The organism is Aquifex pyrophilus (assembly GCF_054656935.1).
The window spans coordinates 438,912-547,874 of record NZ_BAAHXJ010000005.1 but is presented as its reverse complement, the minus strand read 5'-3'; the positions used below and the strand labels follow the sequence as shown (position 1 = coordinate 547,874).

Annotated in this window: 117 protein-coding genes, 6 tRNA genes and 1 pseudogene (2 of these 124 running past the window's edge); 82 read left to right on the top strand and 42 right to left on the bottom strand. The window is 46.2% G+C overall.

Annotated elements, in window-relative coordinates:
• The 4 genes in view from ACYQZ0_RS06660 to ACYQZ0_RS06645 are tightly spaced (at most 46 nt apart) and all read left to right on the top strand, a layout consistent with a single transcriptional unit that may run on beyond the window.
• Positions 1-973: the 3' portion of a cytochrome ubiquinol oxidase subunit I gene (locus tag ACYQZ0_RS06660; RefSeq protein ID WP_459775819.1), read on the top strand. 434 nt of this gene lie to the left of the window's left edge; only the last 973 of its 1,407 coding nucleotides appear in the window; its start codon lies off the left edge, out of view; it ends in the stop codon at positions 971-973.
• Positions 973-2,073: a cytochrome d ubiquinol oxidase subunit II gene (gene cydB, locus ACYQZ0_RS06655; RefSeq protein WP_459775818.1), complete on the top strand. Its 1,101-nt coding sequence runs from the start codon at positions 973-975 to the stop codon at positions 2,071-2,073. The genes ACYQZ0_RS06660 and cydB overlap by 1 nt, the downstream gene beginning before the upstream one ends.
• Positions 2,074-2,119: 46 nt before the next feature.
• Complete coding sequence (locus tag ACYQZ0_RS06650) at positions 2,120-3,016, top strand: radical SAM protein (protein WP_459775817.1); 897 nt, start codon at positions 2,120-2,122, stop codon at positions 3,014-3,016.
• 10 nt (positions 3,017-3,026) lie between these two features.
• Positions 3,027-3,857 (top strand): cytochrome c biogenesis protein CcdA, encoded by an 831-nt coding sequence (locus ACYQZ0_RS06645; protein ID WP_459775816.1) that lies wholly within the window; start codon positions 3,027-3,029, stop codon positions 3,855-3,857.
• Here ACYQZ0_RS06645 and kdsB read toward each other — a convergent pair.
• Genes kdsB through ACYQZ0_RS06620 form a run of 5 tightly spaced genes read right to left on the bottom strand, consistent with a single transcriptional unit; the run spans position 3,828 to position 8,721 of the window.
• Positions 3,828-4,547 (bottom strand): 3-deoxy-manno-octulosonate cytidylyltransferase, encoded by a 720-nt coding sequence (gene kdsB, locus ACYQZ0_RS06640; RefSeq protein ID WP_459775815.1) that lies wholly within the window; start codon positions 4,545-4,547, stop codon positions 3,828-3,830. The two genes, ACYQZ0_RS06645 and kdsB, sit on opposite strands and share 30 nt — an antisense overlap.
• A complete protein-coding gene (locus ACYQZ0_RS06635; RefSeq protein WP_459775814.1) occupies positions 4,544-5,191 on the bottom strand; it encodes a hypothetical protein in 648 nt (215 codons plus the stop codon). Before ACYQZ0_RS06635 ends, kdsB begins: the two co-directional genes overlap by 4 nt.
• On the bottom strand, positions 5,169-7,037 hold the full coding sequence (gene gspD / locus ACYQZ0_RS06630; protein WP_459775813.1) for a type II secretion system secretin GspD: 1,869 nt from the start codon (positions 7,035-7,037) through the stop codon (positions 5,169-5,171). Before gspD ends, ACYQZ0_RS06635 begins: the two co-directional genes overlap by 23 nt.
• Positions 7,034-7,465, bottom strand: coding sequence for a hypothetical protein (locus ACYQZ0_RS06625; protein ID WP_459775812.1), 432 nt, complete (start codon positions 7,463-7,465; stop codon positions 7,034-7,036). The genes gspD and ACYQZ0_RS06625 overlap by 4 nt, the downstream gene beginning before the upstream one ends.
• Positions 7,423-8,721 (bottom strand): adenylosuccinate synthase, encoded by a 1,299-nt coding sequence (locus tag ACYQZ0_RS06620; protein WP_459775811.1) that lies wholly within the window; start codon positions 8,719-8,721, stop codon positions 7,423-7,425. The genes ACYQZ0_RS06625 and ACYQZ0_RS06620 overlap by 43 nt, the downstream gene beginning before the upstream one ends.
• Before the next feature lie 45 nt (positions 8,722-8,766).
• On the opposite strand from ACYQZ0_RS06620, the gene metG reads away from it, so the two are divergent.
• The 5 genes from metG (at position 8,767) to ACYQZ0_RS06595 (ending at position 14,021) form a co-directional block, all read left to right on the top strand.
• A complete protein-coding gene (metG, locus tag ACYQZ0_RS06615; RefSeq protein ID WP_459775810.1) occupies positions 8,767-10,248 on the top strand; it encodes a methionine--tRNA ligase in 1,482 nt (493 codons plus the stop codon).
• Positions 10,245-11,069 carry an FAD:protein FMN transferase gene (locus tag ACYQZ0_RS06610; protein WP_459775809.1) on the top strand — a complete coding sequence of 275 codons (825 nt, stop codon included), beginning with the start codon at positions 10,245-10,247 and terminating at the stop codon, positions 11,067-11,069. The genes metG and ACYQZ0_RS06610 overlap by 4 nt, the downstream gene beginning before the upstream one ends.
• A gap of 85 nt (positions 11,070-11,154) precedes the next feature.
• Entirely contained in the window at positions 11,155-12,420 is a 1,266-nt protein-coding gene (locus ACYQZ0_RS06605) for a DUF3373 domain-containing protein (protein WP_459775808.1), read from the top strand.
• Positions 12,421-12,588: 168 nt separating this feature from the next.
• Entirely contained in the window at positions 12,589-13,107 is a 519-nt protein-coding gene (locus ACYQZ0_RS06600; protein WP_459775807.1) for an FMN-binding protein, read from the top strand.
• Positions 13,104-14,021 carry a hypothetical protein gene (locus tag ACYQZ0_RS06595; protein WP_459775806.1) on the top strand — a complete coding sequence of 306 codons (918 nt, stop codon included), beginning with the start codon at positions 13,104-13,106 and terminating at the stop codon, positions 14,019-14,021. Before ACYQZ0_RS06600 ends, ACYQZ0_RS06595 begins: the two co-directional genes overlap by 4 nt.
• Here ACYQZ0_RS06595 and ACYQZ0_RS06590 read toward each other — a convergent pair.
• A complete protein-coding gene (locus tag ACYQZ0_RS06590; protein ID WP_459775805.1) occupies positions 14,018-15,682 on the bottom strand; it encodes a carbon starvation CstA family protein in 1,665 nt (554 codons plus the stop codon). The two genes, ACYQZ0_RS06595 and ACYQZ0_RS06590, sit on opposite strands and share 4 nt — an antisense overlap.
• A gap of 38 nt (positions 15,683-15,720) precedes the next feature.
• On the opposite strand from ACYQZ0_RS06590, the gene ACYQZ0_RS06585 reads away from it, so the two are divergent.
• Both ACYQZ0_RS06585 and ACYQZ0_RS06580 read left to right on the top strand, forming a co-directional pair.
• On the top strand, positions 15,721-16,554 hold the full coding sequence (locus ACYQZ0_RS06585; RefSeq protein WP_459775804.1) for a type II secretion system minor pseudopilin: 834 nt from the start codon (positions 15,721-15,723) through the stop codon (positions 16,552-16,554).
• Positions 16,551-17,726, top strand: coding sequence for a type II secretion system F family protein (locus tag ACYQZ0_RS06580; protein WP_459775803.1), 1,176 nt, complete (start codon positions 16,551-16,553; stop codon positions 17,724-17,726). Before ACYQZ0_RS06585 ends, ACYQZ0_RS06580 begins: the two co-directional genes overlap by 4 nt.
• Here ACYQZ0_RS06580 and ACYQZ0_RS06575 read toward each other — a convergent pair.
• The gene (locus ACYQZ0_RS06575; RefSeq protein ID WP_459775802.1) at positions 17,698-19,212 is read right to left on the bottom strand and encodes an ArnT family glycosyltransferase; all 1,515 of its coding nucleotides are present in this window, start codon (positions 19,210-19,212) and stop codon (positions 17,698-17,700) included. The genes ACYQZ0_RS06580 and ACYQZ0_RS06575 overlap by 29 nt on opposite strands.
• Positions 19,209-19,451 carry an NIL domain-containing protein gene (locus tag ACYQZ0_RS06570; protein ID WP_459775801.1) on the bottom strand — a complete coding sequence of 81 codons (243 nt, stop codon included), beginning with the start codon at positions 19,449-19,451 and terminating at the stop codon, positions 19,209-19,211. The genes ACYQZ0_RS06575 and ACYQZ0_RS06570 overlap by 4 nt, the downstream gene beginning before the upstream one ends.
• Before the next feature lie 71 nt (positions 19,452-19,522).
• Between ACYQZ0_RS06570 and ACYQZ0_RS06565 the strand changes: the two genes are divergently transcribed.
• Positions 19,523-19,599, top strand: a tRNA-Met gene (locus ACYQZ0_RS06565).
• Position 19,600: 1 nt separating this feature from the next.
• Here ACYQZ0_RS06565 and ACYQZ0_RS06560 read toward each other — a convergent pair.
• On the bottom strand, positions 19,601-21,343 hold the full coding sequence (locus ACYQZ0_RS06560) for an ABC transporter substrate-binding protein (protein WP_459775800.1): 1,743 nt from the start codon (positions 21,341-21,343) through the stop codon (positions 19,601-19,603).
• 109 nt (positions 21,344-21,452) lie between these two features.
• Between ACYQZ0_RS06560 and ACYQZ0_RS06555 the strand changes: the two genes are divergently transcribed.
• The 7 genes and pseudogenes from ACYQZ0_RS06555 to ACYQZ0_RS06525 all read left to right on the top strand — a co-directional run bounded on the left by ACYQZ0_RS06555 (position 21,453) and on the right by ACYQZ0_RS06525 (position 25,332).
• Positions 21,453-21,815 carry a prepilin-type N-terminal cleavage/methylation domain-containing protein gene (locus ACYQZ0_RS06555; protein ID WP_459775799.1) on the top strand — a complete coding sequence of 121 codons (363 nt, stop codon included), beginning with the start codon at positions 21,453-21,455 and terminating at the stop codon, positions 21,813-21,815.
• 57 nt (positions 21,816-21,872) lie between these two features.
• Complete coding sequence (locus ACYQZ0_RS06550) at positions 21,873-22,220, top strand: type II secretion system protein (protein WP_459775798.1); 348 nt, start codon at positions 21,873-21,875, stop codon at positions 22,218-22,220.
• Entirely contained in the window at positions 22,172-22,675 is a 504-nt protein-coding gene (locus tag ACYQZ0_RS06545; protein WP_459775797.1) for a pilus assembly FimT family protein, read from the top strand. The genes ACYQZ0_RS06550 and ACYQZ0_RS06545 overlap by 49 nt, the downstream gene beginning before the upstream one ends.
• Positions 22,669-22,734 (top strand): annotated as a pseudogene (locus tag ACYQZ0_RS06540) (prepilin-type N-terminal cleavage/methylation domain-containing protein); the annotation flags it as partial. The gene ACYQZ0_RS06545 and the pseudogene ACYQZ0_RS06540, both read left to right, overlap by 7 nt.
• A 27-nt stretch (positions 22,735-22,761) precedes the next feature.
• Positions 22,762-23,010, top strand: a complete 249-nt coding sequence (locus ACYQZ0_RS06535) for a hypothetical protein (RefSeq protein ID WP_459775852.1) — start codon at positions 22,762-22,764, stop codon at positions 23,008-23,010.
• Between the two features lie 3 nt (positions 23,011-23,013).
• Positions 23,014-23,892, top strand: coding sequence for a type II secretion system protein (locus tag ACYQZ0_RS06530; RefSeq protein ID WP_459775796.1), 879 nt, complete (start codon positions 23,014-23,016; stop codon positions 23,890-23,892).
• An 18-nt stretch (positions 23,893-23,910) separates the two neighbouring features.
• Positions 23,911-25,332, top strand: a complete 1,422-nt coding sequence (locus ACYQZ0_RS06525; protein WP_459775795.1) for a hypothetical protein — start codon at positions 23,911-23,913, stop codon at positions 25,330-25,332.
• 296 nt (positions 25,333-25,628) lie between these two features.
• On the opposite strand, the gene ACYQZ0_RS06520 is transcribed toward ACYQZ0_RS06525, so the two are convergent.
• Positions 25,629-26,312: a type III pantothenate kinase gene (locus ACYQZ0_RS06520; RefSeq protein ID WP_459775794.1), complete on the bottom strand. Its 684-nt coding sequence runs from the start codon at positions 26,310-26,312 to the stop codon at positions 25,629-25,631.
• Positions 26,309-27,868 carry a hydantoinase B/oxoprolinase family protein gene (locus ACYQZ0_RS06515; protein ID WP_459775793.1) on the bottom strand — a complete coding sequence of 520 codons (1,560 nt, stop codon included), beginning with the start codon at positions 27,866-27,868 and terminating at the stop codon, positions 26,309-26,311. The genes ACYQZ0_RS06520 and ACYQZ0_RS06515 overlap by 4 nt, the downstream gene beginning before the upstream one ends.
• Before the next feature lie 54 nt (positions 27,869-27,922).
• Here ACYQZ0_RS06515 and ACYQZ0_RS06510 point away from each other — a divergent pair.
• From ACYQZ0_RS06510 to glmS, 6 genes are all read left to right on the top strand, one after another.
• A tRNA-Thr gene (locus ACYQZ0_RS06510) sits at positions 27,923-27,995 on the top strand.
• A 21-nt stretch (positions 27,996-28,016) separates the two neighbouring features.
• Positions 28,017-28,101 (top strand) — tRNA-Tyr (locus tag ACYQZ0_RS06505).
• Positions 28,102-28,119: 18 nt separating this feature from the next.
• Positions 28,120-28,195: transfer RNA gene (locus ACYQZ0_RS06500), tRNA-Gly, on the top strand.
• Between the two features lie 8 nt (positions 28,196-28,203).
• Entirely contained in the window at positions 28,204-28,389 is a 186-nt protein-coding gene (locus tag ACYQZ0_RS06495; protein WP_459775792.1) for a hypothetical protein, read from the top strand.
• A gap of 34 nt (positions 28,390-28,423) precedes the next feature.
• Positions 28,424-28,684, top strand: coding sequence for a hypothetical protein (locus ACYQZ0_RS06490; RefSeq protein ID WP_459775791.1), 261 nt, complete (start codon positions 28,424-28,426; stop codon positions 28,682-28,684).
• Positions 28,685-28,697: 13 nt separating this feature from the next.
• Positions 28,698-30,476 carry a glutamine--fructose-6-phosphate transaminase (isomerizing) gene (glmS, locus tag ACYQZ0_RS06485; RefSeq protein WP_459775790.1) on the top strand — a complete coding sequence of 593 codons (1,779 nt, stop codon included), beginning with the start codon at positions 28,698-28,700 and terminating at the stop codon, positions 30,474-30,476.
• Here the strand turns inward: glmS and ACYQZ0_RS06480 are convergent, their stop codons facing one another.
• Together ACYQZ0_RS06480 and rimM are read right to left on the bottom strand one after the other, a co-directional pair.
• Positions 30,477-30,821, bottom strand: a complete 345-nt coding sequence (locus ACYQZ0_RS06480) for a DUF6394 family protein (RefSeq protein ID WP_459775789.1) — start codon at positions 30,819-30,821, stop codon at positions 30,477-30,479.
• A 10-nt stretch (positions 30,822-30,831) separates the two neighbouring features.
• Entirely contained in the window at positions 30,832-31,326 is a 495-nt protein-coding gene (gene rimM, locus ACYQZ0_RS06475) for a ribosome maturation factor RimM (protein WP_459775788.1), read from the bottom strand.
• 58 nt (positions 31,327-31,384) lie between these two features.
• Here rimM and ACYQZ0_RS06470 point away from each other — a divergent pair, with 58 nt between their 5' ends.
• The 4 genes from ACYQZ0_RS06470 to ACYQZ0_RS06455 are packed head-to-tail and all read left to right on the top strand — an operon-like array spanning position 31,385 to position 35,821.
• Entirely contained in the window at positions 31,385-31,924 is a 540-nt protein-coding gene (locus tag ACYQZ0_RS06470; RefSeq protein WP_459775787.1) for a TetR/AcrR family transcriptional regulator, read from the top strand.
• A complete protein-coding gene (locus tag ACYQZ0_RS06465) occupies positions 31,918-33,174 on the top strand; it encodes a TolC family protein (protein ID WP_459775786.1) in 1,257 nt (418 codons plus the stop codon). Before ACYQZ0_RS06470 ends, ACYQZ0_RS06465 begins: the two co-directional genes overlap by 7 nt.
• Positions 33,171-34,295 (top strand): HlyD family efflux transporter periplasmic adaptor subunit, encoded by a 1,125-nt coding sequence (locus ACYQZ0_RS06460; protein ID WP_459775785.1) that lies wholly within the window; start codon positions 33,171-33,173, stop codon positions 34,293-34,295. Before ACYQZ0_RS06465 ends, ACYQZ0_RS06460 begins: the two co-directional genes overlap by 4 nt.
• Positions 34,292-35,821, top strand: coding sequence for a DHA2 family efflux MFS transporter permease subunit (locus ACYQZ0_RS06455; protein ID WP_459775784.1), 1,530 nt, complete (start codon positions 34,292-34,294; stop codon positions 35,819-35,821). Before ACYQZ0_RS06460 ends, ACYQZ0_RS06455 begins: the two co-directional genes overlap by 4 nt.
• Here the strand turns inward: ACYQZ0_RS06455 and gap are convergent.
• Positions 35,818-36,846 carry a type I glyceraldehyde-3-phosphate dehydrogenase gene (gene gap, locus ACYQZ0_RS06450; RefSeq protein ID WP_459775783.1) on the bottom strand — a complete coding sequence of 343 codons (1,029 nt, stop codon included), beginning with the start codon at positions 36,844-36,846 and terminating at the stop codon, positions 35,818-35,820. The genes ACYQZ0_RS06455 and gap overlap by 4 nt on opposite strands.
• A gap of 125 nt (positions 36,847-36,971) precedes the next feature.
• On the opposite strand from gap, the gene ACYQZ0_RS06445 reads away from it, so the two are divergent.
• The 4 genes from ACYQZ0_RS06445 to ACYQZ0_RS06430 are packed head-to-tail and all read left to right on the top strand — an operon-like array spanning position 36,972 to position 38,973.
• Complete coding sequence (locus ACYQZ0_RS06445; protein ID WP_459775782.1) at positions 36,972-37,190, top strand: hypothetical protein; 219 nt, start codon at positions 36,972-36,974, stop codon at positions 37,188-37,190.
• A 51-nt stretch (positions 37,191-37,241) separates the two neighbouring features.
• Complete coding sequence (gene thiO / locus ACYQZ0_RS06440; protein WP_459775781.1) at positions 37,242-38,309, top strand: glycine oxidase ThiO; 1,068 nt, start codon at positions 37,242-37,244, stop codon at positions 38,307-38,309.
• Positions 38,306-38,722, top strand: coding sequence for an archease (locus tag ACYQZ0_RS06435; protein ID WP_459775780.1), 417 nt, complete (start codon positions 38,306-38,308; stop codon positions 38,720-38,722). The genes thiO and ACYQZ0_RS06435 overlap by 4 nt, the downstream gene beginning before the upstream one ends.
• Positions 38,719-38,973, top strand: a complete 255-nt coding sequence (locus ACYQZ0_RS06430; protein WP_459775779.1) for an AtpZ/AtpI family protein — start codon at positions 38,719-38,721, stop codon at positions 38,971-38,973. The genes ACYQZ0_RS06435 and ACYQZ0_RS06430 overlap by 4 nt, the downstream gene beginning before the upstream one ends.
• Here the strand turns inward: ACYQZ0_RS06430 and ACYQZ0_RS06425 are convergent.
• Together ACYQZ0_RS06425 and ACYQZ0_RS06420 are read right to left on the bottom strand one after the other, a co-directional pair.
• Positions 38,932-39,828, bottom strand: coding sequence for a bile acid:sodium symporter (locus tag ACYQZ0_RS06425; RefSeq protein ID WP_459775778.1), 897 nt, complete (start codon positions 39,826-39,828; stop codon positions 38,932-38,934). The two genes, ACYQZ0_RS06430 and ACYQZ0_RS06425, sit on opposite strands and share 42 nt — an antisense overlap.
• The gene (locus ACYQZ0_RS06420) at positions 39,825-40,472 is read right to left on the bottom strand and encodes a site-2 protease family protein (RefSeq protein ID WP_459775777.1); all 648 of its coding nucleotides are present in this window, start codon (positions 40,470-40,472) and stop codon (positions 39,825-39,827) included. Before ACYQZ0_RS06420 ends, ACYQZ0_RS06425 begins: the two co-directional genes overlap by 4 nt.
• 65 nt (positions 40,473-40,537) lie before the next feature.
• On the opposite strand from ACYQZ0_RS06420, the gene ACYQZ0_RS06415 reads away from it, so the two are divergent.
• The 3 genes from ACYQZ0_RS06415 to ACYQZ0_RS06405 are packed head-to-tail and all read left to right on the top strand — an operon-like array spanning position 40,538 to position 42,429.
• On the top strand, positions 40,538-40,972 hold the full coding sequence (locus tag ACYQZ0_RS06415; RefSeq protein ID WP_459775776.1) for a hemerythrin domain-containing protein: 435 nt from the start codon (positions 40,538-40,540) through the stop codon (positions 40,970-40,972).
• Positions 40,969-42,186, top strand: coding sequence for a hypothetical protein (locus ACYQZ0_RS06410; RefSeq protein WP_459775775.1), 1,218 nt, complete (start codon positions 40,969-40,971; stop codon positions 42,184-42,186). The genes ACYQZ0_RS06415 and ACYQZ0_RS06410 overlap by 4 nt, the downstream gene beginning before the upstream one ends.
• Before the next feature lie 6 nt (positions 42,187-42,192).
• The gene (locus tag ACYQZ0_RS06405; RefSeq protein WP_459775774.1) at positions 42,193-42,429 is read left to right on the top strand and encodes a tetratricopeptide repeat protein; all 237 of its coding nucleotides are present in this window, start codon (positions 42,193-42,195) and stop codon (positions 42,427-42,429) included.
• On the opposite strand, the gene ACYQZ0_RS06400 is transcribed toward ACYQZ0_RS06405, so the two are convergent.
• Positions 42,403-43,332 carry a sulfurtransferase gene (locus tag ACYQZ0_RS06400; protein ID WP_459775773.1) on the bottom strand — a complete coding sequence of 310 codons (930 nt, stop codon included), beginning with the start codon at positions 43,330-43,332 and terminating at the stop codon, positions 42,403-42,405. The two genes, ACYQZ0_RS06405 and ACYQZ0_RS06400, sit on opposite strands and share 27 nt — an antisense overlap.
• Positions 43,332-43,820: a 6-pyruvoyl trahydropterin synthase family protein gene (locus ACYQZ0_RS06395; RefSeq protein WP_459775772.1), complete on the bottom strand. Its 489-nt coding sequence runs from the start codon at positions 43,818-43,820 to the stop codon at positions 43,332-43,334. Before ACYQZ0_RS06395 ends, ACYQZ0_RS06400 begins: the two co-directional genes overlap by 1 nt.
• Positions 43,821-43,853: 33 nt before the next feature.
• Here ACYQZ0_RS06395 and lgt point away from each other — a divergent pair, with 33 nt between their 5' ends.
• On the top strand, positions 43,854-44,672 hold the full coding sequence (gene lgt, locus ACYQZ0_RS06390) for a prolipoprotein diacylglyceryl transferase (RefSeq protein ID WP_459775771.1): 819 nt from the start codon (positions 43,854-43,856) through the stop codon (positions 44,670-44,672).
• Positions 44,673-44,675: 3 nt separating this feature from the next.
• Positions 44,676-45,875, top strand: coding sequence for a glycosyltransferase (locus ACYQZ0_RS06385; protein ID WP_459775770.1), 1,200 nt, complete (start codon positions 44,676-44,678; stop codon positions 45,873-45,875).
• On the opposite strand, the gene ACYQZ0_RS06380 is transcribed toward ACYQZ0_RS06385, so the two are convergent.
• Both ACYQZ0_RS06380 and ACYQZ0_RS06375 read right to left on the bottom strand, forming a co-directional pair.
• Positions 45,866-46,354 (bottom strand): MOSC domain-containing protein, encoded by a 489-nt coding sequence (locus ACYQZ0_RS06380; protein WP_459775769.1) that lies wholly within the window; start codon positions 46,352-46,354, stop codon positions 45,866-45,868. The genes ACYQZ0_RS06385 and ACYQZ0_RS06380 overlap by 10 nt on opposite strands.
• On the bottom strand, positions 46,351-46,617 hold the full coding sequence (locus ACYQZ0_RS06375; RefSeq protein WP_459775768.1) for an MOSC N-terminal beta barrel domain-containing protein: 267 nt from the start codon (positions 46,615-46,617) through the stop codon (positions 46,351-46,353). The genes ACYQZ0_RS06380 and ACYQZ0_RS06375 overlap by 4 nt, the downstream gene beginning before the upstream one ends.
• Positions 46,618-46,637: 20 nt before the next feature.
• Between ACYQZ0_RS06375 and ACYQZ0_RS06370 the strand changes: the two genes are divergently transcribed.
• From ACYQZ0_RS06370 to uvrA, 6 genes are read left to right on the top strand one after another with little or no spacing between them, the layout of a single operon-like run.
• Entirely contained in the window at positions 46,638-47,633 is a 996-nt protein-coding gene (locus ACYQZ0_RS06370; protein WP_459775767.1) for a 3-dehydroquinate synthase II, read from the top strand.
• The gene (locus ACYQZ0_RS06365) at positions 47,630-47,887 is read left to right on the top strand and encodes a hypothetical protein (RefSeq protein WP_459775766.1); all 258 of its coding nucleotides are present in this window, start codon (positions 47,630-47,632) and stop codon (positions 47,885-47,887) included. The genes ACYQZ0_RS06370 and ACYQZ0_RS06365 overlap by 4 nt, the downstream gene beginning before the upstream one ends.
• Entirely contained in the window at positions 47,856-48,575 is a 720-nt protein-coding gene (gene fliP, locus ACYQZ0_RS06360) for a flagellar type III secretion system pore protein FliP (RefSeq protein WP_459775765.1), read from the top strand. The genes ACYQZ0_RS06365 and fliP overlap by 32 nt, the downstream gene beginning before the upstream one ends.
• Positions 48,576-48,584: 9 nt before the next feature.
• Positions 48,585-50,045 carry a menaquinone biosynthesis decarboxylase gene (locus tag ACYQZ0_RS06355; protein WP_459775764.1) on the top strand — a complete coding sequence of 487 codons (1,461 nt, stop codon included), beginning with the start codon at positions 48,585-48,587 and terminating at the stop codon, positions 50,043-50,045.
• The gene (gene radC / locus ACYQZ0_RS06350) at positions 50,021-50,716 is read left to right on the top strand and encodes a RadC family protein (protein WP_459775763.1); all 696 of its coding nucleotides are present in this window, start codon (positions 50,021-50,023) and stop codon (positions 50,714-50,716) included. Before ACYQZ0_RS06355 ends, radC begins: the two co-directional genes overlap by 25 nt.
• 11 nt (positions 50,717-50,727) lie before the next feature.
• On the top strand, positions 50,728-53,508 hold the full coding sequence (gene uvrA, locus ACYQZ0_RS06345; RefSeq protein ID WP_459775762.1) for an excinuclease ABC subunit UvrA: 2,781 nt from the start codon (positions 50,728-50,730) through the stop codon (positions 53,506-53,508).
• Here the strand turns inward: uvrA and ACYQZ0_RS06340 are convergent.
• Both ACYQZ0_RS06340 and trmFO read right to left on the bottom strand, forming a co-directional pair.
• On the bottom strand, positions 53,505-54,515 hold the full coding sequence (locus ACYQZ0_RS06340) for a diguanylate cyclase (protein ID WP_459775761.1): 1,011 nt from the start codon (positions 54,513-54,515) through the stop codon (positions 53,505-53,507). The genes uvrA and ACYQZ0_RS06340 overlap by 4 nt on opposite strands.
• 14 nt (positions 54,516-54,529) lie before the next feature.
• Positions 54,530-55,864 (bottom strand): FADH(2)-oxidizing methylenetetrahydrofolate--tRNA-(uracil(54)-C(5))-methyltransferase TrmFO, encoded by a 1,335-nt coding sequence (gene trmFO / locus ACYQZ0_RS06335; protein WP_459775760.1) that lies wholly within the window; start codon positions 55,862-55,864, stop codon positions 54,530-54,532.
• Between trmFO and ACYQZ0_RS06330 the strand changes: the two genes are divergently transcribed.
• From ACYQZ0_RS06330 to ACYQZ0_RS06290, 9 genes are all read left to right on the top strand, one after another.
• Complete coding sequence (locus ACYQZ0_RS06330; RefSeq protein ID WP_459775851.1) at positions 55,752-56,669, top strand: citryl-CoA lyase; 918 nt, start codon at positions 55,752-55,754, stop codon at positions 56,667-56,669. The two genes, trmFO and ACYQZ0_RS06330, sit on opposite strands and share 113 nt — an antisense overlap.
• The gene (locus ACYQZ0_RS06325) at positions 56,666-57,157 is read left to right on the top strand and encodes a TlpA family protein disulfide reductase (RefSeq protein ID WP_459775759.1); all 492 of its coding nucleotides are present in this window, start codon (positions 56,666-56,668) and stop codon (positions 57,155-57,157) included. Before ACYQZ0_RS06330 ends, ACYQZ0_RS06325 begins: the two co-directional genes overlap by 4 nt.
• Positions 57,158-57,175: 18 nt before the next feature.
• Positions 57,176-57,400 (top strand): hypothetical protein, encoded by a 225-nt coding sequence (locus ACYQZ0_RS06320; RefSeq protein WP_459775758.1) that lies wholly within the window; start codon positions 57,176-57,178, stop codon positions 57,398-57,400.
• Positions 57,372-58,268, top strand: a complete 897-nt coding sequence (locus tag ACYQZ0_RS06315; RefSeq protein WP_459775757.1) for a COX15/CtaA family protein — start codon at positions 57,372-57,374, stop codon at positions 58,266-58,268. Before ACYQZ0_RS06320 ends, ACYQZ0_RS06315 begins: the two co-directional genes overlap by 29 nt.
• A complete protein-coding gene (cyoE, locus tag ACYQZ0_RS06310; RefSeq protein ID WP_459775756.1) occupies positions 58,265-59,143 on the top strand; it encodes a heme o synthase in 879 nt (292 codons plus the stop codon). The genes ACYQZ0_RS06315 and cyoE overlap by 4 nt, the downstream gene beginning before the upstream one ends.
• A gap of 2 nt (positions 59,144-59,145) precedes the next feature.
• Positions 59,146-60,417 carry a cbb3-type cytochrome c oxidase subunit I gene (locus ACYQZ0_RS06305; RefSeq protein ID WP_459775755.1) on the top strand — a complete coding sequence of 424 codons (1,272 nt, stop codon included), beginning with the start codon at positions 59,146-59,148 and terminating at the stop codon, positions 60,415-60,417.
• An 89-nt stretch (positions 60,418-60,506) separates the two neighbouring features.
• Positions 60,507-60,905 (top strand): DUF420 domain-containing protein, encoded by a 399-nt coding sequence (locus ACYQZ0_RS06300; protein WP_459775754.1) that lies wholly within the window; start codon positions 60,507-60,509, stop codon positions 60,903-60,905.
• A gap of 15 nt (positions 60,906-60,920) precedes the next feature.
• Entirely contained in the window at positions 60,921-61,397 is a 477-nt protein-coding gene (locus ACYQZ0_RS06295; RefSeq protein WP_459775753.1) for an OmpH/Skp family outer membrane protein, read from the top strand.
• Positions 61,394-61,798: an NUDIX hydrolase gene (locus tag ACYQZ0_RS06290; protein WP_459775752.1), complete on the top strand. Its 405-nt coding sequence runs from the start codon at positions 61,394-61,396 to the stop codon at positions 61,796-61,798. Before ACYQZ0_RS06295 ends, ACYQZ0_RS06290 begins: the two co-directional genes overlap by 4 nt.
• Here the strand turns inward: ACYQZ0_RS06290 and ACYQZ0_RS06285 are convergent.
• On the bottom strand, positions 61,788-62,921 hold the full coding sequence (locus ACYQZ0_RS06285; RefSeq protein WP_459775751.1) for an NAD(P)H-dependent flavin oxidoreductase: 1,134 nt from the start codon (positions 62,919-62,921) through the stop codon (positions 61,788-61,790). The two genes, ACYQZ0_RS06290 and ACYQZ0_RS06285, sit on opposite strands and share 11 nt — an antisense overlap.
• 39 nt (positions 62,922-62,960) lie before the next feature.
• On the opposite strand from ACYQZ0_RS06285, the gene folK reads away from it, so the two are divergent.
• Together folK and ACYQZ0_RS06275 are read left to right on the top strand one after the other, a co-directional pair.
• The gene (folK, locus tag ACYQZ0_RS06280; RefSeq protein WP_459775750.1) at positions 62,961-63,440 is read left to right on the top strand and encodes a 2-amino-4-hydroxy-6-hydroxymethyldihydropteridine diphosphokinase; all 480 of its coding nucleotides are present in this window, start codon (positions 62,961-62,963) and stop codon (positions 63,438-63,440) included.
• A complete protein-coding gene (locus tag ACYQZ0_RS06275; RefSeq protein WP_459775749.1) occupies positions 63,437-64,789 on the top strand; it encodes a sigma-54-dependent transcriptional regulator in 1,353 nt (450 codons plus the stop codon). Before folK ends, ACYQZ0_RS06275 begins: the two co-directional genes overlap by 4 nt.
• On the opposite strand, the gene ACYQZ0_RS06270 is transcribed toward ACYQZ0_RS06275, so the two are convergent.
• Positions 64,754-65,443, bottom strand: a complete 690-nt coding sequence (locus ACYQZ0_RS06270; protein WP_459775748.1) for an RsmE family RNA methyltransferase — start codon at positions 65,441-65,443, stop codon at positions 64,754-64,756. The two genes, ACYQZ0_RS06275 and ACYQZ0_RS06270, sit on opposite strands and share 36 nt — an antisense overlap.
• A gap of 15 nt (positions 65,444-65,458) precedes the next feature.
• Here ACYQZ0_RS06270 and proC point away from each other — a divergent pair, with 15 nt between their 5' ends.
• Both proC and pgeF read left to right on the top strand, forming a co-directional pair.
• Positions 65,459-66,238 carry a pyrroline-5-carboxylate reductase gene (gene proC, locus ACYQZ0_RS06265; RefSeq protein WP_459775747.1) on the top strand — a complete coding sequence of 260 codons (780 nt, stop codon included), beginning with the start codon at positions 65,459-65,461 and terminating at the stop codon, positions 66,236-66,238.
• Entirely contained in the window at positions 66,196-66,804 is a 609-nt protein-coding gene (gene pgeF / locus ACYQZ0_RS06260; protein WP_459775746.1) for a peptidoglycan editing factor PgeF, read from the top strand. The genes proC and pgeF overlap by 43 nt, the downstream gene beginning before the upstream one ends.
• Here pgeF and ACYQZ0_RS06255 read toward each other — a convergent pair.
• The 4 genes from ACYQZ0_RS06255 to ACYQZ0_RS06240 form a co-directional block, all read right to left on the bottom strand.
• Positions 66,805-66,892 (bottom strand) — tRNA-Leu (locus ACYQZ0_RS06255). It lies immediately after the preceding gene.
• Positions 66,893-66,931: 39 nt separating this feature from the next.
• On the bottom strand, positions 66,932-67,936 hold the full coding sequence (gene queA, locus ACYQZ0_RS06250; protein ID WP_459775745.1) for a tRNA preQ1(34) S-adenosylmethionine ribosyltransferase-isomerase QueA: 1,005 nt from the start codon (positions 67,934-67,936) through the stop codon (positions 66,932-66,934).
• 13 nt (positions 67,937-67,949) lie between these two features.
• Positions 67,950-68,864 carry a polyprenyl synthetase family protein gene (locus ACYQZ0_RS06245; protein WP_459775744.1) on the bottom strand — a complete coding sequence of 305 codons (915 nt, stop codon included), beginning with the start codon at positions 68,862-68,864 and terminating at the stop codon, positions 67,950-67,952.
• Between the two features lie 18 nt (positions 68,865-68,882).
• Positions 68,883-68,956, bottom strand: a tRNA-Arg gene (locus tag ACYQZ0_RS06240).
• A gap of 94 nt (positions 68,957-69,050) precedes the next feature.
• Here ACYQZ0_RS06240 and ACYQZ0_RS06235 point away from each other — a divergent pair.
• The 8 genes from ACYQZ0_RS06235 to ACYQZ0_RS06200 are packed head-to-tail and all read left to right on the top strand — an operon-like array spanning position 69,051 to position 73,089.
• On the top strand, positions 69,051-69,524 hold the full coding sequence (locus ACYQZ0_RS06235; protein WP_459775743.1) for an iron-sulfur cluster assembly scaffold protein: 474 nt from the start codon (positions 69,051-69,053) through the stop codon (positions 69,522-69,524).
• A 1-nt stretch (position 69,525) separates the two neighbouring features.
• On the top strand, positions 69,526-70,572 hold the full coding sequence (locus ACYQZ0_RS06230; protein WP_459775742.1) for a hypothetical protein: 1,047 nt from the start codon (positions 69,526-69,528) through the stop codon (positions 70,570-70,572).
• Complete coding sequence (locus ACYQZ0_RS06225; protein ID WP_459775741.1) at positions 70,562-70,816, top strand: sulfurtransferase TusA family protein; 255 nt, start codon at positions 70,562-70,564, stop codon at positions 70,814-70,816. Before ACYQZ0_RS06230 ends, ACYQZ0_RS06225 begins: the two co-directional genes overlap by 11 nt.
• Positions 70,816-71,064: a DUF1858 domain-containing protein gene (locus ACYQZ0_RS06220; RefSeq protein ID WP_459775740.1), complete on the top strand. Its 249-nt coding sequence runs from the start codon at positions 70,816-70,818 to the stop codon at positions 71,062-71,064. Before ACYQZ0_RS06225 ends, ACYQZ0_RS06220 begins: the two co-directional genes overlap by 1 nt.
• Before the next feature lie 3 nt (positions 71,065-71,067).
• Positions 71,068-71,331, top strand: coding sequence for a NifU family protein (locus tag ACYQZ0_RS06215; RefSeq protein ID WP_459775739.1), 264 nt, complete (start codon positions 71,068-71,070; stop codon positions 71,329-71,331).
• Positions 71,331-72,134 (top strand): shikimate dehydrogenase, encoded by an 804-nt coding sequence (gene aroE, locus ACYQZ0_RS06210; protein WP_459775738.1) that lies wholly within the window; start codon positions 71,331-71,333, stop codon positions 72,132-72,134. Before ACYQZ0_RS06215 ends, aroE begins: the two co-directional genes overlap by 1 nt.
• Positions 72,127-72,582, top strand: a complete 456-nt coding sequence (locus ACYQZ0_RS06205) for a nucleoside deaminase (RefSeq protein ID WP_459775737.1) — start codon at positions 72,127-72,129, stop codon at positions 72,580-72,582. Before aroE ends, ACYQZ0_RS06205 begins: the two co-directional genes overlap by 8 nt.
• Positions 72,583-73,089: a DUF3467 domain-containing protein gene (locus ACYQZ0_RS06200; protein WP_459775736.1), complete on the top strand. Its 507-nt coding sequence runs from the start codon at positions 72,583-72,585 to the stop codon at positions 73,087-73,089. It abuts the gene before it with no gap.
• Here ACYQZ0_RS06200 and ACYQZ0_RS06195 read toward each other — a convergent pair.
• Both ACYQZ0_RS06195 and phoU read right to left on the bottom strand, forming a co-directional pair.
• Positions 73,038-74,771 (bottom strand): ATP-binding protein, encoded by a 1,734-nt coding sequence (locus ACYQZ0_RS06195; RefSeq protein WP_459775735.1) that lies wholly within the window; start codon positions 74,769-74,771, stop codon positions 73,038-73,040. The two genes, ACYQZ0_RS06200 and ACYQZ0_RS06195, sit on opposite strands and share 52 nt — an antisense overlap.
• The gene (gene phoU / locus ACYQZ0_RS06190) at positions 74,761-75,429 is read right to left on the bottom strand and encodes a phosphate signaling complex protein PhoU (protein WP_459775734.1); all 669 of its coding nucleotides are present in this window, start codon (positions 75,427-75,429) and stop codon (positions 74,761-74,763) included. Before phoU ends, ACYQZ0_RS06195 begins: the two co-directional genes overlap by 11 nt.
• Positions 75,430-75,444: 15 nt before the next feature.
• Between phoU and ACYQZ0_RS06185 the strand changes: the two genes are divergently transcribed.
• Complete coding sequence (locus tag ACYQZ0_RS06185; RefSeq protein ID WP_459775733.1) at positions 75,445-76,029, top strand: D-sedoheptulose 7-phosphate isomerase; 585 nt, start codon at positions 75,445-75,447, stop codon at positions 76,027-76,029.
• Positions 76,005-76,829: an NAD(+)/NADH kinase gene (locus ACYQZ0_RS06180; protein WP_459775732.1), complete on the top strand. Its 825-nt coding sequence runs from the start codon at positions 76,005-76,007 to the stop codon at positions 76,827-76,829. The genes ACYQZ0_RS06185 and ACYQZ0_RS06180 overlap by 25 nt, the downstream gene beginning before the upstream one ends.
• Here the strand turns inward: ACYQZ0_RS06180 and ACYQZ0_RS06175 are convergent.
• The 11 genes from ACYQZ0_RS06175 to gyrB are packed head-to-tail and all read right to left on the bottom strand — an operon-like array spanning position 76,815 to position 91,672.
• A complete protein-coding gene (locus ACYQZ0_RS06175) occupies positions 76,815-77,528 on the bottom strand; it encodes an ATP-binding protein (RefSeq protein WP_459775731.1) in 714 nt (237 codons plus the stop codon). The two genes, ACYQZ0_RS06180 and ACYQZ0_RS06175, sit on opposite strands and share 15 nt — an antisense overlap.
• 28 nt (positions 77,529-77,556) lie before the next feature.
• On the bottom strand, positions 77,557-78,318 hold the full coding sequence (locus ACYQZ0_RS06170) for a slipin family protein (protein ID WP_459775730.1): 762 nt from the start codon (positions 78,316-78,318) through the stop codon (positions 77,557-77,559).
• Between the two features lie 14 nt (positions 78,319-78,332).
• Positions 78,333-79,184, bottom strand: a complete 852-nt coding sequence (locus tag ACYQZ0_RS06165) for an MBL fold metallo-hydrolase (protein WP_459775729.1) — start codon at positions 79,182-79,184, stop codon at positions 78,333-78,335.
• Between the two features lie 2 nt (positions 79,185-79,186).
• Positions 79,187-81,250: a thioredoxin domain-containing protein gene (locus ACYQZ0_RS06160; RefSeq protein ID WP_459775728.1), complete on the bottom strand. Its 2,064-nt coding sequence runs from the start codon at positions 81,248-81,250 to the stop codon at positions 79,187-79,189.
• 9 nt (positions 81,251-81,259) lie between these two features.
• Positions 81,260-81,868: a hypothetical protein gene (locus ACYQZ0_RS06155; RefSeq protein ID WP_459775727.1), complete on the bottom strand. Its 609-nt coding sequence runs from the start codon at positions 81,866-81,868 to the stop codon at positions 81,260-81,262.
• Positions 81,865-82,761 carry a type IV pilus biogenesis protein PilM gene (locus ACYQZ0_RS06150; RefSeq protein WP_459775726.1) on the bottom strand — a complete coding sequence of 299 codons (897 nt, stop codon included), beginning with the start codon at positions 82,759-82,761 and terminating at the stop codon, positions 81,865-81,867. The genes ACYQZ0_RS06155 and ACYQZ0_RS06150 overlap by 4 nt, the downstream gene beginning before the upstream one ends.
• Complete coding sequence (gene ppsA / locus ACYQZ0_RS06145; RefSeq protein WP_459775725.1) at positions 82,758-85,328, bottom strand: pyruvate, water dikinase; 2,571 nt, start codon at positions 85,326-85,328, stop codon at positions 82,758-82,760. Before ppsA ends, ACYQZ0_RS06150 begins: the two co-directional genes overlap by 4 nt.
• A complete protein-coding gene (glyS, locus tag ACYQZ0_RS06140) occupies positions 85,315-87,318 on the bottom strand; it encodes a glycine--tRNA ligase subunit beta (protein ID WP_459775724.1) in 2,004 nt (667 codons plus the stop codon). The genes ppsA and glyS overlap by 14 nt, the downstream gene beginning before the upstream one ends.
• A gap of 14 nt (positions 87,319-87,332) precedes the next feature.
• On the bottom strand, positions 87,333-88,469 hold the full coding sequence (locus tag ACYQZ0_RS06135) for an acetoin utilization protein AcuC (RefSeq protein ID WP_459775723.1): 1,137 nt from the start codon (positions 88,467-88,469) through the stop codon (positions 87,333-87,335).
• Complete coding sequence (locus ACYQZ0_RS06130) at positions 88,462-89,298, bottom strand: universal stress protein (protein WP_459775722.1); 837 nt, start codon at positions 89,296-89,298, stop codon at positions 88,462-88,464. The genes ACYQZ0_RS06135 and ACYQZ0_RS06130 overlap by 8 nt, the downstream gene beginning before the upstream one ends.
• The gene (gyrB, locus tag ACYQZ0_RS06125) at positions 89,291-91,672 is read right to left on the bottom strand and encodes a DNA topoisomerase (ATP-hydrolyzing) subunit B (RefSeq protein ID WP_459775721.1); all 2,382 of its coding nucleotides are present in this window, start codon (positions 91,670-91,672) and stop codon (positions 89,291-89,293) included. Before gyrB ends, ACYQZ0_RS06130 begins: the two co-directional genes overlap by 8 nt.
• 53 nt (positions 91,673-91,725) lie before the next feature.
• On the opposite strand from gyrB, the gene ACYQZ0_RS06120 reads away from it, so the two are divergent.
• Positions 91,726-93,624 carry an NADH-quinone oxidoreductase subunit G gene (locus tag ACYQZ0_RS06120; RefSeq protein WP_459775720.1) on the top strand — a complete coding sequence of 633 codons (1,899 nt, stop codon included), beginning with the start codon at positions 91,726-91,728 and terminating at the stop codon, positions 93,622-93,624.
• 109 nt (positions 93,625-93,733) lie between these two features.
• Here the strand turns inward: ACYQZ0_RS06120 and ACYQZ0_RS06115 are convergent, their stop codons facing one another.
• Positions 93,734-95,446 carry a chloride channel protein gene (locus ACYQZ0_RS06115; protein ID WP_459775719.1) on the bottom strand — a complete coding sequence of 571 codons (1,713 nt, stop codon included), beginning with the start codon at positions 95,444-95,446 and terminating at the stop codon, positions 93,734-93,736.
• Between the two features lie 65 nt (positions 95,447-95,511).
• Here ACYQZ0_RS06115 and ACYQZ0_RS06110 point away from each other — a divergent pair, with 65 nt between their 5' ends.
• From ACYQZ0_RS06110 to mdh, 14 genes are all read left to right on the top strand, one after another.
• Positions 95,512-95,973, top strand: coding sequence for a Fur family transcriptional regulator (locus tag ACYQZ0_RS06110; RefSeq protein WP_459775718.1), 462 nt, complete (start codon positions 95,512-95,514; stop codon positions 95,971-95,973).
• A gap of 44 nt (positions 95,974-96,017) precedes the next feature.
• On the top strand, positions 96,018-96,833 hold the full coding sequence (gene thiF / locus ACYQZ0_RS06105) for a thiazole biosynthesis adenylyltransferase ThiF (RefSeq protein WP_459775717.1): 816 nt from the start codon (positions 96,018-96,020) through the stop codon (positions 96,831-96,833).
• Positions 96,834-98,021, top strand: a complete 1,188-nt coding sequence (locus ACYQZ0_RS06100) for a dicarboxylate/amino acid:cation symporter (protein ID WP_459775716.1) — start codon at positions 96,834-96,836, stop codon at positions 98,019-98,021.
• Positions 98,018-100,294 carry an endonuclease MutS2 gene (locus ACYQZ0_RS06095; protein WP_459775715.1) on the top strand — a complete coding sequence of 759 codons (2,277 nt, stop codon included), beginning with the start codon at positions 98,018-98,020 and terminating at the stop codon, positions 100,292-100,294. Before ACYQZ0_RS06100 ends, ACYQZ0_RS06095 begins: the two co-directional genes overlap by 4 nt.
• A 90-nt stretch (positions 100,295-100,384) precedes the next feature.
• Entirely contained in the window at positions 100,385-100,855 is a 471-nt protein-coding gene (locus ACYQZ0_RS06090; RefSeq protein ID WP_459775714.1) for a DUF2795 domain-containing protein, read from the top strand.
• Positions 100,856-100,892: 37 nt separating this feature from the next.
• Positions 100,893-101,348, top strand: a complete 456-nt coding sequence (locus ACYQZ0_RS06085; RefSeq protein ID WP_459775713.1) for a c-type cytochrome biogenesis protein CcmI/CycH — start codon at positions 100,893-100,895, stop codon at positions 101,346-101,348.
• Positions 101,345-102,073, top strand: a complete 729-nt coding sequence (locus ACYQZ0_RS06080) for an SDR family NAD(P)-dependent oxidoreductase (RefSeq protein WP_459775712.1) — start codon at positions 101,345-101,347, stop codon at positions 102,071-102,073. The genes ACYQZ0_RS06085 and ACYQZ0_RS06080 overlap by 4 nt, the downstream gene beginning before the upstream one ends.
• Positions 102,070-102,984: a FliM/FliN family flagellar motor switch protein gene (locus ACYQZ0_RS06075; protein WP_459775711.1), complete on the top strand. Its 915-nt coding sequence runs from the start codon at positions 102,070-102,072 to the stop codon at positions 102,982-102,984. Before ACYQZ0_RS06080 ends, ACYQZ0_RS06075 begins: the two co-directional genes overlap by 4 nt.
• Before the next feature lie 33 nt (positions 102,985-103,017).
• Positions 103,018-103,401, top strand: coding sequence for a hypothetical protein (locus tag ACYQZ0_RS06070; protein ID WP_459775710.1), 384 nt, complete (start codon positions 103,018-103,020; stop codon positions 103,399-103,401).
• Between the two features lie 15 nt (positions 103,402-103,416).
• Positions 103,417-104,562, top strand: coding sequence for a fructose-1,6-bisphosphate aldolase/phosphatase (gene fbp / locus ACYQZ0_RS06065; RefSeq protein WP_459775709.1), 1,146 nt, complete (start codon positions 103,417-103,419; stop codon positions 104,560-104,562).
• A 4-nt stretch (positions 104,563-104,566) separates the two neighbouring features.
• On the top strand, positions 104,567-106,069 hold the full coding sequence (murJ, locus tag ACYQZ0_RS06060; RefSeq protein ID WP_459775708.1) for a murein biosynthesis integral membrane protein MurJ: 1,503 nt from the start codon (positions 104,567-104,569) through the stop codon (positions 106,067-106,069).
• On the top strand, positions 106,023-106,796 hold the full coding sequence (gene trpC / locus ACYQZ0_RS06055; RefSeq protein ID WP_459775707.1) for an indole-3-glycerol phosphate synthase TrpC: 774 nt from the start codon (positions 106,023-106,025) through the stop codon (positions 106,794-106,796). Before murJ ends, trpC begins: the two co-directional genes overlap by 47 nt.
• Positions 106,797-106,840: 44 nt before the next feature.
• The gene (locus ACYQZ0_RS06050) at positions 106,841-108,820 is read left to right on the top strand and encodes an aconitate hydratase (protein ID WP_459775706.1); all 1,980 of its coding nucleotides are present in this window, start codon (positions 106,841-106,843) and stop codon (positions 108,818-108,820) included.
• On the top strand, positions 108,817-108,963 hold the start of the coding sequence (mdh, locus tag ACYQZ0_RS06045; protein WP_459775705.1) for a malate dehydrogenase. The gene runs 861 nt beyond the window's last position; 147 of the gene's 1,008 nt are visible here — the first part of the coding sequence; its start codon is at positions 108,817-108,819; its stop codon lies beyond the right edge, outside the window. The genes ACYQZ0_RS06050 and mdh overlap by 4 nt, the downstream gene beginning before the upstream one ends.

The window sequence follows — 108,963 nt, the reverse complement described above, 5'->3', positions numbered from 1 at the left end:
CTGGATACTCGTTGCAAACTCCTGGCAACAGACTCCAAAGGGCTTTTACATAGAGAACGGGGTTGCGAGGCTTGAGAGCTTCCTTGAAGCGGTGATTAATTACTCAACACCCTTCAGGTTTGCCCATATGTTCCTTGCGGGATTGATTACGGGAGCTATTTTCGTCGCGGGAATTTCCGCCTATTACATACTCAGAAGGAAACACCTTGACGTTGCGAAAGAGTCCTTCAGGATAGCGGTAACCCTCGGTATGGTTGCATCTCTTCTCCAGATAATAGCGGGAGACCTTCACGGATACCAGGTTGCGAGAACTCAGCCCCTCAAGCTCGCTATGATGGAAAACAAGTGGGAGACGGAAGCGGGAGCGGGTCTTGAGATTGTTCCCGGCATTGAGATTCCGAAGCTCCTCAGCATACTCGCATACCACAGCCCCGACGCAAAGGTTTACGGCATTCACGACCTCGTTAAAACCTACCAGAAGATAGCGAAAGGGGAAGAGGTGAAGGAGGACGAGCTTCCCGAACTCTGGCTTGACCCGAGGCAGTTCTCGGGAAGAATGTCCCTTTACATAACCGAGGAGGACCTCCCTCCCACATGGATACCCTTCTGGAGCTTAAGGGGAATGGTTTTCCTCGGATTCTTCTTCGCCTTCATAACAACCTGGGGATTCTTTTCAACCATACAGAACAGACTTGAAGACAGGAAGACCCTTCTCAAGCTCTTCATAATTTCCATACCACTGCCTATAATTGCGAACATTCTCGGGTGGATAGTTGCGGAAGTGGGAAGACAGCCCTGGGTGGTTTACTACATTCTCCAGACAAAGCACGCAGCTTCTCCCCTTCCCGCGGGTCAGATACTCACATCAATAATCCTATTTACGCTCATATACAGCTTTGTTTTTGCCCTTTTTGTGGGCTTAATGGTTTACAAGGTTAAGAAAGGTCCTGAAACCCCAGAGGAGGTGGCATGATGGAGCTCCTTCCCGTTGTTTGGTTCATACTAATAGGCTTTATTGTCGCTATGTATGCGGTTCTTGACGGCTTTGACCTGGGAGCGGGAATAGTTTATCCCTTTATTTCTAAAACCGAAGAAGACAAGAGGTATATTCTGAACGCCATAGGGCCCGTATGGGACGCAAACGAGGTGTGGTTAATCCTCGCCGGAGGTGCTCTCTTTGCAGCGTTCCCCGTGGCTTACGCAACCCTCTTCAGCGGTCTATACATTCCCTTCATTCTCATACTCTTTATGCTTATCCTGAGGGCTATAGGACTTGAATACAGGGGGAAGATGCCGACACTCTTTCTGAGAAATATGATGGACGGATTTTTCGTCTTCGGAAGCTTCGGAGCCACATTCCTTTTCGGTCTTACGCTCGGGAACGTCATAAAGGGGCTTCCCGTCAAGCTTATTGAGAAAGACCTTTACGGGGAGACCGTGAAAACCTACATGCTTTGTGCGGACAAGGACTGTTCCTATACGGGAATTCTCATAAACATTCTTGACCCCTATGCTCTCTTTATAGCCCTTCTTACCCTCAGCTTCGTAGCCATGCACGGCTCCATATACATAGCTATGACCACGAGCGGGGAGCTTTCCGAGAGGGCATCAAGCTTTGCGAAAAAACTCTGGTTTGATACTACTATTCTTTACCTTATAGTTCACGTTCTTACGATGATTTACCACCCTCAGCTCATTCAGAACTTCTTTATAAGGCTCTTCATATTCCCCGTTCTTCCCATAGTAATAGTGGGATACCTTACGGTAATAATTGCCCTAAATAAGAAACGCTTCTCCCTTGCCTTTTGGTCCTCCTCGGTAACCATTCTCGGATTCATAGCGATGGCTTTCGTGAGCATATTCCCCACCCTCGTTCCCTCCATATACGACGAGAACCCCTTCAGGAATCCCGTAAACTCCCTTACCGTTTACAACTCCGCCTCTTCGGAAACCACGTTAAAGGTTATGCTGATAGTCGCGCTTATAGGTGTTCCTTTAGTTCTCACTTACAAGTTCTTCGTTTACAAGATATTCTGGGGTAAGGTAAAACTGCCGGAAGAAGGGGGATACTGAGCTTCCCCCTTGACCTTTTTTCTTTACGTTTATTTCTTAAATCCCTATGAAGTATCCTTCTTACCTCTCTCTTTACGAGAGCGGGGAGCTTGAGAGGAGGGTTGAGAAAGCCCTTGAGATGCTAAGAGAGTGCAGGGTTTGCCCACATAACTGCAAGGTCAACAGGCTTGAGGACGAAAGGGGGTTCTGCAAGGTCGGGAGATACGTCGTCGTTTCCGACTACTTTCCCCACTTCGGTGAGGAGTTTCCCATAAGGGGATACAGAGGAAGCGGAACGATTTTCTTCGGATACTGCAATATGAGGTGCGTATACTGCCAGAACTACGATGTGAGCCACCTCGGTAAGGGAAGGATAATGACCCCCGAGGACCTCGCGGATGCTATGCTTGAGCTCCAGGAATACGGGTGCCATAACATAAACCTCGTCACACCCTCCCACGTCGTTCCCCAGATACTTGAAGCTCTTCTCATAGCTGTTGAAAAGGGACTCAGAATTCCCATAGTTTACAACACCTCCTCTTATGACTCCCTGGAGACTATAAAGCTCCTTGAGGGCATCGTTGATATATATCTCGCGGACCTAAAATACCTTAACGAGTATTACGGAAGGAAGTACTCAAAGGTTAAGAAATACCCGGAAGTTGCGAAGGAAGTTATAAGGGAGATGTACAGGCAGGTGGGGAACCTCAAGGTTGATGAGAGGGGCATAGCGGTGAGGGGACTCTTGATAAGACACCTCGTCCTTCCAAACGACATATCAACCACAAAGGAGGTTATGGATTTCTTGAGAAGTATAGACGATAAACTTGCGGTTAACGTTATGAAGCAGTACTTTCCCTACTACAAGGCCTGGGATTACCCGGAGCTCTCCAGGAGAATAACGGAAAAGGAATACAGGAAAGCCCTTGAGGAAGCCAAGGGATTTAACCTCGTTTTAGATTAAAATTCAAATTATGGAAGTTACCTTTATAAGTGCCTTCATAGCGGGGCTCCTTTCCTTTCTCTCCCCCTGCGTTCTTCCCGTTATACCCGCTTACCTTTCTTATATCTCCGGTGTTAGCGTTGCGGAGATTGAAAAGTCCCAGAAGTTTAATATAAAGATTTTCCTGTCCGCTGTTTATTTCGTCCTCGGTTTTACCCTCGTCTTTACTGGTCTCGGTGCGAGTGCGACCTTTATAGGTCAGCTACTTCACGATTACCAGGACTGGGTTATAAGGGTGGGAAGCGGTCTCGTTATATTCTTCGGCCTCCACTTCTCGGGACTGTTCCTCTGGAGGAACTTCCTAAAAGCCTACTTAAGTGCCGGCTTCATTCCCGTAGCCTTATACCTCCTGAACTTTATAAACATGGAGGAGCTTTTTAACCTCCTCTTTGCCTACGCTATAGTTCTTATCCTTTATTTCCTGAAGGTTCACGAGTATTTATACAGACAGCTGAAGATAGAGGCTAAAACTGAGCTCTCTTACGCTGGGGCTTTTCTTATGGGTGTGGTTTTTGCCTTCGGGTGGAGTCCATGCATAGGTCCCGTTCTCGGTTCTATACTCTTTCTCGCATCCCAGCAGGAAACAGCCTCCCAGGGAGCTCTCCTACTCTTCATATACTCCCTGGGGCTCGGAATACCCTTTATTCTTGCCGGGCTTTTGTTTGGCCTGTTCCTCAACTTCGTAAAGAGCTTCTCAAGGTTCTTTAAATACGTTGAGATAGCGGGAGGTATTCTCCTCATAAGCCTCGGAATACTCCTCGCCCTTGATAAGCTATCGCTCCTTGCCAACATAACCTTTTAGCTTCTCCTCAACTATTTTTATGTCTTCTTCCGTATCAACCCCGTGGTAGTAGTTATCCGTTATAAGAACCTTTATCCTCACCCCCTCCTCAAGGAGTCGCAGCTGTTCAAGACCTTCTATCTCCTCAAGCCTTCCCCTTTCCATGCTTCCGAATCTCAGGAGTGTTTCCCTCCTGAAGCCGTATATGCCGACGTGCTTCAAGGGATAAAAGCTGTCCTCCTTCCTGAAGTAAGGTATGGGTGAACGGGAGAAGTAAAGGGCATAACCTCTTTTATCAAGAACGACCTTAACGTCCTCGGGTCTTGTGTAGGCTTCCTTATCCCTAACCGCAAGGGTTACGACCTCCTCCCCTTTCTCAAGGGAATTGAATATCCTTTGTATATCCTCCCTGTAAGCGAAGGGCTCGTCTCCCTGGTAGTTTATCACGAGCTCCGCTTCATAATCCCTTACAACGTGTAAAACCCTGTCGCTTCCGGAGGGAAGGTCCGATGGAGTTAAAACAACCTCGCATAAATCCTCAACCGCTTCCTTAACCCTTTCGCTGTCCGTTGCGAGTATAACCCGTTCTCCCGTCTTTTTAAGGTTCTGTATCACCCACCTGATTAAAGGTTTCCCGAGGATTCTTCTTAAGGGCTTTTCCTTCAGCCTCGTTGAGCCTATCCTTGCTGGAACGACTATAACCCTCCTCATCTCACGCTCACCCTCAGGTTCTTTAAATTCCCGTAAACCTTCAAGTTTATACCACTTCCCCTAAAGTTCCCGTCTATACGGGAAAGAAGAATGTTCTTCCTATTGAGTTTAATCGTTCCGCTTCCCTTTAGCTCCATGCCTCCGTAAAGTATTGTTCCTTCAAACCTCACACCTCTGAAGTTAAGAATAACACTGTCAATGTTAAAGCCCTGAGCCTTCAGGCCTTTTAGCTCAAGCTTTCCCCTTATGTCCTTATTTAAAACTACGTTTCCCCTGATTTCCTCCAAATCCTTAAAACATCCGTATACGTCCGAGGAAAAATTTATCTCACCCGAAGGGTAAAGCTTTAACTCTATTTTCCTACCCTTACACGAGAGGTTAATAAGGAGATAAAAAGGTTTTAGCTCAAGCTTTCCAACGTCAAAATTGAAAACCTCTTTATTTGAGTAAAAAACCCTTCCCCTGTTTAGGATAACGTTGAAATAGCCTTCATAAACCTTTTCGGAAATCAGAAAAATCTTATATCTTTCAAGAAGCTTATCAATGAAGATAAACTTAGGGAATGTAAAAAACAAAAATAAAACTAAGCTTAATAAAAAAACGATAATTGAGAGAAGAGCGTTAAATAAGGTCCTCTTCCTCATCGGGCATTACCTTTATCTCTTTTTTCTTTTTTTTCTTCTTTGTTTCCTTCATCAATTTTTCCGCAAGCTTTTTATGGGCCTCCGTTATCTTTGAAAGCTCGTCGGGTGAGGTAATCACGTAAGGTGTGAGGAATATAAAGAGGCTCGTTCGGTCCTTTTCGTCCCTGTCATATCTGAAAAGTCTTCCCACAAGGGGTACGTCCCCGAGTCCCGGGACCTTCTCAACGCTTTTTAGACTCTTTCTGCTTATGAGTCCCCCTATAACTACTGTCTTTCCACTCTCAATAACGACGTCCGAGTTTAACTCCCTGTTTGAGGTTATGGGAACGGTGTAGTTAACGCCCGAAACCTCGTTCGTAAGGTATCCCGTTATCTCCTGGAGCTTGAGGTCTATAACGAGTCTCACGGTGTTTCCCGTAATCCTCGGTGTTATGTTCAGCTCAAGCCCCACATCCTTGTAGTCGTATGTAATTATTGGATTTCCGTTAACGTCGTATTTTATCCCCGTAGGAAATGGAACTACCTGCCCAACCTTAATGGTTGCCTCCTGATTGTCAAGGGTTAAAATCTTGGGATTTGATACGACCTTAAAGCCCGTTCCCTGCTCAAGGAGTGAGAATAGGAAAACGAGGTCGGGAAAGAAGAAGTCTATACCGCCTATGCTCACGGTCGTTCCCGCTTTTGAGAAGGCACCCAGTATGAACTGGCCCGACTTGAAAGCGTTGTAAACGTCCTGAAGGGATGAGCCCTTGAAAGCCGCACCCCCGTGGGTTCCGAGAATCTGCCACCTTATCCCGCTCTCAAGAATGCTCTTTGCGGACGCCTCAACGACCGTTGCGGTAAGGAGGAGCTGTTTCCTCCTCCTGTCAAGCTCCTTTATGAAGGACTTTACGGCCTCATACTCCCCCTTAGTTGCGAAGAGTATAAGGGAGTTCGTTCTCTTGTCTATACCTATCTTCATACCGCTTCTCAGGGATATGGGCTGAAGGCTTCCCTTCTTGCCCTTTGGTTTTACCGAGGTCGGCTTTACACCCTGAAAGAGGGATTTAAGGCTCTCGTAGAGCTCTTCCGCGGATATGTAATTAAGGGGAATGATGTAAAAGCTTCTTTCGGATTCCGCGGTTTCAGGTGTGTCTATCTTCTTTACTATATCTTTCAGAACCTCGTGAATTTCCCTGTGGGCGTAAACCGCAAGAACGCCGAGCTCGTCAACAGCTCCGAAAACGGTAGGCTCCCCGTATTTCTTGTTTGAGTACGTGGAAAAGGGATTAAGAAGCCTTTGGAGGTAAGAGGGCTTTACGTATTTGAGCGTGTAAACCCTTACCTCACCTCCCGCTCCCTTTCCGTCAAGGGCTTTCAGTATCCTCCTTATTTTCTTCACCGATTCCCCGTAGTCGGTAATAACAACCGTGTTTGACTGGGTGTGAAAGGCTATCCTCCCGTAGGGGGAGAGGAAGGGTCTCAGCGTTCCGACAACCTGAGAGGCGTTTACGTTCCTGAGCTTGTAAACTATGGTGACGAGCTCCCCGTCCTTCGGAATCTTCACGCTCGTGAAGGGAACACCCTGATTCGTGGGAACTATCTTTATGGTATCTCCTTCGGTTATCACCGCATAACCCTGGGGTGCGAGGGCCTGGGAGAAAAGCTCAAGGGCTTCCTTTTCGCTAACCTCCTTGTTTGATATGAGTATTATCTTTCCCTTCACCCTCGGGTCTATTATTACGTTCTTCTTGAGTAGCTTTCCCAGTTGAACCGCTACGGTTTTTATATCAACCTCGTCAAAGTTGAGAATAACCCCTCCGAAGGAAAACCAGAAGGCGAGTATAAGGAGAAAGAACACCCTCATACCACGTCCCCTTCCCTGGGAAGGAAGAGAAGAACTCCCGCAGTGCTTAGCATATAACCGAGTATAACGCTCTGGATGTGTCCCGCAAACATGAAAAATAGGTATCCGAGGAAGTAGGGGAGCGTAATAAGGGCGTAGCTCCAGAAGTATCTCCTCATGGCGATATACCCCCAGTAATCCCCCTCAGCCTTCACGGGAAGGAATAGCTTCCTCACGAGGAAGGAAACCGCGTAAGAGAAGATAGCGGATATAACCTGAGCGGTTATGACATAGCGAACGAGTTCGGGAACGACGGGCATCTTAAAGTAAGGATACAGGATAAAGGCACCCACGAGGAGGAGCGTGTAGCCGAATATAACCGAGTATGCGAACTGCCTCGCCCTTTTTATGAATAACTTCTTTTTGTCTTGAGTATTTCCCTCAGCCATACGAACTCTTCCCTTTTTGGCCCCGTAGAGAGCATTATAACGGGAACTCCCGTGAACTCCTCAATAAGTCTTATATACTCCCTCGCACCTTCCGGCAGCTCGCTTATATTCCTTATCCCCTTAGTATTCTTCTTCCATCCCTTTAAGGTTTTGTAAACGGGCTTTACCCTGCTTATATCGGTGTAGGATGCGGGGAAGTAGTCTATTACCTTTCCGTCAAGCTCGTAGGCAACGCACACCTTTATCTCCTCAAAGGAGTCAAGAACGTCAAGCTTGGTTATTATTAGAGCATCAAGCCCGTTGACCTCAACCGCATACCTGAGGGCTACAAGGTCAAGCCATCCGCACCTTCTCGGTCTTCCCGTCGTTGAGCCGTATTCTCCCCCCAGTTCTCTCAACCTCTCTCCGAGTTCTCCTTTAAGCTCCGTAGGGAATGGACCCTCTCCCACTCTTGTGAGGTAAGCCTTTGCAACGCCGACTAGGTAAGCGTCCGAAAAATACTTGGGGGATAAACCCGTTCCGTTTGAAAGCCCAAGAGCTGAGGAGTTTGAGGAGGTAACGTAGGGATAAGTTCCCATGTCTATGTCAAGAAGCGTTCCCTGAGCCCCCTCAAAGAGGACGCTCTTTTCAGTCCTTGTGAGGAACCTGAAAACGTCCTTTACGTTCTCCTTTATCTCGTTAAATATGCTGAGCTGTTTCTCGTAAATCTCCTTAACGTCAAGCTCAAACTTCTCACAGAAAACCTTCTCGCATATATTCTTGACGAAGTCTATGTTTTCCTCAAGGAGGCTGTAAAATCTCTTCTCGTCGTATAAATCCGAAATCCTTATACCCTTCCTTCCGTATTTGAACATGTAAGCGGGACCTATACCCCTTAACGTGGTTCCTATCCCCCTCTTTTTCTCAAATAAAGCGTCAAGAACCTTGTGGTAGGGCATAACGAGGTGAACCCTGTCGCTTATGACGAGCCTCTCCTTAACGGGAAGTCCCTTCCTTTCAAGCTCTTCTATCTCCTCCTTTAAAACCTCAAGGTCTACGACCATTCCCTGAGCTATCACGCCTATCACGTGCTCGTGGAGTATGCCCGTGGGAAGGAGGTGAAGTATGAACTTCTCCCCGTTTACAACTACTGTATGCCCCGCGTTGCTTCCCCCCTGATACCTTACGGTTATATCGTAATGCTCCGACAGGAGGTCAACGATTTTTCCCTTACCTTCATCACCCCACTGGGCACCCAAGATAACCAGCTTATCCATTCACAAACCCCGAATAAAAGATTATAAAACGTATAATTAAAAACCATGAGAAAAAAGTTTTACGTTACGACTCCCATATATTACGTTAACGACGTTCCCCACATAGGGCACGCTTACACAACCATAGCCGCGGACACAATAGCGAGATACTACAGAATGAGAGATTACGACGTTTTCTTCCTCACGGGAACGGACGAGCACGGCCTAAAGATACAGAAAAAGGCGGAGGAGCTCGGGATATCCCCGAAGGAGCTCGTTGACAGGAATGCGGAGAGGTTTAAAAAGCTCTGGGAGTTCCTGAAGATAGAATACACGAAGTTCATAAGAACAACGGCCCCCTATCACGTGAAGTTCGTTCAGAAGGTCTTTGAGGAGTGCTACAAAAGAGGTGATATATACCTCGGTGAGTATGAGGGATGGTATTGCGTCGGATGTGAGGAGTTCAAGAGCGAGGCGGAGCTTGCCGAAGATTACACCTGTCCCATACACCAGAAGAGGTGCGAATACATAAAGGAACCCTCTTACTTCTTCAGGCTTAGCAAGTATCAGGATAAGCTCCTTGAGCTTTACGAGAAAAACCCCGATTTTATACAACCACCTTATAGGAGGAACGAAATTATTTCCTTCGTAAAGCAGGGATTGAAGGACCTTTCGGTTACGAGACCGCGAGAGCGTGTAAAATGGGGGATACCCGTTCCCTTTGACCCGAACCACACCATTTATGTGTGGTTTGACGCACTTTTTAACTACATATCCGCCCTTGAGGATAAGGTGGATATATACTGGCCTGCGGACCTCCATATAGTCGGGAAGGATATACTCAGGTTTCACACCGTTTACTGGCCTGCCTTCCTCATGTCCCTCGGATACGAGCTCCCGAAAAAGGTCTTTGCCCATGGCTGGTGGACCGTTGAGGGGAAGAAGATGTCAAAAACCCTCGGAAACGTGATAGACCCCTACGAGGTTGTTCAGGAATACGGGCTTGACGAGGTAAGATACTTCCTCCTGAGAGAGGTTCCCTTTGGTCAGGACGGGGATTTCTCAAAGGAAGCTATCTTAAACAGGATTAACGGAGAGCTCGCAAACGAGATAGGGAATCTTTACAGCAGAGTTGTAAACATGGGAAACAAGTTCCTTAGTGGAGAGGTGAGCGGGGAGAGGGACCAGGAGTATGAAAAATTCGCAAAAGAGGTTATAGAGAACTATGAGAAGTTTATGGAGGAGCTTAACTTTTACAGGGCAATAGAGGAGACACTGAAGCTCACTTCTTACCTCAACAAATATGTTGACGAGAAACAGCCCTGGAATCTCAACAAAGAGGGAAGGACAGAAGAGTTAAGAAAGGTTTTATACGCACTCGTTGACGGGCTTAATGTCCTTACCCACCTCCTTTACCCGATAATGCCCAACAAAATGAAGGAAGCTCTTGAGATGCTCGGTCAAAAAGAGTTTTCAAAGGAAGTAAAACCATACCTAAAGGAGAGCTATAAACTCGGAGAGAGAAAGATACTCTTCCCGAAGAGATGATATTCCTTCTCCTTCTCCTTTCCTTTCTCTTTGCCGAAAGAGTCTTTTACCTTATGGGAACTTATCTGATAACCGATAATATTGAGGGAAAGGAGGTAAAGGTTTACAGATACCTGAGGGGGCTTGAGGAGAAGATTTCCCACTTTATTCCCGAGTCCGATGTGAGCCAGATAAACAGAAACGCAGACATAAAATCCGTAAAAGTTTCCCGTGAAACTTATGAACTCGTAAAGATATCCCTTGAGATGGCAAGAAAAACTTATGGATACTTTGACCCAACGGTCGGAAGCTACACGATAAACAAAAAGAAGGAACTCATAAACTATAGAAACGTTGTCCTTCGGGATGGCAAGGTCTTTCTAAAGAAAAGAGGTATGGCCCTTGACTTTGGAGGCATAGGAAAGGGATACGCCCTTGACAAGGCAAAAGAGTTCTTAAAAACCGAGAAGGGATTTCTTGCCCTTTCGGGGGATATGGCCATATGGGGACACACGAGGGAGATAGGCATTTACAACCCCTTAACGAAAGGCATTCTCCTAAAAGCTAAGAATAAAGGGGATGTGTGCATATCAACCTCAGGAAATTACTTCCGAAAACACATTATAGGAAAGGAAGGAAATAAACTCCAGGTTACCGTTCTTCACGAAAGGTGTGCGGTTGCGGATGCCCTTGCTACCGCTCTATTTGCATCACCCGAGGGAGAAATTAAGAAAATCCTGAGAAACTTCCCAAAAGCTGGAGTTCTCATCCTTTACAAGGACGGAAGTCTTTACATAAACAAAGCCTTCAGGGAATACCTAAAAGATATAACGATTTTCTGATAAATCTCATAGAAAGGCTGTTAGGTATTCGGTTTAATAAACTACAGCTATTGAAACTAAATCTCAAATTCATAGGAGGTATGAGATGAGAAAAGCCTTTCTTCTCTCCTTAGCTCTCTTCGGCTTAGGCTTTTCGCAGGAGGACCTAAAAAAAGAGGTTGAGAAGCTCAGAGAAGAGATTAAGGTTCTCAAAGAGGAGTTCAGGAACTTGAGATTAGAACTCGTTATTCCCGAGGCCTCCCGTCAATACGGGGGATACGGACCCGCAGCCTCAAAGGTTTACCAGTTGAAGAAAGGCGTGTCCATAGGTGGATACGGTGAGCTTTTCTTTATACATAATCCCGATAAGGAACCGAAAACTGAGACGGACCTGAAGAGAGTAATACTTTACTTCGGTTACTCATTTTCAGAGAAATTGAAATTTAATTCCGAAATTGAGATTGAGCACGCGTTCGTGGAAGGAGGAGAGGAAAGCGGTGAGCTCGCGATAGAGTTTGCCTACCTTGATTACAGCTTCAGGCCCGAGTTCGGGATAAGGGGAGGTATGGTTCTCGTTCCCGTAGGAATTATTAACGAGGTTCACGAACCACCGACCTTCTTCTCGGTTGACAGGCCTTACCTTGAGAGGAACATAATCCCGACAACCTGGAGGGAAAACGGTGTAGGTGTTTACGGGGATACGAAGCTCATAAGCTACAGGGCTTACGTGCTAAACGGAATGAAGGCGGAAGAGGGAGAGTTTAAAGCCTCCGCTCCCTTAAAGAAGCTGAGACAGAACGGGGGAGAGGCAGCCATGGACTCCCTCGCCTTTACGGGAAGGATAGACATCAAACTCCCGAGAAACCTTACGGTAGGAGCGTCTACCTTCATATCGGGAGTCCAGAACGAGGAGGGAGACAACCTCGGAAACGTTTACCTCTTTTCTCCACACGTCTGGTGGCAATATGGAGGATTTGACATAAGGTTCGTAGGTGCTTACGCAACGGTAAGCGATGCGGAGAATATAACCCTTGAGCTTTCTCCTTCAACCTGTGCGGTTGATAAAAGCACTTGTGAAGTATTCCCAAAACGCATGCAGGGATTTTACCTTCAAGTTGCTTACAACGTCCTGAGACACTTTGACACGGAACAGGAGCTCTACGTGTTCGGCATATTTGAGAGCTACGACACCCACGCATCCGTCCCCTCGGGATACGAAAAGCCCGAAGGCTCGGAGCTTAACATTTATAACTTCGGTATATCTTACAAGCCCCATCCCCTCGTAGCCCTCAAGGCGGATTATGTCCGTGAAGACTACAAGGATAAGAAGGATAATGATGTTTATCGTGCAGCAATCACATGGATGTTCTGAAAAAGCCCCTGCGGGAGCACCACCCCCGGGAGGTGGGGGGACCTTTTATTATTTTTTACGGAGGAGGTGAATGGCACGGAGCGCCATCCTTTACCTCCTACGGGAGCACCGCCCCTCGGGAGGTGAGGGGGAGGGCTTTTTATTTTATTATCTTTTATGGAGGTGTGAATGTCAATAAGCGCTGTCCTCTTCCTCCTACTTTTTCTTTTTGCTTTTTCAAATGAAACAAAACCTGAAAAAGTTCTAAAGGAATTATACCCTTCTTCCAAGATAGAGGCTGTTGACAGAATTCTCACAGAGGAAGAGTTAAAGAAAGCTGAAAAAATCGCTGGAATGAAGATAAACACCCGTTTTGTTACCTTTTACATAGTGAAAAAGAAAGACCGTGTTCTTGCTTACGGATACGTTGATATCCACAGAGTGAGGACAAAACCCGAGGCTGTTTTATACGTTATATCCCCCAACGGGAAGATTGAGCTTATAGAAATCCTCGCCTTTTACGAGCCCATAGAGTATTTACCTCCCAAGGAGTGGCTTGGGCTGTTCAGAGGAAGAAGCATAAACAACCTCAGGTTTAAGAAGGATATCCCGAACATAACGGGGGCCACGCTAAGCGCAAGGGCTGTAGCAAAACACGCAAAGAAGGCGCTCGCACTCTGGAAGGTTCTCTTCGGAGGCAAGGAATGAGGTTTCTCCTGTCCGCGGACGTGAAAAGTAACAAGCCTCTCTTTTATGGACTCCTCACATTCATTCTCTTCGGATTTTTATTCTGGATTGGAAACTTCTTCTATTACGATGCGGTTTACGGACTTTCCGTAAGGAAGCTTAGCATATTCTTCTTCGGAGAGCCCGACTTTCCGGAGAAGGTATCCCTCTCAACCCTATTCCAAGAGATGCACATATTCCTTTTCATTAACTTCTTCTTCGTTTTTCTTCTCTTCTCAATAACAAACCTATTCTCATACAGGTTTAAATACCTACTCGCCTTCTCTTCGTTTACCTTTTTGTTCCTCCAGCCCCTTTATGACGTCGTTATTTATCTGACCGAGCTTAAACTCCTTATTTACCTGAAGAATATTTCTTTCTTTCTCTACCAGCTTACAACTTTTATAGTTCTTGCGTTAACCCTTTATAAGCTCATTAAGAAGGAGAAAAATGTTCAGGATTTCGGATTCTTAAAGCTCCTCATAGGCATTTTCTCCCTTTTTGCGGTAATATTCACCATTTTAAACTTCTTTCTTTTTAAGGAAAAGCTGGGACTCAGCCCCGAGAGTGTAAAGGAGTATTACCTCGGAGACCCCAAGAAATTTTTAAAGCCAAAAAGCCTTGAGGGGCTTATAAAGGTTTCCCACCCCCACACCCTCAGCATTCCCGCTTTTTACTTCGCCCTCGGCCACTTCCTCCTCTTCACGCCTTACAAAAGGAAGACGCTAACCTTTCTGCTTTTGCTTGTCCTTCCCCTTTTTGAGAGCCTGTCGGGATTTTTCATAAGGTATGTTCACCCCGATTTTTCCCTCATAAAGCTCCTTACATTCTTTCTCTCTTCTCTTTTAACGCTCTTCGTTGCCTTTTACCTTCTGAGGGAGTCGTTAAAGCCCTAAGCGGTTTTCGGCTCCCTCACAGCCTTAATAGTCTCAAATATTATGAAGCTCTCAAGAAGCAGGATAACGAAGCTAACGCTGAAAAGGAGCATGTCCCCCTTCATGAGGTTGTTCCAGGCATTCATAGCCATGGCGAGAGAAGTTATTATGAGAACAAGAATCATGGGAATGGATACGGGCCACGTAGGTTTATTGACGCTCCTGAGATACAGGTATCCCACGAGAAGGGCAAGGCCTGCAAGGAGCTGGTTTGCCGCACCGAAAACGGGCCAGAAAACCATACCTCCCTTTCCGCCTTCCTTTGAGAGGACGAGAGCCATAGAGGTTAGAACCGCAACCCCTGAGGCAACCCAGGGATTTACGAGAAACCTGAAGCGGTATATCTCCCCGAGCTCGTTCAGTATGTATCTCTGAATCCTTACGCTCGTGTCCATGGTAGTTGCCGCAAAGAGGACAATAAGCGTTGCTATAACAGTCTTTCCGAAATCAACGGGAATTCCTATGGAGCTCAGCAGGTTCGCTCCGCCCTCAACAACCGCAACGATACTTGAGGATTTTATGGAAGCCCAGGAGCTGTAAAGCTCGTGAAACCTGTCCGCGGAAAACATAGCTATACCCGCGGTCGTCGCTATTATCACCGCAAGGGCTAATGAGCTTTCGCCCATAAAGCCGAGATAACCCACCGTTCTCGCGTCAGTTTCCTTCTCAAGCTGTTTTGAGGAAGTTCCCGAGGATACGAGAGCGTGAAAACCGCTTAGAGCACCGCAGGCTATCGTTATAAAGAGGAACGGGAATATGGGGGGAGCACCCTCGGGAGAGAGGTTCACAGCGGGGGCAACGATTTCGGGATTCGCAACGAGAGCACCCACGTAAAGAAGGAAAAGCAGAACAAGAAGCTGAAGCCCGTTCAAAAAGTCCCTCGGCTGGAGTAAAACCCATACGGGAAGCGAAGAAGCAAAGAAGGCGTAAAGGAATAAAACAATTATCCAGAACATTATGGGACTCAGCCCCAGACTCTCCGCAAGGGGCTTTATATCAACGGGAACTATACTCCCGAGGTATATCCCTCCATAAAGGATTACGAGGAAGATTACCGTCAAAAAGAGAAAGTTAAGCCTGAGCTTATAAACGCTCAGCCCGAACACAACCGCAAGAGGTATAACGAGCCACGCAGGAATCACGCTCGTTGGAAACTTAACGAAGAGAAGGGATATAACGTATGCAAAAACAGCGTTAACGAGAATGGCAAGGGCAAGCAGAAGGAGAAGGAATAAAACCCTCGCTTTCTCACCGAGATACTCACCAAGAATTGTTCCTATGGACTTTCCCTTATGCCTTATGGACGTCACAAGGGCTGTAAAGTCATGAACTCCTCCTATAAATACCGCACCGAGAACAACCCATAGAAATGCGGGAAGCCATCCCCATATCACCGCTATGGCGGGACCCACTATCGGACCAGCGCCCGTTATTGAGGTAAAGTGGTGTCCCAGCAAAATCCATTTATTCGTGGGAACAAAATCAACCCCGTCGTTTATCTCCCTCGCAGGCGTTGGATTATCATCCCTCAGCTCAAAAATCCTTGCAAGATATCTTGAGTAAACGAGATAACCGAAAGCGTAAAGGAGAAATGCAACCACTATGAGGAGTGAAGCACTCATAAAATTTTATTTTAGTGATAGTCGTAATAGTCCTTATTATGTTTCTTACCCTTTCTTACTACAGCGCGGACCTCATGCAGGAAACCCTATCCCTTAAGAAAACCTATCAGAAGGTTTACCTGAAGGAGAAACACGCCCTTCTCCTTGAGTCTATCCTTCCAAAGGTTATTCGTCTCCTAAAAAGCGAGGACCCCTCTTACGATGCCCTCACGGACCCCTGGGCGAGACCCTACGCGGTTGATACACCCCTCGGAACTGTAAGCGTTCAGATTACAGACGAAGACAGGTATATAAATCCCAACTACCTTATGAGAGTAAGAGGATTAAAGGAAGCCTTTGAAAGACTCTTAAGAATCCTTGAGATAGATACGATGCTACTTGAGAGAATACTCGTCTGGAGCGGACAGGAAGAGGGATACATTGACACAGAGTATCCTCTAAAAAAGAAACCCCTTGATTCCATTTACGAGATAGAGCTATTCTGGGAGAATAAAGGAGACCTCTACGGAAAGAAAAGGGATATGGAGGAAATTCCAGGACTCTTTGAGCTAATAACAGTGTTCTCGGATGGGAAGGTGAATATAAACACCGCTCCCATTTACGTTCTGATGGCACTTGACAGGGATATAGACTTTAACCTCGCCAAGAGAATAGCGGACTACAGGAAAGAAAGACCCTTCAGGAGAGTTGAAGACCTACTCCTCGTTGATGGAATGAACCTTGATATAGCATACAGAATAAACCCAATGGTTAAGGTGAAAAGCAGGTTCTTTAAGATAGAGCTCTCTGTGGATACGGAAGACGTGAGAACAACCCTTATAGCGGTTTACGACAGGGAGAACAACAGCGTAGTTTATAAGGAGCTGAGATGAAGGAGTTTTTATACGAGGGCTTGAGGGAAGGGAAGAAGGTAAGAGGCGTCTTGAGGGCAAGGGATAAGAGGGAGCTCATACTAAAGCTAAAGAGGGAGGGAATAAGACCTATAAAACTGAAGGAGAAGAAAGAGAGGAGCTTTACCCTTTTCAGGAAAAAGGTATCGGACGAGGAGCTTGCCTACATACTCCTTGAGCTTTCTGTTCTTCTCTCCTCGGGCATTCCCCTGACGAGGGCTGTTGAGCTCGTCTCTTCACAGGCGGAAAATGAGGAGCTGAGGAGTGCATTAAATCAGGTAAAAAGCTCCCTTGAGAAAGGAGAAAATATAGCGGAAGCCTTCAGGAAGACAGGCATATTTCCTGAGTTCCTCTCGGAGATGCTTACGGGAGTCCAGAGGGGGGAGAACCTTGAGTTCATATTTAAGGTTGCAGGGGAATACTTACAGAAGGTTTCGGAATTCAGGAGCAGACTCCTTTCCTCAATAACTTACCCCTCAGTGATAATACTCTTCAGTTTCATATCCCTATTCGTTGCGGTCAAGTTTGTAGTTCCGAAGATTGCGTCAGTCCTTGAGGACTTAGGTAAAGAGCTACCCCCTATAACGAAAGCCATTCTGTTCCTTTCCGACCTCTTCACGCTTCTCATACTCCTTCTCCCTGTTTTTCTCATTCTGTTTCACCTTCGCGAGAGATTTGTATCAAGGGAGAAACTCCACGAAATACTCTTAAAGATACCCGTAATCGGAAAGGTAAACCTCTACTTTAACCTCTCAAGGTTTGCGAGAGTTCTTTCAATGCTCCTTGAGGCAGGCGTTCCCCTGAATACCGCCCTTCGCATATCCGTAAAGAGCTTCTCAAACCTCTACCTGAGAAAGAAAATAGAGGAGTTAATACCTCAGGTTGAGAGGGGAAAGAGCTTTTCTTCGCTTCTTTACAAAGTGGATATACCAAAACTCTTCTCAAGTCTCGTGGAGACGGGAGAAGCAAGCGGGGAGCTTGAGAAGATGCTTGAGCTTGTAGCGGAAATTTACGAAAAGCAGGCGGACAGAACGGTAAACTTCTGGCTCAGAGTGGTTGAACCCCTTTCAATACTCGTAATAGGTATAACCGTCGGGATAATTGCCCTTAGCGTAATACTGCCCCTCACCGAGATTTCAGCCGGCCTTGAGTGAGAATACACAGCTTAAACTCCCTGAACCTCTTCCCTCTTTTTATATCCATCAGGAACTTAAAAAATCTTGACTCCGAGGACGTGTAAAGCTTCCAGCTTTTTATTCCCTCGCACTCGGACAAATCACTCCTCACGAGGATTAATCCCTCCTTTATCTCACTCAAACTCTTATTCCTTATTACCACCCTGTCCGCATAAAAGGGAAGGTTATGGTGGAAAAAACCGACCTCATAAGTTTTTAGCTTACCCGAAGGGTCTATATCTTTTATAGCCCTCCCTATCTCCCTGTAAGGTCTGTATTCCTCAACAAAGGGAAGTATAACCGAGGAAAGATACAACAAGAAGGCAAATCCCGCAAATGCGGGAAACAGGATAAACCTTCTCGTGAAAGCAGGTATAAATGCAAGGAAAATTAGGGGAATTATAAAAAGGCTCATCTTTATGTAAACCGCAGAAAGAATTAAGGCAAGGCTGATGAGCGTTCCGAGGAGTAAAGAGAGGAATACTTTCACCTTTCTCATCTCTGAGGATAGCAAGAAGTGGGCAGTTATTACGGCCATTGCTGGGTATGCGGGCATTATGTAAACGGGTATTTTCATCTTAACCAGGCTGAAAAGGGTAAATATGAATAGAAACCAGGTTAAGGGAAACCTGAGCTCCTTTTTTCTGAAAGCCCAGAAAACTGCGGGGAAGAAGAGAAGGGAGTAAGGAAGAAAGGAAACGTTAATATCAAGTGCGTAAAAGTAAATGGGGTCCTTCTGGAGAGCGTATATACGCTTTATATTTTCCTTTATGAAAACCTCAAGAAATACCTCTTTGTTTGCAAAATACTGGTATAAGAACCACCACCCCCCGGCTATAAAGACGAAAGCCGTTCCGAGGTAATACCTGATTTTTAAAAGCTCCTTAGGGTCGTTAAAAAGGAGATAAAAGAATATAACTCCCGCGGGGAGTGCGAATCCCGCAGGACCCTTCGTGAGAACCGCAAGGGAGGAAGAAACTAAAGCCAGCAGGAAAAATAAATTCTTCTTCTCGGTGTAATACTCAAGCCAGAGGTAAAGGGAAAGGGTTATAAAGAACGTGAAAGGGACCTCGGGAGAGGTATACCTTGCGTTTGCTATGAATATAAAGGAGAGATTCAGAATTAATGCGGAAAGAAGGGAGACGTCTTCCTTTTTCGTAAGTTTCTTTGATACTAAATAAGTTAATACTCCCGTAAGAATTCCGAGGAACGCCTGAAAGAACCTTAAGCCGAACTCGTTTATACCGAAAATCTTAAATCCGAGTGCTGAAAGCCAGTAGGTTAAGGGGGGTTTATTCAGCCTTAACTCTCCGTTATAAACGGGCGTAAGGTAGTTTCCCGTCTCAACCATATTCTTTGACGCGTCCGCGTAAAAGGACTCGTTCGGTATCCATACCGCGTTATACCCGAGGTTAAAAAAGTAGAGAAATACCAGGGGTAAAAAGAATACGAGCTTCTTTTTCATTCCGTAAATATCTGCCCTTCTATAGGCTGAACCTCAACTCCCTGTTCCTCAATGAACTTTATAGCCCTTTCTATCTCGTCTGACTCCCCGTCTATCTCAACGAGAAGGAAACCCGTATCCTGAGAAACCTGAGCCTTCCTTATGTTAACGACGACGTCAAAGTTCTTACAAACCATACACAAAATAGGTTCCTTCACCTTCTCCTCGGGGTATATCAGCTGAAGCCTTACCATATTCATATCGCTTATTGTAAACCAGTTATCCCACTTGACACATATCTTTTTCGCTCTTATAATAATTAAACTGGTAACGCGGGGTGGAGCAGCCTGGTAGCTCGCCGGGCTCATAACCCGGAGGTCGCGGGTTCAAATCCCGCCCCCGCAACCAATCAATCCCAAATCTTGTAAACCCTTAAAGGTTCATACCATCCCCATACGGTCGGGAATACATTCTTTAAGCTCTTTCTTACCGCAACCATGCTTTTGGGTGCTGTTATAAAAATCATCGGCTGCTGTTCCGTTATAATTCTGAATGTCTCTTTATAAATCCTTACCCTCTTTTCAAAGTTCAGCTCTGTAGCCCCCCTGTCTATAAGCTCGTCAACCTTTTTTTCCCATTCGGTTGAGGGTTTTTTCTGTCTGGGATACCACATATGGAGTGCTCCCGATGAGTGCCATACGTTCCTACCGAAGTGGGGGTCAATGGAGCCCGTAAGGCCTATTATTACCGCTTCCCATTCGTAGGGAGGGGAAGTAAGTTTTGAAACAAGTGTATTAAAGTCTATGGGCTGGAAGTGAACCTTTATACCTATTTTTCTTAGGTCCTCCTTTATTATTGCTCCCATCATCTCCCTTTCCTTATTCCCTGCATTCGTTATCAGCGTAAACTCAAGCTCGTGTCCCTCTTTATCTTCAAGTATTCCGTCCCCATCCCTGTCACTGAAGCCAATACTCTCAAGAAGTTTTTTTGCCTTCTTTAAGTTAAACTCATACCTCGGGTAGTAAGCGGGGTCGTAATAGGGCTTATTGGCGGGAGTTATCGGTGTGTAAAGGGGTTCCGCAAGCCCGTTATATACGAGATTAACTATTCCCTTTCTGTCTATCGCATGGGATATAGCTATCCTGAAAATTCTGTTTCTGAACCACTCTATTTTATACTTCGGAATGTTTGCGTTCGGATTTTGGTTGAAAACGAGGAAAGTCGTTGAGGGCGTAGCCCCTAGGTCGTAAATTACAAAGTCCTTAACCTTTTGCCTTGCGAGGAATAAGATATCCTGAGCCCGAACGCCGATGTAATCAATCTCCCCGTTTACAAACTTAAGTAAAGCGGTATCAGGGTCGGGAACTATTACACCGATTTTTTTCTTTATATAAGGAAGCTTATTCCCCCTCTCGTCCCTCTCGTAGTAGTAGGGATTCCTTTCGTAAATCACCTGTTGGCCTTTTACATACTCCTTTATTTTGTATGGACCCGTTCCCACTATCTCTTTCGGGTCCGTGTTTACGTTCCAGGCTGTTGAAAACTTCCCTTCCTTCATAAATTTTTCAAGCTTATGTTTTGGCAATACTTCCGCACCCAAGGAGTTTAAAAAGGGAGCGAAAGGCTTGGGGAGAGTAAATTTAACCGTGTAATCGTCTATCTTTTCAACCTTTATTTTCTTTCCCTCAATCGTGAATATATCCCTCATTGATGTGGGCACTTTATCGTTTAAGTAAACATCCCTGAATGTGAATACAACATCATCAGCCGTGAAGGGCTTCCCGTCGTTCCACTTTACTCCTTTCTTGAGCTTAAATATCCAAACCCTTCCCCCTTCTTTCACCTCCCAGCTTTCCGCAAGGTCAGGCTCAACCCTCATGGTTTTTAGGTTCAGCTTGGTAAGACCGCTGAAAACGCCCGATAAAACCTCCGTTGAAGAGGTTTCCATTGCAAGTGCAGGATTTAAGGTCTTGGGGTCTGAAGAGAGGTGAAACCTTAAAGGTTTATCAGGAATTCTTTCAGGAGCAGAAGGTATAGCTTTGCTTATGTCAAGCTTTACTATCTCAATCTTTCCGCTTTTTGGTGAAGAAGAAAGATAAAAGGGTAAAAAAGAAAGAGTGATAATGATAACCGCTAAACTAAGTGCCACCATACGGGATTAGTATATAGAATTTAAGTTAAAATTCTTGCCTTCTTATCTGAGTAGGTGTTAAATTGAGATATAGGGAGCCGGCTCCCAAAAACTAAAAGGAGGTGTTGCCATGAGAAGAGGTTTCACGCTCGTTGAACTATTAATTGTTGTGGCAATCATTGCCATTCTTGCAGCCATTGCCATTCCGCAGTTCGGTAAGTACAGGAGAAATGCGGCAAAAGCTGCTTGTATGGCTGACTTGAGGAACGCGATATCCATGTGTGCAGCGGCACTGGCAGCAGACCCCTCAAAAACAAGCTGTGAAGCAGGTACAGATTTTCCAGAAAATACAAGTAATGCCCAAAATATTACTATTAATGTTGATAGTGATGGAACCATAAGCGGAAGTGCCGAATGTAAAGGAGCTGCAAGTGGTATAACGTGCAATGCTACGAACTCAAATGGAGCTATAACAATATCCTGTACTGAATAAGAGCGTGGGGGTGGTTAATATTCCCTTTTTCCCTTTTTTCTTTTTCTATTTTTTTCTATGCGTGCCTTTACACTTGTTGAACTTCTTGTAGTAATTGCTATAATCGGTATCTTAAGCGCTCTAGCGGTATTCGGGGCTTTTCATTACACACGTGAAGCGGTAAAGATTCAGGCTCTTTCAGATTTAAGAAATTGTATAAGTTTTCTTGTAATAGCGAGACAAAGCGGGGACACGAGAACTACTGAAGAAATCGTTAATGATTGCCCCAAATCCCCTTATACGGAAGAGATAACGCTAGAAAGTGAGAATCCCGTTGTGCTAAAGGCAAAGGCAAGAAGTTTTTTGGGAGAGGTGGAATGTTCATACAGAGAAAATATAGGCACCATACAGTGTTCTATGGAGTAAATAATCGTAAGGGTTTTACGCTTGTTGAAATACTTTTTGTAGTAAGCATAATTTTAATTTTGCTTTTTGTGGGAATAATTAATGGAAAAAGATACTATATGAAACTTAAATTCTCCCAATACGAACAATCTTTAATAAATTTAACAAAACTTGCGAAACTTCTTGCCCGTGAGAAAAGTCATAGCATAGCTGTATGCGTAGAAGGAAGGAAGATAAAGATAGTAGATATAGGAACTTCAAGGAACTTTACCTGTAGTGGAGAGGTTTTAAGTGAGCTATATATAGAGGAAAGAGAATTTACTGTTAGTGGGGAGGGTTTCAGTTTTGACCCGAGGGGACTCGCAATAAAGTGGAATCACATTTGTCTTTCCTTTCCGTCGGAAAATAGATACGTTAAAGTTATCGTAGGGCGTTTCGGTTCAATACGTGTGGAAAGAGGAAGAGGACCATGTTGAAGCGAGGCTTTACGCTTATTGAAGCTCTTATAGCGACTGTAGTTTTATCTATACTTGTTTTTTCTATCTTAAACCTTATTACGAATATGGGGAGCCTGGTCAGAAAAGATTTTGAGACATACTGCCTCGTCCAGGCGGCACTATCAGGTCTGGAAGCCAGAAGGGCGAACGATGGAATAACGTCCATAAACCTGCATTGTGGAGGGAAAAATATCCACGTTAGACTTAGAGAAGGTTCATGGATTAGTACCTCTTGTTACGAAATTGAATCGGTAGCTCACAGCGGAACACGAAGTATAAAACTCAAAGGTGTTGTCTGCGATTTCGGAGGATAAAGTATGAAACGGGGGATAAGCTTAACGGAAGTTCTCGTTTCAATCGCTATAAGCTTAGTAATTCTCGGTGTTGTTCTCAATACTTTTTTGGGAGCGGGAAGAAGTGCAAAGGAAATTAAAAAGGTTGTTGACGTAAAAGATTATGCAAAGGAAGGAATAGCTAAACTTGACTGGATTTTTCAAAGGTGGGGCGTGGGAGTCCCATGCGATGACCCAACAGGAGATAATAACTGCACCGCTATAAGAGCGTGCGGAGGAGAGGATAACTATCCCCCTCCCAGTTCCCTTTGTATAAATGTTTCACGTGGAGACCCATGCGATACCATACAGTTTTATGCCTCGCTCGGTGGTATGGGTTTTGTCACAAGGATTTATGGTGTCAACAAAGTAGCAGTATTAAGCTGTCGTCTGGAGACACGTGATAATGATAACTGCTACTATATAAAACGCGGGGGATTATGGGTAAGGGACGAAGAGGATAACTTAGTAATAGCCTCAATATCTAATTTGGACCCCCCCCGCACACTTGATTGTGTAGACTTTGATGGAAGAAGCAACGCAACTATGGACAGGGAGGTTGAAACTCAGGATGACAGAACCTTAGAACTTGAAAGCGGAGACCTATTAATCCGAGTTCCATACAGGATAACCCTTTACTGTGCTCCCTTTCGTAGTGATAATAATAGACTTTGGTTGTATATGCGTATTGAGGATATGGCGGGATGCAAAAGGGAGCATCCTCAACCCCTGGTTCCCGTGGAGTCCTTTAAAGTTGTTAACGACCCTTACACGGATGGTTTTGTACGACTAAGAATAACCTTCAGAGGAGCGGATGGAAATACTTTAACTATTGAAAGGATTTTCGGACGTTTAACACGTTAATTTTTAGGAGGGAATAAGATGTTAAGTAGAGGTTTTTCACTTGTAACGGTATTTGTTCTTAGTACACTTATCACCACACTTGGCATAACCGTATTTATGTTAACAAATATAGACATTAGGGCTACCTATTCCGATGTGAATTTCTACCTTGCGGAAAGTGCTGCAAGAACAGGTATATTAAGAGCAATGGATAGAATATACACAGATGAAGGTTTCTGTGCAAATGAAAGTTTTAGTGGAGATATGGGAAATTCCTCTTACGAAGTGGATATAATAAGAAGCGGAAGGATATGTTTCATAAGGTCAGTAGGTAAGGCGAGGGGGGCAAAAGTAGTAAAAACAGCTATAATACAATCCTATTACGGTGTAGGGTTATACACGGTAAGGGGAGATGTGGATGCGTATTACGGTGGAGGAAGACTTTCGGGATGCGATACATCGGTTGACCCAGTGTGTTACGTTCCCGCCTTTATAGCAAGTGGGAGAATAAGGATAAGGGGATGGGTAAGACCCAGATTATGTTCGCAAGATAGAGGTGGTAGAGGAATATATGGAGACCCGGCGTTACTCCCTGAAGTAGGTTTTCACGACCTTACTCCTTTATTTTTTAATGTAGATTGTTTTAACTCTAAACAGGATACCGCATGCGAGTACGGGCTTAATGATGCCCTTGAAGAAACTTATGCTATAAACTGGATAAACGATAACAAAGACTTTGAAATAGATGAGTACGGGCAAGTTATTGTAAGATTACCTGAGATTCCCCCGAATGCATGCGTAATACGAAGCAATATAACAAGTATAGATTTAAGGAATGTAGATAGCTCTATATGTGAGGACCCTACGTCTGATACGAGCTTTCTTTATATGAGATATATGCCTGTAAGGTTAAGAGGAACACCCCAAAAGCCGACGATTATATTCGCAGACACAAACCTTATTTTATATAGAGTGGATGGAGGTGAACCAGAAGGTGAAAATGATTTTGGGGCACCTTTACTGAATCTAACTATTTATGTTAAAGATACTAATATATTCCTCCGTGATGATATAGAAAATGTAAGAATAGTTATAGAAAACGGAAGCATAGTAGGCTGGAAACCGGGTAGACTGACAATAAGAAACTCTATTATTGTGCTTGGCTACCGCGAAAGTGATGATGGTAATACGAAATATTTTAGAAACATCTTATACCTTAGAAGACCTCGGAACTTTTTTATGAACGATTCAGCATTTTTCGGTGCATCCATAAGGTTTAGAAATTTTAGCAGGAATTATATAAGGGGCAGTTTGGTTTATCTTTACGCTAACGCATGTCCTGATGCATGCAGTAGAGATTCAAGTGATTCATCTATTAGAGCTTGCCGCTATGATTTAGGAAGATGTGGATGGGCAGGTATAAGTAGTCACTTCACTCACAGAGTATATTTCGGAGAATAATGATAATCCTTCGCTCTTAATAAATGTAAACTCCGTAGTAGCTGCATACAGCAATTCATTTACCGGTGTATATTTTGGTCATGATGTAAACTATATATGGGGATACAGAGCACGTGTAAGGGGCGTACTTTTAAGGAATTTTCCTGAGAATTTAACCTTAGACATCGGATTCAACAGAGCTACAGATTTTTCTTTCAGTAAAAGAGCTACCGATAAAGTGGCGAATAAGTTCTGGTTCTTCAGAAAAATTTCTTGTATAAGGGACGATATTAGGCCTATAACGCAGGTTATACAAACTATGATGACTCATTACTGAGCAATTTTATCCCTTTATGTATTAAATACTCGTCATATATGCCAAATTCTTTAAGAAGTTTTCCGTCCCCTCCCGTTATTACCACTTTAAAATCCCTTTTAAAATACTCTCTCCACTCCTTTATGGTTTCTCTTACAAAAGTTTTCGCTTCTTTTATCACTCCTCCGAGAACACATTCTTTGGTTGATTGTCCCACTTTAATTTCTAAATCTTTGAAAGAAAGTTCCGGAATTCCTTCAGCACTTTTAAAAAGCGTTTCAAGTTTCTTTCTTACACCCAGGGTTATAAATCCTCCGTAAAACTTTCCGTCAAGGACGAGGTCTATAACGAGAGCGGTCCCCGCACTTACAACAATAACGTTATTCCCGTAAAACTCCTTTGCTCCGAAGGCCATAATAACTCTATCCGTTCCGAGCGTTTCGGGAGTTTTGTAAATTATTTCAATAGGTATATCTTCCGTCTTTATAAGTTTAACTTCCTTGAACTTCTTAAATAAATAAGTGTTCAGGCTCGGTTTTACGGAAACCGCTACCGCGGGAATGTTCATAGGCTCAAGCTTTTTAAATTCTTCGTGAGAAAGCTTTAAAACTTTCTCGGGTTTATTTTCGTTCCATATGAGTATATCCACAGTCGTGTTTCCTATGTCAACGGTTGCCCTTCTCATTCCTTCCTTAGATATCCTCCACCACCGGGCGTTTCTATCCTTAATCTATCTCCCTTTTTCAGGTTTGTGTAAAACTTTGAGGGCAATTCCTTTATTTTTCCTCCGGTTATTATAAGGTTTTTCCCGGGCTCTCCTGGCTCTCCCCCGAAAAGTCCGTAAGGGGCAAGCCTTCTTCTTTCAGAAAGAACCGTAACCTCAACTTCCGTTAAGAACTCATACTCCCTTACTATTCCGTCTCCGCCCCTGTAAAGCCCCTCACCTCCGGAGTTCCTTCTTATTGAGTACTCCTTTACGAGAACGGGATAGTGGTGCTCAAGGGCTTCTATCGGTGTGTTCATCGTGTTTGTCATGTGGGAGTGGACCGCACTTTCCCCGTCCCCTTTCGCACTTGCTCCCATACCTCCGCCTATGGTTTCGTAATAGGTGAAGGGTTTCCCGTCCTCATTTATTCCCCCTACCGCTACGTTGTTCATCGTTCCCTGACTCGCCGCGGGAACCTCTTCGGGTATAACCTTTGAGAAGGCCCCCAGAACCACGTCAACTATCCTCTGGGAGGTTTCAACGTTTCCTCCGGCAACACCCGCCGGAAACTCCGCGTCAACAACCGTTCCCTTCTTTGTAATTATCTCTATAGGTTTAAAACACCCCTCGTTTATGTGTATATCCCTTCCAAGTAGAGCTATTACCGAGTAATACACCGCAGATTCCGTTATGGACCTTACCGCGTTTATGCCACCCCGCGTTTGAGGGTCCGACTCCGTAAAGTCAAAAACGAGCTTATCCTTCTCCACTTTAAGCTTGAGCTTTATCTTTATATCCCTCATTTCGTATCCGTCGTCCTCCATGTAGTCCTCAAACTCGTAAACTCCCGAAGGGAATTTCTTTATCCTCTCCCTCATGTATCTTTCTGAATACTTTATTAACTCCTTTGCGTAGAAGTTTACCTTTTCAAGTCCCTCCTTCTCAATAAGCTCTTTAAGCCTCTTTATTCCCGTTATGTTTGCCATTATCTGGGCTTTAAAGTCTCCTTCCCTCTCTTCAGGGGTCCGGACGTTTCTCAGAAATACCTCCATAAAGTCCTCGTTTATCCTCCCCCTCTTCAATAGCTTTATAGGGGGAATTATAAATCCCTCCTGGAATATGCTCGTTGATAAGGGCATTGAACCGGAGGTTGAGCCCCCTACATCCGCATGGTGGGCCCTGTTTGCGACGAAGAAAAGGAGCTCCCCCTTATAAAAAACGGGCGCAACGAGGGTTATATCGGGAAGGTGAGTCCCTCCCATATAGGGGTCGTTCAAGGCGACCATGTCCCTCTCTTCAAAGGTGTGTTTCTCTATGGCGGTTTTTACGGACCGGGGCATGGAGCCGAGGTGAACGGGTATATGGGCTGCCTGAGCTATCAGGTTTCCCTCTTTATCAAATATGGCACAGGAGAAGTCCCTTCTCTCCTTTATGTTGGGGGAGAAGGCTGTTCTCTGGAGAACCACTCCCATCTCTTCCGCTATAGAGCTGAAGGCGTTTTTAAAAACCTCAAGCAGTAAAGGAGCTTTATCCATCTTGACACCTCTGGAAACTATTTATACAATAATATATTGGCACGTGTGATAAAAGCTGGCGTAGCTCAGCTGGCAGAGCGCGGGATTTGTAATCCCGTGGGCGCGGGTTCGAGTCCCGCCGCCAGCTTGGAATTGGGGCAGGATGCAAGGAGGGGTGGCCGAGCGGCCAAAGGCAGGGGACTGTAAATCCCCCGGGCGTCCGCCCTGCGCAGGTTCGAATCCTGCCCCCTCCATGTTATAATTATCTGTAAGCGGGCGTAGCTCAGTTGGTAGAGCAGCGGCCTTCCAAGCCGCAGGTCGCGGGTTCGAGTCCCGTCGCCCGCTCCATAACTATTATGATGCAGTGTTTTCTATCCTTCTTTGCGGGATTCATAATAGGATTCCTTTTAGCCCTCTCCCTAATCATAGGCATAACGCTTATTCCCATCATTCTTCTAATTGTCTTCGGAGTAATTCTCTACTACTACATAAAGTACAAGAGGGAGCAGAAGAGAATGAGAAGATACTTTGAGGAGCTGTAAAATAGTTTGCAACAACCGATATAATTAATTGAGAATGGTTGACAGGGTAAGTCTATACCGTCTTATAAGCTTTCTCACGGAAAAGGGGAAAACGGAAGAGAAAAAGCAAAAGGAGAGCGAAATAAAGGAGGAGTATAAGTTAACACTATCGGAGCTCGCCAAGGAGCTTTCCCAAAAGGAAATAAGAGAGTATACTGATAAGAAAATTGAGAGGATAAAAGAGCTCCTTCAGAAGGGGGAGTATAAAACTAACGATAAGGCTATCCTTGAAGCTTTAAAGGACTTTTTCACCTGATAAACTAAAACTTATGTGCGGTATAGTCGGATATACGGGGAGGGATTTGGCCCTTCCCGTAATAATAGGAGCCCTTGAAAGGCTTGAATACAGGGGATACGATTCCGCGGGAGTCGCTCTTATAGAGGACAAAAAACTCATAGTTGAGAAAAAAAAGGGAAAGATAAGGGAGCTCGTGAGGAGCTTATGGGGCAAAAATTACAGGGCTCACACGGGCATAGGACACACGAGATGGGCAACTCACGGGAAACCGACCGATGAGAACGCCCACCCCCATACCGATGAAAAGAACGAGTTTGCGGTAGTCCACAACGGGATTATAGAGAACTACATTGAACTTAGGGAAAAATTAAAGAAGGAAGGAGTTAAGTTCAGGTCCGACACAGATACAGAAGTTATAGCCCACCTGATAGCTAAAAACTACAGAGGAGACCTCCTTGAGGCCGTTTTGAAAACGGTAAAGGAGCTAAAAGGTGCCTTTGCCTTTGCTGTTATAACCGTTCACGAGCCTAACCGCATAATAGGTGTGAAGAACGGAAGTCCCTTAATCGTTGGACTCGGAAACGGAGAGAACTTCCTCGCCTCCGATATTCCGGCCATACTCCCATACACAAAAAAGATAATAGTTCTTGACGATGGAGAGATAGCGGATATAAGGCCCGACAGCGTAAACATTTACAACTTTAACGGAGAGCCCGTATCAAAAGATATCATGATTACCCCCTGGGACCTGATTTCCGCGGAGAAGGGAGGCTTTAAACACTTTATGTTAAAGGAGATATACGAACAGCCAAAGGCTGTAAACGATACAATAAAGGGATTTCTTTCAACCGAGGAAACAATCCCCTTCAGCTTGAAAAACTTCAGGAGAGTTCTCGTAATAGCCTGCGGAACCTCGTATCACGCGGGACTTATAGGTAAATACTGGATAGAGAGGTTTTCCGGCGTTCCCGTTGAAGTTATATACGCCTCTGAGTTCAGGTATGCGGACATTCCCCTGTCCGATAAGGACCTCGTTATAGGCATATCCCAGTCGGGAGAAACTATAGACACGAAGTTTGCACTCCAACATGCGAGGGAAAAGGGAGCTTTTACGGTAGGTCTCGTTAATGTTGTAGGAAGTGCCATAGACAGAGAGTCCGACTATACCCTATACACCCACGCGGGACCCGAAATAGGTGTGGCTGCAACGAAAACCTTTACAGCCCAGCTAACAGTTTTATATGCTCTTGCGGTGAGGGAAAACGAAGAGAGGGAAACACTTCTTAAGTATCTTGACAAGGTTCCATCTCTTATAGAGCTTACCTTAAACTCCGCGGAAGAAGTTGAGAAAGTAGCGGAAAAATACTTAAAGAAAAAGGACTTCTTATACCTCGGAAGGTATTTAAACTACCCGATAGCCCTTGAGGGAGCTTTAAAGCTCAAGGAGATTTCCTACATACACGCCGAAGGATATCCCGGGGGAGAGATGAAGCACGGCCCTATAGCACTCATAGACGAAAACATGCCCGTAGTTGTAATTGCTCCCCAGGACAGAGTTTACGAGAAGATGCTCTCAAACCTTGAAGAGGTTCTCGCAAGAAAGGGGATAGTAATATCCGTAGGATTTAAGGGGGACAAGGTTCTGAAAGAGAAATCAAGGGATTTCATAGAGATTCCGAGAACCGAAGAGCCAACAACACCTTTCATAACGGTAGTCCCCCTCCAGCTTCTTGCCTACTTTATAGCGAGCAAGCTCGGCCTTGACGTTGACCAGCCAAGAAACCTTGCAAAAACGGTCACGGTTGAGTGATTACTCCTCCTCAACGAAGGTTGCGAGAACCGTTTCTATTATTCCGAGAATGATGGAAATAATGTTAGCGGCGAGTGCACCCATGGCAAGGCCTATGGCCTCCTCTTTATCACCCAAGAAGTAAATAAACCCTGCAGGTATGAGGTGAAGGTCCGCGACAAGGCTTGAGGCCATGAGCTCGTTTGATAGTATCTTCCCCTCTCCCATCTTGAGTATCGTCGCGAATAGATTCATTGATATTGTAAGAACGAGCTCGTAGGGATTTGGGCTCACTATAAAGCTTATGTTGGTCGTAAGTGCCATAAGTATGAAGAAGTGAGTGAGTATCTTCCTGAGTCTCATCATGAAAATGATTTTAAACGGGAAGTAGCTCCTCCTTAACTATAATTTTTCCTTCTTCTTTTTTTACATCTTTTACTATGTCGGAAACAAAGGGAATCATGAGTTTATCCCCTTCAAGCACGAGGACGTCGTAAGGACCCATATCCTGAACCCTTGCCACTTTTCCGAGATTCTTTCCCCTGTCCGTTTCCACCTCCATACCCACGAGCTCGTAAGCGTAAAACTCGTCCTCCCCGAGCTCGGGAAGTGCCTCCTTAGGAAGGAATATCTTAGCTCCTTTAAACTGCTCCGCCTCCTCTATGGAATCGTATCCCTTCAACTTCAGTATCACCTTGTCGTTCATGAAATCAACCCACTCAACCTCAAAGGGAACGTAATCACCTCCCTTTCTCTTTAGGTAAACCTTATTAAGGTTCTCAAAAAACTCAAGGGGCATGTAGGGAAGAACCTTTAGCTCCCCATCAAGACCAAAGGTATCAAGAACCTTTCCTATCACCACATACTCCATATTATTAAAAATTATTTCTCCCTTGCATACCGACCGGTCGGTATGTAAACTTAATAACATGGAAACAAAGGAGAGAATACTCCTTTCCGCTAAGAGACTTTTTTCGGAAAAGGGATATTACGGAACGAGCGTTGAGGAAATAGTAAGGGATGCGGGGCTCTCAAAGGGAGCTTTCTACTTCTACTTCAAGAGCAAGGAGGATGTGTTTAAGGAGCTGATAGAAAAAATACACGGGGAAATAATGGAAAGCCTTGGGAGATGGAAAGGCAGGGGAGGAGAGGAAGCCCTGAAGGGCTTCATACTTGAGCTCGTTGAAAAACTTTACGAGGAAAGGGATATAGTGAACATCTTTCTCTTTCAAACGATTTCGTGCGGTGAGGAGTTCAGGAAACTCTACTTTGAGAAAACGGGCGAGGTAAAGGAGGGCATAAAGGAGCTCCTTGAGGAAGATGAGAGGGAAATTTTGAGCGATATAATTCTCGGCTTTATAAGACAAGTAGTCCTTGAATACGTGATAAAGGAAAGGAGGGAAAAGGAGTTCATAAAGGATTACGTAAAACGCGGACTGGAGAGAATAACGGAGGGAAGGGGATGTTAATAATTCTCCTCTTAATTTCCTTTGCTTTTTCCCTTGATTTGAAAGATTTATGGAGGGAGGCTCTAAAAAATAACTCCTCGTTAAAAGCCCAGAAAAGGGCTGTAATCTCTTCGGAATATGAATTGAAAGCCTATAAAAATCTGTATCTTCCCAAGTTTTCAATAAATTACTCCCAGAATTACCAGAATGAGAAACAACGTTTTGATGTAAACCTTCCCGTGAATTTAGAGTTTTCAAAAAGGAAGTATAAAGTTTTTTCCGCAAGTATTACGGAGCTTTTGTATGACTTCGGGAGAAGGGAAAAGGCCATAGGCATAGCGAAGGAGAAAAGGGATATTGAGAAACTGAAATACGAAAGAAAGAAGAGAAAACTTCTTCTTGAGGTGGGCATCGCATACCTGAACCTTTTGAGGGCAAAGGGGATTATTGAAATATACCAAAAGGAGTATGAGGCGGTAAGCTCCCATTACGAGCTTGCAAAGGCATTATACGAGAAGGGACTTGTTGCCTTTGCTGACCTTCTTGAGGCTAAGGTGAGACTCTCGGAGGTTAAAGCAAAGCTTGAGAGGGCAAAATCCGATTACAGAATAGCCCTCTTTAACCTGAGCAGGCTAACGGGAATTTCCAAGGAAAGATTAAAAAAAATTAAAAAGCCCGAGATAAAGCTTCAATTAAAAAATCCGGAGGAGTATATAAAAACCGCTTTAAAGAATAGGGAAGAGTTAAGGATTTACAGAAGGTTAATTGAAATTGCAAAAAAGGAGGAAAGTGTAAGCGTAAGGGAGTTTTTACCGAGTATTTTCCTGAAGGTTTCTTACGACTATACCGACAGAAATCCCATTCTTGAGCCCAAGGGTATTACCACGTTCTCTTTGGGGATTTTGGCAAGCTTTCAGGGTGTAAAGCCCTACTACGATATGAAGGCAAAAAAAGAGGTTGTTTTAAAGCTTCTGAACGAGCTTGAGGATTTGAAGAAGTTAATAGAACTTGAGGTTAAAACCGCATACGAGAGGCTTGAGAACGCAAGCATCAGGCTTGGGGTTGCCCGGGAAGCCCTGAGGTATGCAAGAGAGCACTACAGATTAGCCCTCGGGCAGTATAAGAACCAGCTCATTTCTCATACGGACCTCATAACCGCGGAGGCAAGGCTTACAAATGCGAGAAAAAGGCTCGTTCTCGCTGAATACGAGATTTTAGAGAGCTACTTAAGGCTTCTTGAGGCTTCGGGATTAATAGGAGGAGAGCTATGAAAAAGTGGGCAGGGGTGAGTATCCTCGTTCTCATAATGTTCGCTTTCTCGGTTTATGCATTTCTCTGGATAAAGCACAGAATGGAGTATGCGGTAAGCAACGCTGTTTTCGTAAAAGCGGATAGGCTCTCATATCTTTCTTTCAACGTTTCGGGAACCGTTCTTGAGGTATATAAGGATTTGGGAGATTTGGTTAAGAAGGGGGAGGTTCTCGCTGTTCTTGACCCAGAATACTACGAGCTTGAGCTGAAAAGCCTTGAGAAAAAGCTGTCCGCCCTGGAGGAGAAAAAGAAAGCCCTTGAAATTAGAAGGGAAAAGCTTGAGAGGGAGCTAAGGATTAGGCTGAAAAAAGAGAGGCTTACTGCCTCGGAGGTGAGAAAGGAGATTGAAGCTCTAAGGAAGAAGCTAAAAGAGCTTAATATAAAGCTTGAGCTTCTGGAGAAAGACAGGGAGAGATACAGGGCTTTATTTGAGGAGGGACTTATACCGAAGAGAAGGTATGAGGGCATTGATACGGAGTATAAAGCACTCCTTGAGGAAAGGGAGTTCCTTAAGAAGAAACTTGAGAGACTTGAGATTTCTTACAGGAAGGCCTTAAAGGGAATAGAGCTTGTAAAAAATGCCTTCAAAAGCGTTGAAGAACTTGACAGGGAATTAAAGAGCCTCTGGGAAGAGATTAAATCCCTTGAGAGAAGGAGAGATATCGCAAGGAAGAGGCTGGAGGATACACGTTTAACCGCTCCCTTTGATGGTGTCGTAGCTAAGCGTTTCATAAGCGAGGGGGACACGGTTAGGGCGGGACAGCCCGCTTTTGCCCTGATAGACCCGAGAAGTTTTTACATAGAGGTTCTCCTTGAGGAAACGAAGCTTGAAGGAGTTAAAAAGGGAAGTAAGGCGTACGTTCGTCTTGACGCTTATCCCGATAAGGTTTTTGAAGGTGTTGTTGAAGAGATTTCCCCGGCTTCCGCTGCAACCTTTGCGCTGGTTCCGAGGGATGTATCCGCGGGCGAATTCACAAAAGTTGTTCAGAGAATTCCCGTAAAGATAAGGATAACTAAGGGAGATATAAGACTTCTTCGGGTAGGTATGGGGGGGGAGGTTGAGATAAGGAGAGAGAGATGAGCGAGCTTTACGAGAGGATTACGCCCGCCCAGAGGGTTATACTCACAATCTCACTCCTCGTCGGCGTGTTCATGGCCATACTTGATACGACAATCGTTGACGTTATCGTTCCCAAGCTTATGGCTCCCTTATCTACCGACCTTTACGGAGTTCAATGGGTGATAACTGCATACATGACCGCTGCTGCTACCGCTATACTCCTCGTTGAGTGGCTGGAGACGAAGGTGGGGCTAAAGAAGGTATTTCTGGCAGGGCTCTTTTTATTTACAACCGCTTCCTTCTTTGCGGGAAACGCTCAATCCCTTGCCTGGATGATAACAGCGAGGATTTTTCAGGGCTTCGGGGAGTCCCTCATTATAGTGAGTGCGGAGGCGATGCTCTTTACCGCATACCCGCCCTGGAAAAGGGGGCTCGCCATGGGTATATACGGGCTCGGGGTAAGCTTCGCTCCCGCACTCGGTCCGACACTCGGGGGATGGATTACGGAGCACATAGAGTGGAGGTGGGTCTTTTATATAAACGTTCCCATAGGGATAATAAACTTCGTTTACGCTCTTTTCTTCCTTCCCGAACACAGGCCTTTCCATAAAATAAGGCTTAACTTTCTCTCCTACCTCTTTATCTCGGTTTCAACCGTTTCCCTTCTAATTGTCCTCTCAAAAGGTCAGCAATACGGATGGTTTTCTTCCGAATTCATAGGGAAGCTTACCTTCTTGAGTGTTATTGCCTTCCTTCTCTTCCTTATCTCGGAAGCAATTTCAAAAAATAAACTTATAGACCCTCGTATATTCAGGATAAAGGAGTTCGTTATAGCCTTCCTCGTTTACTGTCTCCTTCTCGGTTTTTCAATGTATCAGGTCTTTTACTTAATTCCTTTGTATTTTGAACACCTGAAGGGTTTTCCCACCTTCCAGACTGGTCTTCACATACTCCCCCTTGCCCTTGCGGTCGGGATTTCCTCTCCTCTTGCGGGCATCCTTAGCGATAAACTTTCGGAGAGAGTTCCACTATACTTTGCGGTAGCAATATACTTGTTCTCTACCCTTTACTTCCTTCCCAAGTTTAATTACTTCACTCCGTCCTGGGAGGCATCAATAAAGCTAATAGTGGTGGGTGTAGGTCTCGGCTTTTTCTTCGCTCCCGTTACGAACTTGGCCCTCAAGAAGCTGGGAGAGTTCACAACATTGGGGGTAAGCCTTATGCACTACATAAGGTTTGTAGGAGGTTCTTTCGGAACCGCACTCGCTACGAACGACCTTCAGAGAAGCTTATGGGAGAACTTTGACGGAATAACGGAGTTGCAGAATTACCATATGGTTTCCCTCTTTATTCAAAAGCTCAGCTTTCTCCTTTGGATAACCGAGGAAAAGGCTAAGGCTCTTTTCTATAAAGTTGAACTTTTATACGCTCTATCGGAAGCCTTCAGGGAAACCTTTCTTATTGCGGGACTCTGGGGTGTTCTCGGAAGTCTTCCCGTGCTTTATATGTTTCTTGAAGATTTAGTAAAGAGAGGGAAAGGAGGTTAAATCCCCCTTTCCGCCATGTATATAACGAGGTCCCTGAGCCTGCAGGAGTATCCCCACTCGTTGTCATACCATGCAGCTATGTGAACGAGATTGTCTATAACCTGTGTGAGGGGTGCGTCGTATATGGCTGAGTGGGGATTTCCAATTATATCCGTGGATACTATGGGGTCCTCGCAGTATTGGAGTATCTCCTTCAGGTAAACCTTTCCGCTGTTTTTATACTTTTCCGCCGCTTCCTTAAATCTTTCATTGACTTCTTCAACGGAGGAAGGTGCTCTGTTTACAACTACCGTGAGGTCTATTAGTGAGCCGTCGGGAACGGGAACCCTTCTTGCGGTTCCGTCAAGCTTTCCTTTAAGTTCGGGGATGACCTCTCCTATAGCCTTTGCCGCTCCCGTTGTCGTGGGAACTATGTTTATCGCTGCAGCTCTTGCTCTCCTTAAATCTTTGTGGGGTAGGTCAAGGAGTCTCTGGTCGTTCGTGTATGCGTGAACGGTTACCATGTATCCCTTCTCAACGCCAAAGGCTTCATTCAGAACCTTAACGCAGGGTGCGAGGCAGTTCGTCGTACAGGATGCGTTTGAAACTATGTTGTGCTCCTTGGGGTTGTATTTTTCTTCATTTACTCCGAGGACCACAGTTATGTCGGGATTCTTTGCAGGAGCGGTTATTATTACCTTTTTGGCTCCCCCCTGGAGATGCTTTGATGCGTTCTCGCGGTCCCTGAAAACGCCAGTAGCTTCAATAACTATATCAACTCCCAGGTCCCCCCAAGGTATCTGGGAAGGGTCCTTCTGAGCGAAAACCTTAATCTCTTTCCCGTCAACAACGAGGGTATCATCCTTAGCCTTAACGTCTCCCTTAAATATCCCGTGAACGGAGTCGTATTTTAAAAGGTGTGCGAGGTGGTTCGCGTCTGTGAGGTCGTTTATGGCGACTATCTCTATTTCTTCCCGTCCCCAGGATGCCCTGAAGAAGCTCCTCCCTATTCTACCGAATCCGTTTATACCTACCTTTATACCCATAGTGTAAATAATTATAGGAAATTCACTTGGTAAAACTCCGCGGGTATTAAAGCTAAAGTTTTTGCATAAATTTGGCCGCTCATTTAAACTTTACAGCCTCTAATTCCTAAAGCTATCTTAATCCTATGGACTGGGGACAGGTTCTCACGATTATTTTCGGGATAGCGGGATTTACGTCCATTTTTATGTTTCTCGTTAACAAAAGAATTTATGACTTGAGGCAGGACTTTGATAAGAGATTTAGCGAGCTGAGAGAGGAGCAAAAGGAAATAAAGCAGGAACTTAAAGAAATCCGTCAACTTCTCTATAAGGCCTTAGGAGTAGAAAACAAAAATAAAACATAATCAAACCTTTGATGCGGGTAGTTTACAGATGCCCTCCCTATAATAGTTAGTATGGACATACTCGTTGTTGGCGGTGGCGTAATAGGACTTTCTATAGCTCTTGAGCTCCTCCTTGCGGGACACAACGTAAAGGTAATAGTGCGGGATGAGAAGGAGGGGGCTTCTTGGGTTGCCGGAGGGATGCTCGCTCCCTTCTCCGAGGGTCTTAAAGGGGATTTCCTTAGATTTTCCGTAGATAGCCTGAAGCTGTGGAGCGAGTATCTTGATATACTGAAAGACATTTCAAAGAGAAATGTATTTTTCTCCCAGGGAATCCTTAGGATAGCCCTCTCGGAGGAAGAGGAGAAAAAGCTCAAGGAAGACGTTAGGGAATACACGCAAACTTACTGCCAGAACGTAGTTTCTTACGAGGGTAGCGAGCTTCTCAAAGAGTTTCCCTACATAACCGAAGATGTGAGATACGGAGTTATATACGGAGATGAGGGTAACGTTGATACGGAAGAGCTAATGGAAGCCCTATACAGGGCTGTTGAGAACTTGGGGGGAGAGATTGTAAGGGAAGATGTCCTCAGGATATTAAGGGAAGGGGATAGGGTTGAAAAGGTTTACACCTTCTTTGATGAGTTTACCGCGGACCACTACGTTTTTGCAACGGGCTCGTGGCTAAAGGAACACTTCGGATTTCCCGTTTATCCCGTAAAGGGTCAGATTTTGAGGGTGAACGCTCCCATAAAGGATTACGTTATATACTCAAGCAAGGCGTATATAATACCGAGGGAGAAGGACCTCCTTATCGGTGCAACGACGGAAGACGCAGGCTTTGACCACAGGAAAACCCTCGGTGGATTATCAAAGCTCTCTGGGGGAGCCATAGAGGTTATTCCTTCACTTTCGGACGCGGAGCTCCTTGAGGTGAGGGTCGGGTTCAGACCCGGAACGCCCGATGAGATGCCTGTATTTTACTTCGGTGAGAATTTTTCGGTTTACGGGGGACACTACAGGAACGGCATACTCCTTGCTCCCGCAACCGCAAAAGTAGCCTTAAGACTTATAGACAACAACGAGGTTTCCGAGTTCTTTAAGATATTCTCACCTTACAGGTTTAAGGAGGAGGCATGATAGACTACGAACCCATATACGACATAACCGCGGACGCGGGAATAAGGGTGAGAGCTAAGGATTTGCCCTCTTTATTCTGTTCCGCACTTCTCGCAACCTTTAACGAGATAACGGATATAGAAAAGGTTGAGCCGAAAGAGGAGCACGTAATAGAGGCGAGCAACGTTATGCCCTTTCTCCTCGCGGATATAATAAACGAGGCGCTCGTTCTTCACGAGAGCAAACACTTTGTAGCTTCCGAGTGTGAGGTCCTTGAGCTTAGAGAGGATTACGTAAAGGTGAAGCTTAGGGGTGAGACCTACAATCCCGAAAAGCACCCCTCAAAGCTCGTCATAAAAGCGGCAACTTATCACAGGCTAAAGGTTGAGAAGAAGAAGGACCATTACGAGGCGGAGGTGATTTTTGATATATGAACGGTAAGTATTTTATTGCCTTCACGGTAGGCCTCAACGTTGTGGGAGGAATTATAGCGGGCGTGCTTGTAGGTTTTGGCTTTGACTGGGCTATGGAAAACTGGTTCGGTCTCAAGACAAAACCCTGGGGTCTAATGTTCTTCTTTATCATAGGGATAATAGCGGGATTTAAGAACGCTTACGTTGATTTGAAGAGGGTAATGAGGGATTTAAACTCTTCTGAAGAAGAAGGAAAGAAGGACTCCGATTAAGTTCTGGGATAGGCTGAAAACAGCAGAAGGGAGAGCGGAAACCTTTGAGAAGTATTTAACCGCAAGAACTGCGGAAAGTCCCGAGTTCTGCATACCGACCTCTATTGAGAGGGTTTTAGCCATTCTCCTGTCAAGTCCTGCGAGAATGCCGAATATATAACCGAGGATAAAACCGATAAGGTTATGTATCAGAACGACCAAAAGCACCACAAAGCTAATCTTTTGGAGAACAGCGTAGTTTATCGCGAAAATCGTAGCTATTATGAGGGAGATTGAGAAGATGGCGACGTAAGGGAGGAAGTTTTCAACGTGTTTCATATGTCTTCTTAGGAAGTATCTCAAAACCATACCCAGAAGAACGGGAAGGACTACAATCCTTAAAGTTGTTTCAGCCATTGGTATGAACGGAACCTCAACGTATTTACCTGCGAGGATGTAGGTCCAGAGGGGCGTAAAAAGGGGAGAACTCAAGGTTGAAACCGTTGTCATTGATATGGAATAGGAGAGGTCTCCTCTGGAGAGATAGGTTATGAGGTTTGAAGCCGTTCCCCCGGGTGCGGAGCCGACGAGAACAACTCCCACAAAGAGCTCCGGGGAGAGCTTAAACAATTTTGAGAGAAGATAGGCGGAAAGGGGCATAACCGTGAACTGAAGGAGAGCACCGTAAAAAACAGCAAAGGGCTTTCTTAAGATGTTCCTGAAATCCTCGGGTGTTAGTGTGAGTCCCATTGAGAGCATTATTAGAGTAAGAAGGGGAACTATCCAGCCCCTGAAGTTTCTAAAGAACTCGGGAAAGAGTATGCCCGCAAAGGAGAAAACGGTAAGTATCAGAAGGAAGCTTATATCCCGCTTCATCCCAGTATGAGCCTGTAAAGGAACACGAGGGGAGGGAGTATTATACTCTGGAGAACGCCGGTAAGGAGGAGAACGGTTATTATGAGGAAGCCGTACTGCTCAAACCTGTAGAATAGCTCCCAGTATTTGTAAGAAAGGAGGCTCATAACCGCCTTACTTCCGTCAAGGGGAGGTATGGGGAGTGCGTTAAAGAGTCCGAGAACGAGGTTTATCAACACAGCCTTTGTCGTGAATATCATGAGGGGAATGAGGAGGAACTTCCCGACATCAGGGGGAACGAGGGGAAGTATCTCTCTCAGAATCCGGTTCATAACTCCGAAGAGAATCGCAAGGGAGAAGTTTGCGGTAACACCCGCTATTGAGACGAGGAACATTCCCTTTCTCAAGTCCTTAAAGTTGTAGGGATTTATGGGGACGGGCTTTGCCCATCCGAACAGTATAGGGGAACCCACGAGCATAAGAAGTCCGGGAAGTATTATCGTTCCGAGGGGGTCTATGTGGGGTATGGGATTTATCGTAAGCCTTCCCGCATCCTTCGGGGTCGGGTCACCCATCTTGTAGGCAACCCAGCCGTGGGCAACCTCGTGAAGAATAACCGCAACCATAAGGGCCGGTATCGTAAGGATTAGGTCCTCGGGCTTCATAAACATAGTTCTTTTAATTGTATAGCATATATTATAAATAAACATTCACTTACGGAGGTTGAGGTATGAACATAACTCAGTACCTCACGGAAGAGCACAGGAAGTGCGACAGCGTATATGCGGAAGTTGAAAAGGCTGTTTCCGAGGAAAACTGGGAAAAGGCTGAGGAACTCTTTAAAGAGTTCAAGGAGAAAACATTACTTCACTTCAAGAAGGAAGAGGATGTTCTCTTTCCCGAGTTTGAGGAGAAAACGGGCATAGTAATGGGGCCCACTCAGGTTATGAGAATGGAGCACAACCAGGCGAGGGAGCTCCTGGAGAGAATGGAGGAAGCCCTGAAAAACAAGAATAAGGACGAGTTTCTATCCCTCGGTGAGTCCCTTATGATACTCATTCAGCAACATAACATGAAGGAGGAGCAGATACTTTATCCCATGTCGGACCAGAACCTAAACCCCGAAGAGATGGTTGAGAAGATGTCGGAGCTGGGAGAGGTATGATTCCGGGAGGCCTTAATCTCTTATACCTTCCGCCCTTCAGCATAATAGCCCGATTCTTTATAACCGCTCTTCTCTTCCTGAATCTCTTCTCCCTCTTCTTAATGCTCAATTACGCAAGGGAGACCCTTTACCTAACGCCTGCGGTTCACCTCTTTACCCTCGGTTTCATGGCAAACACGATGATAGGAGCTTTATTCCAGATGCTTCCCGTTGTTGCGGGAGCGGTTATAGAAAATCCCCTCAGAAAGGCCACGATTGTCCACGTTCTCCTGAGTCTGGGAACGCTCCTCTTTACCTCCGGGCTTTTCTCAAATCATTCCTTCTTTACTTTCATCGGATACCTTCTCCTTATCTCCGGCTTTTTATACGTAGTTCCTTACATGGTTTACAAGCTTCTAAAGGTTGAGAACCTCAGAGATGCTCCGAGGGGCTTTATATTTGCACTTCTTTCTTTCCTTGCGGGGCTTTTGTTTGCAACCCTTCTCGTTCTTAACCTGACCTTAGGGACGGGATTTGATCACGCTTACCTTCTTGATACCCATCTCAGCTTTATGCTGTTTGGCTGGACCACGATTCTCGTAGCGAGCGTTTCCTTCCAGGTTGTTGAGATGTTCTTCGTAACAAAGCCCTACCCTCCCTTAATTACGAGATACCTGCCCCCCTTCGTTTTCCTATTGCTTCTCCTTAAGATTATCCTTCCCGAAAATCCCTTTATTGACGCTTTTCTCAGCTTTTCCTTCATGACTTACGCATTTATTACCGCGGAGAGGCTATACACGAGAAGGAGAAAGATAAGGGACCCCTTAATAAACCTCTGGTATATGGCAATGTTTTTCCTGATTCTTTCAGCAATGCATTACCCCTTCAGGGAGGAGTTCTTCCTCACTTTCCTGACAACCTTTGGACTTTTTGCCTTCAGCATAATTATGGCTATGATGTACAGGATAATTCCCTTCCTCGTCTGGATGCACCTCTCAACGAAGGGAATTCCGAAAGCACCAACCATGCATGAGGTAATAAAGCCAAAATACATATGGGCTAACTTCTACCTTCACGTAGCCTTTACCCTTTCCCTCCTTCTCGTTCCCTTCGGAATTTACCTTCCCTCTCTCATTCTCCTCATTCTTGATACAGTTCTTTTTCTTCTTAACATATCAAGGGGCGTTTTTCTATACTACAAGTTATACAAGGAAAAAGCGAGGGGTATATCTTAAAGATTTATGTTCGGAAGGAAGGGAACGTTCAGCAAGATGGCGGAGGGTCTCGTTGAGAAGCTTGCCAAGGAGCTTGAGGAGGAGCTTAAAAACAGACCGAAGGACTCTGAGCTTCTCTTTAAGCTCGGTATTGCCTACGTGAGGGCAGGGAAGATAGATAAGGCTAGGGAAGTTTACAAGAAGTTAAAGAACCTTGACAAGGAAAAGGCCAGCGAACTACTTGACAGGATTTACGAGGTCTAACCTGCAGTCGTTGAAGGTTTCCCATACATACCTGTTCAATGGAAGGTTCAGGTATTCCCACTCCCTCTTTGAAGCATCGTAAACCCTCATCCCCCTGTATCCCACAACGTCCATAACCCAGTAAACAAAAGCTGCACCCGTTCCCCCGAAACAAAAGAGAATAACCTCATCATCTTCCTTAATTCCCTGATTTTTGAGGAAATTCTTTGCATATCTCGGAAACTCAATGTACAGCTTTCCCGTATCCCTATCCCTCTTTACCCACCACTCCCAGGAAAAGGGAACGGAGCAGGGTATATGCCCGTACTTCTTCGCCGCAGGAAACTTTCCTACCCCGAAGTAAAACTCGGGAAGTCTCCCGTCAATTATGGGAATTTTTCCTATGTTTTCGTAAACGTATTTCCAGCTTACTTCTTTATAGGAATTATAATTCGCTTTAAAATTGCCCCTTTTAACAACAGGTTCATCGTAGGAAACGGGATAATTCCTCTTGACCCATGCACTCCATCCCCCGTCAAGTATGCCCACTTTTTCGTGTCCGAGGAGGTGGAATATCCAGTAGGCGTAAACCGCTCCGAGTATTTCGTTTTTTGCGTTTCCTTTGTAGTAAATAATCACATTCGTATCGTTGTTTATTCCCCACTTTCTGAACATATCTTCATACTCTTCAACCTTTTTCCTGACGAGAGCGCCCGTTTTCTGGTCCATTATCCTCCACTCTTCCTTTTCGGTAAGCCTTGCACCGGGTATGTGTCCCTCAAGGAGGTAGCTCTGGGTATCCCCGAACTCAAGTATTACGAGGTTCTCATCCTTCAGGTGTTTGTAGAGCCACTCGGGCGGAACGAGCTTCGGGAGGGAAAATGAAAGCGAAAAGAGGACGAGAAGAAAAGTTAAAACCTTCATCATTCTTCCCTGTATTCCGCTTTTGAGGTTGCGGTTTCCCAGAGAACGACCTTTACGACCTTCACCTCCCCGAGAAGTCCAGTCTCCTCAAGTCTTTTCTTAAGAAAGTCGTAAAAGAATTTTGCGAGGGCTTCCGCCGTCGGACAGAAATCAACAGGGAATATCTTAAAGGCTCCGTATTTTTCCGCTACTTCTTTCAGTTCGGGATACATGGGGTCGTTCACGTCAATGATAAAGCTGTGGTCTATCTCGTCTATCAAATCCTTTAATGCGTTTTTGACATGGTAAAAGTCCATCACCATATCCTGCTCGCTGAGGGTATCCGAGCCAACGGTCACCTCAAGGACGTAGCTGTGTCCGTGGAGGTTTACGCATTTGTTTATAGGCTTTTCCTTCGTAAACTGGGCTCCCCTTCCGTGGGTGAGATTCTGCTTCCAGACCCTGTGTCCCGCTTCAAACCTGAAGGTTTTGCTTATTTCCCACTTCATAATATCCTTATTAATTATAAGGAGGTGAATAACTTGTTTCCTTACTCTATATCAGTTTTCGGACTCCAGATAAACTTATACGGCATTCTTGTTGCTCTTGGTGTTGTTATCGGATACTTCCTCGTACTGAGGCTCGCAAAGAGGGAAGGTCTTGATACGAAGGCTGTTGATAATACCTTTCTCTTAGCGGTTCTCTTCGGGATTATCGGAGCAAGGATAGCTTACGCGGTTGAACACCCTTATGAGTTTCACAACATTCTCGATTACGTAGCGATATGGAAAGGTGGAGTCTCCTTTTACGGAGGTCTCATAGGGGGAATAATGGGAGCACTTATCGGTATTAAACTCTTCGGTCTTCCCCTCTGGAAGTCGGCGGATATAGCCGCCCCCGCCATAGCCCTTGCCCACTTCTTCGGGAGGCTGGGGTGCACCGCTGCGGGATGTTGCTACGGAAAGCCCTTTCCCTACGCCACGAGCAACGAGGTGGGCATACACTTCACCGATAAGTTCCCCTTCTTTTACATTGTTTTTCCGAAGGGTGCTGTTGCCCCCCCCTACGTTCCCCTGTATCCCACCCAGCTGATGGAGGCCTTCGGGAACTTACTTATATTCCTCATACTCCTCTTTATCTATAGGAGAAAGCCCTTTGACGGGTTTGTGTTTTCCCTTTATTTATTCCTTTACGGAACTGAAAGATTTTTCTTTGAGTTCCTAAGAGGCGTTACCCCTCCCCTTCCCGTTATCGGTCTCACGTGGAATCAGGTCGTTTCCCTTGTGCTTATCTTAGGTTCCCTTCTCCTTATGTTTACCCTCAGGAGGGTTCCTTCTGAAGGTTTATATGATAGACTATGAGTTATGAAATTAGCGTTTTTAAGACCGGGAGAGCTGGGAGCACCTGCAAAGCACATTTACGCACTCCTTGATTACCTCAAGGAAAAGGGTGTTGAGATAAGGGAGTACGACCTGAAGGAGCGTTCCCCTCAGGAAGTTGTTAGCGAGCTTGAGGAGTGGCGTCCCCTCTTTTTGATGGACGTGAACGCAACAGGTGTAATAGTGGGGGAGAGGGAAGGAAAGAAGTACATACTTTCCGACCTCTTGGGAATAGTTCACCTCAGCTTCTTCGTTGAGGACCCCCTTCTCTTCTTCCCCGCTTTTGAGGGAGTTGAGAAGCCTCAGAACTTCATAGCCTTTATAACGGACCTGAAGCACACCGACAGCCTCAACCTTCTCGGTATATCAAACGTGAGTTACGTTTCTCCCTTCGTTAACGAAAAGCTCTTTCCCGAGGAGGAGGAAAAGGATATAGAGATAGCCTTTGTTGGTCCCGTTATTGACCCTCAGGTGATAGTTAACGCGGTTTCCCAGAACTACCCTCAAGAGATAATGCCCTTCTTCTTTGAGACCGGAGAGTTTATGTTCAGAAACCCCGAGGTTCACGTTCTCACCGCGTTTAATTACATATACGGCCTTTTTAACCCTCAGGCACAGGAAACCTTTAACAAGTGGAGGGAGGATAACCCGAGCAAGTTCCTAAGACTCCTTAACGACACGGTTGCATACACGACTATGAGGAGGAAGACTTACCTCCTTAAGTTCCTTGAAGGCATGGAGGTAAAGATACTCGGGGAGTATCAGGGGAACCTATTTGAGGGACACGAGGCCATAAAGGTTAGCTCCTACGAACAGCTTCTCAAGTATTACTCTTCCGCAAACTTGACGATTTTCGTATCTCCCCAGTCAATACCGACGGGGCTCAGCTTTGTCCCCCTTGAGGCTATGTATATGGGAAGTGCTGTAATGCTTGATTACAAGGGAACCCTTCCCGGATTCCTGAAGCCCGAGGAGGAAGTGATAACCTATGCCCCTCTTGACCGCGCAGACCTTGAGGAAAAAGTTGTCTTTTATATGGAAAACAGGGATGCCCTAAAGGAGATAGGAGAAAAGGGCAAGCAGGCGGTAAGGGAGAGATTTAAGGTAAACGACAGGGGAGAGTTCGTTTACAACATACTAAAGGATATAGAAAGACAATACTCACAGGCGGGAACTCAGAACTGAACTTCGTCCCCCTTTCTTAAAACCTTTCCCCACTCACTTTCCGGTATATTTGTGTTCAGGCAAAGCCTGTAATAGGTATCAAAAATTTCCTTAGGGACGTTTGGAGGAAGTTTTTCTTTCCTTTTCTCGGTAAACTTCTTTACGAAGTTTCTCGTAGGCTTTCCGGTGTAGGGGTTTCTCGTCGGAACGGGACAACGCTTTGAGATATTAACTCCTTCTATCTCCACCTCTCCTATCCTGAACCTTCTTCCCACGAGGCTGTCCTCCCAGAAGGGAGGAACGTTTTCAACCTCAAGGTTTGCCCTGAAACGTCTTCTCGCTTCCTCCTCGCTTATGTTGAACCAGGATGCTACTTCCCTTAAGGTGTTTCTGCTTACGACCGTGGGGCCGTGGGCTTTTCTGTCGTCGGGAAAACCTCCCCTTTCGTTTTTCTTCATAAAGACTTTGTATCCGAGAAACTCGGAAAAGAACTCACTCACCCTCTCAATCTCTTCAAAACCGAAGGTGTATTTTTTTCCAAACTGAACTCAAATATCTCTTTTTCAAAGTCCACGAAACTCCTTATAAAATGGAGCCTTTTCTCCCTTTTTGCGTTTACAATTCTGTCTTCCTCGTCAAAGAGTGCGAAATTTCTGTCCCCTTCAAGGGAACCCTTTTCTGATATCTTTACGCTTTCCAGCTCAACCGGGTCAAGGCTCTTTATAGGGTAGATGAGAATCTTGAAGAGATAGGGACTTCCCATGGGTGTATTAAAATAATAGCATGAAGGAATTCTGGGTATGGATAGAACCCTTTGACAGGAAACTCGTTTCCGTAGCCCTTGAAGCGGGAGCCACCGCCGTTGTAATTCCCGAAGAGGGAAGGGTTGAAGAGGCTAAAAGGGCGGGAAGGATAACGGTAATATCTCCGGACGGAGACCTGAAGCTCGGGGAAGACGTTGTTTACGTTCTCATAAAGGGCAAAGAGGACGAAGAAAAGGCCGCGAAGTATCCCCCTAACGTAAAGGTTATAGTTGAGACAACGGACTGGACCGTGATTCCCCTTGAGAACTTAATAGCCCAGAGGGAGGAGCTTTACGCGGTAGTTAAAAACGCCCAAGAGGCTGAGGTTGCACTCCAGACCCTTGAGAAGGGTGTTAAAGGAGTTGTTTTAAAGTCAAGGGATATAAACGAGATAAAGAAGGTCGGCCAGATAGTAGGAGAACAGGGAGAAAAGCTTGAGCTCGTAAAGGTTAAGATAACGAGAATTCTACCTCTCGGTTTGGGAGACAGGGTTTGCGTTGATACCATATCTCTCCTCCACAGGGGTGAGGGAATGCTCGTAGGAAATTCCTCGGGAGGTATGTTCCTCGTTCACGCGGAGACCGAAGAAAACCCCTACGTTGCAGCAAGGCCATTCAGGGTGAACGCGGGAGCGGTCCACATGTATATAAGGGTTCCCAACAACAGGACGAAGTATTTATGTGAGCTGGAAGCGGGGGACAAGGTCATGGTTTACGACTACAAAGGAAGGGGAAGGGTAACGTATGTGGGAAGGGCGAAAGTTGAGAGGAGACCGATGATTCTGATAGAGGGAAGGTATGAGAACAAGAAGCTCAGCTGTATTCTCCAGAATGCGGAAACCATAAGGCTGACGAGACCGGACGGAACACCCGTATCCGTTTCTGAGCTGAAGGAGGGAGACGAGGTTCTCGGATACGTTGAGGAAGCGGGAAGACACTTCGGTATGAAGGTTGAAGAAACGATAATAGAGAAGTGATAGAGTATCTCATAAAGAGCCTCTTAGTTCTTCTTCTCCTTCTCCCCCTCACATATATACTCCTTAATTACCTTTTTAAGAGACATATCGTAAAGCTTTCGGGAAGAAATATAAAGGTTGAGGAGCTCGTTCCTCTCTCAAGAGAGGTTTTCATTGCAAGTCTGAGGATAAGGGAAAAGCGGTTTTTTATAATTTTCGGTCCGAACTTCGTTAAGGTTTTGCATGAGGAGAGTATTACCGATAATCCTTCTTAGTGCTCCGCTCCTGTTTGCCCAGATACCGCCCATTGAGATAAAAGTGGGAGAGGGAAACTTAGCGGACACAATTAGACTCCTAATATTTTTAACGATTCTCAGTCTCGTTCCCTCAATACTCATAATGTTTACATCTTTCACGAGAATAGTCGTTGTTCTCTCTCTCCTCCGTCAAGCTATAGGAACGCCCCAAATTCCCCCCAACCCCGTTGTTATATCCCTCTCTCTCTTCTTGACCTTTTTCATAATGAAACCCACGATAGATAAAATTAACGAAAACGCCTTCAGGCCCTACATAAAAAAGGAGATAAGCGATGAGGAGTTCTTCAGGAGAACCGAGAGTTATATAAGGGAATTCATGCTCAGGCACACGAGAAAGGAAACCCTTGAGGCTTTTTTGAGCGTTGCAAAGATTCCGAAGGAGAAATTAAAATCCCCGGAGGACATACCTACGAGGGTTCTCATACCCGCCTTTATGGTGAGCGAGCTGAAGACCGCCTTTGAGATTGTTTTCCTCATTTACATACCTTTCCTAATAATAGACATAGTTGTGGCGTCAATACTCATATCCATGGGAATAATAATGATTCCCCCTCAGCTCATCTCCCTGCCCTTCAAGATTATGCTTTTCGTCCTCGCAAACGGATGGGAGCTTATAATCCTTTCCCTCGTGAGGAGTTATCATTAAAATACTCCTATGGGATACCCCTACAGGGACCTACACGACTTTATCAAAGCCCTTGAGAGGGAAAGGGAGCTCGTAAGGATAAAGGAACCCCTATCTCCCATTCTTGAGATAACTGAGGTGACGGACAGGGTTTGTAAGATGCCCGGAGGCGGAAAAGCCCTATTTTTTGAAAATCCCAGGGGATACGATATTCCCGTAATAACGAATCTCTACGGCTCGGAAAAGAGGATAAAGATGGCCCTCGGATACGAAAACCTTGAGGATATAGGCTGGAAACTATACAGAATACTGAAGCCCGAGATTCCCAAAACCTTCCTTGAGAAGCTAAAGAAGCTCCCCGAGCTAAAAAAACTGAACGACGCGATACCCAAACTCGTTAAGAAGGGAAAAGTTCAGGAAGAGGTTATTATGGGAGACGTTAACCTTGAGGAACTCCCCATACTGAAGTGCTGGCCAAAGGACGGGGGAAGATTCATAACCTTCGGTCAGGTGATAACGAAGGACCCCGAAAGCGGTATAAGGAACGTTGGACTTTACAGACTTCAGGTTCTTGATAAGGATAAGCTCGCCCTTCACTGGCAGATACACAAGGACGGAAACCACCACTACTGGAAGGCAAAAAGGCTCGGAAAGAAGCTTGATGTGGCCATAGCCATCGGGGGAGAGCCTCCCCTTCCTTACGTTGCCTCAGCACCGCTACCACCCGAGGTTGACGAGTATCTATTTGCAGGCATAATAATGGAGAAACCCGTTGAGCTCGTAAAGGGTCTTACCGTTGACCTTGAGTATCCCGCAAATGCTGAGATAGTGATTGAGGGATACGTTGACCCCGAGGACCCGCTGGTTGACGAGGGACCCTTCGGAGACCATACGGGCTTTTACACGCCTGTTGACAAGTATCCCATGATGCACGTAAAGGCCATAGTTATGAGAAAGGACCCTTACTACCTTACCACCATAGTGGGAAGACCCCCCCAGGAGGACAAATACCTTGGATGGGCGACCGAGAGAATATTCCTCCCCCTTATAAAGTTCAACCTCCCAGAGGTTGTTGATTACCACCTTCCCGCTGAGGGATGCTTCCACAACTTCTGTTTTGTCTCAATAAAGAAGAGGTATCCCGGGCACGCCTTTAAGGTTGCATATGCACTCCTGGGGCTGGGGCTTATGTCCCTTGAGAAGCACATAGTTGTTTTTGACGACTGGATAAACGTCCAGGACATAGGTGAAGTTCTCTGGGCGTGGGGGAACAACGTTGACCCCCAGAGGGATGTCCTAATACTCAAGGGTCCCATAGACGTCCTTGACCACTCTACCAACGAGGTGGGATTCGGTGGTAAGATGATTATTGACGCAACAACGAAATGGAAGGAGGAGGGATACACGAGGGAATGGCCGGAAGTGATAGAGATGTCTCCCGAGGTAAAGAAAAAAATAGACGAGATATGGGACAGGCTCGGGATAGAGTGAATTACACTTACCGCTCCATAAGGGAGATTCCCGAGGAGCTGAGACCCCGGGAAAAACTCCTCAAGCTGGGAGCGGAACTTTTATCCGATGAGGAGCTCCTTGCGGTTATACTGGGCTCCGGAACTAAGGGGAATGATGTTCTCAATCTCTCTAAGGAGTTGTTAAAGATGGGATGGGAAGAACTTGAGAAAAAAGACGTTTCCGAGCTTTTGAACGTTAAGGGGCTCGGGCTTGTAAAGGCCCTCCAGATTAAGGCCTTAATTGAGCTCTCAAAGAGAATAAACAAAAGGAGAAAAGGAGTTTCAATAAGGAACCCAAGGGAAGCTGTTGATTTTCTGAAGGATAAGATGAACGAGAGAAAGGAAACCCTTGTAGCCCTTTACCTTGACCTGAGCAACAGACTTCTTGATTACGAAATTGTAGCCCTCGGGAATGCAAACACGGTAATTGCAAAACCGAAGGATATTCTTTTTAAGGCTGTTAAGCTTTCCGCAAACGGCATAATAATTGCCCACAATCACCCCCGGGGGGAGGCAAAGCCTTCAAACGAGGATATAACCTTCACCGAAAGGTTAATAAAGGCCTGTAAAATCCTCGGCTTTGAACTTTTGGACCACATAATTCTTTCAGAGGAAGAATACTTTTCTTTCAGGGAGGAGGGAATTATTTAAATTCAAATCTTATGGACAGAATTATCGTAAGGGGTGCGAAACAGCATAACCTGAAGAACGTTGACGTAGAAATACCCAAGAATAAACTCGTTGTAATAACGGGACCCTCCGGTTCGGGGAAATCTTCGCTCGCCTTTGATACTATCTACGCGGAAGGACAGAGAAGGTATGTGGAGAGCCTTTCCTCTTACGCGAGGCAGTTCCTCGGGGTTATGGAGAAACCCGACGTTGAAAGCATAGAGGGACTCTCTCCCGCAATAGCCATAGACCAGAAAACGACCTCTAAAAATCCCCGCTCAACGGTGGGAACCGTAACGGAAATTTACGACTACCTAAGGGTTTTATGGGCAAACATAGGGAAGCCCCACTGTCCCCACTGCAATAGACTACTTTCTGGACTTTCCGCCCACGAGATACTTGAGAGGATAGTTGAGAAATATAAGGGAAAGAGGGTTATGGTTCTCTCATCCCTCGTGAGGGGTAAGAAGGGAGAGTTTAAGGAACTTTTCAAACAGATAGAGCGTATGGGATACTCCCGTGTGAAGGTTGACGGGGAGCTCATGAGGGTTATAGAAGTTCCCCAGCTTGAGAAGAATAAGAAACACACAATAGAGCTCGTCGTGGACAGACTCAGGGTTGAAGAGGAGGAGAGGCCAAGACTCCTTGAAGCCCTTGAGAAAGCCCTTGAGCTGTCAAACGGACTCGTAAAGATTGAGGACGTTGAGGAGGGAAAAGAAGAGCTCTTTAGCGAGAAGATGGTTTGCCCCGAGCACGGCTTTACCATTCCTGAACTCTCCCCGAGGCTCTTTTCCTTTAACTCCCCCTACGGGGCCTGTCCCTCCTGTAAAGGTCTGGGAGTTAAATGGGAGGTTGACCCTGCACTCCTAATAGACCCAGAGAAGCCCGCGGTAAGGGCTGTAAAGATAGCGGAAAGCGGATTGTTCAGTTATTTAAGATTTCCCGTCGGAAACATTATAAGGAGGCTGGGATACGACCCCAGAACTCCATGGAAAAGACTACCCGAGAGTGTGAGAACCGCAGTCCTTTACGGAAGTGAGAGCCTCGGATTTGAAGGGGTTATAAGACACCTTGAGAGGAGGTTTCTTGAAGAAGAGAGCGAGAGAATAAGAGAGGAGATAGAGGAATACATAGTTGAGAAGCCCTGTCCCGTTTGTGAAGGGGCAAGACTCAGGAAGGAAGCCCTCTCGGTTCTCATAGATGGCAAGAGCATATGGGACATCGTCCGCATGCCCGTCGGAAGGGCAAAGAAGTTCTTTGAGGAGCTTGAGAGAAAGCTTGAGGGAAAAGAAAGAATAATAGCGGAGAGACTCCTTAAAGAGATTATTGAGAGGCTTGGTTTCCTCGTAAACGTGGGGCTTGATTATCTTTCCCTCTCAAGGAGTGCGACAACCCTCTCGGGCGGTGAGATGCAGAGGATAAGGCTCGCCACACAGCTCGGCTCTAAACTTTCGGGAGTTCTTTACGTTCTTGACGAGCCCTCAATAGGTCTCCACCCGAGGGATACGAACAAGCTCATAAACACACTCAAGGGATTGAGGGACCTAGGGAATACGGTGATAGTGGTTGAACACGACCCCGAAACCATAGAGTCCGCGGATTACGTAATAGAGCTCGGTCCCGGTGCTGGAAAGAACGGGGGCTATATAGTCGCAAAGGGAAGCGTTGAGGAGATTAAGAACAACCCAAACTCTCTGACGGGGGCATACCTAAGCGGGAGGAAGGAAATTCCTATTCCCGAGGAGAGGAAAAAGCCCGGGGATAAGTTCATAAGAATCGTGGGAGCGAGGGAACATAACCTCAAAAATATAACTGTTGAGATTCCCCTCGGCCTTTTCGTATGCATAACGGGGGTTTCGGGAAGCGGGAAGTCCACCCTTATATACGATATCCTTTACAAGTATGCGAAAAACTACTTCTACGGAACCCACGAACAGGTGGGAAAGGTTGAAAGAATTGAGGGGCTTGAATATATAGACAGGGTTATAAACGTTGACCAGTCCCCCATAGGAAGGACACCGAGGAGCAATCCCGCAACCTATACGAAGGTCTTTGACCTCATTAGAAACCTCTTTGCCCAGACACCGGAGGCGAGGGCAAGGGGATACAAACCGGGAAGGTTTTCCTTCAACGTTAAAGGGGGAAGGTGCGAGGCCTGTCAAGGGGAAGGTGTCATAAAGGTTGAGATGCACTTCCTCCCTCCCGTTTACGTAACCTGTGAGGTGTGCAAAGGGAAACGCTACAACAGGGAAACCCTTGAGGTAAAGTATAAGGGAAAGAGTATAGCGGACGTTCTTGAGATGACAGTTGATGAGGCTTACGAGTTCTTTGAGAACCACCCTCCCATAAGAAGAAGACTCCAGGTATTAAAAGACGTAGGGCTCGGATACCTCAAGCTGGGACAGCCCGCCCCAACCCTGTCGGGAGGGGAAGCCCAGAGGATAAAGCTCGCGAGAGAGCTCTCAAAAAAGGACACGGGAAGAACCTTATACCTCCTTGACGAGCCGACAACGGGACTTCACATGGATGACATTAATAAACTCATTAAGGTTTTGAGAAGGCTCGTTGAGAAGGGAAATACGGTTGTCGTTATAGAGCACAACCTTGACGTTATAAAGTGTGCGGACTGGGTTATAGACCTCGGGCCCGAAGGAGGGGAAAGGGGTGGTGAGGTTGTAGCTGTGGGAACGCCCGAAGACATAGCAAATAACCCCAAATCCCACACGGGTAAGTTCCTGAGGAAATACCTGAAGGCTAAGGAAATGGTAGCCTAATAGGCTATCCTGTCCTCTTTCTTTTTTGCTTCATAAAGCTTTTCATCAACCTTTTTCAGTATTTCGGTTGTGTCCTTAAAGCTTTCGTTTACCTCCAGAACCCCAAAGCTTGCGGATATCCTGAGTTCCTTATCATCACACCTGAAAATATGGTTTTCTATTGCATTCCTCAATCTCTTCGCAACCTTAACCGCGTTCTCAAGCTTTATCCCCGGAAGTATTATGAGAAACTCGTCCCCTCCGTATCTCCCCACCGCATCCTTTGCCCTTAGATACTTCCTCAGAATCTCCCCGACCTCTTTCAGGATGCAGTCCCCTACGGGGTGGCCGTATTTATCGTTAATCTGCTTGAACTCGTTTAGGTCCATCATTATTACCGAGAAGGGATATCCGTAGTTCTTGAGGTCCCTCAAAAAGTCGTTAAGGGCCTTTTCTATGGACCTTCTGTTCTTTAATCCCGTGAGGTAGTCTATGAAGGCCTGTGCCTTTAAGGTTTCAAGCTCCTTCTTTAGCCTTTCCGCCTGCTTTTGCTTTTCCCTCAGCTCGTTTATCAGTTCTTGGTTCGTTTTCCTTAGTTCCGAAAGCTCCTTCAGTATATCCCTCAAAAGCTCTGTATTTAAATTTTCCGACTCTTTCTCTATTCTTTCCTCGTGTTTTTTAAACTTTACATCATATCCCTTAATGGTTTCTATATACTCGTATATTACGTGATGGACCTCTGAAAGAAGCCTTTCGAGTTCTGCGGAAAGCCTGAGGTCAACCTTTGCCTCTTTAAATATCTTGTAATAAAGGTCTATGAGCTCGTTTACCGAAGGTTCTATTTTATTTTCAACAACGTAACAGAAAACGAAAAACCACTTTGCGTAGTTATTCGGAGTAGGAAATATTTCCTGCTCAACAAAAAAATTAAACATTTTTTTTATAATTTCTTTTAAGTTTCTTTTATCCTCTTCGGTTAGTTCTTCACCCCTTTTTATCTTCTCATAAACCCCGCATTTAAACTCCATTAATTGAAATTCTATCAAATTCTTACTAACTCACCCTTAACAAGCTCATGTTCCTTTATCCATTCTTCCATGCTTTTTAAAGCCCTTTCCGCCATGAGCTCCTTCCTCTTCTTCTTATCCCTTACCCTTTTTTCAAGGGGAGGAAGCAGTCCGAATACGGGGTTCATGGGCTGGAGCTCCCCTTCCTTTGTGGTTATATACTTCACGAGTGCCCCGAGCATCGTTTCCTCGGGAGCTTCAACGGGCTTTTCTCCCCTTGCAAGCCTTCCCGCGTTTATGCCCGCGAAAATGCCCGTCGCGGAGGAGGCAACGTATCCCTCAACGCCAGTAATCTGTCCCGCAAAGAATATGTTTTCCTTCTTCCTGAGGTTAAGGAAGGATGTTAGGACCTTGTTTGATTGAATGAATGTATTCCTGTGCATTGAGCCGAGCCTTACGAAGACCGCATTCCTGAGGCAGGGAATAAGCCTGAAAACCCTTTTCTGCTCCTTGTAGGTGAGCTTAGTCTGAAATCCTACGAGGGATAGGAGCGTTCCTTCCTTGTTTTCCTTCCTCAGCTGAACAACCGCAAAGGGCTGTTTACCCGTCCTCGGGTCTATTAAGCCGACGGGTCTCATGGGGCCAAAGAGGAGCGTTTTGTATCCCCTCTCCGCCATCTCCTCTATGGGAAGACAACCTTCAAAGTGAACAGCCTTTTCAAAGTCCTTTGGTTGAACCTTTTCCGCCTTTAGGAGCTCTTCATAAAATACCTTATACTCTTCTTCCGTAAGAACGCAGTTGAAGTAATCCTCTCCTCCCTTTCCGTATCTTGAGCCCCAGAAACCTTTTGAAAAGTCAACGCTCTCCGCCTCAACTATCGGGGCTATCGCATCGTAAAAGTAAAGGGTGTCGTAGCCTACAAGTTCTTTTATCCTCTCCGAGAGTGCATCCGAAGTTAATGGTCCCGTCGCTATTACGACAACCTCGTCCTCGGGGATATCCTTAACCTCTTCCCTGATAACTGTTATATTGGGATGGCTCTCTATCTTCTCGGTTATGTATTCGGAAAATATCTTTCTGTCAACACCAAGTGCTCCCCCCGCGGGCACCCTTGCAACCTGTGCCGCCTCAATTACGAGGGAGCCGAGCATCTTCATTTCCGCCTTGAGGAGTCCCGCTCCGGTCGTGAGCTCAAGTCCCCCAAGGGTGTTACTGCATACGAGCTCCGCAAGGTTTCCCGTCTTGTGGGCGGGTGTCATCTTCTTTGGTCTCATCTCGTATAGGATTACCCTGTGTCCCTCGTTTGCGAGTCTCCATGCCGCTTCCGAGCCCGCAAGCCCTCCTCCAATTACGATAACTCTCTCCTTCATATCCGAATTTAATATAATCTTTCCTATGGCTGAGAAGAAGTGGAGAACTGCAATATCAACCCATATTAACCACGAGCCCTACATAAGGGGATACAGACTCCTTGACCTCGTCGGAAACCTTACCTTTTCAGAGGCCATATACCTCCTACTTAAAGGGGAGCTTCCCTCGGAAGCTGAAGCCAAGATGATGGACGCCATATTTGTCTCGGTAATTGAGCACAGCATAGCTCCCCCATCGGTCATAGCTACAAGGGCGGTAATAAGCGGTGGAAACTCCCTGAACGTAGGTGTGGGTGCTGGAGTGCTTGCCTTCGGAAGCGCTCACGGAGGAGCCCTTGAGGACGCGATGAGGTTCATGCAGGAAGGGGTAAAGAGTCAGAGACCCGTTGAGGAGATAGTAAAGGAGTATCTATCTCAGAAAAAGCCCATTCCGGGATACGGCCACAGGTATTACAAGGAGTATGACCCCAGAACGAGAAGACTCTTTGAGCTTGCGGAAAAATATGGCTTTTGCAAGGAGCACTGCGAGTTCGCAAAGAAGGTAGAGGAGGAGATATACAAGCAAAAGGGAAAGAGAATAGTCCTCAACGTTGACGGTGCTATAGCGGCGATAACCTCAGATATGGGCTTTGACTGGAGACTCGGTAAGGGCTTCTTCATCATAGGAAGGGTTCCGGGACTCGTTGCCCACGCATACGAGGAACTCACCCAGGAAAAACCCTTCTCAAAGAGGCTCTCGGAAGAAGAGTACGAATACACAGGTGTTGAGCCGAGAGAACTTCCCGAGGATAAAAAGAAGGTATGAAGCGTCTCATTCCTCCCTTTCTTGCTTTAATACTCTTCGGACTACTCGTTTACATAGGAATACAGCAGGATAAACACGGGTATTCCGAAGTTATAAATAAACCCGTTCCCGATATAAGCCTTCAAACGCCCGAAGGTAAAAAAATAAACCTCGGAGATTTTAAAGGAAAAGTTGTTCTGATAAACTTCTGGGCTACCTGGTGTCCCCCCTGCAGGGAGGAATTCATTCTCTTTAAGGAGATTTACGAAAAGTATAAGGACAGGGGCTTTGAGATAATCGCGGTGAACACGGACCCCGAAAACTTAAAGGATTTCCTCAAAGAGCATGAGCTCCCCTTTATCGTCGTTGTTGCGAACGACGAAGCGTTAAACTACTTCAACCCTCAGGGACTCCCCACCTCCTACCTCGTTAACAGGGAAGGTATTATCGTAAAGAAAAGACTCGGCATTTACAGGGAACTGGAGAAGGACATAAAGGATTTGCTTTAGTGGTATATTGTTAAAAGTATGAGTGAAAGCCTTAAGAAGTATCTTGCCGCTCTTATCTTCTTGGGAATAGCCATTCTTTCCATGACATACACCGTTTACAACTACTTCAAGTATCCCGAAAACAGGGAAAGGTTCCTGGAAAGGTTAAAGAATGCAAGAACAACCAATCTTTTCCACGAGATGAGAGAGATGAGACTAAAAAAAGGAGGAGAGAATGAATCAAGCTCAGGTGTTGAGAAGTAGTCCGTTAAAAACCCTCGTTCTTCTTTCGGTTGTCCTCACTTACGTTCTCATGGTTTTCGGCGGAATAGTAACATCAACGGGTTCTGGACTCGGTTGTCCCGACTGGCCCCTCTGCCACGGACAGCTCTTACCCTTCCAGCTGAAGGAGGAAATACCTACTCCCCCCGCTCCCGTGGTGGCACCAACACCTCTCCAGCCCTGGATAGAGCAGATCCACCGCATACTCGGAGGGATTACGGGAATAGTTTTACTCACGACGCTCTTTTATGCCTTCAAGAGGGGAACCTCCTTTGTGAGGAAGGCTCTCGTTTTTATATTCATAGCACTCGTTCTTGAGGCACTCCTCGGCATGAGGGTAGTCGTCACGGAAGCACCGCTCTTAAGGGAACTCCTTGACTACGTTTATACAACTTCCCACCTCATACTCTCGGTCTTCATACTCTCAACGATAACGATAACTTACTACTACGTTAAATACTTCGGTGAAAGGCTTGAGGAAAGAATTCCATACGCGGATGCCCTATACGTTGCAGTTATGTTCCAGATACTCCTCGGTATATTCGTGAGATACGTTAAGGCCCTGGAATACAACCAGTTTGTTTACTACCTTCACATAACCTATGCGGGATTTCTCGTAATACTTTCCCTCTTTATAATGTTTAAGAAGCTAAACAGGGAAAGCGTTATAACTTTCATACTTATGGTCGCCCAGATACTTGCGGGTGTTGCAACGGTTGTATCGGGATTCTTCCTTCCCTACCTCTTCCTGCACATAGCCATAGGCTTCTTTATCGTTGCCTGGGTTTCTTACCTTGTCGCACCTTCCGTTCTGAAAACTTACGCTGAGTTTAGGGGTGTTGTCCAATGAGTGAGAGAGTGGAGACCTATCAGGGAACTCTTAAGGATTACTTGGCACTTACTAAGCCGGGGATAGTTTCCCTAGTTCTGATAACGACGCTCGGGGGAATGTATCTCGGTTCAAGGGGAAACCTTGACCCCGAGTTAGTTTTCTGGACTTTAACGGGAACGGGACTTGCAGCGGCGGGTTCTGCGGTTCTTAATATGGTTATAGATAAGGACATAGACCGCCTTATGGTGAGGACCGCGGAAAGACCCATTCCGAGGGGTGCGGTAAATCCCCTGAAAGCTCTGGTTTTCGGAATAGTTCTTCAGCTTCTCTCCTTTGCGGTTATGCTTACCTTCGTCGGTATAATACCGACCCTTCTCGTGGCCCTTGCATCCTTTTCATACGTTGTTCTTTACTCCCTTCTTCTGAAGAGGAAAAGCCCCCTTGCTACGGAAATCGGGGGCATATCGGGAGCACTTCCCCCAGTTATAGGTTACGTTTCCGCCTCGGGCTCAATAGACGTTAACGCGGTTGCCCTCTTTCTCCTCATGTTCCTGTGGCAACCCCCTCACTTCTGGGTTCTCGCCTTAAAATACAGGGACGACTACAGGAAAGCGGGAATTCCCACCCTTCCGGTTGCTAGGGGTGTTTTCATAACCAAGCTGAAAACCCTTTTATACACTGCTTCCCTCTTTCCCGTAAGCCTTGTTCCCTACTTCACGGGTATGGTGGGCGAGCTTTACTTCATAACCGCGGTTATTATGAACCTGATTTATTTAGGTCTTACCCTAAAGTTCTTCTTCTCAAAGAAAGAGGAGAGTATGAGATTGTTCTTCTTCTCCATCATATACCTTGCGGTTCTTTTCGGAATGATGATTGTTGATATGGTGAGGTAGTTATGCTCTGGTTTTACCTCTTTATCGTTTCCATAGCGGTGGGGGGCTTTTTTGCCCTCCTCGTTGCGGTTGCAAGAACCCCAGGACTTGCAAACCTCTTTCCTCCTGAGTATTTTTATCACGCCCTCGTCGGTCACGTTGATTCCGCACTCATAATAGGTCTTTATGCCTTCCTCATATTCCTCTGGCACAGGGTTTTCAAAAAAGAAGACAACCTCCTTTTCTTCTTTCCCGGAGCTTTAGGATTTCTCCTTATCGTCGTCGTTTCCGCCCTGGGGCTCGGTCAAGCCCTTTGGAACAATTATGTCCCGACGGTTATACATCCCCTCTTCCTTGTGGGAATTTCTCTTTTCTTCCTTTCAGTCTTCCTGAATGCCCTAAGGTTTTCAAAGGAAGCCCTTAAGAATTTTTACGTGGGAACAACTCTTGAGTCTGTCCTTTCAACCACGGTTATAAACTCCCTTCTTTTTCCGATAACGCTCTTGGCTTCTTACATCATAACTCCGAAGGAGCTTAATCCTTACCGGTATTACGAGGCCCTTTTCTGGTTTCCGGGACATATACACCAGTTCGTAAATGCTGGACTTCTGCTTTCCCTCTGGTTTCTCCTTCTCGGTGAAGGGGTTATAAACCTGAGGTTCTTAAACACCCTTCTTCTAACGTTCCCCGGTGTTTACCTCATAGCCCAGTTTTTCATGGACCCCCTCAGCGAAGGGGGAAGGGTTTTAACCAAATGGGGCTACGCGGTCGGCATAGGTCTTCCGACGATTATTTACGGCGTTCTCATACTCACCAAATCCCTGAGAAGGAGAGATTTTTACAGGCTTGGACTTTCCCTTTCGGTTCTCATATACTTCGTTGGGGCTCTTATGGGATACCTAATAGTGGGTATGGATACACGTGTTCCCGCCCATTACCACGGGGTAATAGCGAGCATACTCGTTGCGGTTATGGTTCTAACCTTCAAACTTCTTCAGGAGTTCGGTTATGTTGAGAGGCTCGGGAAGTTTATAAAGAGCGTTCCCTTCCTTTACGGATTCGGAATGCTTATGTTCGTTGCGGGTCTCTTCTGGGCAGGTGTTTTCGGCGCACCCAGGAAGATGCCAGGAACGGAATACATACAGAACGTTAAGGTTTACCTCTTCATGATACTCATGGGAGTTGGGTCCATTCTCTCGGTCCTCGGAGGGGCTTCTTTCGTCCTTTTTGTTCTGAAAAGCTTTTTAGGGAGAGTAAGGAATGAGAAAGAGGGAAGAGAGGGAGAAGAGGTTTAACATAGTTGTGGGTATAATCCTCGCACTTCTCGCCATTATGACCTACGTTGTGGTTTTCCTGGCGGTGTATCTGTTAAAATAAGCTAACCATGTATGAGGTATTAACCTGGCTCAGCCTTATAACGATAGGATTAAGCGGTTTGTTAATACTAACGGGATTGTTTCTCATAAAGACGGGAAGAAGGGAGCTCCACAAAAAAGCTATGCTTACAGCCTCATTCCTGGCACTCATATTTGTAATCCTTTATCTCGTGAAATCTTCCCTGTTTCCACCGAAAAAATACACGGGGGAGTATAAAACCCTTTATTACTTCGTTCTTTGGTCTCATACAATCCTCGCCATAATAAACTTCCCCCTGGCTGTTTACACCGTTTACCTGGGAGTTAAAGGACTTTACGACAAACACAGGAAGATAGCTCCCATTACAGCGGTTGTCTGGATATACGTCGCGGTAACGGGATGGATGATATACTTTTTCTTAAACTGAGTAAAGGGGGTAGTTATGAAAAAGTTCTTTCTTTCCCTTGCACTCGCAGGTGGATTTATTTTCGCCCTTGATTTTGCATGCGTTGACACAAACAAGATAATAAGGGAGTCCAAGTTTATAGCGAAAACCCAGCAGGAGTTCAAGAGGGATATAGAAAAATACCAGAGGGAGATAGAAAGCAAACAGAAAAAGCTTGAGGAGCTCAAGAAAAAGGCGGAAAGCGGTGTAATCTCCGAAAAGGCTAAGAAAAAAACCATGGAGGAGATTGAGAGGCTTGAAGAAGAGCTGAGAAAGCTTCAGGTGGAGGCTCAGACAAAGCTCACGAAGAAGAAATCCCAGCTTGAGCAGATGATTTTTGACAAGGTCATAGCTGTGGTTGAGAATAAAGCAAAAAATAAAGGCCTTAAGGCGGTATTTGACTGCAATATGCTCCTTTACAAGGACCAAAGCATAGATATAACCGATGAAATACTTAAAGAGCTTGATAAATGAGGAGGGAGTTCTCGGCAGGAGGCGTCCTTTTCAAGGATAATGAGGTTCTTCTCATAAAGAACCCTTCGGGTGTATGGAGCTTTCCCAAGGGAAACATAGAGGAGGGGGAAACACCTGAGGAGGCTGCCCTAAGGGAGGTTTACGAGGAGACGAATGTAAAAGGGGAGATTCTGGCCTACATAGGTGACATACATTACTGGTACAGACTCAAAGGGGAGAAGGTTTTTAAAACCGTTAAGTATTACCTAATGAGATACGTGTCTGGGGAACCTAAGCCTTCCTGGGAGGTGAAGGACGCAAAGTTCTTTCCCGTTGAGGTTGCAAAGAAGTTGTTAAAGTACAAGGGAGACAAAAGCATATTTGAGAAAGCTTTAAAGATGAAGGAGGAGCTCAAACTTTAAGAGCTTCCATCCTCTCAAGGGTGTGGTCCTTTCTCCTTCCCGTTAATATCTCTATCAGCTCCTTAACCGATATGATTCCCTGGTATTTTAGGAGGTGTCCGTTTGCCCCGCTTATAAATATGCCCTCCTCGTAATCACCAAGCCACGCAAGTCCAAGCCTGTCCGCTATACAGAAACCGACTTTTTTGGCTTCCTCGCCCTTGTTGCAGGGAACTACGCAGTGGGATACGCACCCGTTCCATCCGTTAAAGCCGTTCAGGAGTTTTTCTATAAAGGGAGTCCTTATTACCCTGAGGGGATATCCTACCGGGGATTTGAAGAGCATTATGTCGTCCTTCTCAAGATTCGTAACGAGCTCCTTGTAAATCTGGGGAGCGTCGCACTCGTGGGTGGCTATAAACCGCGTTGCCATCTGGACGCCCGAGGCACCCATCTCTATGAACTTCTTAATGTCGTGATAGCTCCACACGCCACCGGCAACTATTACGGGTATATTCCCCCACTTTTTAGCCTCTTCAAGAACCGAGGGAAGAAGGTTCTCAAGCTGGTTTTCAGGCTTGAAGCAGTCCTCATATTTAAAGCCCTGGTGTCCTCCGGACTTTGGTCCTTCAAGGACAACAGCGTCGGGAAGTCTGTTATACCTCTTCTTCCAGGTCCTGCAAATAATGTTTAGTGCCCTTGCGGAAGATACTATCGGAACGAGAGCAACGTCATATCCCTCAACGTACTCGGGGAGCTTAAGGGGAAGTCCTGCACCCGAGATTATGAGGTCCGCCCCCGCTTCCGCCGCGTCCCTCGCAACCCTTCCGTAATCGGTAATCGCTGCGAGGATATTAACACCTATCGCACCCCTTCCCTTTGATATCTCCTTAGCGTCTCTGATTATCTTCTTTAGTGCCTCCGGGTGGTGGGTATTTACGGAACCTATAGGTCTTCCGAACTTATCCCTCTTTACGAGGTGAGGGTGTCTGTATCCCGTTCCTACAGCGGAAACTACGCCGATGGCACCTTCGCGGGCAACGTGCCCCGCAAGGTTTTCCCAGGAAATACCAACTCCCATTCCGCCCTGAATAATGGGAATCTCAACCTCAATCCTTCCGATTTTTAACTTAGGTAAGTCCATGCTAACTACTCCTTAACGAACTTTAAATATAATATAGACGTGAAGGCTTATTTAGGAATAGGAAGCAACGTAGGTGAGAGGCTCTCCTTCATACTGAAATCCCTTGAGGAGATAAAAAAACTCGGGAAAATCGTAAAGCTCTCAACCGTTTACGAAAGCAAGGCATGGGGCATAGAAAACCAACCCCCTTTTCTTAATCTCGTCCTCCTCATAGATACGAAACTCCCCCCCACTGAGCTCCTCCTCAAGCTCAAGGGAATAGAAAAAAAGGTAGGGAGAAGGGAACGCTACAAATGGGGACCCCGCGAGATAGACATAGACATAATCCTCTATGGAAGGGAGGTTATAAACTCAAAACTCCTGAAGGTTCCCCACCCCTTCCTCACCGAGAGAGACTTCTTCTTATACCCCCTCCTTGAGATAGAGAAAGATATACTTCACCCCCTTACGGGAAAACCTTTAAAAGAATACAGGCCAAAAAATACCCTAAAACCTTTCTGTTGTATCTTAAAAGTATGAATAAATACGTCCTTATCGTTGACGACGAGGAGAGCATATTAAACACACTCGGGGGAATCCTTGAGGACGAGGGATTTAAACCGGAAAGTGCAAAAACCTTAAAAGAGGCGAGGGAAAAGATAAAGGCTTTCTTTTATCCCGTCATAGTCCTTGACGTATGGATGCCCGACGGGGACGGCGTTGATTTCATTGATTTTATAAAGGAAAACTCCCCCGACAGCGTGGTGATAGTGATAACGGGACACGGAAACGTTGAAACCGCTGTTAAAGCTATAAAAAAAGGGGCATACGAGTTCCTTGAAAAGCCCTTCTCAATGGAACGTTTCCTCCTTACGGTAAAGCACGCCTTTGAGAGTTATGAGGCTTCAAGACATCCCGAGGAAGAGGTGGAGTTTATAGGTAACCATCCAAGGATACTTGAGATAAAGAGGTTAATCCCGAGAATAGCAAAAAGCGGGATACCAGTCCTCATTACGGGGGAAAGCGGAACGGGAAAGGAAGTAGTCGCAAGGCTCATACACAAGTATTCGGGAAGGAAAGGACCCTTTATTGATATAAACTGTGCAGCTATACCCGAGGAGCTTGCGGAGAGTGAGCTTTTTGGACACGAGAGGGGAGCTTTTACGGGAGCCTTAACGAGGAAGAAGGGAAAGGTTGAGCTTGCGGACGGGGGAACTCTCTTTCTTGACGAGATTGGGGAGCTTGACCCCAAGGTTCAGCCAAAATTCCTGAGATTCCTTGAAACAAAGAGCTTCACGAGGCTCGGTGGAACACAGAAAATCCTCGTGGATACACGCATACTCTGTGCGACGAATAAGAACCTTGAGGAAGAGATTAAAAAGGGAAACTTCAGGGAGGATTTATACTACAGGATTTCCGTAATCACGATTCACTTACCTCCCCTGAGGGAAAGGGGGGAGGATATAATTCTCCTTGCGGAGCACTTTTTAAGGAAGTTCGCAAAGGAGTATAAAAAGAACTGCTTTGAGCTGAGCGAGGAAGCAAAGGAGTTCCTCCTCTCAAGACACTGGAGGGGAAACGTGAGGGAGCTTAAAAACCTAATAGAAAGGGCGGTAATACTCTGCGATAAGGAAGTTATAAAGCCCGAGGACCTCGGATTTAAGGAAGAAACTTACGAAAATCTTGAATACCTGTTTAGGATAAATAGTCTAAAGGAAGCAAAAAGGACTTTTGAGAAACTCTTTATAGAAAGACGTTTGAGGGAGAACAACTACGACATTAAGGCGACCGCAAGGTCCCTTGGGCTTGACCTCTCAAGTCTTTACAGAAAGATTAAGTCCCTCGGAATAAGCTCAGCAGTTAATGAGAACGGAAAGAATAGCAATTGATGCGGTTTCAGTCCTCAGAATATAGGGCTCAAGAAGAACCGACTTAAAACCCTTTTCCCTGAGAAGCTCTCCTTCCCTTTTGGAAAAGCCTCCCTCTGGACCCACAACCACCCCGAAATTCTTCGCGGAAAAGTTAATTTCCTTCACCCTCATACCTTCGGTGAAATTATCAAGAAGGATGTTCTCCTCGTGAATCGCATTTATATCCTCAAGGTTTATAGGCTCTTCAATTATCAAGGGGTGGGCCCTTCCCGACTGCTTTATCGCCTCCCTCACAATCCTTTCCCATTTCTTCATACGCTTTATTATCGCCTCCAATTTTCTAAAGCTCCTTTCGGATATCACGGGGACGAGCCTGTAAAGACCGAGTTCCGTTGATTGTCTCACTATGAGGTCCATCGTTTTCAGCTCAACGGTTACACACTGGTAGAGGGTTATCTCCTTTTCGGGAATTTTTACAGGAACTTCCTCAAGAATCTCACAAACAACCTCCTTTTTATCCGCCTTCAGGGCTTTGCATAGGTATTTTTTTCCTCTGTAAATGACGCCGAAGGTTTCATTCTTTCCTATTCTCCTCACCCTGAAGTGCTTGGCCTCCTCCTCCTTGAGGATTAGTTTATTTCCCCTCCTTTCCTCCGAGATGAAGAAGTGCATGCTAATATCTTAACTATGCGTGTGGGAATAGTGGGCTTTGGCAATATGGGGCAGGCATTTGCGAACTGCCTTATAAGGAAGGTGGGGAGGGAGAATATAACCGTTACAGACGTTCTTCCCGAGAAGAGAAGTCTCGCGGTTGAGATGGGGCTTGCTTTTGCTACTGACATTAAGTTCCTTGCGGACACCTCAGAACTCGTGATAATAGCGGTAAAGCCAAAGGACTCCCTGAAGGTTCTTGAGAAGCTAAAGGAGTATAAGGGAATAATTCTCAGCATAATGGCGGGTGTAAGCCTTGAGGACATAGAAAACGTCGTTGGAAAGGATAAAAAGATTGTAAGGGTTATGCCGAATATAGCGGTTGCTGTCGGAAGCGGAACCATGGCAATAACCGATAACGGAAAGCTAAGCGATGAGGAGAGAAACAGGGTTGAGGAGCTTTTACTCTCCTGCGGTTCCCTCTACAGGATAGAGGAAGGTTTATTTGACGCGTTTACAGCACTTGCGGGAAGCTCCCCCGCATACGTATTCCAGTTTATAGACGGACTTGCCCTCGGGGGTGTTCTCCTCGGATTTTCTTACGAGCAGTCCCTTAAGATAGTTCTCGATACCGTAAGGGGATGTGCAAACCTCTTGAGGGAGACAGGGGAAAACCCGAACGCTCTTACAACGAGGGTAACCTCGCCCGCGGGAACTACCATAGAAGGTTTAAAGCATTTAGAATCAAAAGGTTTTAAAGGTATCCTTATGGAATGTCTGGAAAAAACCTCTCAGAAGGCGAAAAAACTAAAGTAATCCTTGAGCTCAGAATAAAGAACGCCCTCGTTCGCCTTAGCGGAAAAGTAAAGGCATACCTTCCCATACAGAGACACACCGACAGGGTAATAAAACTTTTAAAGCCCCAGAGTCCCTTAGTCGGCGATGCGGTAATAACGAATTTGAGGAATTACCCCATAGGGGTGAAAACAGCGGACTGCGTTCCCATTGCTCTTGTTGGAGAAAAATGGGTCGGTGTAATCCACGCGGGCTGGAGGGGACTCCATAAAGGAATAATAGAGAAAGCTGTTAAACTCCTGAAAGAGGAAGGGGAAAAGGAATTAACAGCGGTTGTTTTACCTTCCGCTAAATCCTGCTGTTATGAGGTGGGAGGGGAGTTTGAAAACTACGGATTCAAAAGCCTTGAGAGAAGGGAAGGGAAACTTTACCTTGATACCCAGAGGGAGGCAATCCTAAGACTCAAAGAAAGCGGTGTATCCTCACTTATAGTCTGGGAAAAGTGCACGATTTGCTCTCCCGAGCTTCCCTCATACAGGCGGGATAAGACTATGGATAGGATTATTACCTCTGTTGTTTTGCTTTAGTGGTGCCGGAGGCGGGAGTCGAACCCGCACGCCCGTAAAGGGCACCGTCCCCTCAAGACGGCGCGTCTGCCAGTTCCGCCACTCCGGCTTACCTGAAAAATATATTTTACATACTTTTTCCCTTTTTTCAAGTGATTAGCATACCATCCCCGTAGCTGTAAAACCTGTATCTCTTCTCAACCGCTTCCCTGTAAGCCTTGAGTATGAATTCCCTCCCCGCAAAGGCGGAAACGAGAATCAGGAGGGAAGACCTCGGCAGGTGGAAGTTCGTTATCATCCCGTCAATAACCTTAAACTCATATCCGGGATATATGTAAAGGTCGGTCCACCCCTCAAAGGGTTCATACCCGGCGGTCTCAAGGGCTCTCACAACCGTAGTCCCGACAGCTATAACCCTTTTCCCCTTCTTTTTTGTTTCCTTTATCCTCTCAATCGTTTCCTCCGGAACCTTCACATATTCTGGGTCAACCCTGTGTTCCTCCACATTTTCAACCTTGACGGGCTTAAAAGTTCCGTAAGAGACGTGAAGAGTTATGAAGGAAAAGTTTATGCCCCTTTCCCTGAGTCTTTCCATAAGCTCTTCCGAGAAGTGGAGGGAAGCGGTAGGGGAGGCAACCGCACCCTCTTCCTTTGCAAAGATTGTTTGGTAGTAAACCCGGTCCACCGGCTCCTCCTCACGCTTCAGGTATGGGGGTATGGGTATGTGTCCGTATTTATCTATGAGCCTGAGTGGGTTCTCTCCGTGGAGTTTTACTTTGAACTTCCCCTCTTCTATGTGCTCAATAACCTCAACCTTAAACTCGGGTGCTATCTCTATAAGGAGTCCCGGCCTTATCTTCTTTCCCCCTACTAATGCCTTCCACTCGTCGGGTTTTATAAAGTCAGTAAGAACAACCTCAACCTTTCCGCCCGTTGGCTTTCTCCCGTAAAGTCTTGCGGGTATTACCTTTGTGTTGTTAAAAACGAGAAGGTCTCCCTCCTCAAGGTATTCGGGAAGGTTTATAAAAATGTCGTGCTTTATACTTTTTTCCTTCCTGTTTAATACCATAAGCCTCGCGTTATGCCTCGGAACGACGGGATACTTCGCTATTAGCTCTTCGGGAAGCTCGTAATCAAACTCCTCAATCCTCATCGGATAATAGAATTTAGATATTCCTATCAACCACAAAGTCAACAAGTTTAAGTATCTCCTTTTTATACTCGTTATCCTCAAATCTGTTAAGAATTTCCCTCGCCCTCTCAAGCTCCCTTCTTGCTCTTTCCCGCGTTTTCTCAACGCCTCCAAGTTCAATAACCTTCTGCCTTAAGGCTTCCGGTTCCTCAAGTCCCCTTAGAACCCTCTTCACGTAATCCCTGTTAAGCTCCCCGAGAACCGATATGAGCGGATAGGTACACTTTCCCTCCCTGAGGTCGTTTCCTACGGGCTTTCCAAGTTTTTGGGGGTCTCCCGCGTAATCAAGGAGGTCATCTATAAGCTGGAAAGCTCTCCCTATGCTTATTCCCGCTTTCTTTAGCTCCTCCCACTCCTTGCAGTTAGCGGAAAGACCCCCTACGCCGAAACAGGCACCGAAGAGAACCGCGGTCTTTCCGTCAATTATCCTGAAATACTCCTCCTCGGATATGATATCTCCGACCTTTGATATCTCAAGAACCTGGCCCTCCGCCATATCCATAACAGCCTCGCTCACTACCCTTATCATCTCTATGTTTCCGTATGTTGAAAATAAATGAAGAGCCTTTGCATACATGTAATCTCCCGTGAGAACGGCAACCCCGTTCCCGAAAACGAGGTTAGCGGACCTTTTTCCCCTCCTCGTCTTCGCCCCGTCAACGATGTCGTCGTGAAGGAGGGATGCAACGTGGATATACTCAAGCCCCACCCCGAGGGGGAGAGCCCTTTCGGGATTTCCGCCGCATAAACCGCAGGTGAGAACGGTAAAGAGGGGTCTCAGCCTCTTTCCCCCGCTCTCAACGATATACCTTCCCGTCTCAAGAACAAGCCTCACCTTCGGGTTTAGCTCCTCAAGAAGCCTTTTCTCTATAGCATCAAGGAACTTCATCTCTCGCCGAGTGTTTAGTGTGCCCGGCGGGACTTGAACCCGCGACCCCGGGGTCCGGAGCCCCGTGCTCTATCCACCTGAGCTACGGGCACTAATATAATAAGATACTTTGACTTCAGTCATAACATCTTCCTTGAATTAGAATGAATTTATAATTCAGGTATAAAACCTTAAGGAGGTGAAGCCATGAGCTTCGAATACAGTGAAAAAGTTTTAGACCACTTTCTGAATCCGAGAAACGTTGGTGTTCTTGAAGACGCAAACGGTGTAGGTCAGTGCGGTAATCCCGCTTGCGGAGACGCAATGCTCTTTACTATAAAAGTTAATCCCGAAAACGATATTATAGAAGACGTAAGATTTAAGACCTTCGGTTGCGGTTCAGCCATAGCGGTAAGCTCAATGCTCACTGAGATGATAAAAGGAAAGCCCATACAGTATGCCCTTAACCTCACATACAAGGACATCTTTGATGAGCTCGGAGGACTACCCCCTCAGAAGATACACTGCACGAACCTTGGACTTGAGACGCTCCACGTTGCGATAAAGGATTACCTCATGAAGCAGGGAAGGGTAGAGGAAGCTGCAAAGATTCCCGACTGCTACGAGGAAGAGGAAGAAGAAGAACAAAAGCAGGAGTTTGAGTTCCTTTCGGGAACATAAGATGAAGAAAAGGGCTCTCGCTCTTCTTTCGGGGGGGCTTGACAGCTCCCTCGCTGTAAAACTCGTTCAAGAACAAGGGATAGAGGTAAAGGCTCTCCACTTTTACACAGGCTTTTGTATAACCGAGTTTAAGAGAAGGCTCGGACAAACGAAGGAAGACGGAACTCCTTACGTAAATCCCGCGCTGAAGGCCGCTGCTCAGCTCGGTGTTCCACTGGAAATCGTTGACATATCCGAGGAGTATTACGATGTTGTTATAAATCCAAAATACGGATATGGAAAGAATGTAAACCCCTGCGTTGACTGCAGGATAATGATGCTGAGAAAGGCAAAGGAGATAATGGAAAGGGAAGGATACGACTTCATAGTGACGGGAGAGGTTCTCTACCAGAGACCTATGAGCCAGACACCCGAAAGGCTGAAGCTCATAGAGAAGGAAGCGGGACTTGAAGGGCTTATTCTCAGACCCCTTTCCGCCAAGGTTCTGCCTCCTACCATTCCCGAAAAAGAGGGATGGGTTGACAGGAGCAAGCTACTCGGAATAAGGGGAAGGAGCAGAAAAGTTCAGATAGAGCTCGCAAAAAAGTACGGGCTTGATTACGAACAGCCCGCAGGAGGATGCTGTTACCTCACCGACGAAACCTACGCAGCAAGGTTCAAAGAAGCCTACGCAACCGAGGGTATAATAACGAGGGACGACCTCGTTCTGTTTGCGGTCGGAAGACACCTGAGACTTCCTTCTGGAACCAAGCTTATAGTTGCGAGAAACAAAGGAGAGGTTAACTTCCTGAAGGGCTTTAGAAACAGATACGGATACGCTTACAGGAAGGACGGGAAGGGAACTTTCGCACTCATAAAGGGAAATCCAACGGAAGACGAGCTCCAGCTCATAGCGGACATTGTGGCGAGGTACTCAAAGAACGAGCCTTCAAAGGTTGCCATACACCTCGGTGAAAGGGAGATAGAGCTTATAGGAACTCCCCCCGATGACCAATTCCTTGAAAGGTTCAAGATATACGCGAAGAAGGAGGTGAGCCATGGACGTTAAGGATATAAAGGCTGACGTCGTTCACGACGTTACGGGAACTTTTTGTCCCGTGCCAGTTGCGGAAACGGCGAAGCAGATAAAGGAAATGGAGATAGGCCAGATACTTGAGCTCATAGCGGACGACCCCGGCGTGGTTGAGGACATTCCCGCCTGGTGTAAAGCAACGGGACAGGAGTTTCTCGGAATGTATGAAGAGGACGGAGAGTATCACCTCTTCGTTAAAAAGGTTAAGGAGCTGAAGTGATGGCTACCATTGTGAAGCTCACCGAGGATATAAAGCTCACGACTTTATTTGAGTTTTTACCTGAGAGTAAGGAATTACTTATGAATTACGGACTGAAGAAGATTGAGGAGGACGGCGTTTACGATATTGTCGTTCCGAGGTTAACCCTGAAGGGCTTTATGAACCTCATGGAGCTATCGGAGAAGGAGAGGGAGGAGTTGTGGAGCAAGCTTGAGGAACTTTACAATAAAAAAATTAGCGGAGGCTGAGAGATGGCTGAAGTTGAAAAGGTGAGAGAAGTTGAAGCGGTTCTTAACAAGATTAGGCCCGCCCTTAAGGAGCACCAGGGCGAGCTCAGACTCGTTGATATCAGAGATGACGTTGTTTACCTCTCCTTTGAAGGGGGATGTTCAAGCTGTCCCGTTGTTGACATCTCCCTTAAGAACCTGGTTGATACCGTAATTAAGGGAAATCTCCGCTGGGTAAGGAAAGTGGAAATAACCCAGCAGAAGTATGACCTCGGTCAGTTTGTTTAATGATTAACAGCAAAACGGAAGTTTACGGAGTAATAGGGTATCCTGTAAAACACTCCCTTTCCCCCCTCTTCCAGAATGCCCTTCTCAGGTGGGCTGGAATAAACGGAGTTTATCTCGCCTTTGAGGTTGAACCCGAAAGGTTAAAGGAAGCGGTAGAAGGATTCAAAGCCATAAAGGTAAAAGGAATTAACGTAACCATTCCCCACAAAGAAAATATAATGAATTTCCTTGAGGAGATAGACCCCGTTGCCGAGGAGATAGGTGCGGTAAACACCGTAAAGTTTGAAGAAGGAAAGGCAAAGGGCTTTAACACAGACTGGATAGGGTTTATAAAGGCTCTCAGGATGCTCATTCCCGAGATAAGGGGAAGAAGGGTTCTCGTTCTCGGTGCTGGCGGAGCGTCAAAGGCGGTTATCTACGGACTTATAAAGGATGGGGCAAAGGTCTTCCTCTGGAACAGAACGAGGGAGAAAGCAAAGGTTCTTGCGGAAAAGTTCAACATTGAGGCTGTTGAAAGACCGGAGGAAGTTATAAAGGACGTTGATGTAATCGTAAACACGACGAGCGTTGGACTCAAGGAAGATGACCCTCCCTTATTTGATTACTCCCTCATAAACTCCTCTCACGTTGTCGTTGACATAATTTACAGGGAGACGAAGCTCATAAAGAGGGCTAAGGAGGTAGGGGCAAAGTGTCAGGACGGGCTTCCCATGCTTCTCTGGCAGGGTATTGAGGCCTTCCGCATATGGAACGGATGCACCCCTCCTTACGAGGTTGCCCTGAGAGCGGTAAGAGGTGGATAGGGAAAGGTTCATAAACTTGGCCTTAAAAGAAGCGGAAAGGGCTTTCAAAGAAGGGGAAGTTCCCGTAGGTTGCGTGATAGTTAGAAATAATGAGGTTATATCCCTTGCCCACAACGAGGTTGAGAGGAGGAGGGACCCCACCGCCCATGCAGAAATTCTCGCAATAAAGAGGGCTACCGAAAAGCTTGGGAGTAAGTTTTTAACGGGGTGTGAGGCATTTATAACCCTTGAGCCATGCGTTATGTGTTCCTATGCCTTCGTTTTATCAAGAATAGATAAGATTACCTTTTTAGCCCCCGATAAGAAACACGGGGGAGTTATGAGTCTCTTTAATTTACTTGACGACCCTCTTCTTAACCACAGGGTCAAGTGGGAATATTACCCCGTTGAGAGAGCCTCGGAACTTATATCAGAGTTTTTCAAGAGCTTGAGGGATAAGATTTATTAGATGACACCTTTTAAGGAGATACAGCGTTTCATAAACTGGAAGGAGAGATTCTTAAGGGATTACGAGAAGATAGAGAAGGGAGACCTTGAGGCCATAAGGGAGGAGGTTAAAAAGCTTCTCGGAGAAGAGCCGGATGAAAGGCTTCTGAAAGCACTCAGGTCCATGTATGTGGGGGGTATGGAACACAGGGTTGAGGACGAGGAGATAAGGTACTGGACCAACTGGGCGGGAGTGAAGACTTACGAAACCTTTAACCGGTTTCCCCTTCTCAGCGATATAGAACTCGCTTTCGTTTTCTGGGCTCTCGGGAAGCTCTTCGTTCCCTTGCTTATGCACGAGAGGGGGGTAAAATCCGAGCCCTTTAAGAGGCTCTCAAGGGAGGAGCAGGAAGAAGCGGTTCTTGACGAGCTTGATACCATATGGGAGACCCAGCTAACCCTCATACTCCAAGCCCTTCAGTTCCTGGACCTGAAGTCTATCTCAAGTAAAAAGCCCTCGGAGGGATAAACCTTCACTTCCCATCCGTGTTCTTCTATGACCTTTTTAACTATACTCATACCTATTCCGAAGCCCTTCGGATTTTTACTGAAGAAAGGCTCAAATATATGCTTTAACTCATCGGGAGATATACCTTTACCGTTATCTCTGTATATGAGCTTTTCCGAGTTAATTTCCACGATTATAAGGCTTGCTCCGTTCTCAACGGAGTTGTTTATGAGGTTGTAAAAGACCTCCTTAAGGAGGTTCCTGTCCCCGTAAACCTCTTTTTCTCCCTTTACCTTTATATCAACACCTGTGTAAAGTCTTGATACCTCCTTTACAAGCTCCTCAAGTTTTATCCTTTCGGGCTTTACCTTCTTTTCCTGTCCCAGATGCCTGAACTGGTTTACGAGGTTGTTTATTCTATCCACTTCCTTAATAATCAAAGGAAGAACCTCCTTTATCCTTTCCTTTCCGTTGTCTCTCTCAAGGAGCTTCCCTATTCTCTCAAGATTCAGTTTTATGGGCGTTAAGGGGTTCTTTATCTCGTGGGCTATCCTTTTTACCGCCTCCTGCCAGACTCGGAACCTCTCCGCGAGAACTATTGGTGTTATATCCTCAAATATGTGAATGCTTCCCTCCTCAAGGTCTATTCTTTCACACCTTATGTTTTTCCCTTTCTTCACCTCTTCTATTAAGCCCTCCCTGTAATCTCCGAACATATTCTGGAAGGTTTTATTCACAAACACCTCCCCGTTTTTCTTCCTGTAGAGAACCGCAACGGGAAGGGTATCAAGGAGCTTCCTTAAGGTCTCTTTTTCCTCTTCAAGCCTTTCGTATAGCTTTCTCAGGTTATCCTTCATATCTTTAAAGACCTTTGAAAGCTTCTCTATCTCGTCCCCCGTTTTCTCAACCTCTATATCAACGTTCAGGTTTCCCCTGGCTATTTCTTGAGCCTTTTCCGTTAACCTCTCCACGGGCTCGCTTATATACCTTGCGAAGAACATTGAGAGCCACACGGTTGCGAGGAGTGTAATCAGACCTATCGCAACTATGAGGAAGACGTATATGCCCGTTATAATGTCCCTTGCCTTCGTGAGGGAACGCAAATCAAAGGCGGTCTTACCGAAGGCATTAAGCTCTTTGAAAAATTCCTCTTTCCTCTCAACGACGATGTATTTATCCCCGAGACAGAGATAAACCTCCCCTTCTTGCTCTATATCCTCCTTACAGGGAAAGTGAATTACGCTCTTTACGAAGGTTATTTCGTTCAGCTCCTCGTCGGATAACCTCCTTAAAAGTTCCTTTTCCCTCCTTAAGTTTTCCCTCTTATAGGCTTCAAGCTCCCTGTATATGGTTTCCGAACTTTTTGCAAGACTCCTTATCTTCTCGCTGAAGAATACTCTCGTTGACTGGAACAGGAGGAATACCGAGAGAAGATTTAGGGCGAGAAGGGGAATGAATATGTAAAGTATAACGACGTTTGCTATCTTTCTCCTTAACTGCCTCTGGGATTTTCCGAGGTAAACCTTAATGAGCTTCCTGAAGGTTATCGCGGAAATTACTATGAGAAAGAGGAGGTCAACGTTTATAGCTATGAGTATAAAGGGGTAGTTTGCATCGGGAAGGCGACGGAGATTTTCAAAAAAGAGCCAATTTATTACCGCTAAAAAAATGAAGAGAATTGCTATGAGGATTTTAGTCTTCACTCTTTTCCTTTATATGCTGGTGCTTTACTATCTCTCCCTCCGAGAGGTAAATGGCTGCCTCAGCAACGTTTTCCGCGTGGTCCGCTATCCTTTCGTAATGCCTCGCGACGAAGGAGAGGTTCATAGCCCTCTTTATGTTCCTCGGGTCCTCAAGGACGTAGGTTATGAGCTCCCTCTCAAGCTGGTGGTAAAGCTCGTCTATGAGGTCGTCCCTCTCTATAACCTTCTTTGCAAGGGGAACGTCCTCCTGAATGAAGGATATAACGCTGTCGTTCACCATCTCCTTAACCATCTCCGCCATGAAGTTGAGATTCACGTAAGGTTTTAAGGGTGGTTCTTCCGCAAGGAGTATGGCTCTTTCCGCTATGTTTTCCGCCTCATCTCCCATTCTCTCAAGGTCCGAAACAATCTTGTATATCCCCATTATCATACGGAGGTCTCCCGCCTCGGGCTGGTATAGGGCTATCATCCTTATGCATCTCCTTTCTATATCAACCTCAAGGAGGTCTATGGTGTCATCCCCCTTGATAACTTCTTCGGCGAGGTCAACGTTTTGTTTGTTGAGTGCCTGGGTAGCCTTATCTATGGCTTCCTGAACGTATTTCGCCATCTTTATTACGAGCTCTTTCGTTTCCTCAAGTTCCTTAAAGAGTTTCATAATAGTATTTAATATATGATAGAGCTCGTCAGGAAAATCTTTAAGGAGAGTGCGGAGGTAAAACTCGCATTCCTTGAGCTGTATGAAGAAAGAATAGTGGAGGTTGCGGGGATAATAGCGACCGCCCTGAGGGACGGAAATAAAGTTATCCTCTTCGGAAACGGGGGGAGTGCCGCGGACGCTCAGCACATAGCCGCGGAGCTCGTGGGCAGGTTCAAGAGAGAAAGGAGACCTCTTCCAGCCATAGCCCTCACCACGGACACCTCAATACTTACCGCTCTCGGGAACGACTACGGCTTTGAGACTATATTTGAGAGGCAGGTTGAGGCCCTATGCACACCGGGGGACGTTGCGATAGGAATAACAACCTCGGGGAACTCTGAGAACGTTATAAGGGGTCTAAGGAAAGCCCACGACCTCGGGGCTACAACGGTGGCCTTCACGGGAAGAAACGGAGGTAAGGTTGCTGAAATAGCCCATTACACCTTTATCGTTCCCTCTTACGAGACGCCGAGAATTCAAGAGTGCCATATAACGCTCGGCCACACAATATGCGAGCTCGTTGACAGGATGCTATGCGAAGAGTCCTCGTCTTCCTGAAGGATTCAAAGAAGGCCCTTGAGACCTTCAAGTTAATTGAGCCTATACTTAAGGATTACGGGGTTTATTACAAAAAGTTTATAAACAGGAGGAACTTCGTTAAGAAACTGAGGCCCGTAAATTACGAACTCTTTCTCGTTATAGGAGGGGACGGAACGTTCCTGAGCGGTGCACGCATAGCTTCAAGATACGGCATACCCCTTATAGGGATAAACGAGGGGAGGTTCGGTTTTCTCACCGAAGTTAAGAAGGAGGAGGCCCGTGAGGTTCTCCCCTTGGTTCTTGAGGGGAAGGTTAGTATTCAGGAGAGGTTAATGATAGACGTTTTCCTAAAAAGGAGGAATAAGTTAAAGTATCTGGGAAACTACCTTAACGATGCGGTTGTATCAAAAAGCAGTATAGCGAGGGTTATAAGGACCGAGGTTTTCGTAAATAATGAAAAGATAGTTGAGGTCTTCGGGGATGGGGTAATACTCTCAACGCCTACGGGTTCAACCGCATACGCCCTTTCCGCAGGGGGGCCAATACTTTATCCCGAGTCAAGGAATCTCCTGTTCGTTCCCATCTGTCCCCACACCCTTAGCAACAGGCCCCTCGTTCTCCCTTCGGAGTTCACGATTACCTTTAAGATGGCTTCCGGAAATACGGAAGGTTATCTTACCCTTGACGGTCAGGAGGGGACTTACCTGAAAAGGGATGACGAGGTTGTTATAAAGGCTTCCAGATACGTTTGTAAAACATTCGCTCATCCGTATAAGACCTTTTTCGGAATTCTTAGGGAGAAGTTAAGGTGGGGGTAGTTTCGGTCTCACCTTTTTAACCTTTCTCAGGTCCTCTCCCTTCATTATTACGAGGTCGTTCATCTCGTAAAGCTTTGAAACGACGTTTTCCCCGAGCCTTGCCCCGAGGTCCTGACTTATCTTCACGTTGCTCTCCTCGCTTTCAAGGTTGAAGTTCGTCGTAACGATTGTGCTCTTGAGGTTGTTATACCTGTAGGTGATTATGTAGGATATGAGCTCTCTCTGCCACTCGCTCAGCCTCTCGGAACCGAGGTCGTCAAGAACGAGAACGGGAACGTTGAGAACCGCTTTTATGAACTTGAGGTCCTTCCCCTCATCTATGGCCATCTTCAGCCTGTATATTAAGTCCTTTGTATCAAAGAAAACACCCCTCACCCTTTTCTTCTCGTAAAGGGCTTTCAGGACCGCAACCGCTATATGGGTTTTCCCTATTCCGGGAGAACCCACGAAGGTTATACCCCTGCCCTCTTCCTCGTTAAAGGCTAGAACGAACTTCTTCGCAACGAGGAGAGCCCCGTCCTGTGAGGGATTCATTGGCTTGTAGTTATCAAGGGAAACGTTCCAGTACCTCTTTGGAATGTTTAACTCCCTGTTTATATCCCTGTTTTTATACCTGCATATACAAGGTTTAAGGGCTCCGTGCCGTGTCTTTACAAAGCCCGTTCCGTTGCAAAGCTCGCAAGTATCAACCTTTTCCATAGGTTTTAAAATAATTGTTTTAAAGGCTTTATCCAGTCTCCCCTTTTCTCTTCATAAACTCAACGAGCTCAAGGGGGAACGGGAATATAACGGTCTTTGCGTTGTGAAGCCCTATCGTGTGCAACGTTTCAAGGTATCTCAGCTGTATAGCTATGGGTTCCTGTGCAAGTATCCTTGCAGCTTCAAGGAGCTTCTGGGCAGCCTGGTATTCCGCTTCCGCACTTATAATCTTAGCTCTCCTTTCCCTCTCCGCTTCCGCCTGTCTCGCGATGGCTTTTCTGAGCTCCTCGGGGAGGTCTATCTTCTTGAGCTCAACAGCTATCACCTTAACACCCCAGGGGTCCGTCTGCCTGTCTATTATCTCCTGGAGCTTCATGTTTATCTTCTCCCTCTGGGATAAAAGCTCGTCAAGCTCCGCCTCACCGCAAACGCTTCTTAAGGTCGTCTGAGCTATCTGGGAGGTTGCATAAAGATAGTCCTCAACCTCAACTATCGCCTTAACCGGGTCAACAACCCTGAAGTAAACGACCGCGTCAACCTGAACCGATACGTTATCCTTCGTTATTACATCCTGCGTGGGGACGTCAAGGGTTACGGTTCTCAAGGAAACCCTGACTATACGGTCTATTATGGGGATTACGATAATTAATCCGGGCCCCTTTGCACCTATTACCCTTCCCAAACGAAAGACAACCGCCCTCTCGTATTCGGGAATAACCTTGATGGCTGATGCGAGGAATATGAGAATGAGTATGGCTATGAATATCGTATTTATCGGAAGAAACTCCATAGGAATAATATAAATCAGAGACTCAGAATTTCCTCAACGAATCTCTCAAACTCTTTTCTCGTTATCCTCTTTATATAGCCGTGTCCGGGTAAAATCCAGCTAAATCTGAAGTTAAGGAGTTTTTTAATGGATTCCTTTTGTTTTTCCCAGGAATACCAGCAGTATTCTTTGAAAGCGACGAGCTTCTTCCTTCTTCTGCTGTAGGCGACGTGGTCCCCCGTAAAGAGATACTTTTCCTCGTAAAGTAAGACCATATGGCCTTTCGTGTGTCCGGGGGTGGGTATAATCGTGAAATCCTCAAGCTTTTGAGGCTCGTAGCCCTCAACTTTTATTTCCGCATCAGGCATAACGTGGCTGTCCTCAAGGTGGATAATCCTCTTCGCACCGAATCTTTTGGCGTATTTATCCGCATCTGCAACGTCGTCCTCGTGGGTGAGGAATATATACTTCAGGCCTCCGAGTCTTTCTATTTCCTCAACGAGATGTTTAACATACCTCGGGGAATCAACCATTAGGTTTCCTTCTTCCCTTACTATCAGATAACTTAGAGCTCCGTAGGAATTTTTTGAGGAAAAACCAAGGAGATAAACGTTTTCCGCGATTTTAATGGGAAAATAACTGTATATATGCCTCGGAACTTTAAGGGAAACCGTTCCTATGGCGGAAACGGGGCAGGAAACGAGGGCCATAAAGGCCTTCTCATACTCTTCTTTAACCTCGGGCTGTTTCACTACGATGGCGGTTTCCTTTCCGTCTCCGAAAACCTCAGGCGCTATTTGCCTGCAAACGGAACAATCAATACATGAGGAGTCCACGAAAAACTCCCCTTCCGCATTCCCGGGCAATTTCCTTTTGGGGTCCGCCATACTTACCTTTCCAGCATAGACTCATCAAACTCCGTTCTCGGCTCCTCACAGGCGTAGTTCTTACACAGGTAGTAAGTTGTTCTGCCATCAAGGGGTTTCATGCTTTTCACGAAATTGCTTAGTTTTTCCGTTTTCTCGTCCTTAAGGAGAATTAAAAGGTCGGGTATGTATCTGGAATCTATCCTTCTTTTTACCTCTTTCCAGGTGTCGTCTTCGGGGACTATTACGAGCTCCTTTGAGCCGTTTACCGCAAGGTCAAGAGCTATAAGGGAGAAGGTGTGTGCGGAAGGGAAGTTAGCGAGTTCCCAGGAAAAGGCCTCAAGGGTTTTATAGCCGTAGTCCTCAAGTTCCTTCCTTCCTATGAGTCTTCCGAGCCGGATGAGGTTGTAAGCGGAAACGGAGTTCCCCGAAGGTGTTGCGCCGTCGTAAACCTCTTTCTTCCTGACGGGTATGTCCGTGAAGAAATCGGGGGTCTGGAAGAAGCCCCCGTTCTCGTTGTTCCAGAAGTGTTTTATCTGAACTTCCTGGAGTTGTAGGGCTTTCTCAAGATACGAGCTTTCAAGGGTTGCCTCGTAAAGCTCAAGGAGTCCCCATATGAGGTATGCGTAATCCTCAAGAAATCCGTAATATTTAGCCTCTCCTTCCATATACCTGTGAAGGAGAAGGCCTTCCTCATTTAACATGCGTTCAAGTATAAAGTCCGCACACCTCTTTGCGAGCTTTATCCACTCCTCCTTTCCGAGGGCCTTTCCGCTGTAGGAGAGTCCGGCTATGGCGAGCCCGTTCCAGTCTGTAAGAATTTTCTCATCCCTCAGGGGTTTAACTCTCTTCTCCCTTGCCCTGAAGAGCTTTTCCCTTACCTTTTCAAGCTTTTTCTCAAAGGATTCCCTGTCCATTCCGAGCTCTTTAGCTACCTCCTCGTAATCCCTTCCCACGTAAAGGATATTTCTTCCCGTTTTTCTCCTCGTTGCCTCTTCAAGGTAATTGCCCTCCTCCTGAAGGTTGAAAACTTTGAGGGTAAACTCAAGCTCATCGGGAGATAATGCTTCCCTCAGTTCCTCAAGACTCCAGGTGTAAAATTTGCCCTCTTCCCCTTCGCTGTCCGCATCCCAGGCGGAGTAAGAAGCTCCCTCCGGGGAGAGCATATCCCTCTTTAAGAACTCAACTATCTCCTCCGAGGTTCTCTTAAATAGCCCCTTTCCGAGGAGCTGGTAGCCCTCCGTGTAGGCTATAAGTAGTAGGGCCTGGTCGTAAAGCATCTTCTCAAAGTGGGGAAGGAGCCACTCCTTATCGGTTGAGTATCTGTGAAATCCGAAGCCTACGTGGTCCCATATGCCCCCCATTCTCATGGATGTGAGTGTTTTATCTATCATCTTGAGGGCCTGCTCACGTTTATACCTGTAGTAATACCTTCCGAGGAACATAAGGTTGTGGGGTATGGGAAACTTGGGTGCGTTCCCGAATCCTCCGAAATGCTCGTCGTAAGAAGAGAAGAGCTCCGAGAAAGCCCTGTGGAGAACTTCTTCTCCCAGTTTTGCCTGTGCTTTCTCCCTTGATGCCTCTTCAAGGGCTTTTACAAGGTGTTTGGCGGTGTTTAAAACCTTTTCCCTGTCCTTCTCCCAGAGCTCCTTAATCCTGAGGAGTATGTCTTTCAATCCCGGTCTTCCGAAGAAGCTCTCCTTAGGGAAGTAAGTTCCCGCAAAAAAGGGCTCTTTGTCAGGGGTCATTATGATTGTGAGGGGCCATCCACCGCTTCCGGTCATGGCTTGGCACACACTCATGTAAAAGGCGTCTATGTCTGGTCTTTCTTCGCGGTCAACCTTTATGGGAACGAAGTATTTATTCAAAATTTCCGCTATTTCTTCATCTTCAAAGCTTTCCTTCTCCATGACGTGGCACCAGTGGCAGGTTGAGTATCCTATTGAGAGGAATATGGGCTTGTTTTCCCTTTTTGCCTTCTCAAAGGCTTCCTCACTCCACGGATACCAGTCAACGGGGTTGTAGGCATGCTGTCTCAGGTAGGGACTCTTTTCCTTTATAAGTCTGTTGGGTTTTCTTTTATCCATAAGGAAAGTTTAGGGAGCTTTTCCCTCCTTTTCTATGAGCTCTATACAAAATCTCTTGTAAGGGTATCCCGCAACGGTTATGAGCTCCTGCTTTTTCACCAGACCGAGCTCGTATATGCTCTCGTCCTCCCTGAGTGCTATGAAATCAACCTGGAGTATGGGTTTCTTTATGGTAAATCCCCTCATTTTTGATACGTCGCAGTTTTGCTCCCTGAAAGCGCAGAGGGAAAGGTTCTGAAGGAGTATGCCCTCCCTGAGGCTGTTCTTCCTATCAAGGGCTGTTTTGAAGCTCTCGTTATACCTTTTCACGAATGTGAATAGTTTTTTCTTTCTTTCAAGTCTTCTTTTTTCCGCTTCAAGCCTCTTAACGAGCAGTGTAAGCCTCTCTCTCTTTGCCTTTTCCCTCTGGAGCTCCGCCTTAAGGTTGTTCAGGGTGTTGTTAAGTATGAAGTAATAGCCCGCAGTGAGGAGAAGCAAAACGACTCCCGAAAGGAAGAGAATGGGCAGGATATTTGCTACAACCGATTCCTTTATCTCGGATAAATTCAGCGTTTTAATTCTCTCAAGAAGGCCCGCTTCCTTGTTCAGGTTTATCCTTATTAAGTTCTTTCTGTTCATGCCCCCTCAAGCCCCCTTATGGAAAGAACGTAGGGTATGTAAAAGGAAGCGGAAACGTGTTCGGGTTCTATGGGCCCCAGAACGGGAAGGTTTGTGAGGACTCTCTCAAGGATATCGTCATGCTCTATTGCTTTTCCCGCAAGATAAAGAGTGTTTACCTCGTTCATTAAGAGCTGGTTCTTCACCTCTACAAATAAATCCTCAAGGAGTGTTTCGTCCTTGCTCTCAAGATACTCGTTCAGGGAAAAGTTCAGGAGCGTGTATGTAACCGATTGTCCCGTGTAGTAAACGAAGACGCTCTCGTGTATGTCTATGTAAAGAATTGCAAAGGGAATTCTTAGGTTAAAGAGAAGCCCCCCGTTTATTATGGTTATCACTTCGTAGTCAACTATGCCGAGCTCAAGCCCTGCCTTCTCAACCATATTCTTCAGGTTCTCGTAAACGCTTTTTCTCACTATGACGAGGGCGAGAACCTTATACTTTTTGTCCTCCGTCTCCCATATGTAGTAGTCGTAAACGCTCTCTTCCTTCAGGTTCTCCTTTTCCGTGTTTACGTAGGTCTGTATGGCTTCCTCCAGGTCCTTTTTTGAGAGGAGGGTAGGGTATTTGTTGAGCTTGAGTATTCCGTTTCTCGCTGTTATGCAGGTATGGGCTTTCTTACCTTCAAGATTCAGCTCCTTTACCTTCTCTTTCAATATATTTATCTTCTCTTCCTCACTCTTTCCGTACCAGTTTACCTCAACGGGTTCAAAGGTGGGATGGCCGTCTTTGTCAAGCTCAAGTATTCTCACAAAGTAAGGGGTGAGGTAAAGGGAAAGGGAGGTCTTGGGTGTGAAGGAGATGGGAATGGGGATTCTTATCTTCTTCCCCTTTAGCTTTTCAAAGAGTTTCATTTAAGAACTCCGAGCTTTTTCTCCATTTCTATTACCGCAAGGGTTGTTTTAAGAACGGAGTCGGGATTAAGGGATATGCTGTCTATTCCCTGTTCAACGAGGAACTGGGCAAACTCGGGAAAGTCGGAGGGAGCCTGCCCGCATATTCCAACCTTTCTTCCGTATTCCTTAGCGGTTTTTATGAGCTGGGCTATGAACCTCTTTACCGCTTCGTTTCTCTCGTCGTATAAGTGGGCGACGAGCTCCGAATCCCTGTCAAGGCCCAGGGTGAGCTGGGTTAGGTCGTTAGAACCTATTGAGAAACCATCAAATATCTGGGCATACTTGTCCGCGAGTATTACGTTGCTCGGGAGCTCCGCCATAACGTAAACCTCAAGTCCGTTATCCCCCTTCCTGAGTCCGTATTCCTCCATAACTTTTAGAACCTTTTCGCCTTCTTCGGGTGTTCTGCAGAAGGGTATCATAACCTTCGTGTTCGTGAGCCCCATCTTGTTCCTTACTCTCAGTATCGCCTTGCACTCCATTCCGAAGGCTTCCTTGAATACTTCCGAGTAATACCTTGACGCACCTCTCCATCCGAGCATAGGGTTTTCCTCTTCGGGCTCAAAGAGTATTCCCCCTATTAGGTTTGCGTATTCGTTTGACTTGAAGTCCGAGAACCTCACTATAACGGGGTTGGGGTAAAAGGCTGCGGCAATCTTAGCTATTCCGTAGGAGAGCTTCTTTATGTAGTAGGTGGCTTTATCCTCATAACCGAAGGTGAGTTTATCTATATCCTCAAGTATTCTCTTCAGGTTTACCCTGTATTTGTCCTTACCCTTTGCGAGCTTCTTTAGGAGTCTCTCGTTAGCGTAGTTATAAATTATCCTGAAGTTTACGAATCCCTTATCGTCTATAAGATTCTCCCTCTCAAGCTTCTCGTAAAGCTCAACGAGGTCATCGTAGTGAAGGAGTGCGAGGGGGTGAATCTTTATGTAGTTCGCTATTATGAACTCCTCCCTTGCAAGACCAACGCCGTCGTTGGGAATAGATGCATACCTGAATGCGGACTCGGGGTTTCCTATGTTCATCATTATCTTCGTCTTGGGCTTGGGAATCTCTTTGAGGTCAATCTCCTCAACCTCGTAGTCTATCCTGCCCTCGTAAACGTATCCCGTTTCCCCTTCCGCACAGGAAACGGTTATCTCCTCTCCCGTCTTTATCTTCTCTGTTGCGTTCCCCGTTCCTACAACCGCGGGAATTCCGAGTTCCCTTGCAACTATCGCTGCGTGGGATGTTCTACCTCCCCTGTTAGTCACTATTGCCGATGCTTTCTTCATTATGGGTTCCCAGTCGGGGTCCGTTATGTCCGTTACGAGTATCTCTCCTTCCTGAAACTGGTCCGCTTCTTTCAGGTCAAAGAGAACCCTTGCCTTCCCCGTCGCTATCTTATCCCCTACCGCTATGCCCTTTACTATAACTCTTTTCCTTCTTTCTTCTTCGGGCGTCTTTATCCTGTAAATCTTTATTACCGTATCCCTCTTCCTTGAGTGAACGGTTTCCGGTCTTGCCTGAACGACGAAAAGCTCGTTAAGTATTCCGTCTTTTGCCCACTCAATGTCCATGGGAGTCCATCTTCCGTTCTTTTTTGAGTAGTGTTCCTCTATAAGAACGCCCCACTTCGCGAGCTGAAGTATCTCTTCATCATTAAGGGCAAACTTCTTTTGCTCCTCTTTCGGAACGTTTACTATCTTTACCCTCTCCTCTCCCGTTCCGTATATCATCTTCCTGTCCTTCTTTCCGAGTTTTTTCTCAATTATTGCGGAGTATCCCTTAAGGAGCGTCGGTTTGAAAACTATATACTCGTCGGGCGTAACCTCTCCCCTCACGAGGAGTTCTCCGAGTCCGTAGGTTGCGTTTATTATTACCACGTCCTTGAATCCCGTTTCGGTATCAAGGGTGAACATAACTCCCGAAGCCCCGAGGTCGGAGCGGACCATCTTCTGAACGCCAACCGCTATTCCCACCTTAAAGTGGTCAAACCCGAACCTCTCCCTGTAAACGATAGCCCTGTCGGTGAATAGGGACGCAAAGCAGTTCTTTATCGCCACGAGGACGTTTTCCGCTCCCACAACGTTCAGGTATGTTTCCTGCTGTCCCGCAAAGGAAGCGTCGGGAAGGTCTTCCGCAGTAGCTGAGGAGCGAACCGCAACGTCAACCGCGTGGGTGTTGTATTTTTGGGAAAGCTCGTTATAGTATTTCTTTATTAATTCTTCTAAGTCAGGGGGAAACTCACCGCCTCTTATCAGCTCCCTTACATCGTGTCCTCTTCTTTGAAGGTCCTTGATGTCATCGGTGTTTAGCCCTTCAAGTATCTTCTTTATCTTGTCCCTCAGGTTGTTGTACTCTATGAAGTAGTAATATGCGTTTGCTGTTACGACGTATCCGTAGGGAATCTTAACTCCGAGGGGCGATAAATTTCTTATCATTTCTCCGAGTGATGCGTTCTTCCCTCCCGCTATGGGAATGTCCTCAATCGTTACCTCATCAAGCCAGAGAACTAAAGCCTTACTTTTATCCTGAGACATCCTGACCCTCCTTTATAACAATTTCGTTAAAATCTCCGAATTTTCTAAATAAATTCTCAACTCTTTTCAGCAAGGCCAGCCTGTTTCTCCTCACCTCCTCCCTTTCCGCCATAACCCTCACATTGTCAAAGAAGCTGTCTATTACTTCCTTCAGCTTGAGAAGCTCCAAGGGAGTCTTTACTTTCCTTGATTCAAGCTCCCTAAGGGCTTTATAAAGCTCCCTTTCCTCTTCCTTTTCAAATAGCTCCTCTTTTACCTCTGTGTCTTCCCAGCCCTTTGGGATAATCCTTGAAACTCTTTTCGCAACCTCAACGAGTTTGTTAAAGTTTTCCGATTTGCTCGCTTCGTAAAGAAGCTCAACGTTCTTTATGACCTTGTAAGGCTCAAAGGGGGAGTAAACGTTGAGAACCGCCCTCACTATATCAACGGGATAATTCCCGAGGTAGGAGATTAACCGCTGTCTTAAAAACTCCTCAAGCTCCCTTAGGTTCTCTAACTCGTATATATCCCTGAACTGGAGGAGGTTGACATCAAGCCCCTTTTCGTGGAGTATCTTAATGATACCGAAGGCGCTTCTCCTGAGACCGTAGGGGTCTGAGCTTCCTTTCGGTATCTCTCCCGCTTTAAAGAATGAATAAAGGTTATCTATCTTATCGCTTAGGGAGAGTATAGTTCCCGTTTTCGTTTTCGGAACTTCGTCCTCAAGGCTTTTGGGTTTATACTGCTCCCACAGGGCTATCGCGACCTCCTCGTCATATCCCTGCTTCAGGGCGTAAATGTATCCCATGTATCCCTGAAGCTCGTCAAGCTCTTTCACCATTTCCGTAAGGAGGTCAGCCTTTGAGAGGTAAACCGCGGTTCTTACCTTCTCCCAGTCGCACTCAAGGAGGGGGCAGAGCCTTTTAGCTATCTCCTCCATCCTTTCTTCCTTCTCGTAGAGGGAGCCTATCTTGGGGTGGAACACGACGTTTTTGAGCTTTGGAACGAGCTCTTTTAGGTCCTTCTTCAGGTCCTCCCTGTAGAAAAAGAGGGCATCTTCAAGCCTTGCCCTCAGAACTTTCTCGTATCCCTCCCTAATCTTTTCGTTTGGTCTGTTGTTGCTTATACCTATGAAGTAGTTGAGGAGCTTTCCTTCCCTCTCTATACAGAAAAATCTCTGGTGGTGAGCGGAAACGGTTATAACAACGAGGGGCGGAAGTTCGAGGTATTTCTCGTCAAACCTTCCGAGAACCGCAAAGGGATACTCAACGAGGTTAGTCACTTCCTCAACAAGCCCCTCGGGATAAGAAGGCTTTCCATTTACCTCCTGGGAAAGCCTTTTAACCTCCTCTTCTATTATCCTTTTTCTCTCCTCAAAGGAAGGGATTACGTAGTTCTCCTTCAGGATTCTTTCGTAATCCCTGTGGCTTTTTATCTCTATCTCTCCAGAAGATAAAAATCTGTGCCCCCTCGTTCTGTTTGAGGAGATAAGATTTCCGAAGGATAGCTCAAGAACCTTATCGTTATGGAGTGCAAGTATCCACCTGACGGGTCTTGAGAAGGTTATCCTCTTTGAGGAGGTCCACCTCATACGCTTCGGAAAGGGAATTGAGAGGAGTATGTTCTCAAACTCCTCCCTGAGTTTATCAACGGGGGCTTTTTCTTTTACCTTTCTTACGAGGGCTACATACTCCCCCTTGTTTTTTTTTAGGATTTTCACCTCTTCGGGCTTTCCGTTGTTTTTTCTTAAAAATCCCTCAAGGGCTTTTGTGGGTTTTCCCTCCTCGTCGTAGGCAACGCTTTTTGGAGGTCCCCATATCACCTCTTCCCTTTCTTCCCCTTCATTTACAAAGCCTTCAAAGATTAGGGCTAATCTCCTCGGCGTTCCGTAAGTGATTACCTTTTCCGCCTTCAGAATCTCGTTTATGCTTCTTTTCAGGTAATCAAGGGCGGGATTTATGACGGATGCGGGCAGTTCTTCCGTTCCTATTTCCAGGAGCAGGTTATCCATTTTTCAGAGATATTTTAACACAGGATTAAACTTCTTGCCCTCTCAATAATTTCCTTTACCTCCTTCCTTATCTTACCTCCCCTGTATGGGTCCCTCAGACTTTCAAACATATAGCTCCTGTCAACCTCATCGTCAAACTCCTCAAACTCTATACTCTTTAGGAGTTCAAACGCTTCGGGGGTAAGTCTTTCGGGCACTTCCCTTTCGGAGAGCTCGCACCACAGAAGGGTCCATGCCCTTGCGAGAGCATAAGGGTGGTATCCCCCTCCGCCTATGTATATCCCCTCGCCGAAGGACTCTCTCACGAGATTAAAAGCCCTTAAGAAAGCTATGTTTGATAAATTGAACTTTGATAGATAATCCTCAAGAAGGGGGTCCGTTCCGAGCTGGAGTATGTAAATCTCGGGTTCGTAAACCTCCTTTACTATCTCAAGGGATTTCTCAAGGGCATAGAGAAACTCGTCGTCGTTCAGTCCTTTCGGGAGGGGAATGTTCAGGTTGTAGCCCCTTCCCTTTCCATCTCCCGTCTCCTCAAGGTATCCCCTCTCAAAGGGAAAGGCATACTCGGGGGACTGGTGAAGGGAGAGAACGAACACCTCATCGGTGTCATAAAAGGCTTCCTGAACGCCGTCGCAGTGGTGGGCATCAAGGTCTATGTAAAGGATTCTTTTAAAGCCTTTCTTCTTCCTGAGATACTCAATCCCCACCGCGGGGTCGTTTATATAACAAAATCCGTTAGCCTTATTCTTAAAAGCGTGGTGCATTCCGCCCGCAGGGTTAAAAACTCTGTTTCCCTTTAAAAACTCCTCTATTGCCTGTATGGTTGAGCCCGTGGCGAGGCAAGAGCCCGAAAACATCGCATAGGATACGGGGTTCTCGTAGCTCCCTATGTTATACCTTTCCCTTGCCCCGTTGGGAACGCATTGACACCTTTCAGCTTCCATGAGGGTCTCTATGTAATCCCTTTCGTGGAAAAGCAGGAGCTCTTCCATCGTTGCGGGTCTGCTCTCTATGAGCTCTTCATCATCCAAGAGATTCATCGCGTTTAGGAACATTAGGAGGAGAGAAACGCGGGGTATTTTTAAGGGGTGGTTCTTCGGGTATTTATACCTCGCGTATCTTAAACTTCCTATGAGTTTTGCCTTACTCATTGGGATACCTTACGAGCAGAAGGGGAAGGTCAAGGTTGTGAATCACGTAAGTGGTTACGCTCCCGAGGAAGAACTCCCTCACGGGTCCCTTTCCGTAAGCCCCCATAAAGAGGGCATCCATTCCCTTTTCCTTGCAAAAGCCCACTATTACCTCTTCGGGTATTCCCTTAATTCCGTAAAACCTCATATTCTTCCCGAGGACTTCTTCCGCTTCCCTCTCCCTCTCCTTTGCCTCCTCAAGATTCTCAACAGCGGAAACGACGTTTATCTCGTATTTGTAAACCTCCCTCAACTCCTTCGCTATTTCCATTGCCTTCCTTGAGTTCTCCTTTCCGTCGTATGCCACGCAAATCTTTTTTAGCTCGCTCTCCCTTGCGGGAAACATGAAGACGGGACAGGGTGCGTTTCTCGCTACGTTTTCCGCATTACCGCTCACGAGAACTCCCTTTATAAGCTTTTTCCCCTTCTTCCCTATCATTATGAGGTCTTCCCTGTCCGCCTCCTTCACTATCTCCTCCCACGGGATTCCCTGAACCTGAACTATTGATACCTTTATCCCTTCCTTTCTTCCCTCTTCCGCAAAGGTTTTAAGGAGCAGGTCCCCCTGTTCCTCAAGGAACTCCTTGACTCTTGCGGATATCCCGGGGTAAAAGGTGAAACCGAGTATTGAGGAAAGGTCAAGCAGAAAGCTCTCGTCCATTAATCTCTCGTCAATTACGTAAATTCCAACAACGGGTATATCAAAATGTTTGCCTATCTTAAAGGCGTGCTTCGTTGCAACGAGGGAAGCGGGAGAGCCGTCAAGTCCTACGATTATCCTCTTAAACATCTAAGTGCTTTACCTCCTTCGCGTATTCCTCTATAAACTCCCTTCTGGGTTCTACCTGTTCTCCCATAAGTATGGTGAATATGTGGTCCGCTTCCGCTGCGTCCTCTATCTTAACCTTCTTCAGCCTTCTCGTCTTCGGGTTCATCGTGGTTTCCCAGAGCTGTTCAGGGTTCATCTCTCCGAGTCCCTTATACCTTTGAACCTCCATTCCCGAGCGTGCAAAATCCATAAACCTATCGTAAACCTCGTATAGGTTATTAATTGTTGCCTTTCTGTTCTCATACCTTATCTCCGCGGGAAGGTGGAGGTGAACGCCCTCAAGAACCTCCCTGTAGGAGAGTGAGGAGAGGAAGTTCGTGTCTATAACCGTCTCCGTTCCGAGCTTGTCGTCGTAAAGTATTATGTCGTAAGCCCCTTCAAACTCGTTGAACCTCGTATCAATCCTGTAATCGGGTAGCTCCTCAGATAGGAGTTTAACGAGCTCCTTGACCCTTACAGCGTTTCTCAAATCCTCTTCCCTTACCCTGTGGTTTAGCAAGAAGTTTATCACGTCCTCTCCCTTCTTCCTAACGAGTGCCCTGTAAGAGTCCTCGTAATCCTTTATGGTTATCAGAAGGTTTATAAGCTCCTCTCCCCTGTATTCGTTTCCGAGGGCATCCTTCAGGACTCCCTTTTCCCTTATCTCGTTCATTAGGAAGCTTTCAAACTCCCTGTCGTCCTTTATGTAAATCTCCTTCTTCCCCTTCTTAATCCTGTATAGAGGAGGTTCCGCTATGTAAACGTATCCCTCCTCTATGAGCTTGGGCATGAACCTGTAGAAGAAGGTAAGGAGAAGTGTTCTTATGTGGGAGCCGTCAACGTCCGCGTCCGTCATGAGTATTATCTTGTGATAGCGGAGCTTTTTGAGGTCTATATCGTCCCCTATACCGCAACCAAGGGCGCTCACTATTGCCTTAATCTCGTCGTTTGAGAGAACCTTATCAACCCTTGCCTTCTCAACGTTTATTATCTTTCCCCTTAAGGGGAGAATAGCCTGATACCTTCTGTCCCTCGCTTGCTTTGCGGAACCTCCCGCGGAATCCCCCTCAACGAGGAATATCTCACACTTTGAGGGGTCCCTTTCGGAGCAGTCCGCGAGCTTTCCGGGAAGAACCCCTTCCTCAAGGGGGGACTTTCTCCTCACGAGCTCCTTTGCCTTCCTTGCGGCTTCCCTTGCGAGTGCCGCCTCTATCGCCTTTTCAACGATTGCCTTAAGGACATCCCTCTTTTTCTCAAAGTAAGCGGTAAGGAAGTCATACGTGATGCTCTCAACAATATTCTTTACGTTCTGGTTTCCGAGCTTCGTTTTAGTCTGTCCCTCAAACTGGGGATTTGGAACCTTACAGGCGACTACCGCGGTAAGCCCTTCCCTCACATCTTCTCCCGTAAACGTTTTCTTCAAATCCTTTGATAGTTTTAGGCCCTGTGCCATTCGGATAACCGCTTTACTCAGACCTGCCCTGAATCCCGTTACGTGGGTTCCCCCCTCAACGGTCTTTATGTTGTTAACGAAGCTCTCAATCCTCTCCTTGTAGTCCCTCACGTATTGAAAGGCTATATCAACTATAACGCCGTCCTTTTCCCCCTGAATCCTTATTATGTCCTTAAAAAGAGGCTCTTTTCCCTGATTTAAATACTTTACAAGCTCCTCAATTCCCTTCTCAAATTTATAAACGAGGTGTTTCCCGAGTCTTTCGTCGGTCAGCTCAAACTTAACCTCGGGGTTAAGATAGGCAAGCTCCCTAATCCTTTTCTCAACTACGTCAAACTTTATCTCCGTCGTCTCAAATATCTGGGGGTCGGGCTTGAAGCTTACCTTCGTTCCCCTCTTCTTTGTCTCCCCTACAACGTGGAGGGGTTCTACCACTTCCCCCCTTTTGAAAGCCATTCGGTATATCTTTCCGTCTCTGTAAACCTCAACAACGAGCCACTCGCTGAGGGCGTTAACGACTGACGCTCCAACCCCGTGAAGACCGCCCGAGTATGTGTAAACCTTCTTCTCAAACTTTCCGCCCGCTCCGAGCATCGTGAAGACCATCTCAACAGCGGGTTTGCCCGTTTCGGGATGTATGTCAACGGGTATTCCTCTTCCGTCGTCCTCAACGGTTAAGGAGTTATCCATATGTATGGTTACGGATATGTTTCTCGCGTATCCCGCTACCGCTTCGTCAACCGCGTTATCAAGTATCTCCCAGAGAAGGTGGTGAAGTCCCCTTTCCCCTACGTCTCCGATATACATGGCGGGGCGGAGCCTTACGTGCTCCAGACCCGATACCGCTTTTATGGCTTCCGCGGTATACTCTTCAGATTTAAGTGTCCTTTTCTTCCTTGCCATCACCAATATTATATTAGTTTCTTAATACATATAATTTATAGAGGAGGTTTCTTATGGCTGAGAAGGTGAAGATATACATAGACGATATGGAAATAGAGGCGGAAAAGGGCAAAACGGTTCTCCAGGTAGCCCTCGAAAACGGCATAGATATCCCCTATTTCTGTTATCACCCGAAGCTCTCCATAGCGGGCGCCTGCAGGATGTGTGTCGTTTACTGGGAGGATATAAATAGACTCGTCATATCCTGTAATCTCCCAGTTCAGGAAGGAATGAGGATAAGAACCCACAGAACGAGCGAACAGGTAAGAACCCAGCAGAAATACCTCCTCCAGGCACTCATGACGAGACACCCCTTGGACTGTCCCATTTGCGACAAGGCGGGGGAGTGCGACCTTCAAAACCTCGGAGCCATATACGGACCCCAGAAGCAGATAGTTCCCATCTCCGCCCTTGAGAAGGAAAGGGAGGAACACAACTGGGAGAGCGATTTCCTTGAGTATTACTCAAACAGGTGTGTCGTCTGTTATCGTTGCACGAGGGCCTGCGACGAGATAGTGGGAGCACACGCCCTATACGTTGAAGACAGAGGTTTCCACTCAAACATCGTTCCCGCGGTAAGACCGATGGACACATCAACCTGCGAGATGTGCGGTATATGCGTCCACGTCTGTCCCGTAGGGGCCATAATATCAAAGCCCTTCAAATACTGGACCAGAAGCTGGCTCGTTGAGAAGGGAAGAACCGTATGCAACCTCTGTCCCGTAGGTTGTGAGATACAGCTTGAGTACGGAATGGGAGACTGGCGTTCAAAGAGAAAAGTTTACAGGACAAAACCCACCGATGAGCTAAATATATGTGCAAAAGCCTTCTTCGGATACGATGCGATAAATCACGAGAGGCTTCTCAAGACCGAGGTAAAGGGAAGGGAGGAAACGCCGGGAAACGTCGTTAACCTCCTCACGACCATTCTCACGGAGCACGGAGGAAGAACGGGCGTAATACTCTCCGCCTACCTCCCGAAGGAGATAATAGACGAGGTCATAAGAATATCAAAATCCGCGGGGGCTTACGTTACGTGTGTCCAGACCGCTGACTTCTTCAAGTTTGCGGAAGAACTCGGAGAGTTTGATACAGTGAGCCCCGAAGAACTGAAGAAGGGAGATACCTTCGTCCTTATAGGAGACGACCTCACCTCCGTTGCAACGGTTCTCTCCTATCCCATAAACGGAAAGAAGGTTTACAAGATAGGAAAAACCGTTAGGGACGGGAAGTTTAATCCCGAGGAGATAACCCTTGAAGAACTGAAAAACCTTGAGGGGAACCTTTACGTCCTCGTTACACCCCACGCACTAAACGGAAACCTTAAAGAGACCGCACAGGTTTTAAAGGAATTAAGGAATAAGGGAGCTAAGGTAATTCCCGTTCCGAAGGACGGAAACACCTTCTACCTCTACGAGGTATTAAAGAAGGATTACTCGGACCTCTCCGCGGTAATTGAGAAAGCCCAAAGGGGAGAGATTGAGAACCTCATAATTTTCGGTGAAGAGGTTCTTGAGTTTTACGACGTAAACACCTTTGTGGAGCTTTCCGAAAAGCTTGAACACCTCGTTGTAGCAAGCCCCTTCAGGGACGGGCTTTCCCAGTATGCCCACATAAGAATTCCCATGTCCCTCATGGGAGAGAACGAGGGAACCTATAAAACCTTCTTCGGAGAAGTTAGGGGAAGGAAGTTCCTCCCATGGGCTTTTGACGATATAGCCTTCTGGAGATACCTCGGGGAGAACTTCAAAGACGAGGGAGAACTGAAGGCCGCAAGGAGCGAAAATACACCCGAAAGGAAGTTTAAACCTCACCTTTACAGGAACAACTGGATAACCCAGAGGAGCGCAAACCTATCAAGGCTTTACGAGAAGAACAAGGATATAGAGGTTTACTACGAGCGTGCCCTTTAATCCTTCTTATACTTCTTTTTTATCGCTTTAAACTGAATCTTCCAGTAAAGAAGGAGAACAACCCAGGGAAACAGGAGTATAAAAAGAAGACTCAGAATTTCACCGAGGCTCATTTCTTCCACTCCCTTATAGCCCTTCCTATATCCGCTCTCGTTATTATGCCTACAACCTCCCTGCTTGCCAAATCCTTAACAACGGGAAGCCTGCCTATACCCTTTGTTGACATAATCCTGAGGACGTCAGAGAGACTATCCTCTTCCCTTACGGTTATAACGTTCCTGTTCATCACCTCGTAAACCCTTACCATACTCCTCTTTTCGGGTGGAACTTTCGCTATATCGCTCTTCGTAATTATTCCTACGAGCTTCTTTCCGTTTACAACGGGAAGCCCTCCTATGAGCTTCTCGGAAAGCAGGTTCTGGGCTTCCTGGAGGGTTGCACCCGGATGTATGGTTATGGGGTTAGGGATCATGTAATCCCTCACGCATAACCTCTCAAGAATGTATAAACCGAACTCCTCCTGGTGTGCGGGAGAGTCAAGCCTCGTGTTTACTTGGCTCGGGAATATGCTCCTTTCCCCGCTCAGGAAGTAGGCTATGAATACTGCAATCATAGCGGGAACAAGGAGGTCATACCCTCCCGTCATCTCCGCTATGAGTATTAATGTAGAAAGGGGAGCCTTTGCCGCAGCAGCAAAGAGGGCTACCATTCCCACTATCGTAAAGGATGGAACGTGAAGGGATATACCGAGCTCCTTCTTCACAAAAAGGCTGTATGATGCTCCCAGAAGCCCACCAATCATAACCGAGGGACCGAAAACACCTCCCGAACCGCCCGAACCTATAGTGAAGGAAACGCCCAGCATAACGCCGAAGGCTCCTACTAAAGTAAAGAGGTAGTCGTTTACCTTCCCGTCAAGTATGAGCTGAAGCCAGCCGTATCCGTTTCCTATCGCTACGGGAATGAGCATTCCGATAACTCCCGCTATGAACCCCCCTATGGCGGGCTTGATATACTCGGGGAGGGGCAGTTTCTTAAATGTATCGCTTATTAGGAAAAAGGTGTTTACATAAAACCTCGCAAAAAGGGCACAAATAAGCCCGAGAACCCCGTAAGCGAGAAGACCCGTAAATCCAACTTCCCTGAAGGGGGGAATGTCCGCTGAAAAGATGGGCTGAAATCCGTAAACGCTTCCGAAAACGCTGTAAGAGACTACGGATGCGATAAAGCTCGGTATCATAGTCTCAATGTAAAAATCCCTCTTGAAGAAGACCTCCGCACTTATTATCGCGCCGGCGAGAGGGGCTTTAAAAATTGCAGCGACACCAGCTCCAAGACCTATGGCAAGTGCCTTCCTCCTTTCCGACTCCCTCAGCTTAAACCAGTCCGCTATTGATGAGCCTATTCCCGCACCTATGAGGGCTATGGGACCTTCCCTTCCCGAAGTTCCTCCCGTTCCTATGGTTATAGCCGAGGTGATGAGCTTAACTATTGAGGATTTTAGGGATAACTTCTCCCCGTAATGGTAAGCCCTTATCGCCGCGTCCGTTCCAACACCTGCGGACTCTGGGGCAAGGAAGTAGGCAAGCAGTCCCGAAATAAGTCCCCCTAAGGCAACGGTAAAGGGAAGAAGGTAAGGGTGAAGGGGCTGAGGTGTGAAGTTCTCCCTGTGTCCCTCTCCCGCAGGGAGTGGCTGGTAGTAGCCCACTACTCCCTCAAGGAAAATCTTTGTTATTAACTCAAGGGCTTCAACAAAGATTATCGCGGCTACTCCTACAAAAAGACCTATGAGAACGGGAAGGAGTAAGTATTTGCGGAGCATTATAGAATTTATTTTATCCTTATATTTTAAAAATACTGGAAATTGAGAATCATTACTAATATATTATGATACTAATGAGTGTGAGCACTGAGGAACTTAAAAAAGAGTTTGCGAAGTTCTTAAAGAGAAAGAACCTGAAGATTACCCGCTCCCGTCTTGACCTTATAGACCTGATAGCCAACTACAACAAGCATTTTGAGATAGAGGAGCTCGTTAACTGGATTTCAACCCAGAACGATAAAAAGGTATCCCGCTCAACGGTTTACAGAACCGTTAAACTCCTTGAGGAGTTCGGGGCAGTAAAGGAAGTTATAAAGAAGAACAATAAAACGATATACGAGTTCGTCGTCGGACGCTCCCATCACGACCACCTCGTCTGCACCAATTGCGGAAAGATTATTGAGTTCGTAAGCGAGGATATAGAAAAGCTCCAGGACGAGATATGTAAGCAGTACGAGTTCAAGCCTACCCACCACAGGCTTGAGATATTCGGGCTATGTAAGGAGTGCAGGGAGAAAATCTCCTGACAAAAACCCTTTCCGAAGGGAGGGAATGTATATAATTTATATGCATGTTTAACTTCACCGAGGAGCAGATAAAGAGGTATGCGAGGCATATAATCCTCCCGGAAGTCGGCGGAAAGGGACAGGCAAAGCTCCTCCAATCAAAGGTTCTCGTAATAGGAGCGGGAGGACTCGGTTCCCCTGCATTATACTACCTCGCTGCTGCGGGTGTGGGAACCATAGGCATAGTTGATTACGACGTTGTTGATTTTTCCAACCTCCAGAGGCAGATACTTCATACAACTGAGAGGGTGGGAACACCGAAAGTAGAGAGTGCGAAAAAAACCCTTGAGGCCTTAAACCCCGATGTTAAGGTTATAACCTATAACACAAAGATAAACAAGAACAACATAATGGAGATAATTAAGGATTACGACGTAATCCTTGACGGGACCGATAACTTCCCGACGAGGTTTCTCATAAACGACGCCTGTTATTTTGCGGGGAAGCCCCTCGTTTCGGCAGCTATGCTGAGGTTTGAGGGACAGTGCACCGTTTTTGACTTCAGGAAGAAAGAGGAATCCCCCTGTTATAGATGTCTCTTCCCCGAGCCTCCACCCCCCGGACTCGTTCCCTCCTGTCAGGAAGCTGGAATTCTCGGTTCCGTTGGCGGGATAATGGGAAGCATACAAGCGACGGAAGCAATAAAGCTACTCCTGGGAATAGGTGAGCCACTGGTGGGTAAGCTCCTTATAATGGATGCACTCTCAATGGATTTCAGGAAGGTGAAGCTAAGGAAGGACCCCGAGTGTCCCCTTTGTGGAAAGAATCCGAAGATTAAGGAGCTCATAGAATACGACCAGGCCTGTGAGGTCAGGTTTTAAGTGAAAAAGCTCCTCTCCCTTGAGAACTTAACCCTTTTGGCCCTCATTCTGGCCGTTCCCTTCGGTCTCAAATTTCCCGAGATTGCCCAAAGCATAAAGGTTCTGGGGGATTTATTCATAAGACTCCTCAAGATGATAATAGTTCCCCTTATTTTTGCCTCGGTCTTTACCGCAATACTTAACCTTGAGCACATAAGCAAGTTCAAGGATTTGGGAATTAAGACCATACTTTACTACCTGAGCACCACTGGAATGGCGGTTCTGACGGGACTCATTCTCGTTAACCTAATCCAACCCGGAAAAGGGGGAAATTTTAACGTAACGGGTGAAAAACCCGAGGTTGAGCCCTTTTCCCTTGAGAAGTTTCTCCTAAGCCTTATTCCCGAAAATCCCGTTGAGTCCCTCGCAAAGGGAGAGGTTCTCCAGATAATAATCTTCGCAATATTCCTTGGTCTCGCGGTTCTAACCATAGACAGGTTTAAACAAGAAATCATTAAGAACTTCTTTGAAGGAATTGGAGATGCCCTCATAAACCTTACCAAGTGGGTTGTTCTTCTTACACCCATCGGTGTTTTTGCCCTCGTTTCCTACATAATAGCCACCGTAGGGATTGAAGCCTTTTTATCCCTTTGGGAGTATGCCTTTACCGTTGTTCTCGGTCTTCTCATACACGCCTTTGTAAACCTCCCGTTAATAGCCTTTATCTTCGGAAGGTATAATCCCTACAAATACTTTTTAAGTGTGAGGGAAGCTCTTCTTCTTGCCTTCTCTACAGCATCAAGCGCAGCAACACTCCCCGTATCAATGGAGCTCGCAAGGGAGAGGGGTAAGGTTAAGAAAGAGGTTGCGGGATTTGTTCTTCCCCTCGGTGCGACGGTTAATATGGATGGGACCGCACTTTATGAGTCCGTTGCGGCTGTATTTCTCGCAAACGTTTACGGGATAGACCTATCCCTTTCCCAGATGGCGGTTATATTCCTGACCGTGACCCTTGCCTCAATAGGTGCCGCTGCCATACCGGGAGCCGGATTAATACTCCTCACCCTTGTTCTCAGCTCTGTCGGTATTCCCCTTGAGGGTATAGGGCTCATAATAGCGGTTGACCGCTTTCTTGATATGCTGAGAACCGCTGTGAACGTATGGGGAGACCTGAACGGTGCAAAAATATTAAATAGATTCGTGAAATGAGGGAAAAGGACCTCCAAAAGCTTGAGTTCAACAAAATAAAGGAGAGACTGATAGGATATGCCAACTCACCCGCAACCGTTGAGAAGATAAAGAACTTAAAACCTTTTACCGAAGAGGAAAGAATAAGGGAAGAGATTGAGCTAATGAAAGCCTACTGGGAGGTCGCGGACGGGATTCCTCTTTTTGAGTTTCAGGACATAAGGGAGCTGGTAAAGAGGGCAAAGCTTGAGGGGGCTGTCCTGAGCGTTGAGGAAAGCCTCAGTATCCTCAGGGTTCTTGAGCTTATAAGAGAACTAAAGAGGTTTTTATCGCCTCACGTGAATCAGCTAAAACCCCTCCAGAAGATTTATAAAAACCTAACGGTTCTTTCTCCCCTTGAGAACCTCATAAGGTCAAGCGTAGACCCGAGGGGTTTTGTGAGGGACGAGGCAAGCGATGAGCTCTTAAGGGTGAGGAAAACAATAAGGAGCATAGAAACGGAGATAAGGAAGAGACTGGAGAGCCTCGTAAACAGACCCGAAGCGGGGAAGTTCCTCGCGGACCGCATAATCACGATAAGGAACGGAAGATACGTAATTCCCGTGAAGACCTCCCACGTGAAAAAAATTTTTGGCATAGTTCACGGAACCTCTTCCTCGGGATACACGACCTACGTAGAGCCCCAGTTCGTTATACACCTCAACAATAAACTCACCGAGTTAAAGCAAAAGGAAGAGGAAGAGGTAAGAAAGGTTCTCCAAAAGATTACGGAATACATAGGGGATTACGCAAAGGAGATAAGCGAAGGATTCAAGGCGTGCGTCCTCGTTGATTTCCTTAACTGCAAGTATAAGTTCGGGAAGGAGATAAACGGAACCTTTCCCGAGTTCGGGAATTGGGTTGAGCTTTACGATGTAAAACATCCTATCTTACTTGAAGTTAAAGATGACGTCGTTCCGATAGATATAATCCTCAAAGATAAGAAGGGATTAATACTCACTGGGCCGAACACGGGAGGAAAGACAGTAGCCCTGAAAACCTTGGGTCTCAGCGTTTTGATGTTCCAGAGCGGTATTCCTCTGCCCCTGAAGGAGGGGAGCAAGCTCCCGGTATTCAAGAAGGTTTTTGCGGATATAGGGGACGAGCAAAGTATAGAACAGAGCCTCTCAACTTTTTCCGCACACGTTAAGAATATAGCGGAATTTATAAAGGAGTCCGATGAAAACACCCTCGTTCTCATAGACGAGCTGGGAGCGGGAACAGACCCCATAGAGGGTTCCGCCCTCGGCATAGGAATACTTGAGTATTTAAAGGAAAAAAAGGCCTGGGTATTCGTCACAACCCACCACACCCCCATAAAGCTTTACGCAACGAGCTCCGATTACTACACCCCCGCAAGTGTACTCTTTGACAGGGAAACCTTAAGACCCTTATACAGGATTGCCTACAACACGGTAGGGGAGAGCCTCGCTTTTTACATAGCGAAAAAATACGGCATACCCGAAGAGGTTATAGAGATAGCGAAGAAACACGTCGGGGAGTTCGGAGAGAAATACATAAAGGCGATGGAAAAGCTTTCGGACTACGTAAAGAAATACGAAGAGGAACACAGGAAGATAGAAGAGCTCAGAAAAGAGCTTGAAAGGGAAAAGGAGGAGCTTGAGAAGCTGAAAAGGGAGTATGAGGAGGCGAAAAGAAAGGGCTGGAAAGAGGCATACAAAGAGGCGAGGGAGTTTTTAAGAAAGCTCGCCCAGGAGTCCGAAGAGGTTCTCAAGAAATCAAGGGAAAAGAAAGAGGTAAAACAGTTCATAGAGGAGAAGAAAAAGGAGATTGAGAAGATAGCTCCTCCTAAGAAGGAAATAAAGAGGGGGGATACGGTTCTTTTCATGGGAAGAAAGGGAAAGGTTCTTGACGTCAGGGGTAATCAGGCCTACGTGGTTACCGACAGGCTCAGGATGTGGGTTGATGTAAAGGACCTTGAGAAGGTTGAAGAGGAAAATAAGGAAACCCAACAGCCTACACTTCCCAAAGAAACCCCGGTTCTTGAAAAGAACACGATAAATCTCGTTGGCAAAGACGCAGAGACCGCCATAAGGGAGCTTGAGAAGTTTATAGAGGAGGCTTACGTTTCTGGTTTGAAAGTAGTAAGAATAATCCACGGAATAGGGAGCGGAAAGCTAAAAAACGCCGTGAGGGAATTCCTTTCAAAGAACGATAAGGTAAAGTTCTTCAGGGACGCTTATCCCAAGGAAGGGGGAGCAGGTGTTACGGTGGCTTACCTTAAAAACGAGTAAAATTTATCAGTATTTCTTATAAAAGACTTGACAAACATGATGTAAGTAATAAATTTAAATATTAGAAAAACCTAAAAGGAGGTGGGAAAGATGCCGAGAAGAGCGCTCGGATGGACAGCAGAACTTTTAAAAAGACTCTCCGGAGTTAATTATCCTATCACAAAAGACGTTTTAAAGGAAAAGGTTGCAGGACTCAGCATCAAAGGTGTTCCCGCGGAAAAGGTTGTTGAGGAAGTTCCCTGTGATACAATGGAAAGCCCCAGGGACGTTCTCCACTGCGTAGCGGAAGCTGTTCACGTCCTTGAAGAAAGGGGAGAAATTCCCGAAGAAACGAGAAAGGGAATACGTTGGGCTGCGGAAGTTCTGAAGAGAATTCACGGGGAACACTTCCCCATGACGAAGGAAAAGCTGAAGGAAAAGCTCGCGGGACTCTACTGGAGAGGACTTCCCATTGAAAAGGTAATTGACGCAATGGAAGTGGACCAAGTGGAAACCCCCGCGGAACTCCTTCACCAGCTCGCGGTAGCTGTAAAGAAATTAGAAGAACAAGGCCAAGTTTAATTTCCCTTTTTCCTTTTTCTCTTTTATGATTATTTGAATGAGGTATTTACTTTTTTTATTTCTGGTTTTATTTCTAAGCTCCTGTCAGGATATACCTTCAAAGTATAAAACCCCCGAAGGTAAGAAAATCCTTGAGAAATACAAAAAACAATACGTTAAGGGTGTTGTCCTTATTGACCAAAAGCTTAGGAATAAAATCCCCGAGGGTGATAAGTTCCTGATTATCTCCGTTAGAAAACCCGACCAAGCCCGTCCCATTGCGGTATTGAGGGTAAAAAACCCCGAGTTTCCCTACAGGTTTAAAATCACGGGAAAACACAAAATAAATCCCGAGGAGTTCATAGAAGGAGATTTAATCCTAATGGCGAGGCTATCAAAGGAAGCAACCGCAGGCTTTAAAAAGGGAGACCTATACGGAGTAGCTCAGGCAAAAGCGGGAGAGGAGAATGTAAAAATAGTTATAAAGGATATCTTTGAGGGAAGCGGAAAATGAGGCTCTTCATAACGGGTATAGGCTCGGGGCTTGGGAAAGCACTCGTTGAGGAGGCTCTGAAAAGGAATTATGAGGTTTACGCCCTTAGCAGACACCTTCCCGAAGAGTTTGAGGGGAGGATAAAGTTTCAAAAGGCTGACTTGAAGGTCCTTGAGAGAATTCCCCTCTGGGTTCAAGATCTCTTAAGAGAAGTAAGGGAGATAGACACCGTTATACTTAATGCGGGTATTCTCGGAGAACTTAAGGATATGAGGGACGTTTCCCTCCACGAGATGGAAGAGGTTATGAAGGTTAACCTCTGGGCAAACAAGGTGATTGTAGACACGCTTGTGGAACTTAATGTAAAGGTTGATATGCTGATAGGGATTTCTTCAGGAGCCGCGAGGAACTGCAACAGGGGATGGAACGCCTACTCCATATCAAAGGCCGGGCTTAACTGTCTTCTTAGGCTTTATTCATGGGAGCTTCCCGAAACTCACGTTATATCACTCGCTCCGGGACTCGTTTTAACACCCATGCTCAGGGAGGTTATGTCCGCGGATGAAGAAAAGTTCCCCTCCGTGGGAAGGATAAAGCGTTCTTTGAAACTCACACCCGAAAAGGCTGCGGAGTTTATATTCGGCATTCTACCCAAGCTGAAGATATTTGAAAGCGGTTCTTTTATTGATGTGAGGGAGTTTCCCGAATACGAGGAATTTATTAATAAATACGGGGTTTACGAATGAGCGAGGAGGTTCTCTCAAAGGAAGAGATAGACCTCTTGATGGAAACCCTTGAAAAGAAAAGGGAAAAAAGAGTTCCCGAAGGGGTTCGTCCCTTTGATTTTGATTCCCTTGAGAAGATATCACCAAAAAGGTATATAAGACTTGAGCAGTTTCTTAACAATCTCTCGGAAAAACTTGAGGAAGAGCTTAGAAAACTCCTTCTGACTCCCCTAAAACTTAAGATAAAGTCAAAAAGGGAAGCTCCCCTCTCAAAGGCACTTCCCCAGCTGAGCCCTCCCCTTCTACTTCTCAGCATTAGTGTTGATAACGTGGGGGATATGTATTTCATTATTGACTCAAAAACCGCTTACAACTTCATAAGCCTTATGCTCGGAGGTCCTCCGATTGAGCTTGAGGGAAAGCCCTTCTCTCGTCTTGAGCTCAGCATATTAAAAAGACTTGTAAATACCTTATGTGAAACCATAAGGGAGGAGTGGAACGGATTTTTCAGCATACCCGTAAAGGAATGCGAAACATACCAGGATATACACAGCGTTGACCTGGACGATGACTACTTCCTCGGGGAGTTCTCCCTTGAACTTGAAGAGCTTAGCACAACGCTTTTTATGGCTATTCCCCTATACATACTTAAGGAACTCAAAGAAGAGATAACCCTCTCAAAGCCAAACCCCGAAGAGAAGGAAGAACTCGTGAGGGCGCTCCTCGGCGTTCCCCTTAACCTTGAGGTAATGCTCATGAAGAAAAAAATCCCCCTCAAGGAGGTGACGAGCATAGAGAAAGAGATAACGCTCCAGACGGGGAAATCGGTTTCCGACAAGGTGGACGTTTACGTCCAAGGAGTTCTAAAGTTTAAGGGAGAGCTGGGAGAGGTAAAGGGGAAGAGGGCTGTAAAGATAAAGGACATACTGTAAAATAAAAAATTCTGGAAAGACGGAGGTAAGGGAATGGAACTGTGGGCAAAGGTAGGAGAGGAGAAGAAAAAGTATCAGGGCTCTTTCAGGGCGGTTATGGAAAACCTCGTTAAGGACGGAAAGGGGAAAGAGGTTCAGATACTTTGCATACACGCGCCCGCAAGGGAAAGGAGAAGGTTCAAGAGAGAACTCAGGTGGTATGACAGGGATATACTCAAGACCGCTTCCGCTATAGCGAGGTGGTTTTATCTAAGGGACTACAGAAAGATAAGGAGAAGAATAAAGGAGCTGAAGAAGAGGGCTAAATACATTTCAAAGGGAGAGATAATGTACTGCCCCAAGATAATGGCTCAGGTAAAGGAACTTGAGAACAAGTTATCCGAGATAGAGAAAAAACTTGAGGAACTAAAAGTTTAAATAAGGAGGGAAGAGATGAAGATTACGTTGAGCGTTATAAAAGCGGACATAGGGGGATTCGTAGGACACTCCTCCACTCACCCGGAAGTTGTGAACACGGTAAGGGAACACGTGGCAAAGGAGGTGGAGAAGGGAAATCTGATAGACTCGGATATACTCACCTGCGGTGACGACATAGCTATCGTGATGACCCACACCCACGGCGTTGATGCGGAGCTGGTTCACAAGATAGCCTGGGAAGCCTTTGAGAAGGGAACGGAAGTGGCAAAGAAGCTGAAGCTCTATGGAGCGGGGCAGGATTTACTCACGGACACCTTCAGCGGAAACGTGAAGGGAATGGGACCCGGCGTTGCGGAGATGGAGTTTGAGGAAAGGCCCTCAGAACCCGTGATAGTTTTCTTTGCGGATAAGACCTCCCCGAGTGCATGGAACCTGCCCCTTTACGAGATGTTCGCGGACCCCATGAACACAGCGGGACTCGTTATAGACCCGAAAATGCATGACGGCTTTACCTTTGAAGTCCTTGACGTTTACACAGGTAAGGCTGTTAAGCTGAACACACCCGCGGAGCTCTACGACCTCCTTGCACTCATCGGTTCCGTAGGAAAATACGTTGTCAAGAACGTTTACAGGAATTACGACGGGGAGATAGCCGCTACCGCATCAACCCAGAGGCTTTCCCTCATAGCTGGGCAGTATGTAGGAAAGGACGACCCCGTTCTCATAGTTCGTGCCCAGAGCGGATTCCCCGCGGTAGGTGAGATACTTGAGCCCTTCGCGAGACCCTGGATAGTTGAGGGATGGATGAGAGGCTCCCACAACGGCCCCTTGATGCCCGTCTCCTTTGAGGATGCAAGACCTTCAAGGTTTGACGGACCTCCCAGAGTAATAGGTGCGGGATACCAGATAGCAAACGGAAAGCTCATAGGACCCGCGGATATGTTTAAGGACCCCGCCTTTGACAAGGCGAGAATGGTTGCTCAGGACATGGCGGACATTCTCAGGAGACAGGGAATATTTGAACCCCACAGACTTCCCGCGGAGGAAATGGAATACACAACCCTTCCCAAGGTTCTCAAGAGACTTGAGGGAAGATTTTACGACACGGAAGTGGAAAGACTTTCAGAGGAACAGAAGATAGAAAAAGAGGATATGGACTGAGGCTTTGTCCCGTCTCTTTCGGGGCTCTCTTTTATTCTTCCTCGGAATACTTCTCAGCAGGATTCTCGGATACGTAAGGGACGGAACCTTAGCCTACTTCTTCGGTGCATCTCACATATCGGACGCTTTTTTTATAGCCTTCAGAATTCCCAATACCTTCAGGAGGATATTCGGAGAGGGGGGATTTAACGCGGTATTCATACCCCTTTACGGGGAGAGGTTAAAGGAGAGAAGGGAAAAGGAGTTCCTTTCAAAGGTTCTCGGGCTCTTATTACTCCTTTCATCATTCGTTGTAATCCTCGGAATCATTTTTTCCCCTGTAATCATAAGCCTTATAGCACCGGGAATAAAGAGTAAGGAGACATACACGTATGCGGTTGAGTTTTTGAGGTTCACCTTCCTTTACCTTATTCTCGTCTCCCTTTACGCTTTTACGATGGCGGTTTTAATGGTGAGGGGACTCTTCTTCGTCCCTTCCGTTTCCCAGGCTCTTTTTAATCTCTTCTTCATCATCTCCTTAATTCTCTTTGCCCATAAGCTCGGCGGTTATGCCCTCGTTGTAGGCGTTCTCCTCGGGGGACTCTTCCAGATAATTCCGAACTTCTTTCTATTTCTCAGGATGGAAGGATTTCTCAAGCCTTCCTTGAAGATTGATGAGGAGATTAAAACCTTTCTGAAAAGGTTTTTCTTGACCCTCGGTAGCTTTTCCGCAAACCAACTCTCCCTCTTTATAGATACCTTCCTCGCATCCTTTTTAAAAGTGGGAAGTATCTCTTACGTATACTACGCGAGCAGGATATATCTCCTACCTATAAGTCTCTTTTCCATAAGCGTAAGTAATACGTTTCTTGCGGTTGTATCCTCCGGTGAGGGAAGAGAGGAGAACCTAAGAAACGGAGTCAAGCTTATTCTCCTCTTTACCCTTCCCTCCTCCGCAGGGCTTTATCTGCTTTCCGAGGAGATAGTTAGTGTTCTTTATAAAAGGGGAAACTTTACGGAAGAGGACCTTTTTTACACCTCTTCAATACTCAGCATTTACGCACTATCCGTTCCCTTCTACTCCCTCCAGCATCTCTTTAAGTCCCTTTTTTATGCGGATGGGGACGTTAAAACACCCGTTAAGGCCTCATTCCTCGGCGTCCTCGTTGACGGACTCGTCGCCTCCATTTTCATATTCCTCTTCGGATACGGAGTTATGGCCTTTCCGATAGGTGCTCTCCTTTCTTCCATTTTCGCTCTATTTTACTTATACATACGTATGGAAAAGCCTTTTCTTCCTCCGCTCTCTTTTCTCTCAAAGGTGTTTATCTCAACACTTTTTATGTCCATTCTCATTATCCTTGTGAAGGAAAGCCTTAAAAGCCCGGTTCTTGAGGTTTCCCTTATTCCCGCTTTCGGTATTTCTTACTTTCTCTTTCTTTTCCTTCTCGGGGAGGAAATAGCTGTTAAGTTAATAAAGTATGAGCTTTCTGGAAGAGATAAGGGCTTTAAAGGAAAGGGAGCTTAACACCTCCCCAGAATACATAAAAAAGCTTGAGAAACTCATAGAAGAGAGAAAGCATTTTTACGACTTTGAGAAATCCCTAATGAGTTGCGGAACCAAGATAATAGCTGAGGTAAAGAAAGCATCCCCATCCGAGGGTTCCATCAGAGAGGTAAAGCCCGAAGAGCAGGCGAAACTCTACGAAAGGGCCGGAGCTGTGGCAATCTCTGTTCTCACCGAGCCCCACTACTTTAAAGGCTCCCTTGAGGACTTAAAAAAAGTGAGGGAGGCGGTAAACCTCCCCCTTTTGAGAAAGGACTTCACCGTTGATAAGGTTCATATCCTTGAGGCAAAGGCCTTCGGTGCGGATATCGTTCTCCTTATAGTTAGAATGCTCTCGGAAAGGGAGCTTAAAGAGCTCCTTGAGTTTTCCGAAGAGCTCGGACTTTCCGCCCTCGTTGAAGTCTTCAGCCTTGACGAGGCGAAAATAGCCCTTGATGCTGGAGCAAAGATAATAGGAATAAACAACAGGGACCTTGAGACCTTTAAGGTTGATATAAAAAGAAGTAAGGAACTCGCACCTAAGATAAAGGATCTCGGCGCAAAATTCGTCATAGCGGAGAGCGGTATAAGCAAAAGGGAAGAAGTTCTTGAGCTTATGAACCATCAGGTTGATGCCTTTCTCGTTGGCACTTCGTTGATGAAGAGTGAAAATCCTTATGAAAAGCTGAGGGAGTTAATGGGATTTTAAAATTTTAAAACTGTATTTTAAAATTGTTTTGAAAGGAGGTTAGTATGGCTAAAGGAACGGTCGCTTGGAAAATCATAAAGAACCACCTTGTTTCCGGCAGGATGGAGCCGGGAGAAGAGATAGCGATAAAGATTGACCAGACCCTAACCCAAGACGCAACGGGAACGATGTGCTACCTTGAGTTTGAGGCTATGGGCGTTCCCGAAGTCAAGACCGAGCTCTCAGTATCCTACATAGACCACAACATGCTCCAAACGGACTTCAGGAATGCGGACGACCACAAGTATCTCATGAGCGTTGCCAAGAAGTTCGGAATATGGCTATCCAAACCCGGAAACGGTATATGTCACCAGGTTCACCTTGAGAGGTTCGCAAAACCCGGAAAGACGCTTCTCGGTTCAGACTCCCACACCCCAACTGCGGGCGGTATGGGCATGCTCGCCATAGGTGCGGGAGGGCTTGACGTTGCAGCAGCTATGGCGGGAGAGCCCTTCTACCTCAAGATGCCCAAGATAGTAGGCGTTCACCTCAAAGGAAAGATGCCCGAATGGGTAACCGCCAAGGACATAATCCTTGAACTCCTTAGAAGGCTCACGGTTAAAGGTGGCCTCGGGAAGATATTTGAGTATTTCGGGGAAGGTGTTAAGGAGCTTTCCGTTCCCGAGAGGGCAACGATAACGAACATGGGAGCGGAGCTTGGAGCAACGACCTCAATATTCCCCTCCGATGAGATAACGAGGGCTTACCTCAAGGCTCAGGGAAGGGAAGAGGACTGGATAGAGCTTCTCCCCGACCCCGACGCGGAATACGACGAAATCATAGAGATAAACCTTTCCGAGCTTGAACCCCTCATAGCACAGCCCCACTCCCCCGACAACGTCGTCCCCGTAAGGGAGATAGAGGGGATAAAGGTTGACCAGGTTGTAATAGGTTCCTGCACCAACTCCTCCTTCGTTGACCTCACGAGGGCTGCAAAACTCCTTGAGGGAAGGAGAGTTCACCCCGATGTGGTGTTTGCGGTGGCGCCCGGTTCAAAACAAGCCCTTGAGCTCATAACCCAGAACGGAGCTCTTCTTAACTTCCTCAAGGCTGGGGCGAGAATACTTGAGAGTGCGTGCGGTCCATGTATAGGTATGGGATTCGCACCCCCGACGAACGGCGTATCCGTCAGGAGCTTTAACAGAAACTTCAAGGGAAGGGCAGGGACACCTGACGCAAAGGTTTACCTCGCATCTCCCGAGACCTGCGTTGCGGCGGCTATAGCTGGTGAGATTATAGACCCCAGAAAGCTTGCCCAGAGGGAAGGGGTGAAGTGGATAAGAGTTGAGATGCCCCAGAAATTCCCCTACGGAGATGAGGCTTTCATTCCTCCACTCCCCAAGGAAGAGAGGGAAAAGGTTGAGATATACAGGGGACCCAACATAAAGCCCCTTCCGGAGTTTGAACCCCTGCCCGATAAGATAGAGGGAGAGGTTGCCCTCATAGTTGAGGACAACATAACGACGGACCACATAATGCCCGCAGGTGCTAAAATCCTCCCCCTCAGGTCAAACATATACGCCATATCCGAATACGTTTACCACTACGTTGACCCCGAGTTTGTCCCGAGAATGAAGAAGCTAAAAGAACAGGGGAAGGCGGGAGTAATAATAGGCGGAGAAAACTACGGACAGGGCTCATCAAGGGAACACGCTGCACTCGCACCCAGATTCCTCGGAGTTAGAGCGGTTATAGCCAAATCCTTTGCGAGAATACACCACGCAAACCTCGTTAACTTCGGGATAGTTCCCCTTGAGTTCAAGAATAAGGAGGATTACGACAAGTTCTCCCTCGGGGACGAGATAGAAATACCCGACCTCATAGAGAGACTCAAGAAGGGAGAGGATATAGTTGTGATAAACAAGACGACGGGAGAGGAAATCCTGTGCACTTACAACCTCACTCCTGCACAGAAGGAGATACTCATAGCGGGAGGAAGACTCAACTACATAAAGAACAAGCAGAAAAGGGAGGTAAACGCATGAGAATGAAAAAAACTGTTTCCATAGTCGGTGCGGGGAACGTGGGGGAGCACGTTGCCTCCCTTCTCCTCCTCAGAAACATAGCCAACGTCAAGATGTTTGACATACCGAGGAAGACTGAAGAGAAAGTCTTTGAACCCGTAAAA

What these genes read in the sequence shown, in the direction of transcription:
- cydB (WP_459775818.1), top strand. Translation starts at nt 973, where the DNA reads ATGGAGCTCCTTCCCGTTGTTTGGTTCATACTAATAGGCTTTATTGTC.
- ACYQZ0_RS06650 (WP_459775817.1), top strand. Translation starts at nt 2,120, where the DNA reads ATGAAGTATCCTTCTTACCTCTCTCTTTACGAGAGCGGGGAGCTTGAG.
- ACYQZ0_RS06645 (WP_459775816.1), top strand. Translation starts at nt 3,027, where the DNA reads ATGGAAGTTACCTTTATAAGTGCCTTCATAGCGGGGCTCCTTTCCTTT.
- kdsB (WP_459775815.1), bottom strand. Translation starts at nt 4,547, where the DNA reads ATGAGGAGGGTTATAGTCGTTCCAGCAAGGATAGGCTCAACGAGGCTG.
- ACYQZ0_RS06635 (WP_459775814.1), bottom strand. Translation starts at nt 5,191, where the DNA reads ATGAGGAAGAGGACCTTATTTAACGCTCTTCTCTCAATTATCGTTTTT.
- gspD (WP_459775813.1), bottom strand. Translation starts at nt 7,037, where the DNA reads ATGAGGGTGTTCTTTCTCCTTATACTCGCCTTCTGGTTTTCCTTCGGA.
- ACYQZ0_RS06625 (WP_459775812.1), bottom strand. Translation starts at nt 7,465, where the DNA reads ATGGCTGAGGGAAATACTCAAGACAAAAAGAAGTTATTCATAAAAAGG.
- ACYQZ0_RS06620 (WP_459775811.1), bottom strand. Translation starts at nt 8,721, where the DNA reads ATGGATAAGCTGGTTATCTTGGGTGCCCAGTGGGGTGATGAAGGTAAG.
- metG (WP_459775810.1), top strand. Translation starts at nt 8,767, where the DNA reads ATGAGAAAAAAGTTTTACGTTACGACTCCCATATATTACGTTAACGAC.
- ACYQZ0_RS06610 (WP_459775809.1), top strand. Translation starts at nt 10,245, where the DNA reads ATGATATTCCTTCTCCTTCTCCTTTCCTTTCTCTTTGCCGAAAGAGTC.
- ACYQZ0_RS06605 (WP_459775808.1), top strand. Translation starts at nt 11,155, where the DNA reads ATGAGAAAAGCCTTTCTTCTCTCCTTAGCTCTCTTCGGCTTAGGCTTT.
- ACYQZ0_RS06600 (WP_459775807.1), top strand. Translation starts at nt 12,589, where the DNA reads ATGTCAATAAGCGCTGTCCTCTTCCTCCTACTTTTTCTTTTTGCTTTT.
- ACYQZ0_RS06595 (WP_459775806.1), top strand. Translation starts at nt 13,104, where the DNA reads ATGAGGTTTCTCCTGTCCGCGGACGTGAAAAGTAACAAGCCTCTCTTT.
- ACYQZ0_RS06590 (WP_459775805.1), bottom strand. Translation starts at nt 15,682, where the DNA reads ATGAGTGCTTCACTCCTCATAGTGGTTGCATTTCTCCTTTACGCTTTC.
- ACYQZ0_RS06585 (WP_459775804.1), top strand. Translation starts at nt 15,721, where the DNA reads ATGTTTCTTACCCTTTCTTACTACAGCGCGGACCTCATGCAGGAAACC.
- ACYQZ0_RS06580 (WP_459775803.1), top strand. Translation starts at nt 16,551, where the DNA reads ATGAAGGAGTTTTTATACGAGGGCTTGAGGGAAGGGAAGAAGGTAAGA.
- ACYQZ0_RS06575 (WP_459775802.1), bottom strand. Translation starts at nt 19,212, where the DNA reads ATGAAAAAGAAGCTCGTATTCTTTTTACCCCTGGTATTTCTCTACTTT.
- ACYQZ0_RS06570 (WP_459775801.1), bottom strand. Translation starts at nt 19,451, where the DNA reads ATGAATATGGTAAGGCTTCAGCTGATATACCCCGAGGAGAAGGTGAAG.
- ACYQZ0_RS06560 (WP_459775800.1), bottom strand. Translation starts at nt 21,343, where the DNA reads ATGGTGGCACTTAGTTTAGCGGTTATCATTATCACTCTTTCTTTTTTA.
- ACYQZ0_RS06555 (WP_459775799.1), top strand. Translation starts at nt 21,453, where the DNA reads ATGAGAAGAGGTTTCACGCTCGTTGAACTATTAATTGTTGTGGCAATC.
- ACYQZ0_RS06550 (WP_459775798.1), top strand. Translation starts at nt 21,873, where the DNA reads ATGCGTGCCTTTACACTTGTTGAACTTCTTGTAGTAATTGCTATAATC.
- ACYQZ0_RS06545 (WP_459775797.1), top strand. Translation starts at nt 22,172, where the DNA reads ATGTTCATACAGAGAAAATATAGGCACCATACAGTGTTCTATGGAGTA.
- ACYQZ0_RS06535 (WP_459775852.1), top strand. Translation starts at nt 22,762, where the DNA reads ATGGGGAGCCTGGTCAGAAAAGATTTTGAGACATACTGCCTCGTCCAG.
- ACYQZ0_RS06530 (WP_459775796.1), top strand. Translation starts at nt 23,014, where the DNA reads ATGAAACGGGGGATAAGCTTAACGGAAGTTCTCGTTTCAATCGCTATA.
- ACYQZ0_RS06525 (WP_459775795.1), top strand. Translation starts at nt 23,911, where the DNA reads ATGTTAAGTAGAGGTTTTTCACTTGTAACGGTATTTGTTCTTAGTACA.
- ACYQZ0_RS06520 (WP_459775794.1), bottom strand. Translation starts at nt 26,312, where the DNA reads ATGAGAAGGGCAACCGTTGACATAGGAAACACGACTGTGGATATACTC.
- ACYQZ0_RS06515 (WP_459775793.1), bottom strand. Translation starts at nt 27,868, where the DNA reads ATGGATAAAGCTCCTTTACTGCTTGAGGTTTTTAAAAACGCCTTCAGC.
- ACYQZ0_RS06495 (WP_459775792.1), top strand. Translation starts at nt 28,204, where the DNA reads ATGATGCAGTGTTTTCTATCCTTCTTTGCGGGATTCATAATAGGATTC.
- ACYQZ0_RS06490 (WP_459775791.1), top strand. Translation starts at nt 28,424, where the DNA reads ATGGTTGACAGGGTAAGTCTATACCGTCTTATAAGCTTTCTCACGGAA.
- glmS (WP_459775790.1), top strand. Translation starts at nt 28,698, where the DNA reads ATGTGCGGTATAGTCGGATATACGGGGAGGGATTTGGCCCTTCCCGTA.
- ACYQZ0_RS06480 (WP_459775789.1), bottom strand. Translation starts at nt 30,821, where the DNA reads ATGATGAGACTCAGGAAGATACTCACTCACTTCTTCATACTTATGGCA.
- rimM (WP_459775788.1), bottom strand. Translation starts at nt 31,326, where the DNA reads ATGGAGTATGTGGTGATAGGAAAGGTTCTTGATACCTTTGGTCTTGAT.
- ACYQZ0_RS06470 (WP_459775787.1), top strand. Translation starts at nt 31,385, where the DNA reads ATGGAAACAAAGGAGAGAATACTCCTTTCCGCTAAGAGACTTTTTTCG.
- ACYQZ0_RS06465 (WP_459775786.1), top strand. Translation starts at nt 31,918, where the DNA reads ATGTTAATAATTCTCCTCTTAATTTCCTTTGCTTTTTCCCTTGATTTG.
- ACYQZ0_RS06460 (WP_459775785.1), top strand. Translation starts at nt 33,171, where the DNA reads ATGAAAAAGTGGGCAGGGGTGAGTATCCTCGTTCTCATAATGTTCGCT.
- ACYQZ0_RS06455 (WP_459775784.1), top strand. Translation starts at nt 34,292, where the DNA reads ATGAGCGAGCTTTACGAGAGGATTACGCCCGCCCAGAGGGTTATACTC.
- gap (WP_459775783.1), bottom strand. Translation starts at nt 36,846, where the DNA reads ATGGGTATAAAGGTAGGTATAAACGGATTCGGTAGAATAGGGAGGAGC.
- ACYQZ0_RS06445 (WP_459775782.1), top strand. Translation starts at nt 36,972, where the DNA reads ATGGACTGGGGACAGGTTCTCACGATTATTTTCGGGATAGCGGGATTT.
- thiO (WP_459775781.1), top strand. Translation starts at nt 37,242, where the DNA reads ATGGACATACTCGTTGTTGGCGGTGGCGTAATAGGACTTTCTATAGCT.
- ACYQZ0_RS06435 (WP_459775780.1), top strand. Translation starts at nt 38,306, where the DNA reads ATGATAGACTACGAACCCATATACGACATAACCGCGGACGCGGGAATA.
- ACYQZ0_RS06430 (WP_459775779.1), top strand. Translation starts at nt 38,719, where the DNA reads ATGAACGGTAAGTATTTTATTGCCTTCACGGTAGGCCTCAACGTTGTG.
- ACYQZ0_RS06425 (WP_459775778.1), bottom strand. Translation starts at nt 39,828, where the DNA reads ATGAAGCGGGATATAAGCTTCCTTCTGATACTTACCGTTTTCTCCTTT.
- ACYQZ0_RS06420 (WP_459775777.1), bottom strand. Translation starts at nt 40,472, where the DNA reads ATGAAGCCCGAGGACCTAATCCTTACGATACCGGCCCTTATGGTTGCG.
- ACYQZ0_RS06415 (WP_459775776.1), top strand. Translation starts at nt 40,538, where the DNA reads ATGAACATAACTCAGTACCTCACGGAAGAGCACAGGAAGTGCGACAGC.
- ACYQZ0_RS06410 (WP_459775775.1), top strand. Translation starts at nt 40,969, where the DNA reads ATGATTCCGGGAGGCCTTAATCTCTTATACCTTCCGCCCTTCAGCATA.
- ACYQZ0_RS06405 (WP_459775774.1), top strand. Translation starts at nt 42,193, where the DNA reads ATGTTCGGAAGGAAGGGAACGTTCAGCAAGATGGCGGAGGGTCTCGTT.
- ACYQZ0_RS06400 (WP_459775773.1), bottom strand. Translation starts at nt 43,332, where the DNA reads ATGAAGGTTTTAACTTTTCTTCTCGTCCTCTTTTCGCTTTCATTTTCC.
- ACYQZ0_RS06395 (WP_459775772.1), bottom strand. Translation starts at nt 43,820, where the DNA reads ATGAAGTGGGAAATAAGCAAAACCTTCAGGTTTGAAGCGGGACACAGG.
- ACYQZ0_RS06385 (WP_459775770.1), top strand. Translation starts at nt 44,676, where the DNA reads ATGAAATTAGCGTTTTTAAGACCGGGAGAGCTGGGAGCACCTGCAAAG.
- ACYQZ0_RS06375 (WP_459775768.1), bottom strand. Translation starts at nt 46,617, where the DNA reads ATGGGAAGTCCCTATCTCTTCAAGATTCTCATCTACCCTATAAAGAGC.
- ACYQZ0_RS06370 (WP_459775767.1), top strand. Translation starts at nt 46,638, where the DNA reads ATGAAGGAATTCTGGGTATGGATAGAACCCTTTGACAGGAAACTCGTT.
- fliP (WP_459775765.1), top strand. Translation starts at nt 47,856, where the DNA reads ATGAGGAGAGTATTACCGATAATCCTTCTTAGTGCTCCGCTCCTGTTT.
- ACYQZ0_RS06355 (WP_459775764.1), top strand. Translation starts at nt 48,585, where the DNA reads ATGGGATACCCCTACAGGGACCTACACGACTTTATCAAAGCCCTTGAG.
- radC (WP_459775763.1), top strand. Translation starts at nt 50,021, where the DNA reads ATGGGACAGGCTCGGGATAGAGTGAATTACACTTACCGCTCCATAAGG.
- uvrA (WP_459775762.1), top strand. Translation starts at nt 50,728, where the DNA reads ATGGACAGAATTATCGTAAGGGGTGCGAAACAGCATAACCTGAAGAAC.
- ACYQZ0_RS06340 (WP_459775761.1), bottom strand. Translation starts at nt 54,515, where the DNA reads ATGGAGTTTAAATGCGGGGTTTATGAGAAGATAAAAAGGGGTGAAGAA.
- trmFO (WP_459775760.1), bottom strand. Translation starts at nt 55,864, where the DNA reads ATGAAGGAGAGAGTTATCGTAATTGGAGGAGGGCTTGCGGGCTCGGAA.
- ACYQZ0_RS06325 (WP_459775759.1), top strand. Translation starts at nt 56,666, where the DNA reads ATGAAGCGTCTCATTCCTCCCTTTCTTGCTTTAATACTCTTCGGACTA.
- ACYQZ0_RS06320 (WP_459775758.1), top strand. Translation starts at nt 57,176, where the DNA reads ATGAGTGAAAGCCTTAAGAAGTATCTTGCCGCTCTTATCTTCTTGGGA.
- ACYQZ0_RS06315 (WP_459775757.1), top strand. Translation starts at nt 57,372, where the DNA reads ATGAATCAAGCTCAGGTGTTGAGAAGTAGTCCGTTAAAAACCCTCGTT.
- cyoE (WP_459775756.1), top strand. Translation starts at nt 58,265, where the DNA reads ATGAGTGAGAGAGTGGAGACCTATCAGGGAACTCTTAAGGATTACTTG.
- ACYQZ0_RS06305 (WP_459775755.1), top strand. Translation starts at nt 59,146, where the DNA reads ATGCTCTGGTTTTACCTCTTTATCGTTTCCATAGCGGTGGGGGGCTTT.
- ACYQZ0_RS06300 (WP_459775754.1), top strand. Translation starts at nt 60,507, where the DNA reads ATGTATGAGGTATTAACCTGGCTCAGCCTTATAACGATAGGATTAAGC.
- ACYQZ0_RS06295 (WP_459775753.1), top strand. Translation starts at nt 60,921, where the DNA reads ATGAAAAAGTTCTTTCTTTCCCTTGCACTCGCAGGTGGATTTATTTTC.
- ACYQZ0_RS06290 (WP_459775752.1), top strand. Translation starts at nt 61,394, where the DNA reads ATGAGGAGGGAGTTCTCGGCAGGAGGCGTCCTTTTCAAGGATAATGAG.
- ACYQZ0_RS06285 (WP_459775751.1), bottom strand. Translation starts at nt 62,921, where the DNA reads ATGGACTTACCTAAGTTAAAAATCGGAAGGATTGAGGTTGAGATTCCC.
- ACYQZ0_RS06275 (WP_459775749.1), top strand. Translation starts at nt 63,437, where the DNA reads ATGAATAAATACGTCCTTATCGTTGACGACGAGGAGAGCATATTAAAC.
- ACYQZ0_RS06270 (WP_459775748.1), bottom strand. Translation starts at nt 65,443, where the DNA reads ATGCACTTCTTCATCTCGGAGGAAAGGAGGGGAAATAAACTAATCCTC.
- proC (WP_459775747.1), top strand. Translation starts at nt 65,459, where the DNA reads ATGCGTGTGGGAATAGTGGGCTTTGGCAATATGGGGCAGGCATTTGCG.
- pgeF (WP_459775746.1), top strand. Translation starts at nt 66,196, where the DNA reads ATGTCTGGAAAAAACCTCTCAGAAGGCGAAAAAACTAAAGTAATCCTT.
- queA (WP_459775745.1), bottom strand. Translation starts at nt 67,936, where the DNA reads ATGAGGATTGAGGAGTTTGATTACGAGCTTCCCGAAGAGCTAATAGCG.
- ACYQZ0_RS06245 (WP_459775744.1), bottom strand. Translation starts at nt 68,864, where the DNA reads ATGAAGTTCCTTGATGCTATAGAGAAAAGGCTTCTTGAGGAGCTAAAC.
- ACYQZ0_RS06235 (WP_459775743.1), top strand. Translation starts at nt 69,051, where the DNA reads ATGAGCTTCGAATACAGTGAAAAAGTTTTAGACCACTTTCTGAATCCG.
- ACYQZ0_RS06230 (WP_459775742.1), top strand. Translation starts at nt 69,526, where the DNA reads ATGAAGAAAAGGGCTCTCGCTCTTCTTTCGGGGGGGCTTGACAGCTCC.
- ACYQZ0_RS06225 (WP_459775741.1), top strand. Translation starts at nt 70,562, where the DNA reads ATGGACGTTAAGGATATAAAGGCTGACGTCGTTCACGACGTTACGGGA.
- ACYQZ0_RS06220 (WP_459775740.1), top strand. Translation starts at nt 70,816, where the DNA reads ATGGCTACCATTGTGAAGCTCACCGAGGATATAAAGCTCACGACTTTA.
- ACYQZ0_RS06215 (WP_459775739.1), top strand. Translation starts at nt 71,068, where the DNA reads ATGGCTGAAGTTGAAAAGGTGAGAGAAGTTGAAGCGGTTCTTAACAAG.
- aroE (WP_459775738.1), top strand. Translation starts at nt 71,331, where the DNA reads ATGATTAACAGCAAAACGGAAGTTTACGGAGTAATAGGGTATCCTGTA.
- ACYQZ0_RS06200 (WP_459775736.1), top strand. Translation starts at nt 72,583, where the DNA reads ATGACACCTTTTAAGGAGATACAGCGTTTCATAAACTGGAAGGAGAGA.
- phoU (WP_459775734.1), bottom strand. Translation starts at nt 75,429, where the DNA reads ATGAAACTCTTTAAGGAACTTGAGGAAACGAAAGAGCTCGTAATAAAG.
- ACYQZ0_RS06185 (WP_459775733.1), top strand. Translation starts at nt 75,445, where the DNA reads ATGATAGAGCTCGTCAGGAAAATCTTTAAGGAGAGTGCGGAGGTAAAA.
- ACYQZ0_RS06180 (WP_459775732.1), top strand. Translation starts at nt 76,005, where the DNA reads ATGCGAAGAGTCCTCGTCTTCCTGAAGGATTCAAAGAAGGCCCTTGAG.
- ACYQZ0_RS06175 (WP_459775731.1), bottom strand. Translation starts at nt 77,528, where the DNA reads ATGGAAAAGGTTGATACTTGCGAGCTTTGCAACGGAACGGGCTTTGTA.
- ACYQZ0_RS06170 (WP_459775730.1), bottom strand. Translation starts at nt 78,318, where the DNA reads ATGGAGTTTCTTCCGATAAATACGATATTCATAGCCATACTCATTCTC.
- ACYQZ0_RS06165 (WP_459775729.1), bottom strand. Translation starts at nt 79,184, where the DNA reads ATGGCGGACCCCAAAAGGAAATTGCCCGGGAATGCGGAAGGGGAGTTT.
- ACYQZ0_RS06160 (WP_459775728.1), bottom strand. Translation starts at nt 81,250, where the DNA reads ATGGATAAAAGAAAACCCAACAGACTTATAAAGGAAAAGAGTCCCTAC.
- ACYQZ0_RS06155 (WP_459775727.1), bottom strand. Translation starts at nt 81,868, where the DNA reads ATGAACAGAAAGAACTTAATAAGGATAAACCTGAACAAGGAAGCGGGC.
- ACYQZ0_RS06150 (WP_459775726.1), bottom strand. Translation starts at nt 82,761, where the DNA reads ATGAAACTCTTTGAAAAGCTAAAGGGGAAGAAGATAAGAATCCCCATT.
- ppsA (WP_459775725.1), bottom strand. Translation starts at nt 85,328, where the DNA reads ATGTCTCAGGATAAAAGTAAGGCTTTAGTTCTCTGGCTTGATGAGGTA.
- glyS (WP_459775724.1), bottom strand. Translation starts at nt 87,318, where the DNA reads ATGGATAACCTGCTCCTGGAAATAGGAACGGAAGAACTGCCCGCATCC.
- ACYQZ0_RS06135 (WP_459775723.1), bottom strand. Translation starts at nt 88,469, where the DNA reads ATGAGTAAGGCAAAACTCATAGGAAGTTTAAGATACGCGAGGTATAAA.
- ACYQZ0_RS06130 (WP_459775722.1), bottom strand. Translation starts at nt 89,298, where the DNA reads ATGTTTAAGAGGATAATCGTAGGACTTGACGGCTCTCCCGCTTCCCTC.
- gyrB (WP_459775721.1), bottom strand. Translation starts at nt 91,672, where the DNA reads ATGGCAAGGAAGAAAAGGACACTTAAATCTGAAGAGTATACCGCGGAA.
- ACYQZ0_RS06120 (WP_459775720.1), top strand. Translation starts at nt 91,726, where the DNA reads ATGGCTGAGAAGGTGAAGATATACATAGACGATATGGAAATAGAGGCG.
- ACYQZ0_RS06115 (WP_459775719.1), bottom strand. Translation starts at nt 95,446, where the DNA reads ATGCTCCGCAAATACTTACTCCTTCCCGTTCTCATAGGTCTTTTTGTA.
- ACYQZ0_RS06110 (WP_459775718.1), top strand. Translation starts at nt 95,512, where the DNA reads ATGATACTAATGAGTGTGAGCACTGAGGAACTTAAAAAAGAGTTTGCG.
- thiF (WP_459775717.1), top strand. Translation starts at nt 96,018, where the DNA reads ATGTTTAACTTCACCGAGGAGCAGATAAAGAGGTATGCGAGGCATATA.
- ACYQZ0_RS06095 (WP_459775715.1), top strand. Translation starts at nt 98,018, where the DNA reads ATGAGGGAAAAGGACCTCCAAAAGCTTGAGTTCAACAAAATAAAGGAG.
- ACYQZ0_RS06090 (WP_459775714.1), top strand. Translation starts at nt 100,385, where the DNA reads ATGCCGAGAAGAGCGCTCGGATGGACAGCAGAACTTTTAAAAAGACTC.
- ACYQZ0_RS06085 (WP_459775713.1), top strand. Translation starts at nt 100,893, where the DNA reads ATGAGGTATTTACTTTTTTTATTTCTGGTTTTATTTCTAAGCTCCTGT.
- ACYQZ0_RS06080 (WP_459775712.1), top strand. Translation starts at nt 101,345, where the DNA reads ATGAGGCTCTTCATAACGGGTATAGGCTCGGGGCTTGGGAAAGCACTC.
- ACYQZ0_RS06075 (WP_459775711.1), top strand. Translation starts at nt 102,070, where the DNA reads ATGAGCGAGGAGGTTCTCTCAAAGGAAGAGATAGACCTCTTGATGGAA.
- ACYQZ0_RS06070 (WP_459775710.1), top strand. Translation starts at nt 103,018, where the DNA reads ATGGAACTGTGGGCAAAGGTAGGAGAGGAGAAGAAAAAGTATCAGGGC.
- fbp (WP_459775709.1), top strand. Translation starts at nt 103,417, where the DNA reads ATGAAGATTACGTTGAGCGTTATAAAAGCGGACATAGGGGGATTCGTA.
- trpC (WP_459775707.1), top strand. Translation starts at nt 106,023, where the DNA reads ATGAGCTTTCTGGAAGAGATAAGGGCTTTAAAGGAAAGGGAGCTTAAC.
- ACYQZ0_RS06050 (WP_459775706.1), top strand. Translation starts at nt 106,841, where the DNA reads ATGGCTAAAGGAACGGTCGCTTGGAAAATCATAAAGAACCACCTTGTT.